Genomic DNA, 115,343 nt, shown 5'->3' on the forward strand with positions numbered 1-115,343 from the left:
AGGTTCTGCGCAGTGGGCAACCCGGCATGGATGCCGGGTTAGCCGCCCCCGGCCATGGATGGCCGATGGCGGCGGGCCCACGGAGCAGGACCGGAGCGAGGGCATGCCGAGCCACAGCGAGGCACCGTACGTCAGGGGCAAGAGCGCTTGGTTACTTGGCGCTTTTCCAAGTGACCCGCCGTAAGGGCGGCCCCCTAAGCCGCCGTTACCACAAAAATGGATATGTACCCCGACCAAAAACACAGCTCAGCTACCCGGCCGCCAACCCCTTCCCCGCCCGCTCCAGATTGCGCCACAACCACACAGGCAACACATCAGGATCAAGACTGTCGATCAGGTTCTTCAACGCCAACCCCAACTCCGTATCCCCCTCGATCACCAAACGCCGGCGAAAGAACAACGTGTCCGGATCTTCCTGACGGCTCGCCAACAACAAAAACTCGCGCCAGTTACCGCTGATGGTCACATGCGCCGTGGCGCGTTCAGCAATTCGCAATCCGTCACGCGTCAACGTCAGGAACCACGACAACCCCAGGTCCGGAATCCGCAAACACAACCAACGCCCACGCAACACTTCAAACTCGCCATCGCGCAACGGCCCGGCGAGGCAGCGATTGAGCGCCTGCTGCAACGCCAGGCGCTGCACCGCAAAAGGCACCCGGCGCACCAGCGGCAACAACCGGTCGGCGCCTTTCAACAACCACTTCTTACGATTCAACACAGGCCGACCTCCTCGACGCGCAACATGCCGGCCTGGCCATGCCAGTAGCCATTGCAACCGTCGACGAACAGCGGCGGAGTCTCGCCCAGACAAACCCGTTGATACGCCGCGATCACCTCGGCCATGCCCTGAACACGAGGGCTCAGACGCAACAGATCGGCGCCACAGGCCACCAGCCCGGTGTAATCCGCCAGCAGATTGGTCACCTCCGCTGACATCGTTTGAATACCGTTAATGGTGAACAGCGCCTGCCCTTCCTGACTGGTCAACGGCAAGCCGTCGGGGTAGTTGAGGCAGCAAAACCGGCAGTCGTCCTTGGGCAGGTTCTCCGCCCGTGCGGTGAAGCAGCGTGCGGAATAGGCCAACGGCAAATGCCCATAAGCAAAGATCTCGACTTCCGGCACCGCACGGCCCAGTTCGCGCACTTGATCGAGCACATCGCCAATCAGCGCCGCCGAGCATTCCACCGGCGGCACCCAACGGGTCATCCCGCAGTCCAGCAGTTGCGCGAGCGTATGACCGTTGTACACATTCAGCGCCGGGCCGCCCACGAACGGCAACTTGCGCTCGGCCAGGAGCTGCACCGCGCCCATGTCGTTGGCTTCCACCAACAATTGGCCGTTGTCGCACAGCCGCCGCAGGCTGGAGAGTTCGGAGGCCGCTTCGATCAGCGTCAGGCTGGAGATCACCAACTGCGCCTGGCTGCATTCCTGCAACTCGCGCCCCAGCCCCAGCCATTGATCCAGTGAAAAGGCCCGGCGTTTAGAACACACGGTTTCCCCCAGGTAAATCACATCCAGGGGCAAGGCCGACATCTCGGCGTAAAAGTTGCTGAGTTGCTCTTTGTCCCAATAAAACAGGACCGGTCCAAGGCTGAGCTTCATGTCGCCTCCCTCATTGCCATGATCGATGGTAAGCACCCAGTGTGGTCTGGCTGCCTTCGGACAAACCGGCCAGCACCTTGCGCCATTCCTCCTTGACCCGAAAACTGCCCGGCGAGCCACGATGGGCATCCAGTGCCGCGCGCCAGACGCGGGTGACTTGTTCGACATAGGCCGGGCTGCGTTGCCGGCCTTCGATTTTGACCGCCTCAACGCCAATGGCCGTCAATTCCGGCAGCAAGTCCAGGGTGTCGAGGCTGGTGGGTTCTTCCAGTGCGTGAAAGCGTTTGCCGCCGACCAGGAAGCGGCCTTTGCACAGGGTCGGGTAACCGGCGGGTTCATCAGGGGTGTAACGGTCGATCAGCACTTCACTGAGCCGTGCGCTCAAGCCGTCGGCGTCGTCGCTCCAACGCACCGCTTTGGCCGGTGAGCAAACGCCGCACAGGTTCGGCGACTCGCCGGTGATGTAGGACGACAGATGGCAACGCCCTTCGGCCATGATGCACAAGCTGCCGAAACCAAAGACTTCGATGGGCACCGGGCTGCTCGTAGCGACCTGGCGCACCTGCGCCAACGACAACACCCGCGGCAGCACCGCGCGACGAATGCCGTAGCGCTGCGCATAAAACTCCAGCGCCGCGGCATGGGTTGCCGAGCCTTGTACCGACAGGTGCAACGCCAGTTGCGGGTAACGCTGGCTGGCGTAGTTGAGTACCCCGGGGTCGGCGGCGATCAGCGCATCCACGCCGAAATCGGCGGCACGATCGACCGCCCGCTGCCAGCGTTCCCAGCCCTTGGGTTGCGGGTAGGTGTTGACCGCGACATAGAGTTTGCGTTGATGCTGGCGGATGTGAGCGACCGCCGCGTCGAACTGTTTGTCGTCCATGTTCAGCCCCGCGAAATGCCGGGCATTGGTGTCATCGCGAAAGCCGACATAAACGGCATCGGCACCTTCGCGTACCGCCGCTTTTAGCGCAGGCAGATTCCCTGCCGGGCAGACCAGTTGCATGGGTAATCCTCATGGAAAAACGCGCTGCCAGTCTAGCGAGACCGGCAGCCAGAGCCTTGACGGCAATCAATTGCGATCAATGCATCAGGTCGGCGAAGGACAGGAACATCACGTTGTCGTGCTTGAGCACTTGCTGCTCGCACTCGATCACCGCCAGCCCATCGGCCCAACACGCGGCGGTCAACATCGCCGAGCTTTGCTGAGGGTGCAGTTCCACGCTCAACTGGCCGTCAGCACCCGACGTCAGTCGAGCCCGCAGGTACTGACGACGCTTGTTGCGCTGCAACCAGTCGAACCCGGCAGGCACGGTCATTGGCACCGGCAATACGTCTTTCACGCCCTGGGCCCTGAGCAGGAACGGACGCACCACCACCAACGCGGTAATCAGCGCCGCTGAAGGATTGCCCGGCATACCGATCCACGGTTTGCCGGCCACTTCGCCGAAGGCCAGCGGTTTACCCGGCTGAATCGCCAGCCGCCAGAAATCCAGGCTGCCGAGTTCCTCGATGGCCTGTTTGAGGTGATCTTCCTCACCCACCGAGACGCCACCGGAACTCAACAACAGGTCGCATTCCGAGGACGCCAGGCTCAAGGCATGCCGGCTGGCCGCCAACTCATCGGCCATCACGCCATAGTCGTGCACCTCGACGCCCCAGCCACTCAACAACGCCGCGAGGCAGTAACGATTGCTGTTGTAAATCTGCCCCGGCGCCAACGAGTCGCCGGGCTCACGCAGTTCATTGCCGCTGCTCAGCAAGCACACTTGCAACGGGCGATAGACCTCGACCCGCGCAATGCCAGCGCCAGCCAGCAACCCCACTTCTTGCGCACGCAGGCGTTTACCGGCCTGGAGCAACAGATCTCCCCGGCGCACCTCCTCGCCTTCCTTGCGCACGTGATCGCCAACGCTTACAGGCGGAAACCAGACGCGCTCGCCGTCGATCCGGCAGCGCTCCTGCGGCACCACCGTGTCGGCACCCGGCGGCAATGGCGCGCCGGTAAAAATCTGTACCGCCTGCTGTGCTAGCAAGGGCGAGCACGCCGGATCACCCGCCGCAATTCGTCCGCCAATCGGCAAATAGCCACCGTCCGCTGGCAGGTCAGCGGCCCTGAGGGCGTAACCGTCCATGGCACTGTTGTCCCAGGCCGGCAGGTTGACCGGGGAATGAATGTCCGCCGCCAGCACCCGCCCCAAGGCTTGATCCAGACCGATCTTTTGCGCCAGGGGCGGCGGCGGTGCCTGATCCAGCAAACGGCTGATGGCCTCGTCCACCGGCATCAGATTACCGAGGTCGCACACCCGGCCGGTCATGAGCGTGTCTCGCAGGCGTCGATGGCCCGTTGCCCTTGCGGTTTCAAATGCGGGGCGAAATTGCACGGGCCGGTGCGGCTGTCCAGTTGTTCGAGCAGGATCTGGTTCCAGGCAGTTCGACACGCGCCGGGCGAGCCCGGAACGCAGCACACCAGCACGCCATTGCTCATCCCGGCCAATGCCCGTGACTGCAGGCTGGACATGCCGATTTCCGCCAGGGACACCTGGCGGAACAGTTCACCGAAGCCTTCCACGTGTTTGTCCAGCAACGGCAAAACCGCTTGCGGTGTGTTGTCGCGCGCGGTGAAGCCGGTGCCGCCGGTCATCAATATCACTTGAACCTGAGGGTCGGCGATCCAGTGAGAGACCTTGGCGCGGATCTGATAAATGTCGTCCTTGACCAGGTCACGGTCGATCAATACATGCCCGGCCGTTTGCAGCAAATCCGTCAGGGTCTGCCCCGAGGTGTCGGTGTCAAAGGTGCGCGTATCGCTGATGGTCAGCACGGCGATGTTCAGGGGTTCAAACGTGCGTTGCGCCAGATGGGCCATATCCAAGCCTTCCCGTGAATGAGGGTATGGGATAAAGCCTGAACCGGAATCCCCGGTGAGCCTATTCCTCCAAGGAGGTACCTCCACAGGGTACAAAACCTGTGGGAGCGGGCTTGCTCGCGAAAGCGGTGTGTCAGTCACCATTGATGTTGCCTGACACTCCGCCTTCGCGAGCAAGCCCGCTCCCACAGTTGATTTGCGTCGCTACATGCTTTGCACGATCGATCACGGTGCCAAACGATTTCGCTGCCAAACGCCATCGCGCAACCGGTAATCGAGACGATCATGCAAGCGGTCGGCACGGCCCTGCCAGAACTCCAGACGCTCAGGGCGCAAGCAGTAGCCGCCCCAATGCTCGGGCCGCGGCACGGTCTTGCCGGCAAAACGTTGGGTGGTTTGTAGCAACAGCGATTCAAGCTCGGCCCGATTGGCCAGTGGCCGGCTTTGCGGTGAAGCCCAGGCGCCCAGGCGACTGTCCTGTGAGCGGGAATCGAAGTACGCATCCGACAGCGTCGGGTCGAGCCTGGAGACCTGGCCTTCGATACGTATCTGACGCTCCAGCCCCGGCCAGAAAAAGGTCATGGCGGCATGTGGGTTGGCCGCCAGTTGCTGGCCTTTGTCGCTCTGGTAATTACCGAAGAATGTGAAGCCTTCATCGCTCAAACCCTTGAGCAGTAGGACCCGGGCGTGCGGGCGCCCTTCACTGTCGACCGTCGCCAACACCATGCTGTTGGCTTCGACAGGCGCGCGTTCGGTGTCGCGGGCCAGTTGCAGCCATTGCCGGAACATCGCCATCGGGTCCTCCAGCGCCGAGTCGTCTTGCAGGCCAAAAAGGGTGTAGTTGCGGCGCATCTGTGCCAGGGAAAGGGGCATGACGGTGATCTCCAAAAAGGTTCTGCCCAGTGTGCGACACACTGCGCAACAGCACCTTGATCACCATCAACACTTGGCACGCCCCACCTTATTTAAGGCGCAGACGCCGAGCCAGTTTGTGCAGGTTGCTGGGGTCGACTTCCAGAATCCGCGCGGCGCTGGCCCAGTTTTCCCCGGACAGGCTCAAGGCCTGGAGGATTTTCTTGCGCTGGTAATCATCGACCGCTTCACCCAGGGGCTGGAACGGCTCATCAGCCGTCACGTCCAAGGGACTTTCGACAACCGCGCCCTGCCCGCCCATGGCACTGTCGAGGTCCAGAATCTCAGGCTCCAGTGTCATGATCAGCGTACGACTGGTGCCGCGACTGAGTTGCTTCAACGCGGCCCGGCTGATCACATGTTCCAGCTCGCGCACGTTGCCCGGCCAACTGTAAGTCAGCAGCGCACGCTCGGCCGCCGGCGACAGACGCAAACCGCGAAGACCGAGCCGTGCCCGATTAAGTTCAAGGAAATGCCCGGCCAGCATCAACACGTCATTACCCCGCTCGCGCAGCGGCGGAATCGGCACCGGGTACACCGAGAGCCGGTGATACAGATCGGCCCGAAACAAGCCGTCGCGGATGCTGTCCGGCAGGTGTCGATTGGTCGCGGCGATGATGCGCACATCGACATGCAGCGGCTTGTCGGCGCCGAGGCGCTGGATCTCGCCGTTTTGCAGGGTACGCAGCAACTTCGCTTGCACGGCCAATGGCAATTCACCGACCTCGTCGAGAAACAGCGTGCCACCGTTGGCCGCATCGAAACGCCCGGCACGGTCACTGGTGGCGCCGGAAAACGCGCCTTTGACATGGCCGAACAATTCACTCTCTGCCAGAGACTCCGGCAACGCGGCGCAGTTGACCTGCACCAGCGGCTTATGACTGCGGCGCGACAGACGATGCAAGCGCCGGGCGAACAGCTCTTTGCCGACGCCGGTCTCGCCCAACAGCAACACCGGCAGCTCGGAATCGGCCAGCACGTCCAGTTCATTGAGCAACAGATGCAGCACCTCGCTCTGCCCGAGGATTTCGCCTTCATCAGCTGGCCTGCGCACGTCTTGAATATCGCTGCGGGACAAGCGCAGGCTGCGGTTTTCCTGCTCGAGCCGGGTGACTCGCACGGCGGCTTCGATCTGCAAGGTGCAGCGCTTGAGTTCTTCCCGCGCACGGCTGTCGAAAGTCCCGGCGTGCAGCGCATCGAGGGTGATCGCGCCCCAGATCCGCCCCTCCACGTACAGGCTCACGCCCATGCAGTCATGCACGGGCATCGGTTCGCCGGCGTGATTGTCGAGCAAGCCGTCATAGGGGTCCGGCAGGCGACTGTCGGGCTCGAACCAGGTGGGTTCGCGCGACGCCATGATCGCCGCCAGCCGCGGATGCTGGGCGATGACAAACCGACGCCCCAACGCTTCATGCACCAGCCCCACCGTCGCGACCGGCCTGAGGCTGTCGTCATCCAGACGCAGTAATCCCACGGCGCCACTGTTGAAGTATTCGCGCAAGGTCTGGACCAGTCGTTGCAACCGCACAGCATTGGGCAACTCGACAATCAGGTCGGCCGCCAGGCTTTCTCGCAGCATGGTAGTTATTACCCTCTATGGTTGGATTCACCCTAAAGCGTCCGGGTGCCTATCACCACAACTAAAAATAAAGCTCTGTTTTTCAATACGTTAAAGATGGCATGCCGGGTGCAATGAGCCTGAGGAACCGTTGAAATCCAAACAAGGAACCCCCTGATGAGCCTGACCCTACTGGAACAAAGCCTCGGCCAACTGGCTTGCGATATTCCCGGCGCCACGCGGATCTTTCACACCTTCAAACTGGACTTCTGTTGTGGCGGGCATAAAAGCCTGCGCGAAGCGGCCGCTGGCAAAGACCTCGATCCGGTGCTGATCGCCGATGCGCTGCACCGGCTGCAAGACACCGGCGAAACCCAACACGACTGGCGCAGCGAACCGTCGGAGCTGTTGATCGCCCACCTTCTGGCGCGCTATCACGCCCGCCATCGCGAGCAACTGCCGGAACTGATCCGCCTGGCCCGTCGCGTCGAGCAGGTCCACGGTGCGCGTAGCAGCTGCCCCAACGGCCTGGCCGATCTGCTGACCGACATGCAACAAGAACTCGAAGGTCACATGCTCAAGGAAGAACAAGTGCTGTTCCCGATGCTGCAACAGGGCATCGGCCCTCAGGCCGCGCCGCCGATCCAGGTGCTGCGCTTTGAACATGATCAACATGGCGAAGCCCTCGAAAAGCTGCTCGCACTGACCAACAACATCACCCCGCCGGCCGATGCCTGTAATACCTGGCGCGCCCTGTATCGTGGGCTGCTGGAGTTTCGTGATGACCTGATGCAACACATCCATCTGGAAAACAACGTGTTGTTTGTTAACGCCTTGAACCGCCGTCATTGATCGATTGTCGCTCACACCTAACCCGCGCCAGCCCACCGGTTGACGCGGGTTTTGTCTGTCAGGGACGGCGGGCGATCAACCGTGCCAATAGAACATCGCCTTGGCCAGGATCACGATCAACACCATGTGCCCGAGGATGCTGCGGCGAATCCAGCTGGCGCGGGTCGTGGTCAGGCGTGCGCTTTTGAGCCAGTACGCCAGCAGGAAGTAATGGCCGATGATGCTCAGGGCCAGGATGATTTTCAGGCTCAGCAACGTGCCAAAACTGCTGGCCAGCGGCTGACTCAATACGCCACGGTGTTGCCACGCCAGGCTGATGCCGGCGCCATACAACAGCAGCACCACGCCATGCAGCACCTTGCGCGAACGCACCGCGATCGCTTGATCGGCGCCCGTTTGCGCGGTAACCGCCACTTGCTGGCGGGCGTTGTGCCAGATCACCACCTCGAAAAACAGCGTGCCGATGAAGGCAATCGCCGCCAGTAAGTGGGTGACCAGTAAAAAGGGATATAACACTGGCAGCCTCCGTCAGTTCGCTTGCTTAGCCTGGATGGCCGTCCACCCGGGCCCGCAGCAGCATCGGCCCGTAGCGCCAGGCGTACAGCGCAAACGCCAGCGCCCAACACAGACCGGCCAGCCACAACGCAGGCAGGGGAAAGAACAGGATCAACACGACCCGGCTCAGACACGCCAGGTTGAGCAAAATGAACGCCAGGGTCATGCCCGACGGCGGCTCCAGCGCTCGGCCGGTGTGGCCCAGGCTGACCCGCGCGATCATCGCCAACACCAGGCCGCCCATGGCGCCGATGGTCAGGCAATGCACCGCCAGACTCGGATTGATCGGCGCACCGAAATGCCACAGCGCCATTGCAAGACAGGCCACCGCCAACCAGGCATACGCCAGGTACAACGACCACAGCAACGGCACGTGCCAGAGGGCGCGATCATGCCAGCGAACCAGACGCACCAGGTGCCCGGCGGCCAACACGGCGAACAACAGGCCGACCCAGAGATTGGGGTCAAGCGCAGGTCCGGCGGCATATAACAACGCCACGAGAGGAGAGCCAATCAGCAGCAGCCAATCCAGCCACGGCCAAGGGGTCACGCCATCGACCTTGCCGAGGCCACGCTGGATGAAGAACGGAATGACGCGCCCGCCGATCAACCCCATCATCGCCGCCACCAGCCAGAGGCCGGTCAGCACGCCTTGACGCTGCCAGCCTTCATGACCTTCGATGAGGCCGTACAGGGACAACCCGTCGGCCGCCGCTAACAACAACAGCACCACCGCAATCGGGTAGTTACGTTTCTGCCGCACCTTCCACAAGGTGAAACCCATGAGCGCGGCCACCGCCAGCGGGAACGCCAATTCCAGCACCGCGAGCACCGGCCACGGCGCATTGACCAGCCAGGCCACGCGCGCCAACAACCACAGCAGCGCCAGCGCGGCCAGGGGTCGCCCGCTGAGGCCGGGACGACCGGTCCAGGTCTGCACCGCCGTCAGCAAAAAGCCCGCGATGATCGCCAAGCCGAATCCGAACAGCAATTCGTGTCGATGCCAGCCCAGCCAGCCACCCGCCGGCTGCCAGCCGGACAGCGCACCACTGAAGGCGGCCAGCCAGAGTGGAATGACCAGCACTGCCAACAGGCAGCCGGCGAGGAAAAATGGCCGAAAGGCCAAACGTAACAGCGGCGCGATGGCCATCGCTTTACGGCGGTCGAGCACTTGCATAAAGCCACTCCTTTACCTTGCTGCTGACCTGACGCCAACCCACACGCGTCGAGGTAAGTCCGGGGGCAATGATCGGGTATTGGCGATCAATTGCCTTTGTCGCAGATCAAGTGTGCAAGGGGCGTGCCCTGCTGCTTTCTCGTATTCCTGTGGCGAGGGGGCTTGCCCCCGTTGGAGTGCGAAGCGCTCCCAAAACCGGTGATAGCGGGACGTCAGATAGAACGCATCAGCCGGTTTTGCGACTGCTGCGCAGCCGAACGGGGGCAAGCCCCCTCACCACAGGGGTGGTCGGTTCAGGGTACAAATGACCATTTAAGGGTTATTTGAACCCTAAACCTTGTGGTCTTTTTTACCCTGACTTTTGACACCCCCAATAAACAAGGGCCTCCAGGCATGGCCCGCGTCTTGCTCACGCTTTCAGCAATCAAAAAAACCTTGGTCCCTCTCGATCCCCAGGAGTCGTCATGAAAAAAGTCATCCAGCCGCTGGCCTGGTTTGTGGTGCTGACCTCGGTTCTGGCGGTGGCCAGCGGCGTCTCGCTGGGCCTCGTTTGACTTGATCGCTATCCCCTCCTCAATCTTCAGGATGAATTCTTATGGTGCTTCATCGTGTCCATCACCAGATTCTGCGCAGTCATCACTTGTTCGAGCCGTTGAACGAAGAACAGCTGGATGAACTGATGAGTACCAGCCACTTGTTGAGCATCGACAAGGGCGAACCGTTGTTCCGCCAGGGTGAGCCGGCAGACTCGTTCTATTTCGTGATTGCCGGTGCGGTGAAAATCTACCGCCTGACACCGGATGGGCAGGAGAAAGTGTTTGAGGTGATCGGCGATCGGCAAACCTTCGCCGAGGCGATGATGCTGATGGACACCCCGAATTATGTGGCCTCGGCCGAAGCCATCTGCCCGACTCAGCTCTATCGGATATCCAACAACACCTACATGCGCCTGCTGCAGAGCAATAGCCGGCTGACCTTTGCGTTGCTCGGCAAGCTCTGCGTTCGCCTGCATCAGCGGGTCAACGAAATCGAAACCCTGTCCCTGAAAAACGCCACCCACCGGGTCGTGCGCTATCTGCTGACGCAACTGGTGCGCCAGCAAACCGTTGACAGCCAATTCGAGCTGCCGATGGCCAAGCAATTGATTGCCGGGCATCTGTCGATCCAGCCGGAAACCTTTTCGCGGATCATCCGTCGCCTGATCGATGAAAACATCATCACCCAGGACGGCCGCCAGATCGCCATTCTCGATCGTCTGCGCCTGGAACAGTTCGAGTGAGTGCCATGCCCGTCTGTTTGTATTGCCAACATGCAAACCCCGCACAAGAAACCGAGTGCCGCCAATGCGGCATGCCCCTGCCGGCATTGGCGGCACAGGCGGGGGAACGCCGGCTGCGCCAATTCATGTGGTTCTGCATCGGCCTGACGATCTTCTGCGTGACGATGTTTTTCTGGCTGCCGCGTAGCATCTCCTGAAGCCTCACCGCAATGTTCAATCCCCCCCCCTCGCGCCTGTGAAGCACAGCCCTGTTTGGACCGGGAACAGGGTGGACCTGTGGCGAGGGGACTTGTCCCCGTTGGGTCGCGAAGCGGCCCCTCTTGATTGCGCATCGACCGCAGGGGCCTGCTGCGCAGTCCAACGGGGACAAGTCCCCTCGCCACAGGTCTACCATTTCCCCGGTGTGTTGATCACGGCTGGGTCAGCTGGCGATACAACTGCGGCAAGCGCAGGGGTAGTTGTTCGGGCTGGCGGATCAAGGTGTAGCCATTGGCGCCGAACATGTACGGCAGGTAATCCCCGGCCTCGCGGTCAATCGTGATACAGAACGGCGTCAACCCCTGGCGCCGCGCCTCCAGCACCGCTTCGCGGGTGTCTTCAACGCCGTAGCGCCCCTCATACAAATCCAGATCATTCGGTTTGCCATCCGTGAGCAGCAGCAACAGTTTGCTGCGGCGTTTGCTCTTGCCCAGCAGTTGGGTGGCGTGGCGGATGGCGGCGCCCATGCGGGTGTAATACCCCGGTTTGAGCCCTTGAATGCGACCGCGGGTGTTGTCGTCATAACGCTGGGTGAAGGACTTGAGTTCCTGCATGCGCACTTGATGACGACGCAGTGAGGAAAACCCGTACAGGGCGAAATCATCACCCAGCACCGACAGGGTTTCGCCGAACAGCAACAAGCTGTCGCGGATCACATCAATCACCCGATGCTCATCGTTCAAGTGCGCGTCGGTGGACATCGACACATCGGCCAGCAACAGGCACGCCAGGTCGCGGCGCGTCTGCCGTTGTTCCATGAAGAGACCGCGTTCCGCACACTGGCCATGCTCGCGTTCGACGTGAAAATCCAGCCAGGCCTGCATGTCCAGTTCAGACCCTTGAGGTTGCTGGCGCAGCCATTGGCGATCATTGCGCAGGTGCTCGAACTGGCGGCGCAGACGGTGCGCCGAGGCCTTCAGCCGTGGCGGCAATGACTGCGCCTCGCAGTCGCGGGGCACCATCATTTGCAGATTGACGAAGCTGTTCTGCATCTGCTGTTTGCGGTAATCCCACTCTGGCAGCTTGATGCCCTCGCCCAAGGGAATATCGTCGACATCGGCCGGTGGCAGATCCAGGTGCAGCTTGAGGCCGCCGCCCTTGCGCAGACGGGTGCGCGACAGGCTCAACTCGTCGAGGTCCTCAGCGACTCTGGCCGCGTCCGGGTCTTCACTGTCGTCTGACCAGCGATCCAGGTCGACGTGTTCGGTCCAGCTGAACAGGTTCTCCAGGCGCACGATCAACAACCCGCCGTCGCGGCTGCCTTCATCGATCCGCTTGGCGCGTTTACTTCCCCCTTTCTGCTCACCGGGCGGGGTCGTCAGCGATTCTTCCGACTCGTCACCGAGGTCGGCAGCCTGCGGGCTGGCGAGGTTTTGCGGTGGGTACAGCCACAGCGGCAGCGGCCAGGCGGCCCGTTCGCTGCGGGGGAAATGTTCGACACTGCCCGGCTCGCGTAGCGCCTGGCATAACGCTCGTTCCAGCGCCGCTTCGCCGGTGTTCAATGTGGCCGGATCCGGGCGTAGTTGCAGATGGGCATCGACCAAACGTTTGTACCGGGCACGCAACGCGGGATAGCGCCGCAACAGCTGTTGCGTCCAGCGTTGATTGTCCCGACCCCAGTGCCGCATCTGCCCGGCCTGGGCCGCCAGCAATGCAAGCCAGCGATAGAGTTCCTCGTTCAGCGCGACTTCAGGGAACACCGCCAGGCTCGACGGCAGACGCAGGTTCGCCTCGTCGCACCACGCCAAGGGCACTTGCTTGCAGGTGCCGGCGATCTGCTGCAGCACGTTGCGTCGCAACAGCAGATCACGGTCGCTGGCAGCTTCGACACCGATGCCACTGGCGCCGCCCATGGCGCGAAACAGCAGCGCCAGTGGTCGTTGCTGACTGGCCAGTTCGACCCGTGCTTCGGGGAAGTCCGGGCTGGCGCGCCGGGTGATGAAGCGATGCCAGACGCTGCCGACCCACTCTTCCAATTCGACGGTAAAGGCCATGGTCATTGCCCTTTTTGTAAAGCAAAAAAACGGCCCGCTGTATCAGCCGGGCCGACCTTTTCTAGCCGTTACAGCGGCTCATGAAGGAACCACCGCAGCCGGGGCGCGCAAGGCTGCGCGGCCACGCTGCTTGAAGCTGAACAGGTAACACGCGAGCCCGGCGAAGAACCCGAGACCGGCACCCAGACGAGCCCAGAACAACACTTGCAGATGTTCCACCGTGGCCATGAATGGCAACGCGACTCCATCGACCTGCCAGCGTTGCAGGTAGACCTGCACGACACCCGCAGCAGTGAGGAACAGCGTGATCATCACCATCGACAGGGTCATCAACCAGAAGCCCCAGATTTCGTAGGTCTGCGAACGCTCGTCAGCCGCTTCACCCAACCCGCGCAATCGCGGCATGGCGTAGCTGATCAAGGTCATCACGATCATCGCGTAAGCACCGTAGAAGGCCAGGTGACCGTGAGCGGCCGTCAGTTGCGAGCCATGGGTGTAGAAGTTGACCGGTGCCAGGGTGTGCAGAAAACCCCAGACGCCTGCACCGAAGAACGCGGTGACCGTAGTACCCTTGGCCCACAGCGTGGCGGCGCGGTTCGGGTGTTGCCGGCGACGGTTCTTCACCATGCTGAAAGCGAAGATCACCATGGCCAGGAACGGTAGCGGTTCGAGTGCCGAGAAGATTGAACCGACCCACAACCAGACCTCGGGCGCACCGATCCAGAAGAAGTGGTGACCGGTACCGATGATCCCGGTAATCAGCGCCATCGCGATGATCACATACAGCCATTTCTCCACGACTTCCCGGTCTACACCGGTGATCTTGATCAGGACAAAAGCGAGCATCGAACCCATGATCAGTTCCCACACGCCTTCTACCCAAAGATGCACCACCCACCACCAGTAGAACTTGTCGCGGGCCAGGTTGCCGGGGTTGTAGAAGGAGAACAGGAAGAACACCGCGAGCCCGATCAACCCGGTCATCATCACCATGCTGACGGTGGTCTTGCGACCTTTGAGCAAGGTCATGCCGATGTTGTAGAGGAAGCCCAGGCACACCACCACAATGCCCATCTTGGTGATGGTCGGCTGTTCCAGGAACTCTCGTCCCATAGTCGGCAGCAGCTCGTTGTGGGTCAGCGTGGCCAGGCCGGCATACGGCACCAGCAGGTAGCCCAGGATCGTCAGCACGCCAGCGGCGGCGAATACCCAAAACAGGATGATCGCCAGTTTCGGACTGTGCAGTTCGCGGTCGGCCTCTTCCGGAATCAGGTAGTAGGCGGCGCCCATGAACCCGAACAGCAGCCAGACGATCAGCAGGTTGGTGTGCACCATCCGCGCCACGTTGAAGGGGATGATCGGGAACAGAAAGTCCCCTATCACGTATTGCAGGCCCATGATCAAACCGAACAGCACCTGACCGAGAAACAGGATCAGGGCGAACACGAAGTACGGTTTGGCCACGGCTTGCGAGGCGAATTTCAGATGCGGATTAGCAATGCTCATCGCTTAGCCCTCCTTGTTTGGCGGCCAGCCATTGGTGTTGATGTTCGAGCTCCATTTGAGGAACTCGGCGATGTCATCCACCTCCTGGTCACTCAACTTGAACTGCGGCATCGCGCGTCGGCCCGGTACGCCCAGTGGCTGCATTTTCATCCAGGCATGCAGAAAGGGTTTGAAGCCCGCCTCCCCACCGCGCCGCTGGAACACGTTGCCCAGCTCAGGCGCGAAGTAGGCGCCCTCGCCCAGCAGCGTATGGCAGCCGATGCAATTGTTTTGCTCCCAGACCAACTTGCCGCGCACCACTGATTCGGTTAGCTGCGCTTCATTGCTGCGGGCCGGAAAGGTCTGTTCCGTGTGATAGGTCAAGGCCAGGAATATCAGGAAGAAGAAGATGCTTCCCCCGAAGTAGATATTCCTGGCCATGCCTTTGGTGAAGGTCTCTGACATGGTCGCTTCCTCTTTGCTTGGCCCGTCCATGATAGGAAGCGAAGGGTTGAAACCTGCTTGATGGCGATCAAGAAAGGCAGATGGTTTTGGTCGGGTATTGCCGACGACGCAAATCAAATGTGGGAGCGGGCTTGCTCGCGAAGGCGGTGTGTCAGTCGCAATTGATGTGCCTGACACACCGCCTTCGCGAGCAAGCCCGCTCCCACATGAGTATTCCTTCAGCGGAACGACATCAGTGTCATCCCGATCACCACCGCCAACACCAACGCCCAGCTCAACATCAACCGGCGCCACAGTCGCGGCGCGTGGCGCATCTCCATGAAGCCGTCGGTGATCAGCCATGCCTTGCCCACCGCCACCAGCAAGATGGCCATCGTCAGCAGCGATGTCGCGCCAACGTGGGCCAACGCCACCGTGCACACACTTAACGTGGCAAGCGCCGCCCAACAGACGAGCAATACCCTGGAAACAGACATGAGAACCTCGTCAACTCAGCACGTAGACCAGCGGAAACAGCATGACCCAGATCAGATCGACCATGTGCCAATACAACACGCCGGATTCAAACCCGCTGCGCGTGTTGGCGTCGTACAGGCCACGGCGACAGCGCTCGGCCAGCCACCCGAGAATGACCATGCCGAGCACTACATGCAGAAAATGAAAACCGGTGAGAATCCAGTAGAGGGTGAAAAAGGTGTTGTGCTCCATGCCCAGCCCCGAGGCCAGCAAGTGCCGGTATTCCGTGAGTTTCAACACCACGTAGACACTGGCAGCGAGCAACGCCATCAGCAGGAAGACGGCGCCGTGGCGGGACCGGGAGCGCCTGACTTGCTCCTGCGCCAGCGCGGCGAACAGGCCCGCGGTGAGCAGGCTCAGGGTCATCGCCAACCCGGTGGAGGTGTTCAGCATTAGACGGCTTTCACTGAACATCTGCGGCTTGAGCGCCTGGGTCACGGCGAACACCAGGATCAGGATGGCGAACACCGACAGCTCAGCCAGAATGAAAAACCACATCGCCAGATCGCCTGGCAAGTGGCGTTGCGAAACGCCCGTGGACTCAGCCGAAGTGGACATCAACCACGTCCATCAGCGCGGCAACGGTCAGCGGATCGTCGCTCAGCGGCTCGGCCAGGCAGGCCATGCACGCCTCACGCGGACTCATGCCGGAGCGGATCATCCGCGCCGTGAAAATCAACAGTCGCGTTGAGGCGACCTCCTCCAGATCATGCTGATCGAGCCGGCGCAGCGCCTGCCCCAGCCGCACCACTTGCGCCGCCAGTGCGGTGTCCACCTGCGCTTCCCGGGCAACGATACGTTCCTCATCGGCCACCGGCGGGTAGCCGAAACGCATCGCCACAAAGCGTTGGCGGGTGCTGGGCTTCATGCCTTTGAGCAGGTTCTGGTAACCGGGGTTGTAAGACACCACGAGCATGAAGGACGGCGGCGCTTTCAATACTTCGCCGGTGCGTTCCAAGAACAGTTCACGACGATCATCGGCCAACGGGTGCAACACCACCACGGTGTCCTGACGCGCCTCGACCACTTCGTCGAGGTAACAAATGCCTCCTTCACGCACCGCGCGGGTCAGCGGTCCGTCCTGCCACCAGGTGCCCTGGGCACCGATCAGGTGACGGCCAATCAGGTCGGCCGCGCTCAGATCGTCATGGCACGCCACGGTGTACAGCGGCAGTTTCAGCCGATGGGCCATGTGCTGGACGAAACGGGTCTTGCCGCAGCCGGTCGGGCCTTTGATCAGCACCGGCATGCCGTGTCGCCAGGCTTGTTCGAACAGCACCTCCTCATTATTCAGCGGTTGGTAGAAGGGTTCGGTCGGATGTTCGCAAGACTGGGTACGGTCCATGGGCTGTCTGTTCCAAAAGCGGATTCAACGAACACGCTACGGGCCCCTGCGACAACCTGGCAAGTGAGATGGCCGGCAAACTTGATCGTCGTCAAGCGAACATTGGCCTGCTCGGGCATAGCCTTGCACGGCACTAAGAACCTGCGTTCTGCGCTGCCGTTTCAGCACATCGCAAAGGTCTTGCCTGAGGAGAAATGGAATGCTGATCAGCAATAGAAAAACGTTTGCCCTGACCCTCGCCACATTGTGTTCGTCACTGGCCCTGGCGGTGAGTCATACCGCCAGCGCTGAAGAGCCCGCCGTCGCGGCCACCCCGCCCATGGTCAAAACCGCTGGTGCTCCGGACATGAGCCAGGCCGAGTTCGACTCGTCCAAGGAAATCTACTTCCAGCGCTGCGCAGGCTGCCACGGTGTGCTGCGCAAAGGGGCGACGGGCAAACCATTGACGCCAGACATCACCCAGTCGCGCGGGCAACCGTATCTGGAAGCCTTGATTACCTACGGCTCCCCGGCGGGCATGCCGAACTGGGGGACGTCCAATGCGCTGACCAAGGATCAGATCACGGTCATGGCCAAGTTCATTCAGCACACGCCGCCGACGCCACCGGAATGGGGCATGGCCGAGACGCTGAAAACCTGGAAGGTGCTGGTCAAACCCGAGGACCGTCCGAAGAAGCAGCTGAGCAAACTCAACCTGCCGAACCTTTTTTCGGTGACATTGCGCGATGACGGCAAGATCGCCCTGATCGATGGCGACAGCAAGAAGATCGTCAAACTGATCGAGACCGGTTACGCGGTGCACATCTCGCGGATCTCCGCCTCAGGTCGCTACCTGCTGGTGATTGGTCGAGACGCCCGGATCGACATGATCGACCTGTGGCCGGTCGAACCGACCAAGGTCGCCGAAATCAAAGTGGGCATCGAGGCGCGCTCGGTCGAGACCTCCAAATTCAAAGGCTACGAAGACAAGTACACCATCGCCGGTTCTTACTGGCCGCCGCAATTCACCATCATGGATGGCGAAACCCTGGAGCCGAAACAGATCGTTTCGACCCGCGGCATGACCGTCGACAAGCAGGAATACCACCCCGAACCCCGGGTCGCGGCGATCATCGCCTCCCACGAATGGCCGGAGTTCATCGTCAACGTCAAGGAAACCGGCAAGGTCATGCTGGTCAATTACCAGGACATCAAAAACCTCACCGTCACTTACATCGATGCCGCGCCCTTCTTGCATGACGGTGGCTGGGACAGCACGCACCGCTACTTCATGACCGCCGCCAACAACTCCAACAAAGTCGCCGTGATCGACTCCAAGGAGCGCAAGTTGACCGCGCTGGTGGACGTCGGCAAAACCCCTCACCCGGGTCGCGGCGCCAACTTCAACCACCCGACCTACGGCCCGGTCTGGGCCACCAGCCACCTGGGTGATGACGGCATCTCGCTGATTGGCACCGACCCGGTCAAACACCCGCAATACGCCTGGAAACAGGTCGCCTCGCTCAAGGGCCAGGGTGGCGGCTCGCTGTTTATCAAAACCCATCCCAAGTCTCACCACCTGTACGTCGACACCACCCTCAACCCGGACGCCAAGCTCAGCCAATCGGTGGCGGTGTTCAACCTCGACAAACTCGACGCCGGCTACACCGTGCTGCCCATCGCCGAATACGCCGGCATCAAGCAAGGCGCCATGCGCGTTGTGCAGCCGGAATACAACAAGGCCGGCGATGAGGTCTGGTTCTCCGTCTGGAGCGGTCAGACAGAGGAATCGGCGCTGGTAGTGATCGACGACAAAACACTGAAGCTCAAATCAGTCATAAAGGACAAACGACTGATCACACCCACCGGGAAGTTCAATGTCTACAACACCCAACACGACATCTATTGAGCTCCATCAATGCAAGGAAACACCATGAAAAATACTCTGTTCTCACTGTTCGCCCTGACTGCTGCGCTGACTGTGCAGCCGGCCATGGCCCAAGACGCGCTAGAGCTGTTCAAGAGCAAACCCTGCACCGCCTGCCACTCCATCGACACCAAGATTGTCGGCCCGGCGCTCAAGGATGTAGCGGCCAAGAACGCTAGCGTACCCGGAGCGGTGGACACCCTCGCGAGCCACATCAAGAACGGAACACAAGGCAATTGGGGCCCGATGCCAATGCCGGCCAATCCGGTGACTGAAGAAGAAGCAAAAATTCTCGCGACCTGGGTACTGACACTCAAATAACCGCCTGGAGGGCGTCACGATGGTTTATCGACACGCTGTGATTCTGGCGGCCCTCCTCCTCATTTGCGCAACCGCGGTTGCGGCGCCGGACGCCGAGCGTCAGGCGCAACTCGAACACCTGCTGACCCAGGACTGCGGCGCCTGCCATGGGCTGCACCTCACCGGTGGGCTAGGCCCGGAATTGACACGCGCGGCGCTGGCCGGCAAGTCACGGGACAGCCTGATTGCCACCGTCACCCAAGGTCGGCCCGGCACCGCGATGCCCGGTTGGGCGCCGTTGCTCAGCCCCGGTGACATCCGTTGGCTGGTCGATCTTCTCCTCCAGGGATATCCCGCCTCATGATCCGTTCAATCCTGCTGTCTGCGGCGACCGGGCTGTTGTTGTCCGCTTGCGTTCAGCCACCCTTGCGTGGCACCGGCGACTTGGGCGTGGTCGTGGAGCGCGCCACCGGTAGCGTGCAAATCATTGAAAGCGACACCCACACCGCGCTGGCCCGACTCGAGGGTTTCGGCGACCTTTCCCATGCCTCGGTGGTGTTCTCACGGGATCAGCGCTACGCCTATGTGTTCGGGCGCGACGGCGGGCTGAGCAAAATCGATTTGCTGACCCGGCGTATTGACCATCGCGTCATTCAGGGCGGCAACAGCATTGGCGGCGCCATCAGTCAGGACGGCAAGTTGATCGCCGTGTCCAACTACGTGCCCGGCGGGGTCAAGGTGTTCGATGCCGACACCCTGCAACAGGTGGCGGATATTCCGGCCACGCCCTTGGCCGATGGCAGCAAACGCTCGCGGGTGGTCGGGCTGGTCGACGCGCCGGGGCAGCGTTTTGTCTTCAGCCTGTTCGATACCGGCGAGATCTGGACCGCCGATTTCAGTCAGGGCGGCACCCCGCACATCAGCCGTTTCACCGGTATTGGCTCGCAACCCTACGACGCCCTGATCACCCCGGACGGCCGCTATTACATGACCGGGCTGTTCGGCGAAGACGGCATGGCCCAACTCGACCTCTGGCATCCCGAGCGCGGGGTACAGCGCGTCCTCGGCGACTATGGACGCGGCCAGGCGAAACTGCCGGTCTACAAGATGCCGCACCTGGAAGGCTGGGCCGTCGCCGACAACCAGGCCTTCGTACCCGCCGTTGGCCGGCATCAAGTGTTGGTGATGGATTCACGCACCTGGCAGCAGACCGCAGTCATCCCGGTCGCCGGCCAACCGATATTCGTCACCTCGCGCCCGGACGGTCGGCAGCTGTGGGTCAACTTCGCCTACCCGGACAACGATCGGGTGCAGGTCATCGACACCGAAACCCATGCCGTGGTCGCGGATCTGAAGCCAGGACCGGCGGTGCTGCACATGGAATTCACCGCGCGCGGCGACCAACTGTGGCTGTCGTTACGCGACGGCAATCAGGTTCAAGTCTGGGATCCGTACAGCCTGAAGCTGCTGAGCACCCTGCCTGCCAGTGCGCCAAGCGGCATCTTCTTCAGCAGTCGCGCGCAGAAAATGGGGTATTGAAATGAACCTTGAGCTGCTCAGCCGCCAACTCATCGACCGCTTTCAGCACGGCATGCCGCTGTGCCCGTCACCGTACAAGGAGATGGCGCGGATTATCGGTTGCCGCGAATCGCAAGTGATGGCCTGCCTGGAAGAAATGGATCAGGCCGGCACCCTCTCACGCATCGGCCCGGTGTTCGAACACAGCCGCGCCGGGGCCAGCACCCTCGCCGCCCTCGCCGTGCCCGCCGAACGCCTGCAACAGGTGGCCGAGCGCGTCAGTCAGTACCCGGAGGTCAATCACAATTACGCACGGGAGCATTTCTACAACCTGTGGTTTGTGCTGACCGCCCCTGATCGCCAACACATCGACCGCGTACTCGAAGAACTGGAGAACGACACCGGCCTCATGCCGCTGGACCTGCCGATGTTGACCGCCTACCGCATCGACCTCGGTTTTGCCCTGGGAGAACAATCATGAAGCCCGGATTGAGCCCCCAACAAGCGCTGGCGCTGCGCCGGCACCTCGAAGGCGGATTGCCGCTGGTAGCGCGCCCCTATCAGGCCCTCGCCGAACGGATAAACGCTGACGAAAACCAGGTGCTCGAACAAATGCGCCAGTGGAGCGAGCAAGGGCTGTTTCGCCGTATCGGCCTGGTGCTGCACCACCGCGCGCTGGGCTTTACCGCCAACGCCATGCTGGTACTGGATGTTCCTGATGCGCTGATTGACGAAGTCGGCCAGCGCCTGGGGCGAGCGCCCGGCATTAACCTCTGCTATCAACGGCCCCGGCGTTTGCCGCAGTGGCGATACAACCTGTTTTGCATGGTGCACGGGCGTCAACGTGACCAGGTGGAGGCGCAGATTCAGGCATTGCTTGAAGAGCATCTGCTGAGCGACCTGCCCCATCAATTGCTGTTCAGCACCCAGGTCTTCAAGCAGTGCGGCGGCCGCTTTGCGCCTTCGCGCACAGGAGCACCGACCCATGGATGACCTCGACCGTCGCCTGATCAATCGCTTGCAACTGGGCCTGCCACTGGTGCGCCACCCTTGGCGGGTATTGGCTGCCGAATTGCAGAGCAGCAGCACGGAACTGCTCGAGCGACTGCATGCCCTGCTCGCTGACGGCGTGCTCACGCGCTTCGGTCCGATGTTCGACATCGAACGCCTGGGCGGCGCCTTTACCCTCGCCGCCCTGGCGGTGCCGGAAGAACGCTTTGAAGAGGTCGCCGAGCAACTGCAGGGCCTGCCTGAAGTGGCGCACAACTATCGACGCGAACACGCCTGGAACATGTGGTTCGTGCTCGGCTGCGCGTCCGAACAAGACATTGCCGAGACGCTGCAGCGCATCGAGGCCCTGACTGGCCTGCCGCTGCTCAACCTGCCCAAAGAGGAGACCTACCATGTCGGTCTGTATTTCCCGGCCTGAAGACACCCTTATCCAGCGCCTGATCGTGTTGACCCAGGCGGGTCTGCCGTTGCTGGAAGACCCATGGGCGTGGCTCGCCGAACAGCTGGGGCTGAACATCGACGCCACCCTGGACCTGCTCAAGCGACTACAGGCCGAGGGCGCGATTCGGCGGATCGCCGCCGTGCCCAATCACTACCGACTGGGCTATCGCCACAACGGCATGACGGTCTGGGATGTGCGCGACACCGACATGCCGCGCCTCGGCGCGCTGATCGGCGCACAACCCTTCGTCAGCCACTGTTATCGCCGCCCACGCCGAGCCAACTGGCGCTACAACCTGTTCGCCATGGTGCATGGACGCAGCGGTGATGAAATCAACAGCTACCGCGAGCACCTGCGCTATCTGTTGGGTGACGCCTGTGGGGCCGACGAGATGCTGGTGAGCAGCCGCATCCTGAAGAAAACCGGCTTGCGCTTGCCGCCCGCTTCACGCTGAACACACCCGACTCAAGGAGAGTGGCATGTTGAGGATCAGCCAATACCTGCGTGCGCTGGCCGGCCAGGCGCCTGCGCCCAGAACCAGTCCACCGGGTAGCAATCGGGCGCCGGTGGTGATCTGGAACTTGCTCAGGCGCTGCAACCTGACCTGCAAACATTGCTACGCCACCTCGGCCGACAGCGTCTTTCGCGACGAACTGGATACGGCCGCCGCGCTGACTGTGATCGACGATTTGCACGATGCCGGCGTCAAAGTGTTGATTCTTTCCGGTGGCGAACCGCTGTTGCGCGAAGATCTGTTTGTGCTCAGCGCCTACGCCCGGACCAAGGGGTTCTTTGTGGCGTTGTCCACCAACGGCACACTGATCGATGAGCACAACATCGCGCAGATCAGCGCGGCGAATTTCGACTACGTCGGGATCAGCATCGATGGCCTGGAAGCCACCCATGACGCCTTCCGCCAACTCAAGGGCAGCTTCGCCCGTTCCATGCAGGCGATCCGACTCTGTCGCGAACAAGGCATTCGCGTCGGGCTGCGCACCACCCTGACCCAGGAAAACCATCCGCAGTTGCCCCAACTGCTGGCGCTGATGCGCGAGTACGACGTGCAGAAGTTTTACCTGTCGCACCTCAACTACAGCGGTCGCGGCAAACGCAGTCGCAAACTCGACGCACACCAGCAGATGAGTCGCGAGGCCATGACGCTGATCTTTGAGCGCGCCTGGGCAGACATCCAACAGGGGCGCGACAGCGATTTTGTCAGCGGCAACAACGATGCCGACGCCATTCTCCTGCTGCAATGGGCAGCCCTTCGTCTTCCCGAGCATTACCTACGCCTGGAACTCATGCTCCGTGCCTGGGGCGGCAACGCATCGGGCAGCGGCATTGCCAACATCGACAACACCGGCGAAGTGCACCCGGACACCTACTGGTGGCAGCACTCGGTGGGCAATGTCCGGCGCACGCCGTTCCGCACGTTGTGGCTGGATCAGCCGGATGCCCTGCTGCTGCGCCTGCGCGAACATCCCCGCGCCGTCGGTGGCCGTTGCGCGCAATGCCGCTGGTTGCCCATCTGCAACGGCAACACCCGCACGCGCGCCTGGGCCGAGGGTGATTTGTGGGGCCAGGACCCCGGCTGCCACCTCCGCGATGACGAAATCGGCGTGCCACCGTTGACGACCATCCCTTGCATCACCCACTGAATAGCCCGTCCGGCCAACCACCTGACAAAGACTGGGGCCGGCCAACCTGATGAAGCACCAAGGACGTCCCATGCCTCCATCGATTGCTATACCGGCCACACTTGAGTCCCCGTTTCGACCGGGCGAAGTTGCCCTGGTCGGCGCCGGCCCCGGCGATCCACGTCTGCTGACCCTGCGCGCCTGGAGCCTGTTGATGCAGGCCGACGCCGTGGTGTACGACCGGCTGATCAGCCCCGAACTGCTGACCTTGATTCCCCTGACCTGCGCCCGCCATTACGTCGGCAAGGCCAGCGGCTGCCACAGCCTGCCCCAGGAGCAGATCAACGAACTGCTGGCCGACCTCGCCGATCAAGGGCAGCGCGTGGTCCGGCTCAAGGGCGGCGACCCGTTCATCTTTGGTCGCGGCGCCGAAGAGCTGGAGTACCTGCTGCAACGCGGCATCGATTGCCAGGTGGTGCCAGGCATTACCGCTGCTTCCGGCTGCAGCGCTTATGCAGGCATACCGTTGACCCACCGCGACCTGGTCAATTCCTGCCGGTTCATCACCGGCCATTTGCAACGCGATGGCGAGTTGTCGTTGCCCTGGAGCAGCCTCGCCGACAGTAGCCAGACGTTGGTGTTCTACATGGGCTTGTCGAACCTGGGGATCATCGCTCAACGCTTGATCGAAGCCGGGCTGCCGGCCGATACACCGGCGGCGCTGATCAGCAACGGCACGCGTCCCGACCAGCACGTCGCCCGTGGCAAGTTGCACCAATTGCCGACCCTGGCGCTGGATTGTCCACCGGGCATTCCGACACTGACGGTGATCGGCACCGTGGTCGATCTGTTCGCCGCAGAACAACTGGAATACCCAGCGAGGCTTTATCCGGCGCAAGCACTGCAACGCCACGCCAAGGTGGCGATATGAGGCGCATGCTCCTTGCCCACCTGTTATGGATCAGTGCGGCCCAGGCCGGCGCAGCGGTCCCGGCACTTGAACACGCCGCGGAAAGCTATCAGCAGCATTGCCAGAGTTGTCATGGCATTAACCGTCTCGGCGGTGCGGGACCGGCGTTATTGCCGGAGAGTCTCAGCCGGATCAAACCCGATGAAATCCGCAGCGTGATCCAGAGCGGCCGACCTGCGAGCCAGATGGCCGGCTATGCCAACGTGTTCAGCCCCGCGCAGATCGACGCGCTGGTGGACTACCTTCAGCAACCGCCCGCCACCCCACCCACCTGGAGCAATGACGACATTCTCGGCAGTCACTCGATGCTCGCGGACCTCAGCAAATTGCCCACCACGCCCCAGCATGGCGCCGACCCGCTGAACCTGTTCGTGGTGGTGGAAGCCGGCGACCATCACATCGACATCCTCGACGGTGACCGTTTTGAGGTGCTGGCGCGGTTTGCTTCGCACTTCGCCGTGCACGGCGGGCCGAAATTTTCGCCGGACGGACGCTTCGTCTACTTCGCCTCCCGTGACGGCTGGATCAGCCTGTATGACTTGCACAACCTGAAGCTGATCGCCGAGGTCCGCGCCGGTCTTAATACCCGCAACCTGGCGGTAAGCAAGGATGGACGCTGGGTTCTGGTGGGCAACTATTTGCCCGGCAATGTGGTGGTGCTCGATGCCCGCGATCTGTCGCTGGTCAAAACCATCCCCACGATCGGCCAGGACGGTACCGCCTCACGGGTCAGCGCGGTCTACTCCGCCCCGCCGCGGGACAGTTTCATCGTGGCGCTCAAGGACGTGAAGGAAGTCTGGGAACTGTCCTTGGCTGGCACACCCAATTTCGAACCACGGCGGATCCCGGCCGGGGATGTTCTCGACGACTTCTCTTTTTCGCCGGACTACAAACAGCTGCTGGCGACGTCGCGCAAGGCCCAGGGCGGTCAGGTGATCGACCTCGACAGCGGCAAGGTGATCACCGACATCCCGCTGCCGGGGATGCCGCATTTGGGCTCGGGGACTTATTGGAAACGCAACGGTGAGTGGGTGTTCGCCACACCGAACATCAGCAAGGGGCTGATCTCGGTCATCGACTTCAAGACCTGGAAACTGATCAAGGAAATCCCGACCCTGGGGCCTGGGTTTTTCATGCGCAGTCACGTTAATTCACGGTATGCCTGGAGCGATGTGTTCTTTGGGCCTGATAACGATGCGATCCACCTGATCGATAAACAGACGCTGGAAATTGCCCACACGCTGCGCCCGATGCCCGGGAAAACTGCCGCTCATGTTGAGTTCACCCGGGATGGCCGCTACTTGCTGCTGAGCATCTGGGCCACCGACGGGGCGCTGATCGTTTACGACAGCAACACGCTTGAGGAGATCAAACGTATTCCGATGAACAAGCCTTCGGGGAAGTACAACGTGGGGAACAAGATTGAGTTTGCCGAGGGGACTTCGCATTAGGCCTTGGTGTATATCCGTTTCTTCGGTAACGGCGGCTTAGGGTTCCGCCCTTACGGCGGGTCACTTGGAAAAGCCCCAAGTAACCAAGGGCTCTTGCCCCTGTCGTTCGGTGCCTCGCTCCGGTCCTGCTCCGTGGGCCCGGAGCGAGGGGGCGTGCATGGCAAAGCACCGCGAGGCGGCCTACCGGCCGGCCTGTCTCTTCAAACGTGCGCATTCCCCCTGTGGGAGCGAGCCTGCTCGCGATGAGGCCCTGTCAGTCGACATCAATGTTGAATGTAAGTCCGCCTTCGCGAGCAGGCTCGCTCCCACAGTTGGATTTTTGGCGGGCATGACATAGAGGTCCACCGCCGATGACCATGACAGACATCAGGTCGGCTATCAGGCCGCCTCGCTTTGGCTTTTGATCTGGCTTTTGATCTTGATCTGCCCCGTCGGAAGGCCGAGCGCAGGTTCTGCGCAGTGGGCACCGCGGCAAGGATGCCGCGGTAGCCGCCCCCGGCCATGGATGGCCGATGGCGGCGGGCCCACGGAGCAGGACCGGAGCGAGGGTACCCTGAGCCTAGGCGAAGGGCCGTACGTCAGGGGCCAAAGCGTTTTGGTTACTTTGGCGCTTTTCCAAAGTGACCCGCCGTAAGGGCGGAACCATAAGTAGCCTTTACCGCAACAACGGATATGTACTCCGAACGTAAATATTTACCCTTCAACCCAACGTGTAACCGTTATCAACCTTCCAGTCCTGACCATAAACACCCCGAGCCCCCTGCGACAGCTGAAAGACAATCACATTAGCCACCGCCGCCGCATCAAGAAAATGCCCCGGCAACAGACGCTTCCCAAGCGTGTCGGCAACATCGCCAAGCTCCCCCTCGCTCAACCCCAAGTGATCCCACATCGAGGTCGCAGTCGGCCCCGGCGAGACCAGATTAATGCGCACATCAAAACTCGCAAACTCCACCGCCAGCGTCCTCGCCTGAGCCGCCAGCGCAGCCTTGCTGGCAATGCACGCAGCCAACCCCGGAAAACTCGAACCGGTCAGAAAACTCCCGACAAACACCACCGACGCCGGACTCGCCAACTCCCCCCGCAACGCCGCCAGCGTATTCAACGCCCCGGCACCATTAACCGCCCACTGACGCTGGAAGGCCGCCATATCCAGGCTGTCAGCCATCTCGGCAATCCCCGCATTGGGCACCAGATAGTCCACGGGCCCCATCGCCGCAGCCCGCTCGGACAATTCACGCAGGTCTTGCTGACTCGTGACATCCCCGGCAAACCACTGCAACCGTTCCCCGTAGATCTGCTGCAATGCCGGCAACTCACCGAGGGTCCGAGACATCGCCAGCACCTTGACCCCGCGCGGTAACAACGCGGCGCACAGTGCCAGGCCAATCCCGGAGCTGGCACCCGTGACCACTGCCAAACGATCCTGAAACTCGGTTTTCATCATTTACTCCTGGGCATCGCGGATGCCAAGCACTGGGGACATTGCCAGCCCTATCTTTGAACAGGAGAAGAAAAAACGACTTGACGGCGATCAGGATTTTTCGACGGCGTCAGTGCTGCTGCAACAGCGCCGGAGTGATCTCGCTGAACCGCAGCAAACGACCGCCCTGTTCAGCGGCAAGCTTTTCAGCGGCCTCTCGACTGGAGAAGGACGCCAGCACCACGCCCATGGCGCCCTTGAGTTGGGTGCCGACCACGTAGAACGCGTCCTTGGCATCGATCAGGTGAGCGTCATCCGGCGCGTTCCACGGGCTGCGGCCCATATCGTGGACATACAGTTTTGCATCGCCGTGATGATTTTCCGGCTGCAACCACCAACCGATCATTTCCGCCGTGGAGCAGAACTTCTTGACCCCGGCCCGCTCGACCACTTCGCCCTTGGGCCCGGGGAATCCGTTGATGATCATCCCGCAGACATGGCATTCATCACTGGGATGAAAGGCTGTGGCGGCGCTGCTGTAGGTGGCCTGCGCCGGGTTGTCGCAGGCCGTCAGCAACAGGCACATCATCAGGCCCGCCACCGCGCGCACCGTCGTCAGATAAAACGCATTCATCGTCAACTACTCCCAAAAAACCAAAGTAAAAATTCATGTCGCCCGGCGACGAAACAACAGCCAGGCCGATCCCAATGGCACCGCCACCCACAGCAACAGGCACAGCCAGAGCATCGAGCCCGGCATCGGCAAATCGCTGCCCAGCGTCAGCACACCCGTGGTACCGGTGCCGGGCTCAAAACCGGAGAGATTGATCAGGCGATAGATGTCGGCCGGATTGAGCAGCAGCAACCAGGGCAGCACTTTCGGGTTGAACTGACCCTCGCTGAGCACCAACAACGCCAGCAGTGCCAGGTCGAACACCAGCACGAAGAAGAACCAGACACCCAGCGCCAGCCCGGCCGCCGTGGATTTCTCCGCCGACACACTGCTCAGCACATAGGCCAACCCCAGAAACCCCCAGCCCAGCAACGTCGACGACGCCATGAACCGGCCAAAGGCCCAAAGCAGCAGGCTCAGTTCGACATCGTCCACCAGCACCGCGATGGCGAGCATGGCGCAGCCGAAACCGATCAATGTCGCCAGCGCCAGGATCAACCCGTGGCCGACAAACTTGCCAAGCAGAATCTGTCCGCGACCCAACGGGTACGTCAGCAACAACAGCAACGTGCCGCTCTCGTCCTCGCCGACGATGGCGTCGTAGGCCAGCAGCAACGCAATCAACGGCATCAAAAACGTCGCCAGACTGGCGAGGCTGGCGATGGTGGCCGGGACCGAGGTGAACCCCAACTGCCCGGAAGCCGCGGCGCCCAGCCAGGCGATGCCGATGGCGAGCACCGCGAACAACACACTGATCGCCAGCAACCAGCGATTGCGCAAACCGTCGCTGAACTCCTTGCGGGCCATGTTCCAGACAGCGTTCATACGGCCTCCCCGATCGGCGCCGCACCGGCCCGGCTCATGTAGTAGCGGTAAATATCTTCCAGGGACGGTTGATGGATTTCCACGTCGGCCGGTTCGTCTTCATTAAGCAGTTGGCGCAACAGCCCAAGCTTGTTGCCATTGAGCGCGGCCACTTCAAGGCCTTCGACGCCCCAGCGTTCGGTGACGTGCCCGGCGTTGTTCCAGCGTTGCTGCAAGGGCCCGACGTGCTTCAAGCCGTTGGCGCGGATCAGCGTCGGCAACCCGGCTTCCTCGCGCAAACTGTGGAGACTGCCAAGGGCCAGCAGCCGGCCCTGGGTCAGAATCGCGGCGCGGTTGATATGCGCCTCGACGCCCGGCAATACGTGGGAACACAGAATGATGCTGGTGCCCTGGCTGCGCAGGCGATCGAGCAAGCGATAAAGGTCTTGGGTGGCGATGGGATCGAGGCCGACCGTAGGTTCGTCGAGCAGCAACAAACGCGGTTCGCCGAGCAGCGCTTGTGCCAGCCCCAAGCGTTGCCGCATGCCTTTGGAGTAGGTCTTGACCCGTCGATGCGCCGCACCGGCCAGGCCGACTTCCTCCAGCAGCACGTCCACCTGAGCGGACGCGGCGCCTTTGAGTCGCGCGAAATGGCGCAAGGTCTCAACACCGCTCAGCTGCGGGTAAAACGTCACGTTTTCCGGCAGATAACCAAGCAGGCGCCGCACGTGGGGATCGCTGGGCAAACGGCCGAACACCCTGACCTGCCCTTCGCTGGGCTGGAGCAGGCCAAGCACCAGTTTCATGCTGGTGGTCTTGCCCGCGCCGTTGTGCCCGAACAAACCCAGCACTTCGCCTTCAGCCAGGCTGAGGTTGAGCTGATGCAACACGGTGGCATGCCCATAGCGCTGGCTGACGCCTTCGATGTCGATGACGTTCATGAGGTGGGCTCCTGGGTCAGGGTTTGAGGGGATGACTTCATCAGCGGATGGCTGTCGAGCACCCCCGGCGATTTCATCACCGGAAAGGCCCGTTGCACCCAGCGCAGCAACTCGATACCGGGGCTGTTCATCAACAGCCGCACCTGCGGGTACAGCCACAGCAGACGGTCGACGTTGTCGTTGGGTTCGTAGGCGATATCGCCGAGGCCATCGTTGTTGCGGTCCCAGCCCAGGTAATCGCTCCAGTAGTTGCCCCGGCCATCCACCGACCATTCCTGCAAGCGTGTGGCGACGTACTTGACCTGCCGCTGGTTGCCGACAAAAGCGTTGTCGGCGATGCGGTTGTCTTCCGAGCCGGCGGTGAGATGAATACCCACGGCGCTGTGCTCGAAGTGGTTGTGTTCGATGCTGTTGAACAGCGAGTTGTAGATGAACAGCGCCTTGCCCTCGGCACCAGTGATCATGCTGTCGCCGGTCGAGCCGTCGCGCACGTCAGTGACGAAGTTGTCACGCAAGGTTGAATAGGTGATGTAGTTCATCAGGATCCCGTAGTTCTGATCCTGTTCGGAGCGATTGCCGATCACCATGAGCTTGCGGCTTTGCATCAAGGCGTAGCCGGTGCGGGTGCGGCGGGTGGTGTTGCCGATCAACTGGTTATCGTTGGCGAACATGTAATGCACGCCGTAGCGCAGGTCTTCCAGGGTATTGCCTTGCAGCAGGTTGCCGTTGGAGGTGTCGATGTAGATGCCATCGCGGGTGTCGCGCACCTGGTTGCCGATGACCTTGGCGCCATGCACGGCATACAGATGAATACCGTTGCCGCGATCCTGGGAGCGCATCGTCGGATCACCCTGAATGCGGTTGTCGATCAGGCTCACATCCTGCGTACCGTCGACCCAAATACCGAAGCCCTTACCCTGTAGGCGATTGCCTTTGATCACCGCGCCATAGGCCTTGGGCTGGATAAACACCGCCGCATTCATGGCGGTGAGGTCGTGCCCCCAGTCCAGAAAGGTGCAGCCCTCGATGCCGACATCCGGCGCACTGATGATCAAGCCGTTGCCCTGCCCCTCCCCCTGAAATACCGCGCCCGGCTCGCAGACAATCTGCATCGGTTGATCGACGCTGAACGAGCCACGGTATTCCCCGGCCGGCAGGTGCCAGCGTTGATCGGCGTCCACCGTCAACGGCAGCGTGGTGACGGGTTGCACCGCCAGCACGCTGCCAGACATGAGCAGGAGCGCAAGCGCAATGACCTTCACCGGGTTGCCCTTGCTCTCAGTCATTGCTTCGCTCCTGTCGATGGGCAACGGTCAGGCCTTCTCGACCTTCATGCGGCCGACCATTTCCATGTGCAGCGCGTGGCAGAACCAGCTGCAGTAGTACCAGTGCAACCCCGGCTTGTCGGCGACGAAGGTGATCGATGAGGTCTGCTGCGGGCTGATTTCCATGCTGGCGCCATGGTTGGTCATCACGAAGCCGTGGGTCACGTCTTCAATCTGGTCGATGTTGGTGATGGTCACCGTGACCTCGTTGCCCTGTTTGACGGTGAACTCCGGCAGGCCATAGGCAGGGGCCATCGAGGTCATGTAGACACGGACTTTGTTACCGTCGCGGATGACCTTGTTGTCGGTCTCCAGCTTGATCCCGTCCTTCGCGGCGATGACCACGGTTTCGGCAAAAAACGGGTCGTTGCGGTCCCAGATCTTCTTGGTCTTGATCTGGTCGCGGCGGGCCATCACGCAGTCGTGGGGTTCGGCGAAGGCCGGGCCGTCGTGCACCAGTTTCATTTCATCGCCGGAGATATCGATCAACTGATCGTTTTCCGGGTGCAGCGGGCCGGTCGGCAGGAAGCGGTCTTTGGAAAACTTGCTGAGCACCACCAGCCACTGGCCGTCGGCCTCACTGGTTTCGGTCAGCGAGGCATGGTTGTGCCCCGGCTGATACTGCACATCGAGTTTCTGCTTGATGTAGTTGACCTTCTCCCCGGTGTAGGCGCGAATCGCCTCCTCGACGTTCCACTTCACCACCTGGCTGTCGATAAACAGCGTGGTGTAGGCATTGCCGCGGCCGTCGAAAGTGGTGTGCAGCGGGCCCAGACCGAGCTCGGGCTCACCGACCACCACGTCACGCGGGTCCTTGAACTTGTCGTCGAACAGATCGTCGAGCTTGGCGATGGCGATGATGGTGCAGGTCGGCGAAAGCTTGCCGTTGGCAATGAAGTATTTGCCATCGGGCGAGGTATTGAGGCCGTGGGGGTTCTTCGGCGTGGGGATGTATCGGGTGAACGCGCTGTCCTTGCCATCGGTTTTACGACCGTCGACCACTGGCACTTTCGAGCCGTCGAGGGTGATGAACTTGCCGGCCTTGATCGCCGCTTCAATGCGCGGGATGTTGAACACCACCACCCAGTCGCGCTCGTTGCGCATCATCCCGCCCAGGTCGTAGGCCTTCTCCGAGTTGTAGCAGGTCGACGCCGCGTATTTGCCGGTGTAGTCGGCGTCGGTGTTGTCCAGGTTGCCGTCGACGATGACCTGGAACGCCATCTCCATTTTCTCGGCATCGATGGCGTTGAACATGGTGTAGCTGTTCTTGTCCTGCAGGTCGAAGGTGCTGCCGTCATTGGGGTGCGGAATGACGAATTCGGCGTTGGCGAACACGTACTTGGTGTGCGGTACTTTCTGCAGGCGCAACCCGTGAACCGCCTGCACATTGGGCACGGTGAGCATCTTGTCGCACTTCATGATGTCCAGACGGATACGCGCAACGCGGCTGTTGGCCTTGTCATTGATGAACAGGTATTTGCCGTCGTACTTGCCGTCAGTCATCGACAAATGCGGGTGATGGCAGTCGCCATTCTGGAAGTGCGCGCTGTCGCCCATGATCCGTTTGCTTTCGTTGGTCAGGCCCCAACCAGTCGCGGAATCGACGTTGAACACCGGAATGCGTAACAACTCGCGCATCGACGGAATGCCCATGATCCGCACTTCGCCCTGATGGCCGCCGCTCCAGAAACCGTAGTACTGGTCCAGTTCGCCCGGCCCGACGTGGATTTTCGACTGCGCGTCCTTGGCCGCAGCCGCCCAGGTCTCACGGGTGAACACTGCGCCACCAAGGGCCGTGGCACCGGCCAGTACCGCGCCGGTCACCGCACTGGTGCCCAGGAAGCCGCGACGACTGAGGCCGGTCGGTTCCGGCACTTCAGTGGTTTTTTTGGACTCTGTGTCGTTCATCAGGTGTTTTCCTTGAAGGGATAAAAACGGTCACTGCGGACAAGCGCTCGCGGGGTTCATTCCAGAGCGGTCACTTCCACGACAGGTATCAGTTGCACAGCAGCGGGCGCCGCTTTGCCAAGCTTCTTGCGCTTGTTGATCAGCGGCGGGCATTTGTTGTCGTTCTGGTACGTCATCTGGCAATCGAGGCAGTAGTGGCACTCGTTGGCATTGATCCGGCCATCAGGATGAATCGCCTGGATCTCGCATTCCTTGGCGCACAGCTGGCAAGGCGTGCCGCACTCCTTGCGGCGTTTGAGCCAGTCGAACAGGCGAAATTTGCTTGGGATCGCCAGCGCAGCACCCAACGGGCAGATGTAGCGGCAATAGACTTTGCGCGTGAAGAGGTTGATGACCAGCAGCGCCACCGCGTAGAGCACGAACCACCACTGGCGGTCGAACCTGAGGGTGATGGCGGTCTTGAACGGTTCCACCTCGGCGAACAGTTCGGCGGTGGACATCGACTCCAGGGAGATGCCGAACAGCAGCAGCAAAATGATGTATTTGATCGCCCACAAGCGCTCATGCACCGCGAAGGGCAATTCGTATTGAGGAATCTTCAGCTTGCGCGCGGCCTCGTTGATCAACTCTTGCAAGGCGCCAAACGGGCACAGCCAGCCGCAGAACACGCCACGGCCCCACAGCAGAATGCTGGCGGCGGCGAAGACCCAGAGCATGAAGATCAGCGGATCGGTGAGAAACAGCTCCCAGCGAAAATGGTCGAACAGCGCATGGGTAAAGGTCAGGACGTTGACCACCGACAGCTGCCCCAGCGCATACCAGCCGATAAACACCACGGTAAAGACCAGGTAACCCCGACGCAGCCAGTGCAGAAAATGCGGGCGGCGAGTGAACTTGTCTTGCAGGAACAGGATCGCCGTCAGCAGTAGCAATGCGGTGCCGAGCACGGTGATCTGAAAGGATTTCTGATACCAGATGTTCAACCACATGGGCCGACTGGCTTCCTCGAGGGCCGCCAGTTCTTCGGCGCTGGGCAGTGGGCGCTCAAGGTAGGGCTCGGGCAATTGGTAGGCCAGTTCGAAGCTGCTGAACGTGCCACTGACCGGGCCGGTCTGGCGACGTACCAATAATTCCAGAGACCAAGGCGATCCCGGATCGAACTTCGCCGGTTCGCGCACAATGAAAATCGACATTTCAGTGAACTCGGGCATGCCTTTGGCAAACACATCCGAGAGCCGCTGATGGTCCATGTCGCGAAAGCTGATGACGTTGCCGAACTGGCGCAATTGCACCCGATCGAAAATCCCGCCGCGCACGTACCCCGAGCCTTTATAGGAAAACAGCCCGCGACCCAGCACCGCGATGGCTTGCTCGCCAGGCTTGAGGTCCTGCATGAGGAAGCGATATTGGTTGTCGCCCAGCAGCGCACGGCCGATGGTCGGCGGATTCAGGTCGGCGGTGTAGAGCTCGATAAAGGTCTCATCCACCTGATCGGCGGCGGCGTTTTCCACGCCTTCGGCATCAGTGCCCTTGAAGGCGGCATCAACCTGGCCACGGGTCAGGTTCAAGCGGCGGATGGCGCCGTTGCCGGTCAGTTGCTCCCAAGTGGCGGGCTCGAAAAAGTCCAGCCGCACGGTGGCGGGCTTGCGTGCCACACCGCCCGTGTCTTCGATCAGCTTGAGTGAGACAGCCACATCATGAGCGGCGCGCATGATGATCTCGTTGACCACCATGGCCGTGACCGTTGCGCCGGCGATGGCATCGACAGTGACCGCATTCGGATCACTGGAATGGCCGACGACGACCCGCTGGCTGACCTTGACGCCTTTGTACTTGGCACTGAAACCGTGGAGTTTTGCCTCAGGAATGCCAATCAGCAGAATCGGCTCGTGGTGTTCCAGCACATAGGCATCCTGAATCACGCCGGCAGTATCGAGGATCACCTGGGTGTTGATCGGTTTGCCCGAGTAAGCCGGAATATCCACCACGTCCAGGCTCTGGAACACATAACCGATGACTTTGCCGGCGGCGGACAGCGTGCGCACCTTGAACGGGCCTTCGGGGGCGGAAACGGAATCGGTCTGAGGGAAGGTTTTTTCGATGCGCTGCTGCTCAATGTCGCCGTACTGCTTGGCCTGCGCCCCCTCGAAGGTGGCAAGCATCAGCGTCAGCATGACCACCAGACCGACACCCCAGGCGCGCAGGTTGCCGAGTATCGAAGGCTGATGGATTGTCATGTGCTCGCTGATTTTAAAGGGGCTTGCGGTCATGTTAGGGAGCGTTGCGCCCCCTGCCCTTGATTGAGATCAACTTGAGGGCAATCCCCTCGGAAGACAGGCTTAGACCGTACGTGAGAACTGGCCTTTTTGTTCACCGCCCAGATAGGCGTCAAACGCCATCGCGGCACTGCGCATCATCAGATGCCCTTGTGGCAGCAGCACCAATTCGTCGCGGTGAATCTGCAGCAATCCATCACGCACATGCTCGCCCAGCTGCGCCAGCGCCTCCGCAAAGTACTCGGTGAAGCGAATGCCATGCCGCGCTTCATACTGGTCGAACGCGATGCGGCCATGGCACATCAGGTCGCTGATCACCTCGCGGCGCAGCAGGTCGTCGGCGTTCAAGCGGTAACCGCGATGCACCGGCAACAGCCCTTGATCGATACGAGCGTAGTACTGCGAAAGCTCCTTGACGCTTTGGCTGTAGCTGTCGCCGACCTTGCCGATCGACGACACCCCAAGGCCGATCAAGTCGCAGTCGGCATGGGTGGAATAGCCCTGAAAGTTACGCTGCAGGGTGCCATTGGCCCGGGCCAGCGCCAGCTCGTCATCCGGCAAGGCGAAATGATCCATGCCGATATAGACATAACCGGCTTCGGTCAGACGGCGGATGGTCAGCTCGAGCAGTTCCAGCTTGCGCTCAGGTGGCGGCATGTCGGCGGGACGAATCAGCCGTTGCGCGCGAACCATCTCCGGCAAATGCGCGTAGCTGTAGGCGGCAATCCGGTCCGGACGCAGCGCGATGATCTTGCTGAGGGTGACGTCGAAACTCTGCACGGTTTGCAGTGGCAGGCCGTAGATCAGGTCGACGCTGATCGACTTGAAGTGCGCCTCGCGCGCCGCCGCGACCAGCGCATAAATCTGCTCTTCACTTTGTTGGCGATTCACCGCTGCCTGCACGTCGGGGTCGAAATCCTGCACGCCGAAGCTCAGGCGATTGAAGCCCAATTGGCGCAATGACTGAATCTGCTCGGTGCTGATGGTCCGTGGGTCGACCTCGATGGAGAACTCATGGTTATCGCTGTCATCCATGTTGAACGCCTGGTGCAGGCAGTCCATCAGGTCGGCCAGCTGCTCGCTGGTCAAATAGGTCGGCGTGCCGCCCCCCAAGTGCAACTGGGTGAGTTTGCGGGTGCTGTCGAACAAGGCCGCCTGCATTGCGATTTCACGCTTGAGGTACGTCAGGTACTCGACGGCGCGATGGGTTTTCTGGGTAATGATTTTGTTGCAGGCGCAGTAGTAACAAAGGCTTTTGCAGAACGGGATGTGGATGTACACCGACAACGGTTTCGGCGCGGCCACCTGATTGCTGTCGCGGGCGGCACGCTGATAGTCATCAACGGCAAACGCCTGATGAAACTGCGGCGCCGTGGGGTAAGAGGTATAACGCGGCCCCGGGCGGTCGTACTTTTCGACCAGGGCGCGATTGAAATCAAATGTCGTGTTCATGATCGATCAACTCGCAATGGGATTAATGCTTCGCACCGCCCAAATCCTTTTCAAACAGGTTGCAGATGGCATCCACTTCCGGCCGACCGGCGGGAAGGATGCTGATGAAACGGTCTGACAATTCAATCAACCCGTCCCGACTCAATTGCTCCAGCAACGGCCAGACAGAGGAGAAGTACTTGGAAAAAACCAGCCCGTAGCGCCTCTCGATAGCGCGGATATCCAGCTCCTGATCACAGGCCAGACGCTCCATGACCATTTGCCTGATCTGATCCCCCGCCTCGAAGCGCCAGCCTCGACACGTCGGCAATTGCTTCATGTCCAGTTGCTGCTGATAGCGTTCAATCTCGTCGGTATTTTGCGTGTACAGATCGTCGATCTGGCTGATGGCACCCAAACCGAATCCAACATGATCGCAATAGCCGTGACGGGAGAAGCCCTCACAGGTACGGCGCAACCGGCCGCGCTCCTGGGCGACCGCCAAATCATCATCAGGCCGGACAAACTGCCCCAGACCGATGTAGTGATAACCCGCGCCAAGCAGTTGATCGAAGCAGATCTGGCGCATCGCGCCTTTATCGTCCTGGCTGCACAGCGCTCTGACTTTGTCACCTAGCACCGGCCGATAACGCCGTGGTGGCCGGGCATAATCGAACACCATGAGCCGGTCCGGCTCCAGTTCAATAATGCTCGCCAGCTTCAGCGCAAAACTGTCTGGCGTCTGCCAGGCATGGCCAAAACCCAGGTCGACGTTGATGGATCGAAAACCAAAGGTGCGCGCGGCATCCATCAGCGACTGGATCGGCGCCGGGTTCTGGTAGCAGGCCACCGACCTGTCACAGTCGGCGTCGATATCCGGAACGCCGATGCTCACATGAGTGAATCCCTGGTCGCGCAGCAACCCCATGGTCGCCCAGTCGGTGTGGTGGAGGTCGACCTCGACGCTGTAATCGCCGCCTTCATGTTCGAGAAAGTTGAACCGGCCACGCAGATGGCTCATCAGCCGTTCCAGATGGGCAGGCGCGGGTGTTCCTCCGCCCAGATGAAACTGCTCGACCCGTTGCTCTGCACCGAGGTGACAACCGACGAGGTCGATTTCCCGCTCCAGATGCTGAAGGTACTGCTCGATACCGTTTTGCTCGCCGGCGATATCGCGCGGGGAACAGGAAGACGGCTTGAGGCTGGAAGGCAGTTGCACGTTCAGGGACAGCGGACGGCACTTCTGGCGGCTGACGCGCAATGCACGAAGCAGGTCCAGAGAGCCGATACCGTCATGAAATTTTTGCGTGTCGGCATGACAGTTAGGGTCAAGCACGCCTTGATCGCACCGAGCGATCAACTCGCCTGGGTTGTGAAATAAATCGAGCATGGCGGTCTCCGAGACTGGCTGCGGACTGTCAGTCTCCGGGTTTACCCATCAATGCTCCTTGATTTGCGTCAAGCGCAAGCAAAGTGTCTGCATGAGGTCAGGCCCGATTACCACGTCAGGTAAAACATGCCCTTGGCCAGCAGCACGATAACGACCATGTGGCAGAACAGGCTGGCGTGGATGAAGTGCAGGTATCGCGGGCTCATTCGGCCGCTTTTGAATAGAAACATGGCGCCGAGGAAATGCAGCAGCACGCTCACGGCCACTGCGATTTTCAATGCCAGTAAGGTGCCGAACGATGAGGACAGTGGTGAGGCCAGGGCTGGCAAGTAGCGCAACCAGACCATGCCCAGCCCGGCACCGAACAACACCAGCAGCACCCACGGCATCAGCGAGCGGGCCCGGCGGCCGATACCCTGCTCCACCAGCAGCATCACCCTGGCGGGTAGCTGTTTGCGGATGCTTTCCAGGAACAGGACTTCGAAGAACACCGTGCCGATGAAGATCAGCGCGGCAAACAGATGCAAGGTCAGAATCAGCGGATAGATCATGGTGTTTTCGCCTTGGGTCAAGGCAACCGGCGCTACGGCGAACATTGGGGTGAGCGCACTGGCTGTCGGTCTCTGGAGACTACAGAGGCTGTCTGGTTATGCGGTTGACACTGATCAAGAAAGCGGCAAAACCCTCGTGGGCATATCCGTTTCTGCGGTCACGGCGGCTTAGGGTTCCGCCCTTACGGCGGGTCACTTGGAAAAGCCCCAAGTAACCAAGGGCTCTTGCCCCTGTCGTTCGGTGCCTCGCTGTGGCTCGGCATGCCCTCGCTCCGGTCCTGCTCCGTGGGCCCGCCGCCATCGGCCATCCATGGCCGGGGGCGGCTAACCCGGCATCCATGCCGGGTTGCCCACTGCGCAGAACCGGAACGAAGCCTCCCGAGGGGGCGAGTACCGCAAAAGCGAGGCGGCCTACCGGCCGGCCTGTCTCTTCAAGCGTACGCATTCCCCCTGTGGGAGCGGGCTTGCTCGCGAAAAACGTCCGGACACCGCGTTCATTCAGACAGCATGCGTAATCGTTCACGTTTTTCGCGAGCAAGCCCGCTCCCACAGGTACAACGCCGGGCTTTTGATCTTGCTTTTGATCTTGATCTGCCCCGTCGGAAGGCCGAGCGCAGGTTCTGCGCAGTGGGCACCGCGGCAAGGATGCCGCGGTAGCCGCCCCCGGCCATGGATGGCCGATGGCGGCGGGCCCACGGAGCAGGACCGGAGCGAGGGTATGCCGAGCCACAGCGAGGCACCGTACGTCAGGGGCGAAAGCGTTTGGTTACTTGGCGCTCTTCCAAGTGACCCGCCGTAAGGGCGGAACCCTAAGTCGCCATCACAACAAAAACGGATATGTCCCCCAACCTCAGTCACACTGACCGCCCTAGTGCCCGCGAATGTAATGCTCCAACTGCCGAATCAAATCCGCCTGCTCAACGATCGCTTCCTTGACCAAATCCCCAATCGATAACAGCCCCATCAGTTCGCCGCCCTCCATCACCGGCAAATGACGCAGATGGCTGTCAGTCATAACCGCCATGCAACGCTCGATACTCTGCTGACTGTCAGCCGTCACCACAGGCGCGCTCATGATGTCGCGCACCGGCGTACCCACCGAAGAGCGCCCCTGCAAAACCACCTTACGCGCATAGTCACGCTCGCTGATCACGCCGACCACTTGCCCGGCCTCGATCACCGGAAGCGCGCCCACGTTCTTTTCAGCCATGATCCTCAGCGCTTCAAGCACCATTTCATCCGGCGCGATGCTATGCACCTGACGGTTTTGCACGGCCTTGAGTTTCAGCAATTGTGCGGCTGTTTTCATAAATGCCTCCGATGCGAATACGCGATGCTGTTGAACAGGCTCAAGCCACCCCGACTTCCACCACGCCGCTGTTCAACCGCACGGGCCAGACACGCAGACGCTGTTGCGGATACTCCAGGCAGCTGCCGTCCTCAAGGCGGAAATGCTGTTTGTAGATTGGCGATGCAACCACCAGATCACCCTTGATGCTGCCGACCAACCCGCGACCGATCACATTGGCCCCGGACTGCGGGTCATGGTTGTCGATGGCGTAGAGGGTCCGACCCTCAGCACCCGGCAGGTAGAACAGCGCCAGTTGCGCGCCGTCGAGCCAGACCACAACGCCGGAGTTGCTGACCAAGTCCTGTTGCTCGCACACCGTTTGCCAGGCCTCGGGGTTTTCCAGGGAATCGATGCGTTGGGTATTGGACTGGCTCATCAGGCAATCTCCTCGGTGACAGGGATAAGGTTGAGTTCGGCGGCCATGATCGGGCGCCGCTGGCCGCGTTCCTGGACAAAGTGGATGTCCGGGTCCGGGCGTTTATCGTTGACGAAGGTACGGAAGCGTTTGAGTTTTTCCGGGTCTTTGAGGGCGTTGGCCCACTCGCATTCATAGCGGTTGACCACCAGTTGCATCTGCGATTCGAGCTCTTCACCCAGCCCGAGGCTGTCGTTGATGATCACTTCCTTGAGGTAATCGAGGCCGCCCTCCAGGCTTTCGCGCCACACCGAGGTGCGTTGCAATTTGTCGGCGGTGCGGATGTAGAACATCAGGAAGCGGTCGATGTAGCGGATCAGGGTCGCATCGTCGAGGTCGGTGGCGAACAGCTCGGCATGGCGCGGGCGCATGCCGCCGTTACCGGCGATGTAAAGGTTCCAGCCTTTCTCGGTGGCGATCACGCCAACGTCTTTGCTCTGGGCCTCGGCGCACTCGCGGGTGCAACCAGACACCGCAAATTTGAGCTTGTGTGGCGAGCGCAAGCCCTTGTAGCGGTCCTCGATGGTCAAGGCCATTTGCACGCTGTCTTGCACGCCATAACGGCACCAGGTGCTGCCGACGCAAGACTTCACGGTGCGGGTGGATTTGCCGTAGGCGTGCCCGGTTTCGAAACCGGCTTCAATCAGTTCGGCCCAGATGTCCGGCAACTCATGCAACTGCGCGCCGAACAGGTCGATACGCTGGCCGCCGGTGATTTTGGTGTAGAGGTCGTATTTCTTCGCCACCACACCAATCGCGATCAGTTTGTCGGCAGTGATCTCGCCACCGGGGATGCGCGGCACCACCGAATAGGTGCCGTTCTTCTGCATGTTGGCCATGAAGGTGTCGTTGGTGTCCTGCAGCGGTACCAGCGACGCGTCCATGATCGGCTGGTTCCAGCACGACGCAAGGATCGAGCCCACCGCCGGTTTGCACACGTCGCAACCGGTGTGGCCACGGCCATGCTTGGCCAGCAGTTCTTCGAAGGTGATCACCCCTTCTACCCGCACCAGCGCATAAAGCTCCTGACGGGTATAGGCAAAGTGTTCGCACAGGCTTTTGTCGACGCTGACGCCACGGGCAATCAACTCATGTTCGAACACCTGCTTGAGCAGCCCGGCACAACCGCCGCAACCGGTGCAGGCCTTGGTCTGCGACTTGAGCAGGCCGAGGTCGGTGCAGCCACCGTCGATGGCCGAGCAAATGGAGCCCTTGGTGACGTTGTGGCACGAGCAGACCGTGGCCGCTTCGGGCAACGCGCCCGGGCCCAGGGTCGGCGCGCCTTCGGACGACGGCAGAATCAGGCTGGCGGGTTCCGCCGGCAGCGCAATCGCGTTCTGCATGTATTGCAGCAGCGTGTCGTAATAGCTGTTGTCACCCACCAGCACCGCGCCGAGTACATGCTTGCCCGTCGCATCCACCACCAGGCGACGATAGCTGGCCGTGGTTTCGTCGATGAACTGATAACTGCGCGAGCCCGGCGTGCTGCCGTGGGCGTCGCCGATGGAGCCGACATCGACGCCCAGCAGTTTGAGCTTGGTCGACATGTCCGCGCCCATGAACGGCTCGGCGGTTTCGTTGCACAGCAATGCGGCAACACCGCGCGCCATTTGGTAGCCCGGGGCGACCAGGCCGAAAATGCTGCCGTTCCATGCGGCACATTCGCCGATGGCATAGATGTTCGGATCGCTGCTCTGGCATTGGTCATCAATCACCACGCCGCCGCGCGGGCCGACTTCCAGCGAGCATTGGCGGGCCAGTGCGTCTTGCGCACGGATACCGGCGGAAAACACGATCAGGTCGGTTTCAAGAAATTCGTCATTGGCGAAGTTCATCCGGTAGCGGTATTCCTCACCTGCGCTGATCGATTGCGTGCCGCGCGACAAATGCACGCCGACGCCGAGCCGTTCGATCTGCGCCTTGAGCGCCAGGCCACCGTATTCGTCCAGTTGCACCGGCATCAGGCGCGGGGCGAATTCCACCACATGCGCTTCGAGCCCCAGGGTTTTCAGGGCGTTGGCCGCTTCCAGTCCCAGCAAGCCACCGCCAACCACCACACCGCGTCGGGCGTTGCTGGCCGCGGCACGAATGGCGTCGAGGTCTTCAAGGGTGCGATACACCAGGCGCGAATCGCCCTCGGCGCCTTCGATCGGCGGCACAAACGGATAGGACCCGGTGGCCAGCACCAATTTGTCGTAGGAGACACAGCCTTGCGCGGTGATCACCTGGCGGCGTGCGCGGTCGATTTCCAGGACCGGAGCCCCCAGATGCAGGGTTACGCCCGGGGTCTGGTACAGCGAGGCTTCACCGAGGGCCAGCGACTCGGCATCACGGCCGGAGAAATACTCGGAAAGGTGCACGCGGTCGTAGGCACGCATCGGCTCCTCGCTGAACACGTGCAGCCGATAGTGATCAAGGGCACCGCGTTCGATCAGCTGTTCGACACAATGATGTCCGACCATGCCATTGCCGATCACGATCAGCGTTTGCAGCTTGTTCAAAGTGGCAACATTGGAATTCATAAGAGACACCCGTCGATAGCTGTTCAAAAAGCAAAAAAAAACGCCTGAAACCTTGCGGTTCCAGGCGTCTTTGCCTGTTCATTTACGGTGCTAAGTCAGGCATCTATGCCGGAACCACCGATGTTGCCCACGACCTGTTCGGCCAATCGATCATCGTTGACCGAGGGGGCTGCCCACTCGACTGCGTCACAGTGGGCCTGAACAGTGTCTTGCAGACTTTGTGCCAGTCGGCGATTGGCAGTCCTTGCGCCCGTAAACGTTGACCACAGGTGTCGATGAACGCCCGATATTTGCCTTCGCATAGTGCAGCGCAGGGGTGCGCGGCCTTATAAAAGTGCACAAAGGCGATCCCATTCCGGTTCAGAATTTGCCACCCAACGGGTATTCGATCGCCAGGCGGAGCTGATTGGCGTCCAGTTCTGCTTGAGCCGCATTCCCGCGATGAACCGCATGGCGCAGGCTGAACGCGAGGTTTTTCGCAACGCCCGACTGCACCACATATTTGGCCTGTAGATCACGCTCCCAATGCTTGCCACCCTGCCCGTAACCCAGCCATTTGTAGCCGCCGTTCGGGTCCATATCAGTACCGTCGATGCCGCTGCCGCGCACGTACAGTGCGCCGAAGCTAAGGCCGGGAATGCCATAACCGGCCATGTTCAGGTCATAACGCGCTTGCCAGGAAGCCTCCCGGGGCGCGTTGAAATCGGACAGCGCCACGGCGTTGCTCAAGTAGATCGCGCCACGGGTCACGTAATCGAAGGGCGTGTCGCCATCGACCTTTTGATACCCCAGCCCGAAGCTGTGGGCCCCGAGTTTGTAGGTCGACAGCAAACTCCAGGTGGTGTTGTCGATGCGGCCGGACAAGGCTTTGCCAGTGTCCTGGGTTCGGTACAAATTGAGATCAAAGATCAGGTCCTGGCCTTCCGCCAATGGCTGGGTGTAGACCGCGCCCAGGTAGTGCTGGCGCCAGGTGTCGGCGTAGTCCGCGCTGAACAGGCTGGCGTTGAGCCCTTTGACCGCCGTGTTGCGCACCCCCACCAGATCGAAGCTGTCGCCCTGTTTGCCGTTGGAGTAATTGACCACAAACCCTTGGTCATGACCGGTGGCATTGCGGTCGGTGCTCTCGTTGAAATGTCCGCCATACAGGGTCGTGGCGGGCAGTTCGCGACTGGTCAGCAGCCAGCCGGTGGCGGTCTCCGGTAGCAAGCGGCTGTCGGATGAACCGAACACGGGGGTTTTTACCCGCTGCTCGCCGTAACGCAATTCCGTCGAGGAAAACCGCAGCTTGCCCACGGCGCCGCCTCGGCTGAACTCATCCTTGGGGTGCCCGTCATTGTCCACCCCCAACACCCGCGCCTTGCCGGCCCGGCCGCCGCCGCTGTCCAGTTCCCAGCCGGAATAGACATGGGCATCCAGGCCCAGCCCTACGGTGCCGGTGGTGTAGCCGGACATGAAATCGGCCATCAGGCCATAGGCCCATTCCTCGGCCAGGTCACTGCGTTCGGATCGGGGCTTGAAGGCATTGCGCGCGCCATTGCTCAGTGAGCCGTGTTCATAGTCGCGACGGTCGTAGAGGCTGCGGTTGAGCAGGCTCCATTGACTGTCTTCGATAAAGCCTTTTGCGGTGTCTTGCTCTGAAGCCAGGGCGAGCAGGGACTGCCCGCCCAATGCCAGTAGCAGGGTGTGCGTCGATAGGGTTTTCACAGTGCAACTCCACAGAATTCCGGGTCTGCAAGGTGTCCCGCCGAACGGGGGACACCCTTGGGCACGTCAGAGGTATTTGAGGATCGCGATATCGCGACGGCGCTGTTTGAGGTTGGCGAACCAGCGCGTCGGGAAGAACAGCAACACCCCGAGGATCACACTCCACAGCCACACCGTGGGCAGGTTGTCGAAGCCATAGTAGGCCCCCTGATTGGCACCCCAGATCGCCACTGCCGCCAGGTACATCGCCTTGAGTACGTACAAGTGCAGCAAATAGAAGAACATCGGCGCCCCGCCGTAAATCGCCAGGGTCGCGGTGGACCAGCGATCCTGAAGCTTCTCGAACAGCGCCAGCAAGATCAGCGAAAGGCCAATCGTCGGCATCAGGAACATCAGCGAGGGCGGGTACTTCTTGGCGCTCATGAAACTCATGAAGGTGCGCAGCGAGTCACCAGTCTGCACCCAGGGTTTCTCGCCATAAACGTTGAGGTAGCGAATGAACACGAACGCCACCAGCAGGCCGGCGCCCAGTTTGAGCAGGCGGAAAATCCGCTCGGCCGAGTCCATGTCCTTGCCGAACCATGGCCCGATCCCCCACCCCAGCAGGATCACGCCAATCCAGGGCAATACCGGGTATGTGGTGCGGGCCCGGGTGAAATCGGTGATGTCGATAAACACCCGCTGATGCAGGATCGACCACGGCACGAAGAACGGCGACTCCGGTCCCACGATCACGCCATCAAGCAGGTTGTGCCCGGCGACAATCGCCACGCCGAGCACGATCAGCCAACCGCGTTTGAAGTGCAGCAACCCGGCGAGCACGATCATGCATATGCCGATACACCAGATCACCTGCAGCCACAGGGTCTTGGGCGGGAACTCGGCGTTCCAGGCAAAGCACACAAAGGTGACTTCCAGAAACACCAGGAACAACCCGCGCTTGAGTAGGAACACCGAGGTTTCTTTCGCCGTGTGCTTCTGGCTGTAGAGCCAGGCTGACAAACCGGTGAGGAAGATGAACGCCGGGGCGCAGATTTCACTGAGCATTCGGGTGAAGTACAGGTCCGGAGTGACACTTAACGCATCGATCGGGTCGGTCACCTGACGGTGCAGCAGAAAGGTTTCCCGCACATGGTCGATCAGCATCAACAGCATGACGAAACCGCGCAGGGCGTCGATCGCCAGCATTCGGGTGTTGGCCTTGACGACACTGGTTGCAAACGCAGGGGAAGCGGTTGTCGCCTGCCCTGCCAATCCTGAAGATGGGGTCATATCAGTCACTCATGTAGTGGTCGAGGGGTCAGGCCTGTTTCTTCAGCCTGGCGACTTCCGATGCCGGCAGCTGCGACGGCGCGCGCGGCAACGGCGTCTGGCCCTGTGATCGATAGAACGACAGTGTCGAACTGAAGCTCTTTATATCGAACGGTTCGGCCTTGCCTTGAGGACTGATGCGTTCGCCGGGCGTGCGGTCCTTGTATTCCACGGCCACCACGTAGGTGCCCTGCCATGGCAGCTCGAAGCTGACTTTGCCCGCGGCATCGGTGCGCTGGGTAAACACTTCGCCGGAGCCGGTTTCCAGCACCACGTCCTGGTCGGCCAACGGTTTGGACGCATAGAACACCTGGAACTGCGCCTTGCCTGCATCGGCGACGCCGGTCGGCACGATGTCCAGGGTCAGTTCCGGGGTGCGCGCGCGCAAGTCACCGACCCAACGGGTTGCCGGTGTCCAATGAGTCTTCAGCGCCTTGTCCGCCTCATGGATATCGAAGATCGGATAGTGCGGGTCCTGGGCCAGCAGCGAATCATCTGCCCGGGTTTGATGGGCCACCGCAAACGCCTGACGCTGCAAGGTCAGCGTTAATGGCTGGGACCGGTTGCTGATCGACCAGCCCTTGAGTTGCTGAAACCGGTCCATCCCGCCCGGCGTGACTTCCAGCATGTTCTTGTCATATTCCCCGTAGTACAACGCCAGGGGTTGGCCGGGTGGTTGTTCGTACCAGATTTGATGCGCCTCGCTGCTGCTCGCCAGCAGGAGGACGCCGTAACCCAATAGTGCTTTTGCGTTGCTCATTCGCATTTTTTTACGCTCCGATTGGTGTTATTCAACGGGTCGTTGCCGCCTCGTTTTATCGAAACCAGCCAGACAACAAACCGTTCCCCTCTCTCTGAACGCATTACAGCGCAGAGACTTTTGCGCTTTGCTCTGAAATCCGCGCGTACGGAGCAATCGGCAACTGTTTTTGTGGCTTGAAACAGCCGTTTATGCGGCTTGCGCCAGGATGAGGCGCTCGGGCGGATGTGCCGGTCTGATGTCCAAATGAAGTGCATTGCGAATGCAACTGTGGGAGCAAGCCTGCTCGCGAAGGCGGCGTCACAGTCAACAGTGATGTTGAATGTAACGGCCTCTTCGCGAGCAGGTTCGCCCCACAGGGGGGCTCATGTCGGGATTGGAAAAGGGGGTTGGTTCAGTGGCGCAGCAATTTGCGCAGCGGCACGCCGTCCTTGAGCACCGGAGATTTGATGACGATGTAACTGAAGTACTTGGAGATGCCGATGTTCTTGTCCAGCAGGCTTTCGATCACTTCCTGATAATGCTGGATGCTGCGGGTCATGAAGCGCACCAGGTAATCGTAGCCACCGCTGATCAAATGGCATTCAAGCACTTCGTCCACCAAGCGGATGTTGGACTCGAACTTGGCGAAGTCTTCGCGCTTGTGGTCACTCAAGGTGATTTCGGTAAACACCGTCACCGAATCGGTGATCTTGGCCAGGTTCAGGTGCGCCTTGTAGCTGGAAATATACCCGGCCGACTCAAGCCGTTTGACCCGTTGCAGGCAGGGACTGGCCGACAACCCCACCGCATCGGCCAGGCTGACGTTGGTCATGCGCCCGTCCTTTTGCAGCTCCACCAGGATGCTGATGTCGATTCGGTCCAGTTTGACTAACCCTTCCATTGCGTACCTCTTGACTGCCGTTTGTAAGACAATCTTCTAGCAAAATCAGCGCCGTAAAGACAGCTGATGCTGAGCCACCAGATCCGCCATGCTGTTAATACAGTAATCCGCCGCGCACGGCGTGGGCTGTTTTGAGCGGCCGCGACAGATCAGGCACACGTCCTTGGCCGTCTGTCGATCGGCCGAAGGTCGGGTCACGTGCAGGATGTTGCCGGCTTCAAAAGCGTTAGCCTTTAACCACTGCGGATCGAGTAAAGGGTCGCTGGCCAGTGAAATGAAATCGTCAGGCATGATCCCCAATCGTTCACACAGCAGTCCTCGATCCTCGGCATCCCGGTCGCCGTGCACCAGCAAGCGGTAGAACTTGCGCAGGTACAACATCGCGCCGGGCGCGTCCTCGAACAGCGACCAGCCGGCCACCGAACGGGCAAAGCTCATGCCCTCCTCCCAACTGGCTTTCAGGCCCCAACGCTCGGCCAGCTGGCGATGGGCGAAACACAGTACGCCACTAAAGCCCAGTTCGGCGAAACGCGGATACAGCGCTCGCACCACCTCGCTGTATTCGGCCAGCACCTGTTCCCTGTCCGGGTGACCGCCTCGGCTGTCCAGCAGCGGTTGCAGTGCCGTCCAGACACCCGAGTCCCGATCGACCAGGACCTCATCGCAATCGATGAGCAGTGCTCGATATTCAGTCAGCCCCATGGTGCGCAACGCCTCCGATGATGCATTCCATCAATCCATGCTCCATAAACGCTCACGGACGATGCCTTGTGGCACCGCCCCGAGCGGCCATGAGCTCAGTTCAAGACCCGTGCCAATGCCGCTTCAAGAATCTGCAGCGCTTCATCGACCTGTTCTTCGGTGGTCACCAGCGGCGCAAGGAAGCGCAACACGTTGCGGTACACACCGCATTTGATCACCAGCAAACCACCGACCCGGGCTTCATCGATCAGTCGCTGATTCAGGTCAGCGTCCGGCGTGCGGGCCGCGTCATCCTTGATCAGTTCGATCGCCAGCATGAACCCGGTGCCGCGCACGTCGCCGATTTGCCCGTGACGAGCCTGCAAACGCAGCAGGCCTTGGCGCAAACGCTCACCGAGTGCTTCGCCGCGGGTCAGCAGCTGTTCTTCCTCGAAGGCCTTGATCACCGCCAGCGCAGCGGCGCAGGACAAGGCATTGCCACCGTAGGTGCCGCCCAGGCCACCGGGCAGCGGCGCGTCCATGATCTCGGCCTTGCCGACCACCCCGGACAACGGCAAGCCACCGGCCAAGCTCTTGGCGACGGTCACCAGGTCCGGCTGAATGCCGGCGTGCTGGAAACCGAACCACTTGCCGGTACGGCCGAAACCGGTTTGGATTTCATCGAGAATCAGCACGATGCCGTGCTTTTCCGTCAGCACGCGCAGGGCCTGGAGAAATTCCGCCGGTGCTGACAGGAAACCGCCGTCGCCCTGCACCGGTTCGATGATGATCGCGGCGACACGCTCAGGGGCAACCTGGGTGGCCAGCAACTCGTCGAGGGCCTTGAGCGCCATCTCGCTGGTGACGCCGCGATAGGCATTTGGATACGGGGTGTGGAAGACCTCCGGCGCGAACGGCCCGAAGTTCTGCTTGTACGGCTGGCTCATGCCGGTCAGCGTGGTGCCGAGCAAGGTGCGGCCGTGGAAACCGCCGCGGAAGGCGATCACCGCCGAGCGATTGGTGTGGGCGCGGGCGATCTTCACCGCGTTTTCCACCGCTTCGGCACCGGAGGTAAAGAACGCCGTTTTATACGCATCTTGGCTACCGATCATTTCGCACAGGCGTTGGGCCAGGTCCAGATAAGGCTTATAGGCCACCACCTGGAAACAGGCGTGAGAGATCTTTTGCAATTGCGCCTGTACCGCAGCGACCACTTTCGGATGGTTGTGACCGATATTCAGCACACCGATGCCGCCGACAAAATCCAGGTAGCGCTTGCCGTCCACGTCCCATAACTCGGCACCTTGGGCGCGATCGATCACCAACGGGTGAGCGGTAACCAGGCCACGCGGCACGAATTGATCGCGCTGACGGAGCAAATGAGGGGTTTCGTCGACTTTGCTATTCATGGCATTTCCCATCGTGAGTCCGGCAACCGGGAGGTGGTTGCGATGGTGTTCAGGTTAAGCCTTGCGCGAAACGATCTACGCCGAACTTGGCCCCTGAGAAATTCGGATCGACTGTTTTCACCCTGCCAAACGGCAGATTCCTTTCGCCCGCCGAATCTGCCGGGCGGTCGCCGATCGAACATCACGAAACCCGTTTAACCCGGCCCTTTCGACAGATCCTGCGCCGACGTTGCGCGATGATGTTCAGCACCTTCATCCCTTCAGGACATGCCCATGGCCCTGCTTTATAAAGCTGACCCTGTGCGCGGCGAACAGTGGAAAGCGCTGTTCGCCAAACACGCCCCGGATATCGAATGGCGCGCCTGGCCGGACATCGGTGATCCCGCGGACATCGAATACCTCGCCGCTTGGCAGGCACCCGACGATCTAGAGGCGTTGCTGCCGAATCTGAACGTGTTGTTCGCGTTGTCGGCCGGGGTCGATCAACTGGACCTCAGTCGCTTGCCCGCGAGATTGCCGGTGGTGCGCCTGCTGGACCCGGGCATCACCCGCGGCATGTGCGAGTACGCCAGTTTTGCGGTGCTGAGCCTGCACCGGGACATGCTGCGTTATCGTCAGCAACAAATGGCGCGGTGCTGGCAGGCGCACTTGCTGCAACCGGCGGCCACGCGGCGGGTCGGGGTCATGGGCCTTGGCACCCAGGCTCAGCAGATTCTGGCGACCTTGCAGCCCCTGGGCTTTGCCTTGTCGGGCTGGGCGCGCAGTGCGCATCAGGTCACTGGCGTGGAGTGTTACGCCGGTCGCGAGCAACTGCCGGCGTTTCTCAGCCAGTGCGACATTCTGTTGTGCGTGCTGCCGCTGACGGAGCAGACCCAAGGCATTCTCGATCGTGAATTGTTCCGGCAATTGCCCCATGGCGCGGCGTTGATCAACATGGGTCGTGGCGGGCATCTGGTGGAGAGTGATCTGCTTGAGGCGCTGGACAGCGGGCAGCTCAGTGGCGCGGTACTCGATGTGCTGCAGGAAGAACCGGCGCCGGAGGATCATCCGTTTTGGGATCATCCGCAGATTCTGCTGACACCGCATATTGCCGCTATGACGCAGCCGGAGAGTGCGTTTGGGGTGTTGTTGGAGAATATTCGGCGGCATCAAAGCGGCGAGCCGATGGTGGGCCAGATCGACCGCACCCAAGGTTACTGACTAAAACACAAATCGACTGTGGGAGCGGCGGTGCGACGATTCGACTTGCTCGCGAAAGCGGTGTGTCAGTCGACATCAATATCAACTGACAGGAAGCCTTCGCGAGCAAGCCCGCTCCCACATTGGATCGGTGGAGGGTTCAGAGTCTGTCGGCGATGGCTTTGCCGACATCCTGAGTGGAACCCTTCCCCCCCAAATCCGGTGTGATCGGCCCCTGCGCAATCACCCGCTCGATCGCCTGCAAAATCCCGTCATGCGCCGCGCGATAACGCTCTTCTCCATTCCCCAGAAAATCCAGCATCAACGCCCCGGACCAGATCATCGCAATCGGGTTGGCGATGTTCTGCCCATAGATGTCCGGTGCCGAGCCATGCACCGGTTCGAACAGCGACGGAAAGCGACGTTCGGGATCGAGGTTGGCCGACGGCGCGATGCCGATGGTTCCTGCACACGCAGGCCCCAGGTCGGACAGGATGTCACCGAACAGGTTTGACGCCACCACCACATCGAACCGATCCGGTTGCAGCACGAAACGCGCGCACAGAATGTCGATGTGCTGCTTGTCCCAGGTGATGTCCGGGTATTGCGCCGCCATCAATGCGGTGCGCTCGTCCCAGTACGGCATGCTGATGGAAATCCCGTTGGACTTGGTCGCCGCCGTCAGGCGCTTGCGCGGTCGGGTCTGGGCCAGGTCGAAAGCGAACTTGAGGATCCGGTCCACGCCGCGCCGGGTAAACACCGACTCTTGCAGCACGAATTCATGCTCGGTGCCTTCGAACATCTTGCCACCCACCGACGAATACTCGCCCTCGGTGTTCTCGCGGATCACCACGAAATCGATGTCTCCCGGCTTGCGTCCGGCCAAGGGGCACGGCACGCCGGGGAACAGGCGCACCGGGCGAATGTTCACGTACTGGTCAAAGTCCCGACGAAATTTGAGCAGCGAGCCCCACAGGGAAATGTGGTCCGGCACCTTGTCCGGCCAGCCCACGGCGCCGAAGTAGATCGCGTCGAAACCCTTGAGCTGTTCAAACCAGTCGTCGGGCATCATCTGTCCGTGTTCCAGGTAGTAATCGCAATGCGCCCAGTCGAGCACTTCGATACTCAGGTCCAGCTGCCATTTCTTCGCGGCTTGCTCCAATATGCGCAGCCCTTCCGGCAGGACTTCCTTGCCAATGCCATCGCCGGCAATCGCGGCGATTTTGAATGTCTTGCTCATCAATTTGCCTCCCCGTGTCAGTGAATTACAGCCCACCGATGTGGAAGGCTTTGACTTCAAGGTATTCATCCAGACCGTACTTGCTGCCTTCGCGGCCCAGGCCTGATTGTTTGATGCCGCCGAACGGGGCGACTTCCATGGAAATGATCCCGGTGTTGAGGCCGACCATGCCAAATTCCAGCGCCTCGCCGAAACGCCACGAACGACGCAAATCCTGAGTGAAATAGTAGGCACCCAGACCGTAAGGCGTGGCATTGGCCAAGGCGAGGGCTTCGGCTTCATTGGTAAAGCGCATCAGCGGCGCCACTGGGCCGAAGGTTTCTTCATTGGCCAGCAGCATGCCCGCGTGGGCCTCGCCGAGGACCGTGGGTTGAACAAACTGGCTGTCGCCCTCGGGCATGCCGCCGCAGAGCAAACGTGCGCCCTGGCTCAGGGCATCGTCAATGTGCCGGGCGACTTTGCTCACCGCCGCCGGGTTGATCAGAGGGCCGATGGTGACGTCGGCGTCCAGGCCGTTACCGACCTTGAGCTTGCCCACCTCCTCCACCAGACGCTGGGCGAAGCGTTCATAAATACCGTCCTGCACAAGAATCCGATTGGCGCAGACGCAGGTTTGCCCGGCGTTGCGAAACTTGCTGAGCATGATGCCGGCCACCGCCTGCTCAAGGTCAGCGTCGTCGAACACAATGAATGGCGCGTTGCCGCCCAGTTCCAGGCTCAGGCGCTTGATGTGTTCGGCGCTCTGGCGCATCAGCAAGCGGCCGACGGCGGTCGAGCCGGTGAAGGAAATCTTGCGCACGCTCGGGTTACCGGTCAGCTCTTCGCCGATCCCGGCGGGCATGCCGGTCAACACGTTGAACACCCCGGCCGGGAGGCCCACGCGCTCGGCCAATACCGCCAACGCCAAAGCAGACAACGGCGTCAGGTCCGAGGGTTTGACGATGATCGGGCACCCTGCCGCCAATGCCGGCGCGCATTTGCGGGTGATCATCGCGTTGGGAAAATTCCACGGGGTAATCGCGGCGCACACACCCACCGGTTGCTTAAGCGTCAGCAGTCGGCGGTCACCGCTGGGGGCCGGCATGGTTTCGCCGTAGACCCGCCGGGCCTCCTCGGCGAACCATTTGACGAAACCGGCGCCGTAGCGAATTTCGCCTTTGGCTTCGTTCAACGGTTTGCCCTGTTCGCACGTCATGATCAGCGCCAGGTCGTCGAGGTTGTCGATCATGGCCTGATACCAGTGTTCGAGCAGCGCCGCACGTTCCGCCGCCGGGCGAGCGCGCCAGGCCGGCCAGGCTTTTTCCGCCGCTTCGATGGCGCGACGGGTTTCCGCGCCTTGCATCGCCGGTACGCGGGCAATCAGCTGGCCGTTGGCCGGGTCGATGACGTCCAGGGTTGCGGCGTTGTCAGCGCCGATCCACTGCCCGTCGACATAGGCGAGTTCTGCCAGAAGGCTGGGGTCTTTCAAACGATTCTTGAGCATGGTCGAGTCCTGATCCGAGACATGCTTAAGTCTATGGAGGTGCTGCGGATGAGGATGCTGAAAGTGCCGATTGGGCGGTGTTGGATGCTGAAATTCGGGGTGGGACGGCAGGCTCTACCGAGGGGAGAAAAGGTCGGTCCAGGTAAACACAGAACCCTGTGGGAGCGAGCCTGCTCGCGATAGCGGTGTGTCAGGCGACATCAATATCGACTGAGAGGACGCCATCGCGAGCAGGCTCGCTCCCACATTTGATCTCCCACATTTGATCTGTGTTTGCCATGGAACCTGATTACAGTTTCAGAGAACCGAGCAAACCATCAAGAAACCGCTCCCCGGCCTCCATCTGGCTGATCTCGACGAATTCGTCCGGCTTGTGCGCCTGTTCGATCGAGCCCGGTCCGCAGACTACCACTGGCACATCCAGGCGTTGCTTGAACAGCCCGCCTTCGGTGCCGAATGAGACTTTGGCGGTGCCGGTATCCGGCGCGGCGAAGTTCTTCAGGAAGCGCACCGCTTCAACACTCGGGTGCGTATCGAGGCCGGGATAGACGTTGACGGTTTCAATCTCGATCGCGGCGACACTGGACAGTTTTTTCGCCTCACGCACGATGACTTCGGCACGCTCGCGCATCTGTTCCAGGAACTGATCCAGATCGTCCGCCGGCAAGTTGCGCACTTCGAAATCGAGGGTGCACAGGTTCGGCACAATATTCAGCGCCTTGCCGCCGACAATCTGCCCGACATGCACGGTGCTGTAAGGCACGTCGTAGTCAGCATCCTGGGCGCCCTGCTCTTGCAGCTGCTGCTGGCTTTGACGCAACGCAGTGATGAAATCGCAGGCCACATGAATTGCATTGACCGAGCGTGGTGCCAGCGATGAGTGCGCCTCCAGGCCCCGACAGTAAGTGCGGTAAGAACCCTTGCCCTTGTGCCCCAACACAAACTGCATGTTGGTCGGCTCACCGATCAGGCACAAAAACGGCCGCACAGGTGCCAGGTGCAACACGTCCAGCAAACGGCGCACGCCGACGCAACCGGTTTCTTCGTCATGGGACAGCGCCAGTTGCAGCGGCCGGTTCAAGGGGCTGTCCGCCGCGTCGAGCATGGCGTCGATGGCCAATGCAATGAAGCCCTTCATGTCGCAACTGCCACGGCCGTAAATTCGTCCGTCCTGCACCGTCGCCTGAAACGCCGGGAAGGTCCAGGCCTGCCCCGCCGCCGGCACCACGTCGGTATGCCCGGACAGCAGAACCCCCGGCAACTCGCGCGGCCCGGTGCTGGCGAACAGGTTGGCCTTTTTGCCGGTTTCATCCTTGACGATCAGCGACTCGATGCCCTTGCTCAGCAGCAAGTCCCGCACGTACTCGATGAGGGCCATGTTAGACTCCGAAGACACGGTGTCGAAGGCCATCAGGCGTTTGAGAATATCCAGTACACGGGGTTTCATGAGGCCTTGCTCCGTTGCTCGGCTGAGAGGGCGAACCGGTTGATGGAGAACGGTTCAATCGAGGTGCTGGTGCTGCCGGTGCTGATCAGTTCAGCCATCACATCGCCGACACCCGGGCCGAGCTGAAACCCGTGGCCGCTGAAGCCGAAAGCGTAGAACAAGCCATCGACGGTGCCGCTGGGGCCCATCACCGGCAGGGAATCGGGCAGATAACCTTCGATGCCGCTCCAGACCCGGATAATGTTGAGGTTGCCGACACCCGGCAGCAGGCGGCGCATTTGCTCCATCTGATTGAGGATGCTGCGCGGCTCGACATAGGCCCGGCGATTGAGCATGTCCGGTTTGCTGCGGTAGCCACCGCCGATGACGATGTTGCCGCGCGGGATCTGCCGGAAGTAGATCACTTCCTCAGGAATTTTGGTGTACACGCCAATCACCGTCGGCAAGGCGTAAGGCACCGGTTCGGTCACGGCCATTTGCGGGCCATGGGTGTCCAGCGGCACCGGCTCGCCGAACTGCGCCGACAGTTTCTGACCCCAGGCGCCGGCGGTAATCAATAGCTGGGCGGCGCTGAATTGGCGGCCATCGGTGGTGGTAATGCTGAACTCACCACCGACCTTCTGCACCTCGGCGACTTCGGTTTGTTCCTCGATCCGCGCGCCGAGGCGTCGTGCGGCACGGGCAAACGCCGGGGCGGCCAAACGCGGGTTGGCGTGGCCATCGTGGGGCGCGTAGGAACCGCCCTTCACGTCGGGCCCAAGAAACGGGAACCGCGTGTGCAGCTCGGCACCGCGATAGATTTTCAGATCCAGTTGCGCCGCTTCGGGCGTTGCCGCGTAGGCTTCCAGTTCAGGGATTTCGTCTTCGCGATAACACACACGCATGTGCCCGCTGGCGATGAATTCGAGGTCGTCGTCGATCAGCTCCGGTAAGCGCTTCCACAGCGCCCACGAACGGTTGGCCAACGCCAGCTGCCCAAGGAATCGGCCTTGGCGCCGCACGTTGCCGAAGTTAACGCCGCTGGCGTACTGACCGATCTGATCGCGCTCCAGCAGGATCACCGACTGACCGCGCTGACGCAGAAAAAACGCCGCCGCCGAGCCCATCAGGCCGCCGCCGACAATCACGACATCGGCTTTGTGAACCGTCATGGCGACACCTCCTCGGTGAGCATCGAAAGGGGTTTGACCGGCGCCTGACCTCGCTGCCGGCCGACCTGTTGCACGCTGACGCCAGCAGCGGCAGCAATCACCTCGGCCCCGGCCTGGGAACAATAACGGCCCTGGCAACGGCCCATGCCGACCCGACTGAACGCCTTGGCCCGATTGACTTCGCAGGCGCCCTTTTCGCTGACGGTACGGCGCAACTCCCCGGCGCTGATCATCTCGCAACGACAGACGATGGCGGCATCCGGTAAATCTTTGGCTTGCGCCGACGGCCAGGGAAACGCCTGCGCCAGCCCCAGGCGAAATTGATCCATCACCGCCAGCGCGTGGCGTTGTTCGTCGCGCAACCCGGCATTCACCGGTTGGTTCAGGTCCTCCAGCAGCGCCATGGCGACCAGCCTTCCGGCATGTTCAGCGGCATCCGCGCCGCGAATCTTCGAGCCGTCCCCGGCCGCGTACACACCACGGACCGAGGTCCGGCCGTCCTCATTAACCGCCAGTAACCATTGGCTGGACGCCTCATCGAAACGCAGGCGACAACCGGCCAGGTCCGCCAATTGCGTTTCCGGGCGCAGGTGATAACCCAGGGCCACGGCATCGCAATTGATCGTCAGGCTTTCCCCGCGCGCCGTGCTGACCCGCACGCCACTGACACCGCTTGCCGCGTCGCCCAGCACTTGCTGAGGTTTGATCCCTAGGTGTACCGGGATTTTCGCCTGATACAGCTGCGCCAATAGTTTCATCCCGGTGAACAGCAATCCCGGACGCGCCAGCAGTTTGGGCATGGCAAGGATGCGTTTGCTCAGCGGCGAGGTATCGAGCACTGCCGCCACCTTGGCGCCGGCTTTAACATATTGGCTGGCCACCAGATACAGCAACGGCCCACTGCCCATGAACACCACGCTGTGACCGATGGAAACCGCCTGGGATTTGAGCGCGATCTGCGCCCCGCCAAGGCTGTAGGTGCCCGCCAGTTGCCAGCCTTCAATCGGCATCAAACGATCGGTCGCGCCAGTGCAGAGGATCAACGCGTCGTAATCCACCGTTGTATGCTTGCCCTGACTGACGCAGCACAGTTGCCCCGGCGTGAGGTTCCACACCAGCGTGTCAGGTCGGTAGTCGATCGACCCGCGCAAACGGTCGAAGCTTTGGTGCAGGTCCCGGGCCTTGCCAGCTTCGGTGCCATACAGCGTGGCGTAATCGCGGGTAAAGCCTTCCGGTTGGCGACGGTAGATCTGCCCGCCATCCCGGCGATTTTCATCGATCAGGATCGGCTTTAAACCCGCAGCCACCAGGGTTTCGGCACAGCGAATACCGGCCGGCCCGGCGCCGACGATAACGACTTTATTAGAGCTCAGCCGTGCAGTGGCCATGTCGCCTCCGGTTGTGTAGTGACGATGTCCAGCCCTTCACGGACTTCGTTGGAACAGGCACGCAGGCGTTCGCCGCTGCGGGTCCAGACCCAGCAATCCTGGCACGCGCCCATCAAACAAAAACCGGCGCGCCGGCCCGAATCGAATTCCGATTGGCGTAGCGCCGAGCCCTGGGTCAGCAACGCGACTATCAGGGTATCGCCCTGCAACGCCTCGATGGCTGCACCGTCCACCTTCAAATTGACGGTCGGCCGGCCCTGCTCGGCCAACCTCACAAAACGCCCCTTCATGCATAGGCTCCCTGGGTCATGATGTTCAAATCCTGCTGGGCTTTCAGCAGCTCGGCGGTGTCGTGGTGGCAAAGGATTTCGCTGCCACCGGCGATGACTCGGCGGCTCGGCGCGGTGTGATTGCACAGGCCATCAACCCGCACCGGGCACCGATTGAGAAAGGTGCACAACTCCGGCACGTTGGCTCTGGCGCCGATTGGCGGCAGTTCGCCGCAGGTGGTGCCGCAGTTCTCCAGCCAGCCCTGACGCAGTTCCGGCACCGAATGGATCAACAGGTCGGTGTAAGGATGAAACGGCGCCTGGGCGAACGCTTGCCGAGTGCCGGCCTGGATCTTGTGGCCGCTGTACATCACCACAATGTCATCGCACAGCGCGCGGACGGTGGAAATGTCGTGGCTGATGAACAGGTACGAAACCCCCAGTTCCTGACGCAGGTCGCGCAGCAGTTCGAGAATCGCCGCGCCGACCACAGTATCCAGCGCCGAGGTCACCTCATCGCACAGAATCAGGTCCGGTTTGGCCGCCAGCGCCCGGGCCAGGTTGACCCGCTGCTTTTGCCCGCCAGACAGTTCATTCGGACGCCGCTCGGCCATATCTCGCGGCAGGCGCACCAGGTCCAGCAACTCGCCGATGCGCTCGCGCAATGCGGCCCCTTTGAGACCGAAATACATCTTCAGCGGCCGGCTCAGAATCGTGCTGACACTGTGCATCGGGTTGAGCGCGGTGTCGGCGTTCTGGAAGACCATTTGAATGCGGCGGAACTGTTCGGCGGTGCGCTCGGACAGGCTGCCACCCAGTGGCTGACCATCGAAGGTCAGCCCGCCCAGCGCTGGAGTCAGCAACCCCGCCACCACCCGCGCCAGGGTCGATTTACCCGAGCCCGACTCACCGATCACGCCGATAGCCTGACCCCGGCGCACCGTCAGGTCGATGTCTTCCAGCACCCGAATCGACGGCATGCCGTGCATGTTCTTGTTGCCGTAACCGGCGGTCAGGCCCTGGATCGTCAGCAATGGCGTGTCTTGCGCCACATCGCAGGGGGGACGAATCGTCGTGTCCGGCCGCGCCGCCGCCAGCAGGCTGCGGGTGTATTCGTGGGCCGGGCCTTTGAGTAAGGGCGCGGTGGCGCTTTGCTCGAAAATCTTGCCGCCATTGAGCACCACAATCTGATCGGCCATCTGCGCGACCACCGCGAGGTCGTGGGACACGTAAACCGCCGTCGCTCCACGTTCACGCACCACCCGTTTGAAGGCGCGCAGCACCTCAATCTGGGTCGTCACATCGAGGGCCGTCGTCGGTTCGTCGAGCACCACCAGCAGCGGATCGCTGATCAGCGCCATCGCCGCCATGACCCGCTGTAGTTGTCCGCCCGAGACCTGATGGGGATAGCGCTGGCCGATGCGATCGGGGTCCGGCAACGCAAGGTCGCGGAACAATTCGACGGCCTTGGCTTCGAGCGCAGCCCGGCTGCCCAGGCCATGAATCAATGCGCCCTCCACCACTTGATCGATGAGTTTTTTCGCCGGGTTGAACGCCGCCGCCGCACTCTGGGCGATATAGGACACACGGTTGCCCCGCAGGCCTTGCAGCTCGTTTTCGCTCAACGCCAGCATGTCGTGCTCGCCGATCTGCACCACGCCGGACGCCAGGCGACAACCGCGCCGGGCGTAACCGAGCAGCGCCAGGGCGATGGTGGTCTTGCCGGAACCGGACTCGCCGATCAACGCCAGCACTTCACCTTTGGCCAGGGAGAAACTTACGCCCTTGACGATTTCGACTTCGCCACGCTCGCCACAGGCGACCACGCGCAGGTTCTCGACTCGAATCAATTCACTCATTTCAATGGCCTCCCGAACGTCGACTACGTCGCGAAGACAGGCGGTCGATAAACAGATTCACACCGATGGTCAGGGTGCCGATGGCCAGCGCCGGAATCACGATGGCCGGCGCGCCCTGGTTGAGGCCGCCGATGTTTTCGCGCACCAGTGAGCCGAGGTCGGCATCCGGCGGTTGCACGCCCAGCCCGAGGAAGCTCATGCCGCTGAGCAGCAGCACGATGAAGCCGAAACGCAGCCCCAGGTCCGTCAGTACCGGGTTGAGCATGTTCGGCAGGATTTCCACGCAGGCGATGTACAGCCGACGCTCGCCCCGGGTGCGGGCCACTTGCACGTATTCCAGGGCTTCGATGTTCACCGCCATGCTGCGGGCGATGCGGAACGCGCCGGGGGTGAAACTCAGCACCGCCGTGCAGATCAGCAAGGTCACCGACGAACCGAAAGCGGAGACCATGATCAGCGCCAGCATCTTGCTCGGGATCGAGATGAAGGCGTCCATCAAGCGGCTGATCACCTCGTCCAGCCACTTCGGCGACACCACCGACAGCAGAGCGCAACTGGTGCCCAGGCCGCTGGCCAACACGGCTGCCACCAACGCCAGACCAACAGTGAAGCGTGCGCCGACGAGGATGCGGCTGAGCATGTCGCGACCCAGGTAATCGGTACCAAACGGGTAAACGGCGCTGATGCTGTCAAAGACATTGTCAGAGACCACTTCACCCACCGGGTGCGGCGCCAGCCACGGGCCGAAAATCGCCACCAGCAACCAGATCACGCACATCGCAGCCCCGATCAGACCCAGCCAGGCCGGACCATGAGACACCTTGCCAACCGACAGGTCGGGGGTCGCGGGCGTCGATTTCACAATGAGATTGTTCATTGGTTTCTCAGCCTCGGATTGGACAGAATCGCGCACAGGTCGGCAATCAGCACCAATCCCAGGTACGCCGTGCAAAACAACATAGTGCAGGCCTGGACCAGCGCCATGTCACGGTTGGTCACCGCATCGACCATCAGGCTGGCGATGCCGGGGTAGTTGAAGATCGTCTCGACGATCACCACCCCGCCCAACAGGTAGGAAAGACTCAGGGCGATGGCATTGGCAATCGGCCCGATGGCATTGGGCAAGGCATGGCGCAGGACGATGCGCATCGGGCTCACGCCTTTGAGCCGGGCCATTTCCACGTAAGGGCTGTCCAGTTGATCGATCACCGCTGCCCGGGTCATGCGGGCCATTTGCGCGACGATCACGCAACACAGCGTCAGCACCGGCAAGGCGTACGTGCGCATGAATTGCCAAGGTGAGGTAATGTCGCTGGCGTACGACAGCGCCGACAACCAACCCAGGTTCACCGCAAAAATCAGCACCGCCAGGGTCGCCACCAGAAACTCCGGGACGGCGACCATGGCCAGGGTGAAAAAGCTCAGGAAGCTGTCGATGCGCCCCCCGCGGCCCATCGCCGAGCCGATGCCGAGAATCAACGCCACCGGCACTGACACCAGCGCCGTGGCGGCCGCCAGCATCAGGGTGTTGGGCACCCGCCCCGCCATCAACTCGCTGACCGGCATGGCGTTGGAAACCGACTGGCCCATGTCGCCGCTCAGCAGATTCATCAACCAGTGCAGGTAACGCAACACACCGGGCTGATCCAGCCCCAGTTTCAGGCGCAAGGCCGCCACCTGTTCCGGCGTGGCGAACTGCCCGAGCGATTGTTGCGCCGCGTCCCCCGGCAGTACCGCCGTGATCGCAAACACGACCATGGACACGATCAACAAGGTCACGATCGCGGCGCCCAGGCGCCGGCCGATCAACCACAATGTGTTGCTATTCATCGCCCTACCCTCATGCAATGTCCCCGTCGCTGCAACCACCGCTCATCAAGCGTCCAGCCAGACCTGCTCGGCGAACATGTAGCCCATGAAACCGCCCAGCGGATTGCTGCCGTAGCCTTTGATGCGCTGGTCGACACCGTCGATGTTGCTGATGAACACCGGCACGCCAATACCGCTGTGATCATGCACCAGGGTCTGCATGTCGGCGTACATCTTGCTGCGCTTGACGTCGTCGGTTTCACCCCGGGCAAGCATCAGCAACTGATCGAACTGATCGTTCTGCCAGCCCGATTCGTTCCACGGTGCTTTCGACTGGAAGAACTGCGAGAACATCACGTCGGCGTTCGGCCGCGGATTGATGTTGCCGAAGCTCAGCGGGTGCTTCATCCAGTGGTTGGACCAATAGCCATCGCTCGGCAGGCGGTTGACGTCGAGCTTGAGCCCAGCCTGTTTCGCCGATTGTTGCAACAGCACCGCGATGTCCACCGAACCGGTGGCGGCTGGCGATGCAACCAACGGCATGGTGATACTTTCCATACCTGCTTTTTTCAGCAGGAATTTGGCTTTTTCCGGGTCGTAGACTCGTTGCGGCAGGTCGGCGTTGTAGTAGCGCGAACCGGGGGAAATCGGATGGTCGTTACCGACCACGGCAAAGCCACGGAAAACCGCGGATTTGACCTGTTCACGGTCCAGCAGGTACTTCATGGCCTGGGTGAATTCGGCGCTTTTGCCCGGCATCTGGTCCTGGCGAATGATCAGGTCGGTGTAGTTGCCCGACGGCGCATCGACGACCCGGTGCTTGGGGCTGGCCTTGATGCGCGTGGTTGAGCGCGGGTTGACCTCGTTGATCAGATGCACGTCGCCCGACAGCAGCGCGTTGATCCGCGACGGCTCATCGGCAATGGCGATGAACTCGATCTCGTCCAGGTACGGCAGGCCCGGTTTCCAGTAGCCGGTGTTGCGCGCGGCAATCGAGCGCACGCCCGGTTTGAATTCCTTGACCTTGAACGGTCCGGTGCCGATGCCCTGGTTGAAATCGGTGGTGCCTTCCGGAACGATCAACAGGTGCGACACGGCGAGGATCGACGGCAGCTCGGCGTTCGGCGCGCTCAGGCGGATCTGGACTTCGTTGGGGCCGGTGGCTTTGATTTCTTCGAACTGCGCCATCAGCGGCATGACCTTGGAACCGGTCAGCGGATCCTTGTGGCGCGACAGCGAATACACCACGTCCGCGGCGCTCAGGGTCTTGCCGTTGTGGAAGGTCACGTCCTTGCGCAGGGTGATGGTCCACAGCGTGGCATCGGTGTTGTCGATGCGCTCGGCCAGTTCCAGTTGCGGCACCAGGTGGGCGTCGAAACGGGTCAGGCCGTTATAGAACATGAAGTGGCGCACGTAGTCGGTCGACAACGCGCCCTTGGCCGGATCCAGGGTATCGGCGGTGGAACTGGACATGCCGGCGACACGAATCCGCCCGCCCGGCTTGCCTTTGCCGGGGGTGGCGGCTTCTTCGGCGAACAGTTTACCGGCGGCGCTGAACAGGCTGCCGGCGCCCGCTGCCGCAACACCGGCCACACCGAGCATCTGCAAGGCGTTACGGCGGGACATGCCGCGATTGAGACCTTCGAAAACCCGCAGGCTTTCCTGGCCGGAGATCAGTTGGGAGTCGATCTTGTTGTCAGTCATATCAGTTGTACCTGTCGAAAATGAGAAGGCTCGAGTGTCCCGGTTGACCGGAACGTCCTGGAAACGCAAACGACGGTGACGCCACAACATCAACTCAATGCAAATAATCCTGGAAACGGTAATAAGCGCCCACGAATGGCAGGAACCACGGTTTGCCGAAATGCCCGGGAATCGCCGGCCATTCGAGTTCACGCCAAGGGTTGGCTTCGACGTTGCCGGCCATGACATCGGCCATGACCTGGCCCATGTGCACCGACATCTGCACGCCATGGCCGCTGTAGCCCATGGAGTGATAAACACCGCCGTGCTGACCGGCCCGAGGCAAGCGGTCGGACGTCATGTCCACCAGCCCGCCCCAGCAGTAGTCGATCTTCACATTGGCCAACTGCGGAAACATCTGCACCATCGCCGCTTGCAGCACTTTGCCGCTTTTGGCGTCGTTGACGCTGTCCGACATGGCGAACCGCGCACGGCCGCCAAACAGCAGGCGATTGTCCGGGGTGAGACGAAAGTAATTACCAATCATGCGGCTGGTGACATAGGCGCGGCGGCCCGGCAACAACTGCTCGATCAGCGACGGTGGAAGGACTTCGGTGGCAATCACGAAACTGCCCACCGGCACGATCCGCCGCCGATACCAACCCAAGCCACCGTGCTGGCAAGCGCCCGTGGCCAGCAGCACCTGACCGGCGTGCAGCGATCCTTTGCTGGTGTTGACCTGATAACCGCCGGCCTGGGCTTTCCAGTCCACAACCGAGGTGCCTTGATGGATCAACGCACCCTGGCGGGCGGCGGCCTCGGCCAAACCGACACCGAAGCGCCCGACATGCATCTGCACGCCGTTGCGCTGCAGCAAGCCACCGTGGAACTGGGCGGAATTGACTTCCGCGCGGGTCTGCTCGGCGGTCAGCAACTCGACGTCGGCATCGACTTCCTTGCGAATCAGATCGCAGGTCCGTGCCAGGCCCTCGTAGTGCATCGGCTTGGCCGCCAGTTTGAGCTTGCCGTTGCGGATCAGGTCGCAGGCGATTTGCTCCTGCTCCACCAGCGACACCACGCTCTGCACCGCGCTTTCGTAAGCCTGGTAATAAGCCCGCGCCTTGTCAGCGCCGAGGCTGGCGCTGAGCCCGGCGTAGTCCTGGGCAACGCCGGTGTTGCACTGGCCGCCATTGCGCCCCGACGCTTCACCGATGACCTTTCCGGCCTCGAGCACCACCACACTGGCGCCCTTCAAGGCCAACGCCCGGGCCGCCGCCAAGCCGGTGAAACCACCACCGACGATGGCCACGTCGACCTGCCCAGGCAATGCGCCGAGCTGTGCACCGCTGAACGCCGGTGCGGTGTCGAGCCAGTAGGATTCACTGCCCATGTCTAACCCGCCTATGCCAAATGAAGAATGCCGTTACCGTTCGACTCAGAGACCTACCAGCGCCGCCAGCCCACCAATATCGGCGATCTGTTGGTAGCCGTAGAAAGCATTGGCCGGGACTTCATGGCCACGGGCGACGAAGGCCTTGTTCTTGATCTTCATGTCGTGGGCCGACATCAGGTCATAACGGAAGCTGGAAGACACATGCAAGATGTCTTCCGGGCCACAGTTGAGGTTGTCGAGCATGTACTCGAACGCGGCCAGACGCGGCTTGTAGGCCTGAGCCTGCTCGGCGGTAAAAACCTTGTGGAACGGCGCGCCGAGCTTGTCGACGTTGGACATGATCTGGCTGTCGCTGGCGTTGGAGAAAATCACCAACGGGATCTTGTCGGCGATTTTCGACAGGCCGGCCGGCACATCGGGGTGCGGACCCCAGGTCGGCACGGCGTCGTAATACAGCTGACCTTCGTCACGGTATTCGATGCCCCAGCGCTTGCAGGTCCGCGCCAGTGCGGTTTTGAGAATCTCGTCATACGGCATCCAGTCACCCATGACCTGGTCCAGGCGGTAGGCCGAGAAGTCCTTGACGAACTGATCCATCTGCTCGGGCTTCACGCGATCGGCGAACAGTTCGCGAGTCATCGTGCCCATGTGGAAGTTGGTCAGCGTACCGTAGCAGTCGAACGTAATGAATTTGGGGCGAAGAAAGCTCATTGAGTGCGTTCCTGAAGTTCGTTGAGGTCATGGCGTGACAAGCATTCGCTCCGTTACCGAAGCTGTGATGCAGCGCTGCAGCACACCGTCATTACAACACTGTGAAATCAGCAGATGGCGTTAAAAGCGACCTTCGCTTGATACAAACCACCGTTTTAACGCCCGCCCTCAGCAGACTTTGCGGCGCGCACAAGCCTTGGGCAAACCCCGTATTTATGCGCTCTTATGGGCCTTTATAGCCCTGCAAGGCCCAATCACGCACCGGTCTGCCGCAGAACCTGCGCCGGGCTGAACGAAAACGGGCGCTTACCGAAGTAAGCGCCCGTTTGGGTGGTGATCTAGAGGCTGCTGAAATCCTGTGGGAGCGGGCTTGCTCGCGAAGGCGATGTGCCAGGCAGCATTGATGTCGACTGACACTCCCTCTTCGCGAGCAAGCCCGCTCCCACAGGGGGATTTGTGTTACTGGACGATATCGATCAGCACACTCTTGAAGCGTAAATTGGCTTCGAACGCTTCGCGCCCCAGGTCCTTGCCGATGCCGGAGCGTTTGTAGCCGCCAGTCGGCAGGATGTAGTCGTTACTGCGCCCGTAACGGTTAACCCAAACGGTCCCCGCCTCCAGTCGCCGGACCAGACGCAGGGCGCGATTGATGTCGGCGGTGTGTACGCCCGCCGCCAAGCCGTAGGTGGCGTGCGCGGCCAGGTTCAGGGCTTGTTCTTCATCATCGAATGCCTGCACCGTCAGCACCGGACCGAAGATTTCTTCGCAGACGGCCGGGTTGTCATTGTCCAGCCCCGTCAGCAAGGTCGGCTGGTAATAAGCCCCGCCCAGACCTTCAAACAACCCGCCACCGGTCAGCACTTCAGCTCCGGCCTGACGCGAGCGCTGGACGATGCCGTCGATTCGGCTGGCTTGCAGTCGGGAAATGATCGGCGACAACGTGCTCTCGGATGACCAGGTCGGACCCGGGCGCAGTTCCTCGAAATATGCCTGCAAATGCGCAAGAAAGGGTTCCATGATCGAGCGCTGGATCAACAACCGCGAACCGGATACGCACACCTGCCCGGCGTTGCCGGTAATGGCCAGCGCCACGGTGCGCGCGGTTTTGGCGATGTCCGGTACGTCGGCGAATACCAGTTGCGGGCTCTTGCCGCCGAGTTCCAGTGTCACCGGTTTCGGCCCCACCAGCGCGCAGGTCGACATGATGCTCGACCCGGTCGCCGTGGACCCGGTGAACGTCACCTTGGCCACGCGCGGATGGCGGCACAAGGCATCGCCCGTGACGCGGCCATCGCCCTGGATGACGTTGAAAATCCCCGCCGGAATGCCCGCCTGCAGCGCCAGTTCGGCAAAGCGCAGGCTGGAGAACGGCGTCAGCTCCGAAGGTTTGAGCACCACGGCATTACCGGCGGCCAACGCCGGGGCCACTTTCCAGGAGGCCATGCTCAAGGGGAAATTCCACGGTGCGATGGCGGCAATGACGCCGTAAGGTTCGGCGATCTGCATGCCCAGTCGATCGTTCTGGGTCGCCGCGACGTGGCCGCCATGCTTGTCCGCCAGTTCGGAGAAGAAGCGAATGCCTTCGGCGACATAAGGAATGTCCCAGGCGATCACATCTTTATGAGGCCGCGTCGAGCCCACGGCTTCCAGCGGAGCCAGAATGGCGGCGTCCGCCTCGATCAGATCGGCCCAGCGGCGCATCACCCGCGCCCGCTCCCGGGGTGGACGGCTGGCCCAGTCGCTGCGACTGTACGCCTGCCAGGCATCCGTGACCGCTTCATCCACCAGGTCGGCATCGGCGATTGGCAACTGGGCATAAACCTGGCCGTCAGAGGGGCGCGCCACCTCAAGCCCGGGTTGTGCATTGCGGTACTTTCCAGCAATGAAGTGAGCGCTGCGCACAGCAATAAGGCGGGGATCAAAGCTATCCATGGAGCACTCCAAAACAAGGGACGAGGCGTCGTGAACTCTGGCCTCCATCGTAGAAAAAAAGCCCTGGCATTTGCTGCCGACCTTGCGGTGCATTTAAGTAGTAAGTGTGGTCTGCCGGCCTCGGGCTTGCGGAATCTGCCGAATGCTTCAGCCCCCCTTGTCAGGCCTTCACACAGATGGGATACAGGCACCATCGCGCCGGAAATCCGGTCGCTCGCGCACACTGTCCAACGGAGACTCGCCATGTCCGCCTTGCAACGACCTGCTTATGTCTATCGGCCAATGACGGCCGCCGACCTGCCCTCGGCCCATGCCTTGTCCGTGGAGTTGAAGTGGCCTCATCGCCTGGACGACTGGGCGATGCTGCAACGGGTCAGCGACGGCTTTGTGGTGCTCGATGGCGAGCGTCTGATCGGCACGGCATTCGCTTGTCCCCAAGGCGGCTTCACCACCATTGGCCTGGTGATCGTCAGTGATGACTATCAGGGCAAGGGCATCGGCCGCAAGCTCATGGAACAGGCACTGGACGCCTGCCAGTCACGCACCCCGATGCTCAACGCCACACTGGCCGGCGCACCGCTTTACGCCAGCCAGGGCTTTGTCGAATTCGGCCGGATTCAGCAGCATCAGGGCAACGCCAATCCACCTGCACCCACCGCACTGGCCGACGGCGAACATTGCCGTGCACTGAACGCGGCGGATCAGGCTCGTGTGTTGGCGTTGGCCAATGCCGGCAGCGGGCTGGATCGCAAAGCGGTGCTCGCCGATCTGTTTGAGGTGGTCGAGCATTCGGTGGGGATCGAACGCGACGGCCAGCTACGCGCCTTCGCCTTGCTGCGCCCTTTCGGCCGTGGTCGTTGCATCGGCCCGGTGGTCGCCGAAAACCTCGAACAAGCCAAACACCTGATCGCCGTTCTGCTTGCGCAAGTGCCGGATACCTTCGTGCGAATCGACATCCCGGCAGACAGCGGCCTGGCCGAATGGCTCGATTCGGCGGGTTTGAAGCCGGTCGATACCGTGGCGCAAATGGCCAAGGGCACGCCGCCGCAAACAGCCAATGGCGTCCAGCAGTTCGCTGTGGTGACTCAAGCCATCGGCTGATCGCTATCCCTCACCGTCTTTTTTATGGAGCGTCACCCGTATGTCTGAACCTACCGTTCTGCTGTTGGCTCGCGCCGACGGCAGCCGCGTCACCACGTCTTTTACAGCAGCGTCTTTGGGTGACTTCGATCCGTTCAAGGACGGTCGCCAGGTGGCCTACAACGGCCCGGATGGCGTATCAGCGGGCATCGTGCACATCAGCGGAACGCTCGATAGCGATGATTTTCCGCACACCGAAGTGATCGTGGTCCACGCCGGCCACGTCGTGCTGCAATCCGAGGAGCAAACGCTGGCACTGGGTGTCGGCGCCGGTGCCGTGATCGGTCGCGGTACATCACTGCGACTCCAGGCCAACGCTGATACGTACTGGGCCTTTTGTGCAGTCACCAGCCCCACCGCACCGCCGACACCCGGCCTCACTGCGCTCGACCCGCTGGACATGCTTTCGCCGTCGGCCGCACCGGAACCGCAGATTTTGATCGGACCGACGCCGCAGTGCCGCTCACACAATGCCTTCGAAGACGACGCCACCCGGTTGCGCGTCGGCGTTTGGGATTCGACACCGTACGAGCGTCACGCCCGGCCCCACAAACTCCATGAACTGATGAACCTGATCGAAGGCAGTGTCACCCTGCTGGCGCCTGACGGAACGAGCGTGGAGGTCAACACCGGCGACAGCGTGTTTGTGGCGTTAGGGGCACCATGCGCGTGGAAAAGTACGAGGTATGTGCGCAAGTTCTATGCGGTGAAGTAGTGTCTTCCTGAGTGCGCGACAGTTTGTATAGGGCACGCTCCACTGCTGCGGCGATGAACGCGTGCCCCTTTTTCCTATCCTTTTACGCAGACCACCTGCCGCAAAGTGTGCAGCACTTCCACCAACTCGCGCTGGGCGTGCATGACATCGTCGATGTCCTTGTAAGCCATCGGAATTTCATCGATGACGGCAGCATCCTTGCGGCACTCCACGTGGGCGGTGGCACGGATCTGGTCTTCGACGGTAAACAGGCTTTTCGCTTTGGTGCGACTCATGGCGCGGCCGGCGCCGTGGCTGCAGGAGCAGAACGACTCCTCGTTCCCCAGCCCGCGGACGATGAAGCTTTTAGCGCCCATCGATCCCGGAATAATCCCCAACTCGCCCTTCTTCGCCGATACCGCGCCTTTGCGGGTGACCAGAATTTCCTGACCAAAATGTCGCTCTTTCTGCACGTAGTTGTGGTGGCAGTTCACCGCTTCCAGCGCCGCCTCAAAAGGTTTGTTGATCACTTTTCGGGTCGCCTGAATCACCGCTTGCATCATCAATGCACGGTTTTGCCTGGCGAAATCCTGGGCCCAACCGACCGCTTCGACGTAGTCATCGAAATGCCGGCTGCCCTCTTTAAAGTAAGCCAGGTCACGATCCGGCAGATTGGCGAGGTGCTGACGCATATCCGCCTGCGCCATTTGAATGAACAGGTTGCCGATAGCGTTGCCGACGCCACGGGAACCGCTGTGCAGCATGAACCAGACCCGGTCGGTTTCATCCAGGCACACTTCGATGAAGTGATTCCCGCTGCCGAGCGTGCCCAAGTGCCCACGGTTGTTGGTGTTGGCGAGTTTCGGGTACTTGTCGGTGATCGCCTTGAACCGCGAGTCCAGTGCCGCCCAGGCCCGGTCCGCCTCACGCGGAACGCTGTCCCAGGCGCCCTTGTCCCGAACGCCGCGGCCAATGGTGCGGCCATGGGGCACCGCCTTCTCGATCGCGCAACGCAAGCCATGCAGGTTGTCCGGCAAATCGCTGGCGGTCAGCGACGTGCACGCCGCGATCATCCCGCAGCCGATGTCCACTCCGACGGCGGCTGGAATGATCGCGCCGACCGTGGGAATCACACTGCCGATGGTCGAACCCTTGCCCAGGTGTACGTCGGGCATCACGGCCAGATGCTTGAAGATGAATGGCATCCTGGCGGTGTTCATCAATTGCTGTCTGGCTTCGTGTTCCACCGGGACGCCTTCGGTCCACAGCTTGATCGGTTTGCCGTTGGCGACTTCCAGCAGTTGGTAGGTATGTGCTTGCATGATTTTGATTCTTTTCTTTTGGCCGATTGTTCGGCGTTGGTCTGGCGCCTGGGGTGATAAAGGTCGGTGCAATTGCATTGGCGGTCGCCTGTTGGGAAAGGTATAGCCGCCGACGTGCCAGTTTTGATTTTCCTACGTTGCGGAAGAAAGGGACACCTGAAACAACCGCCGACACTTTTCTCCTGTCAGCACCGATAACAGAAACGCCGCTCAGTGAGCGGCGTTTTTTGTGAGTTCTACTGAAGTGACGAACAGGCACCCTTTCAGAGCTTGGCGATCGATACTTCGGTGGATTTGACGAAGGCAATCACCTCGCTCCCCACTTTCAATTCAAGATCGCGCACTGAACGGGTGGTGATCACCGAGGTGACGATGCCGGAGGCGGTTTGCACATCGATTTCGGAGACCACTTCGCCTGTCACGATTTCCTTGATGACACCCTTGAACTGGTTGCGGACGTTGATCGCTTTGATGGTCATGAAGAGGCTTCCTGTCTGATGTCGAATACATCCGCACGGATGTGCAGGCCTTCAAAATGAACCTCACGAATCAATATTAAAAGGAATAAATATCGATTTGCTTATTCCTGTATCGAATATCAAGTCCGCCCAGCCTCTACCACAGCGCCACGGTATAGCTGACGATCAGGCGGTTCTCATCCAGGTCATTACCGAAGTTCGAACGCACTGACGCGTTGCGCCATTTAAGACCCAACCCTTTCAACGAACCGTCCTGCACCACGTAAGCGATATCGGTGTTGCGCTCCCATTCCTTGCCCTCACCCGGCGCAGTGCGTTGCACATTGTCGCCAGAGATGTAGCGCGTCATGAAGGTCAACCCCGGCACACCGAGTGCGACAAAGTTGTAGTCGTAGCGTGCCTGCCAGGAGTGCTCGTCGATGTTGGCGAAGTCACCGATCTGCACGAAGTTGACCAGGTACGGGTCGCTGCGCCCGATATACGGAAACGGATCGTCGCCGCTCATGCGCTGATAGCCAACGCCCAGCGCATGACCACCGAGGCTATAGGTGAACAACGCACCGAAGGCCTGGTTGTCGATATCACGAAAGTTGCCGTCTTCGGTGCTGCGTGCATAGCGCACGTCGCTCTTGAGCGACTGGCCGGAGCCCAGATCCAGCGTGTGCACCAGCCCGAGGTAATTTTGCTGGTAGATGTTTTCCAACTGGCCGTAGCGGTACTGCGCGGTCAGGTTCGGCAGGAACTGATAGTCCGCCCCGGCAAACTGAAACTTGTCGCTTTGCCCGCCGATGCGGTTGGCGGTCATGTCCTGGTAGTCGGTAGAGTCGACGAAATTGATCTGCGTGAGCTGACCGGCCGTGAGCTTCAAACGATCGATTTCCTGCACATTCACCAGGCCGCCCTTGAACGTGCTCGGCAACAGGCGGGTATCGTTGGAGCTCACCACCGGGTCCTTGATCTGCAATGTCCCGAATTTCAGGGTGCTGTTGGACACGCGCATTTTGCCGGTCAGGCCTAACTCGCCATAGCGATCCTGCGAGCCGCCGGATAAATCCGGTGGCAACAGATTGGTACCCGCCGTCCCGCCACCGGAGTCCAGTTTGAAACCGGCCATGCCCAAAACATCCAGGCCGAAACCGAACGTGCCGGCGGTGTAACCCGACTCCATCCGCAACAGAAAACCCTGCGCCCATTCCTCGGCCTTGTCCCGCGAACCGTCCTGGCGAAAATCACGGTTGAAGTAGAAGTTGCGCGCTTCCAGGCTGCCTTTACTGTCCGCCACGAAATCCGCCTGAGCGGCCGGGGCACAGAGCAGGCTCAGGCCGAGCAATGTGCCAGCCGGGGCGTACCCCTTGAATGGTCGGGTACGCCCCGCTTTTGAAGGCACGTGGACAGTCATGATTTTTTCCATGGAAGAGGTTCCTGCGGCAGCAAACGAAGATGACGGACACGCCTCATTATTTTTTTGTGAAGGCGTTGTCGTGGGGGGCGGACGCAGCGATCTACGTCGTGGGGCGGATTCTTCGTGCAGGGGCAGAACGGCGTCAAACGGGAAAAAGACGAGGTTATGCATAAGAAAATTTGATGCCCGCGATGGCGGACTCTGGAGTAACAATTGCAACTCGCCCCTTCATTACAAGAGCCATAAGCGCCAAGGGAACCGCCATGAACCTCAAATTCCTCGAAACCTTCGTCTGGGTCGCCCGCTTGCAAAGCTTCAGCCTGACCGCCGAGAAAATGTTCAGCACTCAGGCAGCGATTTCCAGCCGGATCGCCGCGCTGGAAGACGAGTTGGGCCTGCGCCTGTTCGTGCGCGATTCACGCGGGGTGTCGCTGACGCCTGAAGGTCTCAAGGTGCTCGACTATGCCGAGCAGATGCTCGAGGTTCAGCGTGCGTTGAAACACTCGCTGGACAACACCAGCCCGCAGCAGGGATTGGTGCGCATTGGCGTGATGGATACGGTGATTCACACCTGGCTCAGCCCGTTGATGTCGACCCTGATGCAGACCTTCCCTGCCGTGGAAATCGAGATCACTGCCGACGCCGCGCGCAATCTCTGCGAGCAACTGCAAAAGGGCTATCTGGACATCGTTTTCCAGACAGACCTGATCCGCCACGAAAGCGTGCGCAACCTCGAACTGGCGCACTATCCCATGCACTGGATCGCCGCCAGCAACTCCATCTACGCCCGACCTTATGCCTCGCTCACCGAGATGGCTGGCGAGCGCATCATCACCTTCGTCAAACATTCACGACCGCATCAGGATGTGCTCAACCTGTTGCACGCCCATGGCATCGGCGCACCGCGCGTCAGTTGCGTTAACTCGGTGTCGGCCATGACCCGGCTGATTCGTGACGGCTTTGGTATTGGCGCCTTGCCGGCGGCACTGGTGGCCAAACCCCTGGCCAGCGGCGAGTTGATCCAGCTGGACCCCGGCAGCCGCTTGCCGCAACTGGATGTCGTGGCCTCTTGGCGCGCGGGGGTCGGACTGGAACTGATCGAGAACATCGTCGAGATGAGCCGCCAGGTGGTCTGCCAATACGCTGCGGATGTCGGTCCGTTACTTATGGTGGCGGCACCGGGCCTCGACAGCCGACTGCCCCCTGAATAACTTTTAGTTGTCTGGGGGCAACAACATTCCTTGTTGGACGGCATCACCACGGTTTTCTAAAAAGGCTCAACAAACCTGCCGAGACGCCATGATGAATCAACCCGCCCTGTCCTTCGAACAACTGCAGCGCAGCACTCCTCTGGCCCTGCGCCAAAGCATCGCCGCCGGGCACTATCAGGGTCACACCAGCGGCTTGGGCCAAGGCCGGGTGCAAGCCAATATCGTGATTTTGCCCAGTGACTGGGCCAATGAGTTTCTCAGGTATTGCACCCTCAATCGTCAAGCCTGCCCGCTGCTCGACATTACCGAACCGGGCGATCCTTATTTCCGCAATCTTGGAGCAGGCATTGATATTCGCCATGATGTGCCCCGATACAGGGTTTATCGCGATGGCGAACTGAACGAAGAACCGCTGGATATCGAGCATCTTTGGCAGGATGACCTGGTAGCCTTCGCCATCGGCTGCTCGTTCTCCTTCGAACAACCGTTGCTGGATGCCGGCATCCCCCTCAAGCACATCGATCTGGGGCGCAATGTCGCCATGTACCAGACCAACATCGACACGCGCCCCACCGCTCGCCTCGGCGGCAAGCTGGTGGTGAGCATGCGGCCGATGAAAGCCGCTGCCGCCATCCAGGCCATTCAAATCACCGCACGCATGCCCAATGTCCACGGCGCTCCCGTGCACATCGGCGATCCGTCGCTGATCGGCATCCACGCGCTCGACACCCCGGACTACGGCGACGCCGTCCCCATTGAAGCTGACGAAATACCGGTGTTCTGGGCCTGCGGTGTGACACCTCAATCGGTGGTGCAGGCCTCACGCCCGCCGCTGTGCATCACCCACGCCCCCGGTTGCATGCTGGTGACGGATTTGTACAACAGCGCTTTGTAAAGGCGTGGGTGTGCTTGAGTTCAGTGGATTGTGCCGAAGCCTTGTAAAACCACTCAATGTAGTCAACGATGCAATTGGCCTTCGTCCCTTGTTTTGTGCCATGGACCCTGTCCCGTTTCCTGAATGTTCAGGACTAAAGTTCGCGCACTTTGCCCACAAAAGACCGGATGACAGCAGAACCGACTATCCTTTCGGACAGTGAACGCTGCACTCTTGGCAAAAAGGGACGCCATGCCAGACTTTGATCGCGCCATCGACTCCAGACCCGGGCTACTCTGGATCGCTTCAATTACGGTTTTCTGTCTTTTCACCGCAACGCCCGGATTCGGCCAGAACCTGCCAACCACAGTGGGTATCGAAAACGCCACGGTTACGGTGATTCAAGCGCAGGAAATCGTTTCCAGGGCCACCCTCGAAGCCGTTCGCTGGAGCGGCCCTGAATCCGGCCCGCAAGCCCTGCCGGGCAAGAGCATCGCCTTTGTCGCAGAAGATTTGCGTAACGGCGGAATTGTCGGTGTCGCGCAAGGTGCTCGCGAGGCTGCCAAGGCGATGGGCTGGACGCTGAAGATATTCGACGGCGCTGGATCATCGGCCGGACGCGCCAAGGCCTTTTCCGATGCCCTGGCAGCGAAACCCGACGGCCTCATTCTGTGCGGTTCCGATGCCCTTGAGAACAATGCCGCACTGATCCTCTTCGCCAACAGGGATGTGCCGGTGGTTGGCTGGCACGCCGGGGCACGGCCCGGGCCGATTGACGGCACGCCGGTGGCCATGAACGTCACGACCGATCCGCTCGAAGTGGCTCGCCTCACGGCCATGGCGGCGGTGGCACAGTCAAACGGACACGCCGGCGTGGTCATCCTGACCGACTCCAAGTACAGCATCGCCATGGCGAAAGCCAAGGCCATGGAAAACGTCATTCGGGCCTGTCAGGAATGTACGTTACTGGAAGTGCGCGATGTCGCGATCTCCGAAAGTGGCGAGAAGATGCCGGCGATCACCAAGGAGCTGCTTCAGCGCTATGGCAAGCGCTGGACCCATACGCTGGCTATCAACGATATCTATTTCGACTACTCGATTGCCTCATTGACCAACGCCGCAATACCCAGCGACGGCATCAGTCTGTTGTCTGCCGGCGATGGCAGCGCTTCGGCTTTCTTGCGCATCCAGGCAAAAACCTACCAGACCGTCACCGTGGCCGAGCCGCTCAACCTGCATGGCTGGCAAGTGATGGATGAATTGAACCGGCTGTTTGCAGGTCAGCCGGTGAGCGGCTTCGTCGCGCCGATTCACCTGGTCAATGCCGACAATATTGCCTTCGACGGCGGGAAGAAATTCCAGTACGACCCTGACAATGGCTATCGAGACATCTATCGCCACCAATGGAATCCATGACATTGGACGTTATTTCCCGGCTCGGACGCCGACTATTGCCGCAATCGCTACGCGCACAGTTCACACTGGCGTTTCTGACGCTGGCGCTGCTGATCCTGGCGAGTGGTGCAACGGCGGTCTACGCCGTGCGCACGTCAAACAACGCCACCCGCCAGTTGACGGATGAACGACTGGTCCGCATGCAAGATGGGCAAGACATGCTGCAGCGTACCTTGCTGATCGAACGCCAGACCGATCAGCTCCTGACAACCCGCTCCCCCGACACCCTGCGTTCAAGCTATGCGGCGACTGTCGAACAGCTTGAAGCCCTTGATCAACTGGTGCAGCAGCTGACTGCCGCGAACAGTGGCGTGGCGATACTCGACATGCATCAGTCGAGTCAGATGTTCCGCAATACCGCCAACATCGTTGCTCAGCTGCGAGAAGGCCTGCTGCAAACCGAGGTCACCTTCGAACAAACCATGGAGGATCACACCGCCCGGTTAACCGCGACTCAGACCCAGGCCAGCCTCGAACTGGCGGTGTTACTTTTCGATCTGCCGCAGGCTGTTGACAGTGATGCCGTGCAACGGCTGCGGATCCGATATGAGCGCCTGTCACGCACCGCAGGCCAGTTACCCGGCGCGGATGTGAAGACACCTGATCTCTTCTCCCTGCGCCTGAAGCTCATCAATCAGCACAACGTCATACAGCGCTTCAATGAGGAACTGAAGAATGAGGCTGGGGTTCTGGTCGCGGTGGCCCGTGCGCAATCCAGCGCTTACACCGAAGACTATCGCGAAGCCCTGCAGCGCCTGGTCGAAGCCTCAAATCGTAGCCAGCAATGGGTGCTGATCATGTTGGGCGCCAGCCTGGTATTCGCCTGGTTCGTGACCCGGGTCTTCATGGGCCGTCATGTGCTCATGCGTCTGAATGAAATAAGCCGGCAATTGCGTCAGGAACACACTGACAAAACGCATTTGATGATGGCAGAACATGGGAAAGACGAGATCGGCAACATGGCTCGCGCGGTGAATCAATTCCTCAAAGACCGACTTCAACTGGAAAAAAGAACGGTCCAATTGAGTATCGCCACAGAGCGGCTCGCGCTGCAAAACAGCCGACTGGAGCAAGAAGCCGTGATCCGTGCCGGACAACGTCATGTCCTGGAGTTGATCGCCAGGAGCACCGAGCTGGCAGAAGTCCTCGACAGCCTGGCTCACCTGGTGGAGTCCCAGTTGAAGGGGATGATGGTGTCCATCCTGGTGCTGGATGAGGATGGCAAACACCTGCTGCACGGGGCGGCCCCCAGTTTGCCGAAAGCCTATAACCAGCTCATTGACGGGATTGCGATCGGTCCGAACGTCGGTTCATGCGGCACCGCGGTGTATCGACGAGAACCGGTCATCGTCACGGATATCGAGCTGGATCCGCTGTGGGAAGCGTACCGTTCAGCCGCTGCGCCCTATGGATTTCGAGCCTGCTGGTCGACGCCGATTCTGTCCCATGAGCGAAAGGTATTGGGGACGTTTGCCTTGTATTCCAATACCGTACGCAGCCCCAGCTCGGCCGAGACGCGACTGATTGACATGGCGACACCGCTTGCCGGTATTGCGATAGAACGCCAGCTTACCGAAAAGCGCATTCGCTATATGGGCGACCATGACGCACTGACCGGGCTGCCGAATCGCACACTGCTCGAAGACCGTCTCAAGCAGGCGATGCTTTATGCCCAGCGCTACGACCGCCTGGTGACGGTGGTGTTTCTCGATCTGGACAAATTCAAACTGGTGAATGACAGCCTTGGACACAGTGCTGGAGACGAACTGCTGAAAACCGTCGCCCAGCGCATGCTGGAGTGCGTACGCCGCACCGACACCGTCGTGCGACTGGGTGGCGACGAGTTTGTGATCATCCTGTTCGACCAGCCCTCAGACCTCGACGGCGTTACTCCAGCCCTGCACAAAATCCAGGAAGCCATCCTGCGACCGATTCAACTCAGCGGGCATACACTCCACGTCACCTGCAGCATGGGGTTGGCCACCTACCCTGCCGACGGCAGCGATACCGACACGTTGCTCAGCAACGCGGATGCCGCCATGTACCGGGCCAAGGAACTGGGTCGCAACAGTTACCAGTTCTATACGAGCGAGATGAATAACAAGGTTCAGGGCAAGCTCGCCATGCAAGACGGGCTTCGAAACGCACTCAACCATGACGAGTTCCTGCTGCTGTACCAGCCACAGGTGGATTTGCAGTCAGGCCAGATTATCGGCGTAGAGGCACTGATCCGCTGGCAGCACCCCGAACTCGGCATCGTGTCTCCCATCAAATTCATTTCGCAGGCCGAAGAAACCGGGTTGATCGTGCCCATCGGCGACTGGGTGATTCATGCCGCGTGCAGACAGAACAAGGCCTGGCAGGATGCGGGCTGGCCGCCGATCACCATGTCGGTGAATATTTCTGCACGCCAGTTCGTCGAAAGGGACCTGATCGACCGGGTGATGCATGCCTTGCAAGAAACCGGGCTGGACCCGATGTACCTTGAGCTGGAGCTGACCGAAAGCCTGATCATGCAAGACCTTCAGCAAGCCATCAGCAAAATGAAGGAACTGCAATCAATGGGGATCAGCCTCTCGATCGACGACTTCGGCACCGGCTACTCCAGCCTCGCAGCATTGAAAAGCTTTCCGATCGCGAGACTCAAGATCGACCAGTCTTTCGTGCGCGACCTGCCCGACAACGAGAACGACAAAGCCATCGCCACCGCGGTGATTTCGTTGGGGCACAAACTGAACCTCAAGGTCATTGCCGAAGGTGTCGAAACCGAAGAGCAGCAAACCTTCCTGCGTGAAAACGGCTGCGATGAGATTCAGGGCCACTTTTTCAGCAAAGCGGTCAGCGCAGAAGAAATCAGCCTGTTACTGCGTACACCTCGGTTGCCTCAACCGAGCCGCATTGCGAGCCCTGACTCGGCAAGGCGAAAACGCGATGTAAAACGCCCAAGCAGTCCAATGCCGGGGCATTAATACTGCGCAGGCCATTAGCGGACGTTCGGCCTACATCCGCTTTTGATGCAAACTTGCCATTCGCTACGAGCTTGTGGCGATGTAAGCATTGTTTCGATTGAGGAGCGGCTTCAATCATTTCTCGTTACTGCTCAAGCATCAAGCTACGCCAAATAATTACCGGCTTTTCTAGAGGTGCGACTTCCGGTTGCAACTGCTCCTGTGTGTGCCTGTTGTGCGGTGGCTGCTCCTCTGGTTCAGGCGCTGGAGTCTGATACTTGGCGGCATGCACGTTATCTACGGACATTTTGTGTCGTGCGCTTATTTGATTGTTATGGTGACTTTGCCTTTTGATCTGCCCTGCTCGACGTACCGCAACGCCTCTGCTGTCGATTCAAAAGGGAAGGAACGATCGATGACCGGTTTGATGACGCCCGCTTCGATAAGCGAGGTGATTTTTTGCAGTTGCACCCCGTCGGCACGCATAAACAAAAATGCATAGCTCACCCCATGCTTGCGGGCTTTTCTACGAATACCGCTGCTCAGCAGGCGCATGACTTGCCGTAGCATCCAGGACAAGCCTTGCTCTTGGGCAAATTCTGCTGTCGGTGGTCCGGAGAGGGAAATGAGCTGCCCACCGGGCTTGAGAACTTCGACTGATTTAATCAGTACATCGTTACCCAGGCTGTTCAATACCACGTCGAAATCGTGCAATTCGGTTGCAAAATATTGCTGCTTGTAGTCGATGACCACATCCGCCCCGAGCGCCTTCACCCATTCGACATTCGCCGTGCTGGTGGTCGTCGCAACGAAGGCGCCGAGGTGTTTGGCGAGCTGGATGGCAAACGTGCCGACACCGCCGGATCCGGCATGAATCAACACCTTCTGGCCTTTTTTCACCTGGGCGGTCTCAACCAGCGCCTGCCAGGCCGTCAAGGCGGCCAAGGGGACGGACGCCGCTTCGGCCATGTCAAGGTTCGAGGGTTTCATCGCGAGCGCGTTTTCGTTCACGGCGATCAGTTCGGCAAACGTCCCGATCCGATCCTCGGGAGGGCGTGCATAGACTTCGTCTCCTGGATTGAATCGCTTCACCGCCGAGCCCGTGCGAACGACCACACCCGCCAGGTCATTGCCCAATACCAATGGAAATGTATAGGGCAGGATCAGTTTGAATTCCCCGGTTCTGATCTTCGAGTCCAACGGGTTCACGCTCGTTGCATGCACCTGGATCAGCACGTCATGCGCACCGACCGCAGGATCGGGCACTTCGCCAATCATTCCGTTCTGCTTGCCGTAGCGGTCGATAAAAAATGCCTTCATGTTGCAGCTGCTCTTGTCGGTGGAATGAGAATGGGGCACGGCCCCGGCAACGTTGATGCGATGCGACGTTCAGGTTGTCAGCCGTCGAGGAACGCCAAAGCCTTGGCCACGAAATCGGTATGGTGCTGGAAAATGCTGCCGTGCCCGGCGTCCTGGTAAATGATCAGTTGCGCGTTGGGGATTCGCTTTGCCAGCTCAAGCGAGTTGACAGTGGGCACCATGATGTCGTTGTCCCCGTTGGCTATCAGCGTCGGCATCCGCAGGCGACCGAGTTCTTGCGGCGCTTGCTTGCCCCACGCAGTAATGGCTTTCAATTGCCGTAAAAACGCGCGGGGTGTCGGGCCTTTGTCCCGGTCTTGCCGGCGCTCTTTCAATCGTTGCAAATACTCGGACGCAGCACGTTGTCCGTTGGCCGTGGTGGTAAAGAACAGGTAGAACTTGGGATCTCGTAGCGTCAGCAGACCCTTGATCATTAACGGCCAGGTCACCGAGCCGACGTTGTCGATGCCTGTGCCGCCGGCCGGGCCGGTTCCGGTGAGGATCAGCCTGCGCACGCGTTCGGGAGCTTTCAGGGCGATGTCTTGAGCGACGAAGCCTCCGAGTGAAAAGCCGAGCAGGTCAACCTTGTCCAAACCCAACGCACGAATAAAGCCGATGCCATCGTCAGCCATCTCACCGACGGTCAATGGCGCGGCGCCACCCGAGCCACCGATACCGCGGTAATCGGTGGTGATGACACGCCGGTTTTTGCCAGACCGTCAATGATCCTGGGGTCAAAGTTATCCAGCACCGCCCCCCAATGATTGAACATGACCAGCGGGACCTGCGTTCTGGGTCCCTGATCACGATAGGCGAAAGGTATCCCGCCAACCAGGACCGACTGGTTCGCCGCGTTGATAAATGACGACTGCGAACCTGGATGATTGCTTCTAGCCAAAAGAGTCATGTTTATTCCGTCCGATTGCGGGGCGAGGCCGACCTGCTCGACAGGGTTCAGACTTGAGTCAAATAGCGTGGTGCCACGGCGGACTGTCTGATCTGCGACAAAAGACCCTGACGTGCGGTTTGCAGGGCATCCCAGCGCTCGCCTTCTTGCAACGGAGGAATGGTCACCGGTTCGCGGCGGTCGAAGCCGACCAGTGCGGCATCGACCAGGTCATCCACTTCCATGATTTCGCTCAAGGTGTTGATGTCGATACCGGCGCGGTCCCAAATCTCCGTGCGGGTGGCGGCGGGCAATACGGCTTGCACATAAACACCCAGAGGCGAAAGTTCCAGGCTCAGGCCTTGGGAAAGGAACAGCACAAACGCCTTGGTCGCCCCATAGACCGACATACCAAATTCAGGCGCCAGGCCCACCACCGAACCAATGTTGATGATCGCGCCTTCACCTGCTTTGGCCAGGCGTGGCGCGATGGCGCTGGCGAGTCGCACCAGTGCAGTGGTGTTGAGGGCCACCAGCTGCGCAACGCTGTCGGTGCTTTGCTCGATGAAGGTGCCGGACTGCGCGGCACCGGCATTGTTGACGAGGATGCCGATGCGCTCGTCATTCCGCAGGCGCGCTTCGACAGTGTGCAGGTCGCTGAGTTGAGTCAGGTCGGCCGGAACCACCTCAATGGCGACGCTGTGTTCGTCACGCAACCTTGCGGCGAGCGTTTCCAGGCGCGATTGGTCGCGGGCGACCAACACCAGATCATGCCCGCGTTGGGCGAAACGTTGGGCATAAACCGCGCCGATGCCGGTGGAAGCGCCAGTGATGAGAACGGTAGGACGAGTAGTCATGATGTCAGCTCTTTTTTCGGGAACATGAATGGGTTGGATGCACGATCAAAATCAGGCCCGATCAGCCTGTGCCTGGTTCGCGACAGCGCTGGATTCGCCAAGCGTCGGGTAGTCGATGTATCCCGCCGCTCCGCCGCCGTAGAGCGTGGAAGGGTCAAAGGCGGACAGTGGCGCACCGGTTTTGAGCCGCTCCACCAGATCAGGGTTGCCGATAAAAGGACGGCCAAAGGCGATCAGGTCGGCCTTGTCATGCGCAAGGCTTTCCGTGGCCAGGCCCAGGTCATAGCCATTGTTGGCGATGTAGGTGTTCTTGAAGCGCAGACGCAAGGCGCCGAAATCAAAGGGCGCCACGTCGCGAGGTCCACCGGTCGCGCCTTCGACGACGTGCAGATAAACGATGTCCAGAGCATTGAGTTGATCGACGATGTAATCGAACTGAGCCTGCGGATCACGGCTCGAGACACCATTGGCCGGCGAGACAGGCGAAAGGCGAATGCCCGTGCGATCAGCACCAATCTCGGCGGCCACGGCAGCCGTCACTTCCAGCAGCAGACGCGCACGGTTTGCGATTGAGCCGCCGTACGCATCAGTACGCAGGTTGGAACCGTCCTTGATGAACTGATCCAGCAAATAGCCGTTTGCACCGTGGATTTCCACGCCATCGAAGCCTGCCGCAATGGCGTTTGCCGCCGCTTGGCGGAAATCGTTGACGATGCCCGGCAATTCGTCAGCTTCCAATGCTCGCGGCTCGGAAACGTCCTCGAAGCGATTGTTGACGAACACCTTGGTCGCGGGACGAAGCACGGAAGGGGCTACCGGCGCCGCGCCGTGTTGTTGCAGATCGACGTGGGAAACACGGCCCACATGCCACAATTGCAGGAAAATTCTCCCGCCCTTGGCGTGCACGGCATCGGTCACCTTGCGCCATCCCTCTATCTGAGCCGGTGTGTAAATGCCTGGTGTGTCCTGATAGCCCTGGCCCTGCTGGGATATCTGCGAGGCTTCGGAAATCAGCAAGCCCGCGCTGGCTCGCTGGCTGTAATAGGCAGCAGCAAATTCACTCGGTACAAAGCCTTTTCCGGCGCGATTGCGCGTCAGCGGGGCGAGAACCACGCGGTTTGACAGTTTCAGCGTGCCAAGCGTGTAAGGGGTAAACAGATTCTGGTCGCTCATGGGTGTTTGTTCCGTGCCCGTTGGTGAATTTCATATCGCCGGCATTTAGGATGATGATCGAAATCTAAACTGTCAACAATTTTGATTATGATCAACATCCATGTATCATCAACCCACGAATTTCCAGCGGTAACGAGGTATCGAACATGCGAGTGAGCAAGGCCCAGGCCCAGGCCAATCGGGAGCACATCGTCGAAACGGCCTCGGCCATGTTTCGCGAACGCGGTTTTGACGGTGTCGGCGTAGCCGACTTGATGGCCGCTGCCGGTTTCACCCATGGCGGTTTCTACAAACATTTCGGTTCGAAGGCCGACTTGATGGCTGAGGCCTCGGCCAACAGCCTTGCGCAATCGCTGATCAGCGCTGAAGCACTGAGCATCAAGGATTTCATCGATGTGTATGTGTCCAGGGATCATCGCGACGGGCGCGCCACGGGTTGCACCATGGCAGCGTTGTGCGGCGACGCTGCGCGTCAGTCCGGCGATGTGAAGTCAGCATTCGCTGAGGGCATTGAGCGCACGCTGCAAATTCTCGGCGAAAAATACCCGACCGGGCCGGATGCACCAGCGGGTGAGGCTAGGGAGAAAGTGATCGACCTGTTGGCGCGCGCGGCCGGTGCGATCATGTTATCGCGCGCCTGTCCTGACGACTCGGCGTTGGCGGATGAAATTCTGGCGGTGTGTCACACGAAGATGACCGCATCATTATCTATTCAATCGTAGGTTCATTTCGTCTTTGGCCGACACGAATAAATGTCTACTTTTCACCGTTTTCTGCCTGCCGCCACCGGCAGCATTGGGTGGACTGCTGCCCTTCGCCACAAACGGCTATCACCCCAGAAGCGGACCATTAACGCCCCAGTCTCGCTTGGGACTCTTCAAAATGATGCCGCAACAGTGGCACCCCTCGCTAATAGCCAGCGTAGACAACTACTCGCTCATAAAATCCTCCTTGAAAAACGCAATAAATAGCTAGCTATTTGTTGACGAAAGTCTGAAGTATTCATTTGAAATTTCGGATTCTTCCACCCCGCCGCCTATGCCTAACATCGGCTCCACAGCGAACCAGCCACGGCAGCGCCGGCTGGCTTTGTCGAAGTGCTTTTGCAGTAAGCCTGAGGATTTTTGAGGATCACCGATGAAGCTGGAAATTTTCCGCACGCTGTGGGGTTACACCGCCAGCAAGGCCCAGGCGCTTGAAGAGCTTCTGCAGGCGGGCTTTGATGGAATGGAAGCACGTCTGCCACTGGACGCCCGTGAACGGGCTGAGTTCGCCGCCTTTCTCCACGCCAATCGCCTGGGTTACATCAGCACGGTTTTCACGGCGTACGATGTGCTGCCGGAGCAGTCGGCGACCCCTGCCGTCCACCTCAATGACCTCAATCAGAAACTCGCCTGGGCTGCCGAGCTCGGCCCACGTTTCGTCAACGTACTGGCGGGCAATGACCGCTGGTCCTTGCCACAACAAGTGGAGTTTTTTGGCCAGGCGCTGGAACTGGCGCGCAAGCACGGCCAGGTCTGCAGTTTCGAAACTCACCGCTCGCGTTCGCTGTTCAACCCCTGGGTGACCCTGGAGTTGATCCGGCAACTGCCCGATCTGTTGTTCACCAGTGACATCAGCCATTGGGTCGTGACCTGCGAGCGTCTGTTGAACGACCCGGCCGATGATTTGAGCGCTTTCATCGAGCGGGTTCACCATATCCAGGCACGGGTCGGTTACGACCAGGGCCCACAGGTTCCGCACCCGGCGGCTCCCGAATATGCAAAAGAACTGGCTTTCCATCAGCAGCACTGGGAAAGCATCTGGCGCTCGCAGCAAGCCCGCAGTTACCAGGTCAGCACCCTGACCCCGGAATTCGGCGCTGACGGCTACCTGCATCATTTGCCCTTCACCAATGTCCCGGTCGCCGATCTGTGGTCATTGAACGTGTGGATGGGCCAGACCGAGCGCGAACACTTCGAGCGTTTCCACCACTCAAGCCATCCTTAGGGAGCCGATGCGTTATGCCTGATGATAAAAACAACAGCGCCAGCACTGACACACACAAAGCCAACTTCAATAGCATCCCGGTGGTCAACATCGCCGGTCTGTTCAGCGTCGAACTGGAGCACCGCCTGGCAGTGGCCGAACATTTGGGGCGCGCCGCCAGCGAAGTCGGGTTCCTCTATATCACCAATCACGGTATCGACCCGCAACTGATCGCCAACCTGCGCAAGGCGGCCAAGGACTTTTTCGACCAGCCCTTCGACACCAAGATGCGGCACTACATCGGCACCTCGCAAACCCACAAGGGCTTTGTGCCCGAAGGCGAAGAGGTCTATTCCAAAGGCAAGCCGGACCACAAGGAAGCCTTCGACGTCGGCTTCGAAGTCCCGGCCGATGATCCGCTGGTGCTGACCAACACCCCATTGCTGGGGCCCAACGACTGGCCGCAGCTGCCAGGTTTCAAGGCGTCGGTGCAGGCCTACTATGAAGCGATCTTCGCCTTGGGCCGGCGCCTGTTCGGCGGCTTTGCCCTGACCCTGGGCCTGGAAGAAAACTACTTCGACAGCCTGGTCACCCGCCCGCCGTCCAAGCTGCGTCTGATCCACTATCCCTTCGACGGTGCCGCCCATGACGCACCGGGTCTTGGCGCCCATACTGATTATGAGTGTTTCACCATCCTCCTGGCCGACAAACCAGGCCTTGAGGTGATGAACAACCTTGGACAATGGATCGATGCACCACCGATGGCCGACGCCTTTGTGGTCAACATCGGCGACATGCTGGAAGTGATGACAGCAGGCGCATTCGTTGCCACTGCGCACCGGGTGCGGAGCGTGAAGGAGGAGCGTTATTCCTTTCCACTGTTTTATGCCTGCGACTATCACACCCAGATCAAACCGCTGCCCGGGTTCACCCAGGGAGGCAACGACTACGAAGAAATCACGATCGGCGAACACATGTACGGCCAGGCACTGCAGACCTATCAGTATCTGCGTCAAAGGGTGGCCAATGGGGACGTTCAACTGCCAGGCAAGGCACGCAAGCCCGCCAGTTTCGGACATTTGAAAAATCAGGCTCAACCGTCCTGATTGAAGTTTTCAGTTACCCCTTACCTACGCCGGAGTCAGTAAAGATGAAAAACAATAATAAAAACCTGTTGAGCTTGGCTGTATTGGCGGCCGGTATGCTCGGTGCCTCGTTGAGCATGGCCGCATCAGACACGTTCAAGGTCGGCATGGAAATCACCTACCCTCCTTTTGAGTCCTATGACAAAGACAAAAACGTGGTGGGCTCAGACCCGGAACTGGCAGCCGCCCTGGCCAAGCACATGAACGCCAACGTGGAGTTCATCGACACCAAATTCCCGAGCCTGATCCTGGGCCTGAACTCCGCCAAATACGACGCGGTCATTTCCGGCATGTACATCACACCGGAGCGCCAGACTCAGGCCCAGACCATCGCCTATGCCAACACCGGTGCCGCGGTCATGGTGCCCAAGGGCAGCGAGATCAATGCGAAAAAACCTGAAGACCTGTGCGGCTTGAAACTGGGCCTGGAACAGGGCACGACCTGGGTCAAGGAATTCAAGAAGCTCTCCGATGAGTACTGCGTGCCAAATAACAAAGGCGCCATCACCGTCAGCGAGTACCCTTCCGCGCCCGAAGTGACCCAGGCCCTGTTGTCCAAAAACATTCAGGCCCAGGTTGAAATCGCTGGCGCTGCAAAAATGATCGCGGAAAAAACCAATGGCCGGGTAGTGATCACCACCGAACACCCGATCTATCAACAAACCCTCGGTATCTTCGTCAAGAAAGGTAACGACGAAACATTCCAGGCCGTGCAAAAAGCCTTCGAGGAGACGAAAAAGAGCGGTGAATACGCCGCTATTCTTAAGAAATATGGCTTGGAAGAACCGACTGCCCACTAAGAACGTGTCCTTGTAGTCTGGTCATCTGCCGCCCCTGCACCGGGGTGGCAGATCGAGGTGCCCTATGCAATTCGATTGGTCGTATTTCTTCTCCCTGTTCTCCCTGCCGGACTTCTGGAAAGCCTGCGTCACGGTGGTCCAGCTCAGTGCCCTGGCCTGGTTCCTCGGCATGCTGCTGGGCTTTGGCCTGGCCACGGCCAAGTTGTCCCAGTCGCCCCTATTGCGCATTCCCGCGGCGGTCTACATCTGGTTCTTCCGCAGCATCCCGCTGCTGGTGCTGGTGGTCTTCGTCTACAACTTGCCCCAATTGTTTCCCGGTAGCGGTCCGATTCTGTCGAACCCCTTCTACTCCGGCTTGCTTGCCCTGGTGGTCACGGAAGCGGCTTACATGGCAGAGATCCACCGTGGTGGCCTGATCTCCGTGGCCAAGGGCCAAAAGGAAGCAGGCCGCGCGCTGGGTGTCGGCCTGTTCGGCATGCAGCGCTTGATCGTGATCCCCCAGGCTTTCCGTATCTCGCTGCCGACGTTGATCAATGAATACATCACAGTGGTCAAGCTGACGTCGCTGGTCTCGGTCATCTCCCTGACCGAAATCCTCACGGTCGGCCAACGCCTCTATGCCACCAACTTCTTGGTCATGGAAACCCTGGCGGCGGTGGGCGTGTACTACGTGCTGATCGTCACTGTGTTCGGCTTTTTCCTGCAGCGCCTGGAGCGCTACCTGGACCTGAACTTCCGCAAGCCGCATACACTCGATGCCGCCGCCGTGGTCAAGCTCAAGGCCTGCGCCGAAGCCTTGCCCGACATTGCGCGTAAAGCCGCGAGCAGCAACGCGACGCCCATCCTGCAACTGAAGAACATCCAGAAGAGCTATGGCACGCACCAAGTGCTGATGGGTATCGATCTGAATGTCGAATACGGCCAGGTGATCTCGATCATTGGCCCATCCGGCTCCGGCAAAACTTCGCTGATCCGCACGGTCAACGGTCTGGAAACTATCGATACCGGCGACATTCTGTTGTTCGGTGAAAAATTCATCGAAGCGTCGGACAAACCCAACAGCGCCCGTCTGCGCAAAGGCGTGCGGCACATTGGCATGGTGTTCCAGAACTTCAATCTGTTCCCGCACCGCACCATTCTCGACAACGTCACGCTGGCGCCGCGTTACCACGGCATCCCGGGCGAGCTGAGCGAGCACCGTGCTTATGCGCTGCTGGACAAGGTCGGCCTGCTCGCCCACGCCCACAAGTACCCGCACCAGCTCTCCGGCGGACAGCAACAGCGCGTGGCGATCGCGCGTGCTTTGGCCATGGAGCCGGACATCATGCTGTTCGACGAGCCTACGTCAGCGCTCGATCCAGAGCTGGTGGGCGATGTGCTGAACGTCATACGCGACCTTGCCAGTGAAGGCATGACCATGATTATCGTCACCCACGAAATGGACTTTGCCATGTCGATATCCGACCGGGTCGTGTTCATGGAGAACGGTAATATCCAACTCGATGCTGCACCTGAAACCATACGCTGCGATGCCGAAGGAGAGAGAGTGCGGCGCTTTATGGGCATCAGTACTCGATCGCCAAACCTGCCTGTCACTGCGAATCATGCGTGAGCATGGATGCTGCAGCAGGCAACCACTTTCTTTGAGCCTCCTTCAGGAAAACACGCATGAATCTTGGAATAGCAGGACGCTGGGCGCTGGTGTGCGCGGCCAGCAAAGGACTGGGTAAAGCCTGCGCACAGGCACTCGTCAGCGAAGGCGTGAACGTGGTGATCACCGCCCGAGGCGAACAGACGCTGAATGAAACAGCCTGTCAGCTCAGAGCGATAAATCCTGAAGTGACGGTCATCGCCGTAGCCGGAGACATTTCAACGCCCGAGGGTCGCGCGGCCGCCCTCATGGCCCATGAGCATTTCGATATTTTGATCAACAACGCTGGAGGCCCTCCTCCCGGGGATTTCCGCGAATGGGACCGCGACGCCTGGCTGAAGGCATTGGATACCAACATGCTCACACCAATCGAGTTGATCAAGGCAACGGTAGACGGCATGGCGACCCGCGGATTTGGCCGAATCATCAACATCACGTCGAGTGCCGTGAAGTCCCCGATCGAAAGCCTGGGTCTTTCCAATGGCGCGCGCAGTGGTCTGACGGGATTTATCGCAGGGCTTGCACGGCAAGACAACATCGCCAGTCGGAATGTGACGATCAACAACCTGCAACCGGGCTCATTCGACACCGATCGACTGCGTGACAACCTGGTTGCTGCAGCCGAAGAATCGGGGCAAGACAGTGAGGCATTCCTCAGCGAATGCCGTAGCGAAATTCCTGCCAAACGCTTCGGCTCACCCGAGGAGTTCGGCGCTCTGTGCGCCTTCATTTGCAGCAGCCATGCGGGCTACCTGACCGGGCAGAACCTGTTGATTGATGGAGGGGCCATTCGCTCCAGCCAATAAAGACGGCAGGCACAAGTGGCGCGAATGGCATAGATGCTTTCGCCATTGCGTTCCAACCTTCAACCCTGATACCGAGTCCAAATGAACTCAGTAGTACGGCAGGCTTTGCAACTAAGTCTGTTGTACTTCCCTATCAGTCGTTATGGGTTGCCGGTGCTTGTCGGAAACTGTCTATCAAGCCCACCTGCGCGGCACTTAAATAAGTGCCTGATTCCGACACCCTCTGCCGGCAGCCGACAGACGCTTTAATTTTATCTTCTTACTCTCCACTGACCGACGTTCATCGCTTCACGTCGGTCCAGTCAGTCCTGCCACTGCACACCCCGCCATAGGCTCTAGCCGAGCGGACTATGGGTCGGGTGTAAGGAGAATAAGAATAATGAATCCAGTGTTTACATCATCACTCAACCACTTGCTCGATACCGTCACCGCTGGACCGCAGCGCGTCCCAGGCGTAGTCGCAGCAATAACCGGGCGCGACGGTTTGCTCTACGAAGGAGCTTCAGGTCAACGGACGCTCGGTCAAGCCGGTGCAATGACGACCGACAGTGTTTTCGCCATGTTTTCGACGACTAAAGCGATAACCGCCACGGCGGTGCTTCAGTTGGTCGAGGACGGCCTACTGGATCTCGATGCGCCTGCCAGGAACTATGTGCCGATGATCGGCGAACTCAAGGTGCTCGAAGGGTTTGATATCGACGGCACCCCGCGGCTTCGCGCGCCCAAAAAACACATCACCACGCGGATGCTTCTGCTTCATACAGCAGGTCTGGGTTATGAATTCTTTAACGAAAACTACAACAGGCTAGTCCAGGAAGGACGCCAACCCAGCATCATCAGTGGATCGTTGGCGGCACTCATGACGCCCTTGCTGTTTGAGCCTGGTGAACAGTGGGAATACGGTTCCAGCATGGATTGGGCCGGTCTGGTGGTCGAGGCCATTACCGGCAAACGTCTGGGTGAAGTCATGCAACAACGTATTTTTGAGCCGCTGGGCATGACCGATACCGCCTTTAGCATGACCGCATCGATGCTCCAGCGACGGGCTGGAATGCATCAGCGTGAAGAAGATGGATCGCTGACCGCAGTCGAGGGTTCCCTCCTTCCAGAGGAACCAGAAGTGCACATGGGAGGCCATGGTCTGTTCTCGACAGTGAAGGATTATTGCCTGTTCATCCGGGCCTGGCTAAACGATGGACAAGGTGATCACGGACCCATTCTGAAGCCTGAGACGATTCGTTTCGCTGAAAAAAACGGGCTCGACAACCTGAAAATAAAAGCCCTTCCCTGCGTGATTCCGAGTATTTCCCACACGGCGGAATTCTTCCCCGGCATGCCAAAGTCATGGGCGTTGAGTTTCATGATCAACGAACAAGACGCACCCACCGGTCGTCCTGCGGGCTCTTTGGCGTGGGCTGGATTGGCCAATCTTTTCTATTGGATCGATCGCAAGAATGGCATCGGCGGTTTTTGGGCCACTCAGATATTGCCATTCGTAGACCCTGTTTCGACCAATGGATATCTGGATTTCGAAACGGCGGCCTACCGCAATCTGACCACCTGAACCCGTACTTGATTCGATTCGCATGAGAGCCCTCCAAGGGCTCCAGGCGATGGCGCAAGAAAACTATCCCCTTCTCCGAAAACAACAAAAACAAAACAGGTGACTCATGGAGATCTCCACACGTACCCCTGTGCGCGCTCGATCCACAGAATGCGCATTTGGCACGTCAACAATCAGTGCTGGCCTCCTGTTGGCGACTCTGGCGGGCAACGCCGGAGCCGTCGATGTGGACGCCGGCGAATACGCCGCTGCGCTTCCAGCCGGCAGCAATATCGGCTTGCTTTACCTCCAGCATGCCGAACGGCGGTCGCTTTACGGTAACGGTCACAAGGTTGCGATCAAAGCGGGACTCGACTCGGATATCGGCATATTGCGCGTCGCGAATTACCAGCAGTTGGGTGACTACACGATCAATACGCAGTTCCTGTTGCCATTCGGGCGCCTGGAAGGAACACGCGATAACGACGCGTTGGGACAAGCCAATGGCACGGGCGACTTGATTCTGGCGTCCACCCTGTGGCTCGTGAATGATCCGGCGAAGAACCGTTACTGGGGCATAGCGCCCTACCTGTACGTGCCGACCGGTAACTATGACCGAAACGATGCACTCAACCTTGGAGAAAACCGTTGGAAGATGACGTTGCAGACGGGCTATGTGACCGGCCTCACTGAAAAGTTATCCCTGGACCTCACCGCCGACGTGACCCTGTTTGGCAAAAATGACGACCTCACGAGTCAAAGCCTGACGTTGCGCCAGAAGCCACTATGGCAAGCCCAGACGTACCTGAGGTACGCCGTGACGCCCAAGCTGTCGGTGCATGTCGGCGCGTCTCAACTCTGGGGTGGTGAGACGCGCGTTGACGGTCAGGATCAGAACGATGAACCCAACACCAGCAAGTACCGGGTCGGGGGATCGTACTGGATGACCCCTACGTTCCAGGCCCTGCTCAATTACGGCCAGGACGTATCGGTCGACAACGGCTTCAAGGAAAAGCAGCGGGTAAACCTACGACTGTTGTGGGTGTTCTGACCTACAGCAAGTGGTAGGCTTCCAGGGCACCGAGAGTGGATTGGACGTCACTTTCGGTGCCCTTTCCTGCCTCGCATCGCTAACGCAGTCGGCGCTGCAAGGTTTGGGAGGGTAATTCACTGAAACGCTTGCGATAGATTCCCGCAAATTCACCCAGGTTTAGATAACCCCACCGAAAGGCGATGGTGGAAACAGTCGTACCCGACTCCTGATCCGTTGCCAATAAATCGCGGCGCACACCCTGCAACCGCTGCTCGCGCATGAACGCACCGGGCGTCATGCCGCGAAAACGCGAGAAGGCTCCACTCAATGCCCGCACACTGGTCCCGACGGCACTGGCAACCTCTGCCAACGTCGGCAGGCTCGCTGCATTGGCACTCATGAACTCTTCGGCGGCCCTGACATAACGCGGTGCAATCCGGTTCATTGGACTATTGAAATCAAGCCCTGCTTGCGCGGCGCGGGCAGCCCACTCTCGCAATAGATGAACGCAAAGACTTTGCTCCAGATGAGCCCCCAGACGTCCTTCAGCCATGTGTTCGGAAGCCTCGGCCACGCAACGAACCGTGTACTCCAGCAGGCTTAGCCAGCTCGAACCGACTCCGCCGATGACGCACTTGTGTCTCCAGAACTGATCATCGGGCACGAACCCAAACCACTGCTGCGCCATCCGTTCCAAAACTGCATGAGGAATAGTCAGATTCAGTTGCAGGTGATCCGGGTCGAGGTCGATCCGGTAATCGACACGACTGCAATTGGCAATGAAGGATTCACCTACTGCCGTATCCTCGGTGACCGAACGCTGAGTCCAGTGCCGGGCATTACCGCGAATGGTCGTAAGCAGTAATGCATTCCCCGCCTCGGGCGAAAACTCATCGACGCTCACACCAACGCCATAGGCAAAACGAGTCAGCGTCAACTCGCCAATCCTGGATGAATGCATGGTTGCGCGCGGCTTGATGGCATGCCAGATGGGGGCCACACGATAGGGCATGTAAACGCGATCCGACCAGTCGCTGATTTCATCCCAATCGGTTGAAAAAATTTTGTGTTGCTGGCGTAGCGGCTTGCCGCTGACATCGGTTAACAACGCATGGTCGAGACGCATGGAGACACCTGTTTTTATTATTTTAGGGTGAACCGCTGATCAGAGTAGCAACCTCAGGGCGATGGCAAGTAGGCCATCCCTTGCGACTCGCCCATCAGCAGCGGGCGATTGAGATCCGCGCAGGCGCGCAGGTAGTCGGCTACCAAGGTAATCCGCTTGAGCTTGCGCAGGTCCTCGCTGTAGTACATCCAGAACTGTCGAGTGACCTCCACCTCATCCGGGAGCACTTCGCACAGGCGCGGGTCGGGACCAGCGAGGAAGCAAGGCAGGATGGCCAGCGCGCGCCCTTCCAGCGCCGCATGGTACTGGGAAACTACGCTGGTGCTGCGCAGGCGGCTGTGCGCGCCGGGCAGCAGGTCGTTCAGGTAGAGCAGCTTGAAGCTGAAGGCCAGATCCTCGACATAGGTCACGAAGGGGTGACCGGCCAGGTCCTCGCGACTGGCAATCGGCGAATGATTGGCCAGGTACTCCGGTGTCGCATACAGACGCAGTCGGTAGTCGCACAGCCGCGAGCACACGTACGGACCGCGCTCAGGCCGCTCCAGGGTGATCGCGATGTCTGCCTCGCGCCGTGACAGGTTGACGAAGTGCGGGACCGGCAGGATGTCCACGGAGATATGCGGGTAATGGATGATGAAGTGGCTCATCTGCGTGGTGATGAAACAGGAGCCGAAAGCCTCGGTACAGCCGATGCGCAGGTGTCCGGCGAGCCCCCCGGTGGTTCCGGAAACCTGCTCGCAGGCTGCCAGCAGCGTACTTTCCAGCGTTTCGGCGTGACTGACCAGGCGTTGCCCCTCGACAGTCATGACAAAACCCGACGCTCGGGACTTCTCGAAAAGCAGTGCACCAAGGCTTTGCTCAAGGGCTCGGATGCGCCGCGACACCGTGGTGTAGTCCACCCCCAAACGACGTGCTGCGCCACTCGCGGTGTGAGCACGGGCGACCTCGAGAAAGAAGCGCATATCGTCCCAATTCACATGACTTTGGGTTGTGCGTTTTTGCATATTCATCAGGCTTTTCTGCCAATACATATTGGAAATTAGCCAACATATACTCGCATTCAGCCTGGTTTGACCAGCATCGTTTCTCAACCGGAAACGCCCAAATTTCAATCAGGGCTGACGGCATGAATGCAGGGAAAAAACACTGCTTTCAAGCCGAAAACAGGCAGCTGTGCGACAGCGCAATCACTGCCACATTCGGCCCCGTCGAGAGCTCATAGACGGGTTCCCTGTCGGCACCTGACCGACGTCATTTCAACACCCCTCGCCTCCGGAAGATCGCCAGGGCAGATACGACTCCAGCAGCATTCAGGTGACGCTCCGCTTCGGGACGTCGCCCGGGTACCCGTACGCCCCTCAAAAGGCCGACATACAACAACAATTAAAAGCGGAGCCTCATCATGACGACTGACCATCCGAACCACGTCCAGACCTGCGCCCAGGTCAGGGCCAATCCCAAGTTCCAGCGACTCACCCGCCAGCGCGCGCTGCTGGCCTGGTCACTGAGCGCCGCCGTCCTGGCTGTCTATTACAGCTTCATCATGGTAGTGGCCTTCGCACCTGCCTGGCTGCACCTGCCGCTGTACGACGGCAGTCATCTCAGCCTCGGCATGCCGATCGGCGTGGCAATTATCCTGCTGTCCTGGCTGCTTACCGCCTGGTATGTGAACACCGCCAACACCCGTTTCGACGCGCTCAGCGCGCAGATCCTCCTGGAGACCCGCGCATGAAACGCCTACTCGCCCTTCTCGCCCTAAGCCCGCTGCTGGCCAACGCCGCAACTATCACCGCGGAGAAGCAACCGCTCAATGTGCATGCCATCGGCATGTTCTTCGTCTTCGTCCTTGCCACGTTGCTGATCACTTGGTGGGCGTCCCGTCGCACGCGCTCCGCTGCCGACTTCTACAGTGCCGGCGGCGGTATCACGGGTTTTCAGAATGGCCTGGCGATCGCCGGTGACTACATGTCGGCAGCCACTTTGCTGGGCCTGTCGAGCATGGTGTTCGCCAAGGGTTACGACGGCTTCGTCTACATCATTGGCTTCTTTGTCGGCTGGCCTATCGTCACCTTCCTGATGGCCGAGCGCTTGCGCAACCTGGGGCGCTACACCTTCGCCGACATCGTCTCCTTCCGCCTGGATCAGACTCGCGTGCGCAGCTTCGCCGCCCTCGGTTCGCTGACGGTGGTGTGTTGCTACCTGGTGGTGCAGATGGTCGGTGCTGGCCAGTTGATCAAGCTGCTGTTCGGCCTCGACTATCGCACGGCGGTGGTGGTGGTCGGCCTGCTGATGCTGGTCTACGTGATCTTCGGCGGCATGCTCGCCACCACATGGGTGCAGATCACCAAGGCGGTCCTGCTGCTGGCCGGCGGCACGACCCTGATGCTGATGGCCCTGAGCCGTTTCGGCTTCAGCTTCGAGACGCTGGCCGCCCAAGCCGTGGCGGTGCATGCCAGCGGCGTGCAGATTATGGGCCCGGGCACCTTGCTGGCCGACCCGATCAACGCGGTGTCACTGTCCCTCGGACTGGTCTTCGGCATCGCCGGCCTGCCGCACATTCTGATGCGCTTCTTCACCGTGCCCAATGCAAAGGAAGCGCGCAAATCGGTGCTATTCGCCACGGTGTTCATCGGCTTCTTCTTCCTGGTGGTCTGCATCCTGGGCTACACCGCCATCGTCATCGTCGGCACAGACCCGCAGTACTATGTCGACGGCAAGCTCGGCGGCGCCATGATCGGCGGCGGCAATATGGTTGCCATGCATCTGGCTAAAGCGGTGGGCGGCAACCTGTTTCTCGGATTCCTCTCCGCCGTGGCTTTCGCCACCATTCTCGCCGTCGTGTCCGGTCTGGCCCTGGCGGGTGCCTCGGCCATCTCCCATGACCTTTATGCTTCGGTATTGAAGAAGGGCCGCGCCGACGAGAAAAAGGAAATGCGCGTGTCGCGCATTGCCACCGTCTGCCTGGGCATCGTTGCGATTTCCCTTGGCATTCTGTTCGAGGGCCAGAACATCGCCTTCCTGGTCGGCCTGACGTTCGGCATCGCCGCATCGGCGAATTTCCCGGTACTGATCATGTCCATGTACTGGGGCGGCCTGACCACCCGCGGCGCCCTTTATGGCGGCCTGACCGGCCTGATCAGCGCGCTGGCCCTGGTGGTCTGCTCACCGTCGGTTTGGGTCGGTGTACTGGGACATGCCCAAGCGCTCTTCCCTTACGACCAACCGGCGCTGTTCTCAATGCCCCTGGCCTTCCTGGTCATAGTGGTCGCTTCCAGGCTTGACCGCAGCGAGCGCGCCGACCGCGAGCGCGCCGCCTATGCCGACCAATTCGTCCGTGCCCAGACCGGCCTTGGAGCTTCCATGGCCAGCAGTCACTGACGCTGCTTTTTCCGGGGCTGATGCCCCTGGCGCGAGTCCGCTCCTTTGCTTCGCGCTTTTTTACGCCCGACCTGCGCCGCTCGGTGCAGGACACCCAAAAAGCGCCACTCCCTCGCCAACGCCAAATGGCGCGGGAGCGGCTCGTCGACAACAAAAACAACAAAAGGCATCCAATGAAACCTACCACCCTTACCCTGTTCCTGGCCGGCAGCGGCCTCGCCGTACAGGCTCACGCCGACTTCCTCGCAGACAGCAAGGCCAGCCTGGAACTGCGCAACTTTTACTTCAACCGCGACTATCGCCAGGACAACGCCGCCCAATCCAAACAAGAGGAATGGGCCCAGGGTTTCCTGCTGCGCTATGAATCGGGCTTCACCGACGGTTTGATCGGTGTCGGCTTCGATGCCATCGGCCTGCTCGGCGTCAAGCTCGATTCCAGCCCGGATCGCGCAGGCTCCGGCCTGCTCAAACGCCACCGCGACACGAGCAAAGGTGCGCAGGACGAGTACGGCGAACTGGGCCTGACCGCCAAAGTGCGTGCCTCCAAAAGCACGCTGAAACTCGGCACGCTGCTGCCGAAACTACCGACGGTACTGGCCAACGATTCACGGCTGTTGCCACAAACCTTCAAGGGCGGCCAGTTGACCTCGCTGGAACTCGAAGGCCTGACGGTGGATGCCGGACGACTGACCCAGGTCAATCAGCGCGACTCCTCGGATTACGAGGACATGGGCATCACCCGCACTGGCGCCAAGGGCATCACCAACCGTCATCTCGACAGCGACAGCTTCGATTTCGCCAGCCTTAACTACAAATGGACCAGCAACCTCGCCACCGGCTACAGCTACGGTCACCTCGACAACTTCTACAGCCAGCACCTGGTCAACTTGACCTACGTGTTGCCGGTGACGACGGGCCAGTCGCTGAAAACGGACCTGCGCTTCGCCCGCTCCACGGATGATGGCGGCAGCAATGTCGATAACAACGCCATCGGCGCAATGTTCACCTACAACCTTGGCGGGCATGCGTTAGGCCTGGGTTATCAAGGCATGAGCGGCGACACCGGCTACGCCTACGTCAACGGCACCGATGCCTTTTTGGTGAACTTCGTGCAGATCGGCGACTTCGCCAGCAAGGACGAAAAATCCTGGCAGGCGCGCTACGACTACAACTTTGCGGCCATTGGCGTTCCGGGCCTGACCTTCATGACCCGCTACCTCACCGGCGACAATATCGATTTGGGCGGCAACCGCCCGGAAGGCAAGGAATGGGAACGGGATACCGACATTGGTTATGTCGTGCAGAGCGGGCCGTTGAAGAATGTCGGGGTGAAGTGGCGTAACGCGACGGTGCGCTCGACCAATTTCGGCAGCGATCTGGATGAAAACCGCCTGATCCTCAGCTATACCCTGGCGCTCTGGTAAATCCCCCCGCCAGACGGGGGCCGCTCGCATCGCCTGAGAGTGCGAGTGGCCCCCCGATCCAACGCGCCACCTCTATGATTTTTTTGCACAACGCACCGGTTTTTATGAGCATTTTTAATTGATTTTTGCATGCATATACTGGGCTCAAGCGCCTGGTCATGAACCGCGCCAGACCCAACAAAAACAAACAAGGGCATACACCGTGAAGACATCCATGCTTGCCGCCGTCTCCCCGCTCTCAGGTACCTGCACGCGTCTCGTACGCATTGCTGCCCGCAGCGAAGCCCCCTTCGCCGCCTGACCATCCCGTACCTGTACCCGCGCCGATCGTCACCACGATCGATGGAGACTCCAATGAACAGCAACTGCCAACCGTTCCTCGCCGCTCGAGACTTCCTGCTGGCCCACCGTACCGACTACGCCACTGCCGTGCGTGACTTCCGCTGGCCGCAACTGAACGAGTTCAACTGGGCACTGGATCACTTCGATGCCATGGCCGAGGGCAACCAGGCCAACGCCCTGTGGATCGTTGAAGAAGACGGCAGCGAACAGCGCTACAGCTTCCAGCAACTGGCCTCGCGCTCCAATCAGGTGGCCAACCACTTGCGTGCCCTTGGCGTGCGCCGTGGCGAACGCATCCTGCTGATGCTCGGCAACGACGTCGCCCTGTGGGAAACCATGCTGGCCGCCTTCAAAATCGGCGCCGTGGTCATTCCCGCCACCGCCCTGTTGACCCCGGATGACCTGCGCGACCGCATCGAGCGCGGCCAGGTTCGCCACCTCGTGGTCGGCAATGCCCATGTCGACAAGTTCGTCGGCCTGGGTGAAGGCTGCAGTCGCATCTGCGTCGGTCCGGCCCCCGCCGACTGGACCCCATACAGCGCCGCCAGCGAGTATTCCGAGCAGTTCGAAGTCGAGGGCCTCACCCTGGCCAGTGATCCGATGCTGCTGTACTTCACCTCCGGCACCACCTCCAAACCGAAGATGGTGCTGCACAGTCACCAGAGCTACCCGGTCGGCCACCTGTCGACCATGTACTGGATCGGCCTGCAGCCGGGTGACCTGCACTTGAACATCTCGTCACCGGGCTGGGCCAAACATGCCTGGAGCTGCCTCTTCGCACCGTGGAACGCCGGCGCCTGCATCTTCATCCACAACGTCGCGCGCTTCAGCGCTCCGGCCCTGCTTGGCGCGCTGGAGCGCTATGGCGTCACTAGCCTGTGCGCCCCGCCCACCGTGTGGCGCATGCTGATTCAGGAGGACCTGGCCAGTTACAAGGAGCGCTTGAAACTGCGTGAACTGGTGGGCGCCGGTGAGCCGCTCAACCCGGAGATCATCGAGCAGATCCTGCATGCCTGGGACTTGCCACTGCGCGACGGCTTCGGCCAGTCGGAAACCACCGCGCTGGTCGGTAACACACCCGGCCAACTGCTCAAACCCGGCTCCATGGGCCGTCCGCTACCGGGCTACCAGGTGACCATGCTTGACCCCGACGGCGTACCCGGCAACGAGGGAGAAGTAGCCCTGCCGCTGGACGTGCGACCACTCGGTCTGATGTTGTGCTACGAGGACAGCCCGGAAAAAACCGCCGAAGTGATGCGCGACGGTTACTACCGCACCGGCGATACCGCACAGATCGACGAAGAGGGCTACATCACCTTCGTCGGCCGTGCCGACGACGTGTTCAAGGCTTCCGACTACCGCATCAGCCCCTTCGAACTGGAAAGCGCACTGATCGAACACCCGGCCGTGATGGAAGTGGCCGTGGTGCCGAGCCCTGATCCGGTGCGCCTGGCAGTGCCCAAGGCCTATCTGATCCTGGCCCATGACGAACCCGGAAGCGCTGAACTCGCCGCCAACATCCTCGCCTTCGCCCGCGAGCACCTGGCGCCCTATAAGCGGGTACGGCGCATCGAATTTGTCAGTGAGCTACCCAAGACCATCTCCGGGAAGATTCGCCGGGTGGAATTGCGGCAAATGGAAGTGCAGCGTCGCCAGGGTGACGCACGAGGCCCGCAGGAATACTTCGAAGAAGACTTCCCGCAACTCAAGGGCTGAACCCGGGCCGGTACGCCGGCCATTCTGAATTCAAACGCGACCGCTCGGCCAATCAGGCCGAGGGGCCTCACTCGACTCAAAAAAAGTAGACAGGACCCGAAAATGACCTCCTCCAGCATTCCTAGCGTCAAGCTTCTCATCAACGGCGAATTCGTCGAATCGCGCAGCACCCAATGGCGCGACGTGATCAACCCGGCTACCCAGGAAGTCCTGGCCCGCGTCCCCTTCGCCACCGCCGAAGAAATGAACGCCGCCGTGGCCAGCGCCAAAGAAGCCTTCAAGACCTGGCGCAAGACTCCGATCGGTGCCCGCTCCCGGATCTTCTTCAAATACCAGCAACTGATCCGCGAAAACATCAAGGAACTGGCCGCCCTGCTCACCGCTGAACAGGGCAAAACCCTGCCGGATGCAGAAGGTGATGTGTTCCGCGGGCTAGAGGTCGTTGAGCACGCAACCGCCATCGGCAATCTGCAGATGGGCGAACTGGCCAACAACGTGGCCAATGGCGTCGACACCTACACCTTGATGCAGCCGCTGGGCGTGTGCGCCGGCATCACCCCGTTCAACTTCCCGGCGATGATCCCGTTGTGGATGTTCCCGATGGCCATCGCCACCGGCAACACCTTCATCCTCAAGCCGTCCGAGCAAGACCCGCTGGTGACCATGCGCCTGGTCGAACTGGCCCTGGAGGCCGGTGTACCGAAGGGAGTGCTCAACGTCATCCACGGTGGCGTCGACGCGGTGAACCTGATCTGCGACCACCCGGACATCAAGGCCGTGTCCTTCGTCGGTTCGACCAAGGTCGGCACACACGTCTACAACCGCGCTACCCAGAATGGCAAGCGTGCACAGTGCATGATGGGCGCGAAGAACCACGCCATCGTCCTGCCCGATGCCAACAAGCAGCAGACGTTGAACAATCTGCTGGGCGCCTCCTTCGGCGCCGCCGGTCAGCGCTGCATGGCCCTGCCGGTGGTCATTCTGGTGGGTGAAGCGCAGGCCTGGTTGCCGGACCTGATCGAGCGAACCAAGACCCTCAAGATCAATGGCGGCACCGAACCGGGCACCGACATCGGCCCGGTGATCTCCTGCGCAGCTCTGGATCGCGTCAACAGCCTGATCGCCAGCGGCATTGCAGAAGGCGCCACACTCGAACTGGATGGACGTAACCCAAGCGTGCCTGGCTACCAGGACGGCAACTTCGTCGGCCCGACCATCTTCTCCGGCGTCACTGCACAAATGTCCGTATACCGCGAAGAAATCTTCGGCCCGGTGCTGTGTGTCATGCACGCCGCCAGCCTGAGCGAAGCGATCGAGATCATCAACGCCAACCCGAATGGCAACGGTACTGCCCTGTTCACCCGCTCCGGCGCTGCGGCCCGTCACTTCCAGGAAGAAATCGACGTCGGCCAGGTAGGCATCAACGTGCCAATCCCGGTACCGGTCCCGCTGTTCTCGTTCTCCGGTTCGCGCGCCTCCAAACTCGGTGACCTGGGCCCCTACGGCAAACAAGTGGTGACCTTCTACACCCAGACCAAGACGGTCACCCAGCGCTGGTTCGACGAGGATGACACCGGCGGTTCGGTGAACACCACCATCACCCTTAAATGATCTCTTCCGGCCGGCGCCCAGCGTCGGCCGGCCAGGAACTGAACGATGGAATACCAGACATTAACGGTTGAAGTGCAACAGCGCGTCGGCCTGATTACGCTCAACCGACCGCAGGCGCTCAACGCGCTGAACAGTCAGTTGATCGCCGAGCTGAACCTGGCTCTGCACCGCCTGGAGGCCGACCCCGAAGTCGGCTGCCTGGTCATCACCGGATCGACCAAGGCCTTTGCCGCCGGCGCTGACATCAAAGAGATGGCCGCGCTGGGTTATCCGCAGATCTACCTGGACGATTTCTTCGCCGCCGCCGACCGCATCGGCGCCCGGCGCAAGCCAATGATTGCCGCTGTAGCCGGTTATGCCTTGGGTGGCGGCTGCGAGTTGGCGCTGATGTGCGACTTCATCTACGCCGCCGATAACGCCCGCTTCGGCCTTCCGGAACTGAACCTGGGAGTGATTCCCGGGATCGGTGGCACCCAGCGCCTGAGCCGCGCCGTTGGCAAGTCCAAAGCCATGGAGCTGTGCCTGACTGGCCGCCAGCTCGGCGCCGAGGAAGCTGAGCGCGCCAACCTGGTGGCCCGTGTTTTCCCCGTCGCGGAGTTGCTGGATCGGACCCTGGAAGTCGCCCGCGGCATTGCCGGCAAGTCGCTGCCGGCGGCCATGATGATCAAGGAATGCGTCAACCGCGCTGAAGAAATAAGCCTCAGCGAAGGCATACGTTTCGAGCGTCGGCTGTTCCATTCGCTGTTTGCTGGCCACGACCAAAAGGAAGGCATGCAAGCCTTCGTCGAAAAGCGCGTGCCGAATTTCCTGCACCGCTGATCCCCACTCGCAAAAGGTAGTCATCATGCATATCGGATTTCTCGGCCTCGGCAACATGGGCGGCCCAATGGCCCGCAACCTGCTCAAGGCTGGACACAGCCTGACCGTTTTCGATCCTTTCCCGCAGGCGGTCGCCGCCCTGGTGGAGGCCGGTGCCAGCGCCGCTGACTCACCCGCCGCTGTGGCCAAAGCCAAGGTTGAGGTGATCATCACCATGTTGCCGACCGCCGACCATGTGAAGCAGGTCTATCGCGGCAAGGAGGGCCTGTTGGCCAATATTGGCCAGGGCGTGCTGTTGATCGACAGTTCGACCATTGACCCGCTCAGTGCCCGCGAAGTGGCCAAATTCGCCCTTGCCCAAGGCAACCCGATGCTCGACGCGCCGGTATCCGGCGGCACCGGTGGCGCGACGGCAGGCACCCTGACCTTTATGGTCGGCGGCCCGGTCAGCGTATTCGACCAGGCCCTGCCGATCCTCTCGGCCATGGGCAGGAACATCGTGCACTGCGGCGCAGCAGGTAACGGCCAAGTGGCCAAGATCGCCAACAACATGCTGCTCGGCATCTCCATGGTCGGCGTCGCCGAGGCCATGGCCCTGGGTGTGGCCCTGGGCATGGACGCCAAGGTGCTGGCCGGTGTCATCGGCACCTCCACCGGTCGCTGCTGGAGCTCGGAGATCAACAATCCGTTCCCGGGCGTGCTGGAAAACGCTCCGGCCTCGCGTGGTTACAGTGGCGGCTTTGGTACCGACCTGATGCTCAAGGACCTCGGCCTCGCCACCGAAGCAGCGAAACATGTGCGTCAGCCGGTGGTGCTCGGTGCTGCCGCCCAGCAGCTGTACCAGACCTTCAGCCTGCAAGGTAATGGCGGTCTGGACTTCTCCGCCATCATCAAACTGTTTCGTGGAGAAGCAAAAGCATGAGCGAGCAGCAAGCCCCGGTGCTGGCCAGTGTGCGCAACCGCATCGGCCACCTGACGCTGAATCGACCAAGCGCGTTGAACACCCTGGACCTGCCCATGGTGACTCTGTTGTGCCGGTACCTGTGGGTCTGGGAACAGGACCCGGAGATCGTCGCCGTGACCCTTCGTGGCGCCGGGGAAAAAGCCTTCTGTGCCGGTGGCGACATCCGCATGCTGTACGACAGTCACAAGGCCGGCGACAACCTGCACGAGCTGTTTCTCGAGGAAGAGTACGCCCTGGATGAGTACCTGCATGGCTATTCCAAACCGGTGCTGGCGCTGCTGGATGGGTTCGTCTTGGGTGGCGGTATGGGGCTGGCACAGGCGGCCTCACTGCGGGTGATCACCGAGCGCACGCGGATGGGTATGCCGGAAGTCGGCATCGGCTTTTTCCCCGATGTCGGCGGCAGCTATTTCCTGCCGCGCCTTCCGGGTGAGCTGGGAATCTATCTGGGGGTCACAGGCTGCCAGGTACGTGCCGCCGATGCCCTCTATGCCAACTTGGCTGACTACTGCCTGCCCAGTGAGCAACTGGCTGAACTGGATGCCGCGCTGGATCAGTTGAACTGGAGCGGTGCGCCGGACCAAGACCTGCAAGACCTGCTCGGCGGCATGGCCACCGAGCGTATAGCGGGGTCGGAGCTCAAGGCCTATCGCCAGGTGATCGATGAATATTTCGCCCTGCCCGATGTGCCGGCCATACGCACCGCCCTGCAGCGCGAGCAGCGTTCTGAGTTACGCGACTGGGCCGAACAAACGGTCAAGCTGCTCGACAGCCGTTCGCCTCTGGCGATGGCCGTGACCCTGGAGTTGCTGCGCCGCGGCCGTTACCTGAGCCTGGCCGACTGCTTTGCCCTGGAGTTGCACCTGGACTATCAGTGGTTCGACAAAGGCGACCTGATGGAGGGCGTGCGCGCCTTGATCATCGACAAGGACAAAACTCCGCGCTGGAACCCGCCAACCCTGGCGGAACTGGCACCACCGCGGGTGCAATCCTTTTTCAGCGGCTTCCACCCGGCCTCCGCCAACCCTCTTCGCACCGCCTGATCGGCAGGAGACACTGCAATGCACGATATCGAATTGACCGAAGAACAACGCATGATCCGCGACATGGCGCGCGACTTTGCCCGCAGCGAAGTCGGCCCGCATGCCCAAGCCTGGGAGAAGGCCGGCTGGATCGACGACGCCGTGGTGGCGCAGATGGGTGAACTGGGCCTGCTGGGCATGGTAGTGCCGGACACTTGGGGTGGCAGCTACACGGACTATGTGGCCTACGCCCTGGCCGTGGAGGAAATCTCGGCCGGCGACGGTGCCCTCGGCGCATTGATGAGCATCCACAATTCAGTGGGTTGCGGCCCCCTGCTGAAATATGGCAGCCCGACTCAGCAAGACGACTGGTTGCCGCTTCTAGCCAGCGGCCAGGCCATAGGCTGCTTCTGCTTGACCGAGCCGCAGGCCGGCACCGAAGCACACAACCTGCGCACCCGCGCCGAACTGCATGATGGGCAGTGGGTGCTCAACGGTGCCAAGCAGTTCGTCAGTAACGGCGAGCGCGCCAAGCTGGCCATCGTTTTCGCCGTCACCGATCCGGAACGGGGCAAGAAGGGGCTGTCGGCCTTCCTGGTACCGACCGACACCCCTGGTTTCGTGGTCGACCGCCGTGAGCACAAAATGGGGATCAAGGCCTCGGATACCTGCGCGGTGACCCTGAACAATTGCACGATCCCCGAGGCTAACCTGCTGGGCGAACGCGGCAAGGGCCTGGCCATTGCCCTGTCCAATCTGGAAGGTGGTCGCATTGGTATCGCCGCCCAGGCCTTGGGCATCGCCCGCGCCGCTTTCGAGGCCGCGCTGGGGTATGCCCGCGAACGCGTCCAATTCGGCAAGCCGATCATCGAACACCAAAGCGTATCCAACTTGCTCGCCGATATGCACACCCGGCTCAATGCCACCCGACTGCTGGTGCTGCATGCCGCACGCCTGAAAAGCGCCGGGCAACCGTGTCTGTCAGAAGCCTCGCAGGCCAAGCTGTTCGCCTCGGAAATGGCCGAGCGCGTATGCTCCAGCGCCATGCAGATCCATGGCGGCTATGGCTACCTGGAGGATTACCCGGTGGAGCGTTACTACCGCGATGCACGCATCACCCAGATCTACGAAGGCACCAGCGAGGTCCAACGCCTGTTGATCGCCCGCGAGCTGGCCCACTACGCGCTCTGAGTCCCCCCCGTCCGGATGCGCCCGCCGCGTCCGGCCGCCCACTTTTCTGCCCCTCCTTGTGGAGTTGCCCATGCCCCGCTTGCGCAATATTCCCATCAACCGCCGACTGTGGTTGATCCTGCTGACGTCCATCCTGATGCTGCTGACTCTCGCCGGCATGATGCTCAAGCAGAACTATGACAACCTCTATGCAGCCAAGGCGCTGAAAACCCGTCACGTGGTCGAGACGGCCAGCGGCATCCTGCGCCACTTCCAAAACCTGGAAGAACACGGGCTCAGTCGGGAACAGGCGCAGCAGCAGGCTATCGCGGTAATACGCGATCTGCGCTATGACCACGGGGAGTACTTCTGGCTCGAAGACCTCGACACGCGCATGATCCTGCATCCCAATGCCAAGCTTGAAGGCAAGCGCATGGCTGGCACCCTCGACCCTGATGGCAAGGCGCTGTTCGACGAGATGGTTGCTGTGGCAAAACGCGACGGCTCAGGCCTGGTGAGTTACCGCTGGCCCAAGCCGGGTTCCGAAGCGCCGGTGGAGAAGGTTTCCTACGTCGAACTGTTCAAGCCCTGGGGCTGGATCGTCGGCTCGGGTATCTACATTGACGACGTGCAAGTCGAGTTCCGCCGCCAGCTGGTACACACCTTCGTCATCCTGATAATGATCACCCTGCTCCTCAGCTCGCTGATCCTGCTGATTGCCCGCAGCATCGCCTCGCCACTGGCGCAAGCGGTCGATGCCATGCAGAACATCGCCAGCGGCGATGCCGACCTGACCCGCAACCTGGACAGCCAGTGGCGCGACGAGCTGACCGCCCTCAACGGCCACTTCAACGTGTTCACCAACAAGCTACGCACTGTGATCGGCCAATCTATGCAGACCGCCGGCAGCCTGGACCAGGCCTCGCAATCACTCGCTGAGATTGCCAGCGATAGCCAGCGCCACAGCCAGCAACAGTCCCAGCAGATGGAGCTGGTGGCCACCGCCATTCACGAGGTTTCTTACGCCGTGCAGGAAGTGGCGAAGAACGCCGAACACGCCGCCAACGAAGTACGCCAGGCCGATGAGCAGGCACGCCAGGGCCAGCACAATATTGACAACAGCCTGAGCCAGATCGACCAGTTGTCCGAGACCATCGGCCAGGCTGTCGAGGTGATCCAGAGCCTGGCCCAGGAAAGCACCCAGATCGGCAGTGTGCTGGAAGTCATTCGCGCCATCGCCGAGCAGACCAACCTGTTGGCGCTGAATGCCGCCATTGAGGCGGCGCGCGCTGGCGAACAGGGCCGCGGCTTCGCCGTGGTAGCAGACGAAGTGCGCCTGCTGGCCCAGCGCACTCAGCAGTCCATCGCACAGATCCAGGGCATGATCGAGCGCCTGCAGGGCAATTCGAAAGCGGCGGTGAAGGTCATCAATACCAGCAGCCAAGCCGCTCAACAAACCGTCGAACAGGCCCGCCTAACCGGTGAAAGCCTGCACCAGATTCTCAGCGCGCTGCGCAATCTCACCGAACTGAACGCCTCGATCGCCAGCGCCACCCTGGAGCAGTCCCATGTGGTCGAGGACATCAACCAGAATGTCACCCGTGCAGCTTCGCTGGCCCACGAAAATGCCCAGGCAGCAGGCCGGTCCAACGAGGCCAGCCAGGAACTGGGCCAACTGGCGGGTCAGCTGAATCGGCTGTTGGGGCAGTTTCGCGTATGAAGATGATGGCGGTACCTGTCGAACAAGGGCACCACTCGCGCTACCTGGAAACCCGCCACAAGGCGCTCGAGCTGTTCGCCAGGTGTGGCTTCAGCCGGGTAAGCATGCGCGACCTCGCCACTTATCTGGGGATCAATGTCGGCTCCATTTACAACCACATCGATAGCAAGGAAGCCCTGCTGTTCGAGCTGATCGAGGAACTCTACGAACAGTTGCTTCACGGCGCCAGCCTGGTGAATCGCCGCAAATCCGCACCGGCGGTACGACTGCACGGCCTGCTTGAGGCGCACCTCCTGCTACACGAGCGCATGGGGGCGCATTTCCGCCTGGCAGAGTACGACCTCCATTGCCTGAGCAGCGAACAGCATGCCTTGATCCTGAGCCTGCGCCGACGCTACGAGGAGTACCTGGTGGAAACTATAGAACAGCTCACCGGCAAACCGACCAGTGCCACCCGGCGTGCCACCTTGAGCGGCATCGTGTCCCTCCTCAACCAACTGCCAGCCTGGGTTGGGGAGCCCCACGCAAGCAAGGGAGTACGCCGCAAGCTGCTGCATGACATGGTGATGAGTACCCTTAAGGGTGCGTTGCAGGCGACTCATACCTCAGGCTCTGAACTCTCGTCAAAGCCGGGCTAATGGCCGAACGCTGAACATAAATCTCATGCACAAAAAAACGCCACTCATTGAGTGGCGTTTTTTGTGAATCCTGGAGCCTTTCTCAAGTTCTGCGCAGGAGCGTATGAGGAGCCACACCAAAGGCCTTGCGAAAAGCATGACTGTAATGGGAGAAATCGGAGAAACCGAAATCCAGTGCAGCTTGAGAAATGCTGCGTACCTGGCCGCGTTCTATTGCCTCGCGACTGGCGATCAGGCGCTCTTTCCAGATCTCCGCGACCGGCGTTTTCTGGTAACGGGCGAACGCGCGAGTGACGGTTCGCGTGGACACATAATGCACTTGAGCGATGCGCTCGATCGACAGGTCTGGATCGGTCAGATTCTGCTGGATGTAGTTCATGATCCGACCATAAAGATCCAGCTCCTCATGGGTTGTCTTCAAATCCTGGAGTTCCAGGCTGATCGCCAGGAGGTCAAGCAAGGTGTTGGAAAATCGGCTGGATAGCCCCTCGTCTTGAAAGCTCGCAGGAATGCTCGCCGCTTGATGCAACATCTCGCGCAATGGAATCACCCCTGGACGGCGATCGTCCAGAACCACGGCGGTGCAACCTGCTACGCCCGGCAACCGCTGGCTGAGCAACTGTCGCGGAATGCGGACCAAGTGGTTTTCGGTACCACCCAGGCTGAATCGGAACGTCTGGGATGCGTCATAAAGAAACAAATTGTCCGCCGCCAGCGTCGCCCTGCGTCCTGCCTGCTCCAATTCACCATAGCCACGCCGGGTGAAACCGAGCCATAGATCTTCATCAGGACCACTGCGCAAATGCTGGGAGGAGCGCTCCCAAAAATGCAGTGGCGAGGACAACGTGCAGATGTCCAGCGGCCCCATGCCGTGCACCTCCAACGCCCCGTTGAAATCGCTCTGCGCCAACGGTTTGCTGTCGGCCACGAGGCAGTGACGGCACACCACTTCTTTCCAGTAATCAAAGCGACGTGGAGCCGCAACGGCAAGGGTTGAATACTGATTGCTTTGACTCATGGCATTCACCTCACGGCGGCGGCTGGACAACAACGGTGACGGTAACGTTGGTTCCCTGTTTAGCAAATAGCAGGCCACTCCCCTTTCGGGCTGCCAACGATTCAGACAGTTGCATATCCGAATCCCGCTGACACCTGACACCTGACACTGATTACACCTGCCCGATATCGATGCACACACTCGCCTGCTGACGAAGCGTGCGCACCAATTCAACGCATCGTAATCCTGTTTTCAGGGCCTGTCCTTTCTAGCCAAACGGTTGTCCGTACGAGCCAAGCGTACCGTGCCGTCCCCGCCTAACTTCTACCCCACACCGTGCCCCTCCCACCACAACTGATGAGGTGTCCCATGCAACTGCCAGAGCAGCAGCGACAGTCCGATTCATCCTGGCTTTTGCAGAGGCGCGACCTGGCACCTGAAGAGTTCGCCACCTACCTGTTAGAGCTGGGGACTCTGGTGCTGCTGCGTCGACTGGGTGCGCCCACCGCCCGACAGCCTCGCCCTTCGAAACGTTGAACAGATAACCGCATACCAAAAAAACCAAGGAGCCCCCCATGGAATCTGCGATCGATAAGCACCTCAAATGCCCGCGGACGTTGTCTCGTCGCGTCCCCGATGAATACCAGCCCCCCTTCCCCATGTGGGTTGCGCGCGCCGATGAGCAACTGGAACAGGTGGTGATGGGATATTTGGGAGTGCAGTACCGCGGGGACGACCAGCGTGCAGCGGCCCTGCACGCCATGCGCCACATCGCCGCGAGCCTGAGTTTGCCCGACGGCCCCCTGAGCCATGACCTGACTCACCACACCGACAACAGCGGTTACGACAACCTGATGATCGTCGGTTACTGGAAAGACCCGGCCGCCCATTGCCGCTGGCTGCGCTCGCCTGAGGTAATCGAATGGTGGTCATCGGAGGATCGCCTGAGCGACGGTCTCGGTTACTTTCGGGAGATCGTCGCGCCGCGGGCCGAGCAGTTCGAGACGTTATATGGCTTTCGCGAGGAATTACCCGGTGTCGGCGCCCTGATGAACACCATCAGTGACGAAATCGAAGAGCACGGTTACTGGGGATCCATGCGTGACCGCTTCCCGATTTCCCAGACCGACTGGATGGCACCTTCCGGTGAACTGACGGTGATCGCTGGCGACCCGGCCAAAGGTGGGCGCGTGGTCGTGCAAGGCCACGACAATATCGCACTGATCCGCTCCGGCCAGGACTGGGCGGATGCTGGCGAAGAAGAACGATCACTCTATCTCAACGAAATTCTGCCGACGCTGCAGGCGGGTATGGATTTCCTGCGCGACAGTGGCAAGGACCTGGGTTGCTACAGCAATCGCTTCGTGAATTACATCGACCTGGACGGCAATCTTCTGAACCTGAGCTACAACATTGGCCACTGGCGCTCCCTGGAAAAACTCGAGCGCTGGGCCGAATCCCATCCGACCCATCTGCGGATCTTCGTGACCTTCTTTCGGGTCGCCACCAGCCTGTCGAAGCTACGGCTTTATCACGAAGTCTCGGTATCCGACGCCAAGGATCAAGTGTTCGAGTACATCAACTGCCACCCGCAGACCGGCATGTTGCGTGACGCGGTGATCCCTAAAACCTGACGTCTGACGCTACCCGGCGTCCACGGGCGGTCTCGATCCGAATTCCGCCCTGACACGGATCTCGCTCCCAAACATCTTTTGGCCCCCCATCTCTAGCGCATGGGGTTGGGGGCCCTTTTGTCAGGAAATCGATCATGAAGTTGAGTCACTCTTTACTCGTGCTGTGCATGCTGCCGTTTGTTAAAAGCCAGGCCATCGAGGTAGCTCCCGGCGATTTCGAGCCATTGCCGGCCGGCGCCAACGCCTTGCTGCTCTACTACCAGCACGCTGACCGCTCGGACCTGTACCAGAACGGCCACAAGGTCTCCGACGACGCCAGGCTCAGTTCGGACATCGGCATCCTGCGTTATGTGCACGCCATCGGCCTGTCAGAAAACCTCTCATGGGAACCGCAGATTCTGTTGCCTTTCGGCCAGATGAACGCCTCGGGAGATATCGGTGCCTTGGGCGATACCCGCGGCATCGGCGACCCGATCATTACCGCGCCGCTTAAGTGGACGTTGCCCACCGCAAACAAAGACATCTTCGCCTTGGCACCCTATCTGTACTTCCCGGTGGGGAGCTACGACAAAAACGATGCCCTGAACCTCGGCGAGAACCGCTGGCGCGCTACGCTACAGGCGGCGTACATCCACCATTTCTCCCCGAAATGGGCGCTGGACACGGTGGCCGAAGCCTCTTGGGTGTCGGCCAACAATGACTTCGGCCCGACCGGGGCGAAACTGGAAGAAAACACCCGTTACGAGTACCAGGCCGCCGTGCGCTACAACTGGACGCCGAGCACCACCTTCGCCGTTGGCGGCGGCTACATCACCGGCTCGGCGACCACCGTCAACGGGATCGATCAGCACGATGGGGTATCCACTTCCTACGGGCGTTTCACCGTCACGCACTTCATCGAGCCCACGCTGCAGATTCAAGCGCAGATCGGCACGGACATCGAGGTTGAACAAGGCTTCAAGGAAGGCGCACGCCTGAACCTGCGCGTCTTGAAAGTGTTCTGAGCGCGCCACGCTTGGCAGGTTGTCCTTTTCAACCAAGTGGCTGTCCTTCTCAGCCAAGCAACGGCAGAGAGGGATGCCTAACTTGATCCCTGTAACCCACTCGATTGATGTCGCTCCAGGTACCCGGCGCAAGGTGTGTTTCGAATCATCCTCGAATGCTCCCGTACAGGCTGACCCGTTGTCGATCACAGACGTCGATCACAAACAAAAAAATAGGAAAACCATGGCCATTGTTCGCCCTACCCTCGACCAACTGCAGGACATCGCTGGCCGGCTGAATATGCAGCTGACCCACGAGCAGGCAGCGGAATACCTGGCACTGATGCAACCAAGTTTCGACGCATATGACCTGGTCGACGAGTTGCCGGATTTCACCCCGCCAGTGCGCTACGACCGCAGCTCGGGCTATCGCCCGTCGAACCCGCAAAACCTGCTCAACGCCTGGTATTACAGGACCGAGGTGAATGGCGCCCGTGAGGGCAAACTTGCCGGCAAAACTATTGCGCTCAAGGACAACATCTCCTTGGCTGGCGTCCCGATGATGAACGGCGCTTCTATCCTGGAAGGGTTTGTACCGTCCTTTGACGCAACCGTGGTGACCCGTTTGCTAGACGCCGGGGCTACCATCCTGGGCAAGGCGACCTGTGAGCACTACTGCCTCTCCGGTGGCAGCCACACCTCTGATCCGGCGCCCGTACACAACCCCTACCGGCACGGTTTCGCTGCCGGCGGCTCCTCCTCCGGAAGCGCTGCATTGGTGGCAGCCGGCGAGGTGGACCTGGCGGTTGGCGGCGATCAAGGCGGCTCGATCCGCATCCCTTCAGCGTTCTGCGGCACCTACGGCATGAAGCCGACCCACGGCCTGGTGCCCTACACCGGGATCATGGCGATCGAGGCCACCATCGACCATGCCGGTCCCATCACCCGCAACGTGCGTGACAACGCGCTGATGCTGGAAGTCATGGGCGGTGCCGACGGGCTCGATCCTCGCCAGGCCGCCCCTCAAGTCGACGCCTACTGCGACTACCTGGAGCGAGGTGTGAGCGGACTGCGGATCGGCATCCTGCAGGAAGGCTTCCAGCTGGCCAACCAGGATCCACGCGTTGCCGACAAGGTACGCGGCGCCATCGCCCGACTCGAAGCCTTGGGAGCTCGCGTCGAAGAGGTATCCGTTCCCGAGCACAACCTGGCAGGTTCGCTTTGGCACCCCATCGGCTGCGAAGGTCTGACCATGCAAATGATGCATGGCAATGGCGCAGGCTTTAACTGGAAGGGGCTCTACGACGTTGGCCTGCTGGATAAACAGGCCGGTTGGCAGGAACAAGCGGACGCATTGTCCGCCTCGCTCAAGCTGTGCATGTTTGTCGGCCAGTACGGCCTGGAACGCTACAACGGTCGTTTCTACGCCAAGGCACAGAACATCGCACGCTTCGCCCGGGCCGGTTACGACAAGGCACTGCAGAACTACGACCTGCTTGTCATGCCGACCGTGCCGATCATTGCCCAGCCCCACCCTGTGCCGGGTTGTTCGATCACCGAGTACGTGGCCCGAGCGCTGGAAATGATCGGCAATACCGCGCCGCAGGACATTACCGGCCATCCGGCCATGTCGATCCCATGCGGTCTGGTGGACGGCCTGCCCGTTGGGCTGATGTTCGTTGGCAAGCACTATGCCGAAGGCACAATTTACCAGGCGGCGGCAGCGTTCGAGGCCGCTGTCGACTGGAAGACGTTGTAAGGCTGCCTCCCCCCAAACCTCCCGGACATCAATAAAAAACCGGGGGCTGTTCTTCACTTTTTTGACCGTGTTAAACCGATGAGGAGTTACACCATGAGCGCCACTGTATCCCCAGCATCCACTTCGACGCCCAGCGAGCGGGCCTGGGCCTTGTTCAAGGTTATGAAAGACAAGGATCTGATTCCAGAGGGCTATATCGAGCAGCTGACCGAATTGATGGTGCACCAATGGAGCCCGGAAAACGGCGCCCGTGTAGTCGCCAAGGCCTGGGTCGATCCACAGTTCCGGGAGCTGTTGCTCAGAGACGGCACCGCCGCGTGCGCGCAGTTCGGTTTCACTGGCCCGCAAGGCGAATACATCGTGGCCCTGGAGGATTTGCCCCAGCTGAAAAACGTCATCGTCTGCAGCCTGTGCTCTTGCACCAACTGGCCGGTCCTGGGGTTGCCGCCGGAGTGGTACAAGGGTTTTGAGTTCCGTGCACGCCTGGTTCGTGAAGGACGCACCGTGCTGCGTGAGATGGGTACAGAGTTGCCAAGCGATGTGGTCGTCAAAGTCTGGGATACCAGCGCGGAAAGCCGCTACCTGGTCCTCCCCTTAAGGCCCGAAGGCTCCGAGCACATGAGTGAAGAAGAGCTTCAGAAACTGGTGACCAAGGATGTGCTGATCGGGGTTGCCCTGCCCCGCGTACGTTGACCCAAAAGACTCTCTTCATCTTCTAATTTTCGGAGGTTTTTATTATGGATGGCTTTCACGATCTCGGTGGTTTTCAAGGCTTTGGCAAGGTTCCCCATGTCATCAATAGCCAGGATTACAAACAAGTATTCAAACAGGAATGGGAACACCTGGCTTACAGCCTGATGTTTATCGGCGCGGACCAGTTGAAAAAATTCAGCGTCGATGAAATACGTCACGCCGTCGAACGACTCGATGTCCGCCAGCACGTTGGCACGCAATATTACGAGCGCTACGTTATCGCAACGGCCACGTTGCTGGTCGAAACCGGCGTCATTACCCAGGAAGAACTCGATCAGGCATTGGGTTCAACCTTCAAATTGGCCAACCCGCCCCACGACAAGGGCCGCCCCGCTATCACTGGCCGCCCGCCATTTGAAGTGGGCGACCGGATTGTGGTTCGCGACGAGTACGTGGCTGGACACGTGCGCATGCCGGCCTATGTGCGCGGAAAGGAAGGCATCGTCCGACACCGCACCTCGGAAAAATGGCCATTCCCGGATGCCATCGGTCACGGCGATTTGAGCGCAGCGCACCAGCCCACCTACCACGTCGAATTCCAGGTGAAGGATCTGTGGGGCGATGCCGCGGATGATGGCCTGGTGGTCGTCGACCTGTTCGAAAGCTACCTGGACAAGGCCGTCGATGCGAAAACGGTGGCCGCATGATTGACGGGGCCCTGTCGGGCCGGCTGCCGGTGACGGTCCTTTCGGGCTTCCTCGGCTCCGGCAAGACGACCCTGCTCAACCACATCCTGCGCAATCGCGCAGGCATGCGGGTAGCGGTCATCGTCAACGACATGAGCGAAGTCAACATCGACGCCGAGGACGTAGCGCGCAATGTGTCGCTGCACCGCGGCAGCGATGAACTGGTCGAGATGAGCAACGGCTGCATCTGCTGCACGCTGCGCGCTGATCTGCTTGAGCAGATCAGCCTGCTGGCGCGTCAGCAGCGCTTCGATTACCTGCTGATCGAGTCAACCGGAATCTCCGAACCGATGCCGGTCGCCGAGACCTTCGCCTTCCTCGACTCGCAAGGTTTCAGTCTGAGCGAACTGGCGCGGCTCGACACCTTGGTCACCGTCGTCGACGGCAGCAACTTCCAGGCGCTGCTGGCCTCGCGGGACACCGTTGGCGGCGAGGACGAAACGGACAC

At 60.6% G+C, this 115,343-nt stretch carries 103 protein-coding genes and 1 pseudogene (1 of these 104 running past the window's edge); 47 read left to right on the forward strand and 57 right to left on the reverse strand.

What is annotated here, in order from left to right:
- Nucleotides 1-250: 250 nt before the first annotated feature.
- The 7 genes from KW848_RS12335 to norR form a co-directional block, all read right to left on the reverse strand.
- Nucleotides 251-721, reverse strand: a complete 471-nt coding sequence (locus KW848_RS12335) for an SCP2 domain-containing protein (protein WP_111450202.1) — start codon at nucleotides 719-721, stop codon at nucleotides 251-253.
- Nucleotides 715-1,605, reverse strand: coding sequence for a U32 family peptidase (locus tag KW848_RS12340; RefSeq protein WP_218536978.1), 891 nt, complete (start codon nucleotides 1,603-1,605; stop codon nucleotides 715-717). Before KW848_RS12340 ends, KW848_RS12335 begins: the two co-directional genes overlap by 7 nt.
- Nucleotides 1,606-1,615: 10 nt before the next feature.
- Nucleotides 1,616-2,611 carry a peptidase U32 family protein gene (locus tag KW848_RS12345; RefSeq protein ID WP_218536979.1) on the reverse strand — a complete coding sequence of 332 codons (996 nt, stop codon included), beginning with the start codon at nucleotides 2,609-2,611 and terminating at the stop codon, nucleotides 1,616-1,618.
- A 76-nt stretch (nucleotides 2,612-2,687) separates the two neighbouring features.
- Nucleotides 2,688-3,923, reverse strand: a complete 1,236-nt coding sequence (gene glp / locus KW848_RS12350) for a gephyrin-like molybdotransferase Glp (protein ID WP_218536980.1) — start codon at nucleotides 3,921-3,923, stop codon at nucleotides 2,688-2,690.
- Complete coding sequence (moaB, locus tag KW848_RS12355; protein WP_218536981.1) at nucleotides 3,920-4,474, reverse strand: molybdenum cofactor biosynthesis protein B; 555 nt, start codon at nucleotides 4,472-4,474, stop codon at nucleotides 3,920-3,922. The genes glp and moaB overlap by 4 nt, the downstream gene beginning before the upstream one ends.
- 225 nt (nucleotides 4,475-4,699) lie before the next feature.
- Complete coding sequence (gene pdxH / locus KW848_RS12360) at nucleotides 4,700-5,347, reverse strand: pyridoxamine 5'-phosphate oxidase (RefSeq protein ID WP_218536982.1); 648 nt, start codon at nucleotides 5,345-5,347, stop codon at nucleotides 4,700-4,702.
- Between the two features lie 88 nt (nucleotides 5,348-5,435).
- Nucleotides 5,436-6,965: a nitric oxide reductase transcriptional regulator NorR gene (gene norR, locus KW848_RS12365; protein WP_111450208.1), complete on the reverse strand. Its 1,530-nt coding sequence runs from the start codon at nucleotides 6,963-6,965 to the stop codon at nucleotides 5,436-5,438.
- 156 nt (nucleotides 6,966-7,121) lie between these two features.
- On the opposite strand from norR, the gene ytfE reads away from it, so the two are divergent.
- The gene (ytfE, locus tag KW848_RS12370) at nucleotides 7,122-7,796 is read left to right on the forward strand and encodes an iron-sulfur cluster repair protein YtfE (RefSeq protein ID WP_008156268.1); all 675 of its coding nucleotides are present in this window, start codon (nucleotides 7,122-7,124) and stop codon (nucleotides 7,794-7,796) included.
- A 75-nt stretch (nucleotides 7,797-7,871) separates the two neighbouring features.
- Here ytfE and KW848_RS12375 read toward each other — a convergent pair whose 3' ends face one another.
- Both KW848_RS12375 and KW848_RS12380 read right to left on the reverse strand, forming a co-directional pair.
- Nucleotides 7,872-8,312 carry a CopD family copper resistance protein gene (locus KW848_RS12375; protein WP_111450210.1) on the reverse strand — a complete coding sequence of 147 codons (441 nt, stop codon included), beginning with the start codon at nucleotides 8,310-8,312 and terminating at the stop codon, nucleotides 7,872-7,874.
- Nucleotides 8,313-8,337: 25 nt separating this feature from the next.
- The gene (locus KW848_RS12380; protein WP_218536983.1) at nucleotides 8,338-9,528 is read right to left on the reverse strand and encodes an NnrS family protein; all 1,191 of its coding nucleotides are present in this window, start codon (nucleotides 9,526-9,528) and stop codon (nucleotides 8,338-8,340) included.
- Between the two features lie 595 nt (nucleotides 9,529-10,123).
- Here KW848_RS12380 and KW848_RS12385 point away from each other — a divergent pair.
- Together KW848_RS12385 and KW848_RS12390 are read left to right on the forward strand one after the other, a co-directional pair.
- Nucleotides 10,124-10,807, forward strand: coding sequence for a Crp/Fnr family transcriptional regulator (locus KW848_RS12385; RefSeq protein ID WP_218536984.1), 684 nt, complete (start codon nucleotides 10,124-10,126; stop codon nucleotides 10,805-10,807).
- The gene (locus KW848_RS12390; RefSeq protein WP_218536985.1) at nucleotides 10,804-11,004 is read left to right on the forward strand and encodes a protein DnrP; all 201 of its coding nucleotides are present in this window, start codon (nucleotides 10,804-10,806) and stop codon (nucleotides 11,002-11,004) included. Before KW848_RS12385 ends, KW848_RS12390 begins: the two co-directional genes overlap by 4 nt.
- A gap of 213 nt (nucleotides 11,005-11,217) precedes the next feature.
- On the opposite strand, the gene KW848_RS12395 is transcribed toward KW848_RS12390, so the two are convergent.
- The 6 genes from KW848_RS12395 to KW848_RS12420 all read right to left on the reverse strand — a co-directional run bounded on the left by KW848_RS12395 (nucleotide 11,218) and on the right by KW848_RS12420 (nucleotide 16,870).
- Nucleotides 11,218-13,059 carry a nitric oxide reductase activation protein NorD gene (locus tag KW848_RS12395; RefSeq protein WP_218536986.1) on the reverse strand — a complete coding sequence of 614 codons (1,842 nt, stop codon included), beginning with the start codon at nucleotides 13,057-13,059 and terminating at the stop codon, nucleotides 11,218-11,220.
- A gap of 78 nt (nucleotides 13,060-13,137) precedes the next feature.
- The gene (locus KW848_RS12400; protein ID WP_218536987.1) at nucleotides 13,138-14,565 is read right to left on the reverse strand and encodes a cbb3-type cytochrome c oxidase subunit I; all 1,428 of its coding nucleotides are present in this window, start codon (nucleotides 14,563-14,565) and stop codon (nucleotides 13,138-13,140) included.
- A 3-nt stretch (nucleotides 14,566-14,568) separates the two neighbouring features.
- Nucleotides 14,569-15,009 (reverse strand): cytochrome c, encoded by a 441-nt coding sequence (locus KW848_RS12405; protein ID WP_010460184.1) that lies wholly within the window; start codon nucleotides 15,007-15,009, stop codon nucleotides 14,569-14,571.
- A gap of 218 nt (nucleotides 15,010-15,227) precedes the next feature.
- Nucleotides 15,228-15,485: a cytochrome C oxidase subunit IV family protein gene (locus KW848_RS12410; RefSeq protein WP_218536988.1), complete on the reverse strand. Its 258-nt coding sequence runs from the start codon at nucleotides 15,483-15,485 to the stop codon at nucleotides 15,228-15,230.
- Between the two features lie 10 nt (nucleotides 15,486-15,495).
- Nucleotides 15,496-16,083, reverse strand: coding sequence for a cytochrome c oxidase subunit 3 family protein (locus KW848_RS12415; RefSeq protein ID WP_218536989.1), 588 nt, complete (start codon nucleotides 16,081-16,083; stop codon nucleotides 15,496-15,498).
- Nucleotides 16,067-16,870 (reverse strand): CbbQ/NirQ/NorQ/GpvN family protein, encoded by an 804-nt coding sequence (locus tag KW848_RS12420; RefSeq protein ID WP_256365149.1) that lies wholly within the window; start codon nucleotides 16,868-16,870, stop codon nucleotides 16,067-16,069. Before KW848_RS12420 ends, KW848_RS12415 begins: the two co-directional genes overlap by 17 nt.
- A gap of 319 nt (nucleotides 16,871-17,189) precedes the next feature.
- On the opposite strand from KW848_RS12420, the gene nirS reads away from it, so the two are divergent.
- The 11 genes from nirS (at nucleotide 17,190) to KW848_RS12475 (ending at nucleotide 26,105) form a co-directional block, all read left to right on the forward strand.
- Nucleotides 17,190-18,758, forward strand: coding sequence for a nitrite reductase (nirS, locus tag KW848_RS12425; protein ID WP_225607387.1), 1,569 nt, complete (start codon nucleotides 17,190-17,192; stop codon nucleotides 18,756-18,758).
- Nucleotides 18,759-18,782: 24 nt separating this feature from the next.
- Nucleotides 18,783-19,097, forward strand: coding sequence for a c-type cytochrome (locus tag KW848_RS12430; RefSeq protein ID WP_218536990.1), 315 nt, complete (start codon nucleotides 18,783-18,785; stop codon nucleotides 19,095-19,097).
- 19 nt (nucleotides 19,098-19,116) lie between these two features.
- Nucleotides 19,117-19,440 (forward strand): cytochrome c, encoded by a 324-nt coding sequence (locus KW848_RS12435; RefSeq protein WP_218536991.1) that lies wholly within the window; start codon nucleotides 19,117-19,119, stop codon nucleotides 19,438-19,440.
- The gene (locus KW848_RS12440) at nucleotides 19,437-20,615 is read left to right on the forward strand and encodes a cytochrome D1 domain-containing protein (RefSeq protein ID WP_218536992.1); all 1,179 of its coding nucleotides are present in this window, start codon (nucleotides 19,437-19,439) and stop codon (nucleotides 20,613-20,615) included. Before KW848_RS12435 ends, KW848_RS12440 begins: the two co-directional genes overlap by 4 nt.
- 1 nt (nucleotide 20,616) lies before the next feature.
- On the forward strand, nucleotides 20,617-21,075 hold the full coding sequence (locus KW848_RS12445; protein ID WP_111450220.1) for an Lrp/AsnC family transcriptional regulator: 459 nt from the start codon (nucleotides 20,617-20,619) through the stop codon (nucleotides 21,073-21,075).
- Nucleotides 21,072-21,587: an AsnC family protein gene (locus tag KW848_RS12450; protein ID WP_192408273.1), complete on the forward strand. Its 516-nt coding sequence runs from the start codon at nucleotides 21,072-21,074 to the stop codon at nucleotides 21,585-21,587. Before KW848_RS12445 ends, KW848_RS12450 begins: the two co-directional genes overlap by 4 nt.
- Entirely contained in the window at nucleotides 21,580-22,023 is a 444-nt protein-coding gene (locus tag KW848_RS12455; protein ID WP_218536993.1) for an Lrp/AsnC family transcriptional regulator, read from the forward strand. The genes KW848_RS12450 and KW848_RS12455 overlap by 8 nt, the downstream gene beginning before the upstream one ends.
- The gene (locus tag KW848_RS12460; protein WP_218536994.1) at nucleotides 21,998-22,501 is read left to right on the forward strand and encodes an Lrp/AsnC family transcriptional regulator; all 504 of its coding nucleotides are present in this window, start codon (nucleotides 21,998-22,000) and stop codon (nucleotides 22,499-22,501) included. The genes KW848_RS12455 and KW848_RS12460 overlap by 26 nt, the downstream gene beginning before the upstream one ends.
- A 25-nt stretch (nucleotides 22,502-22,526) precedes the next feature.
- On the forward strand, nucleotides 22,527-23,705 hold the full coding sequence (nirJ, locus tag KW848_RS12465; RefSeq protein WP_218536995.1) for a heme d1 biosynthesis radical SAM protein NirJ: 1,179 nt from the start codon (nucleotides 22,527-22,529) through the stop codon (nucleotides 23,703-23,705).
- Between the two features lie 70 nt (nucleotides 23,706-23,775).
- The gene (cobA, locus tag KW848_RS12470; RefSeq protein WP_218536996.1) at nucleotides 23,776-24,615 is read left to right on the forward strand and encodes a uroporphyrinogen-III C-methyltransferase; all 840 of its coding nucleotides are present in this window, start codon (nucleotides 23,776-23,778) and stop codon (nucleotides 24,613-24,615) included.
- Entirely contained in the window at nucleotides 24,612-26,105 is a 1,494-nt protein-coding gene (locus KW848_RS12475; protein WP_218536997.1) for a cytochrome D1 domain-containing protein, read from the forward strand. The genes cobA and KW848_RS12475 overlap by 4 nt, the downstream gene beginning before the upstream one ends.
- 700 nt (nucleotides 26,106-26,805) lie before the next feature.
- Here the strand turns inward: KW848_RS12475 and KW848_RS12480 are convergent.
- The 19 genes from KW848_RS12480 to gabT all read right to left on the reverse strand — a co-directional run bounded on the left by KW848_RS12480 (nucleotide 26,806) and on the right by gabT (nucleotide 49,863).
- Nucleotides 26,806-27,549, reverse strand: a complete 744-nt coding sequence (locus KW848_RS12480) for an SDR family NAD(P)-dependent oxidoreductase (RefSeq protein ID WP_218536998.1) — start codon at nucleotides 27,547-27,549, stop codon at nucleotides 26,806-26,808.
- Between the two features lie 109 nt (nucleotides 27,550-27,658).
- Nucleotides 27,659-28,162 carry a nitrous oxide reductase accessory protein NosL gene (locus tag KW848_RS12485; protein ID WP_218536999.1) on the reverse strand — a complete coding sequence of 168 codons (504 nt, stop codon included), beginning with the start codon at nucleotides 28,160-28,162 and terminating at the stop codon, nucleotides 27,659-27,661.
- Between the two features lie 33 nt (nucleotides 28,163-28,195).
- Nucleotides 28,196-29,026 (reverse strand): ABC transporter permease, encoded by an 831-nt coding sequence (locus KW848_RS12490; protein ID WP_218537000.1) that lies wholly within the window; start codon nucleotides 29,024-29,026, stop codon nucleotides 28,196-28,198.
- Complete coding sequence (locus KW848_RS12495) at nucleotides 29,023-29,946, reverse strand: ABC transporter ATP-binding protein (RefSeq protein WP_192408265.1); 924 nt, start codon at nucleotides 29,944-29,946, stop codon at nucleotides 29,023-29,025. Before KW848_RS12495 ends, KW848_RS12490 begins: the two co-directional genes overlap by 4 nt.
- Nucleotides 29,943-31,232, reverse strand: coding sequence for a nitrous oxide reductase family maturation protein NosD (locus KW848_RS12500; protein ID WP_218537001.1), 1,290 nt, complete (start codon nucleotides 31,230-31,232; stop codon nucleotides 29,943-29,945). Before KW848_RS12500 ends, KW848_RS12495 begins: the two co-directional genes overlap by 4 nt.
- Before the next feature lie 27 nt (nucleotides 31,233-31,259).
- On the reverse strand, nucleotides 31,260-33,182 hold the full coding sequence (gene nosZ / locus KW848_RS12505) for a TAT-dependent nitrous-oxide reductase (protein WP_375154715.1): 1,923 nt from the start codon (nucleotides 33,180-33,182) through the stop codon (nucleotides 31,260-31,262).
- Nucleotides 33,183-33,235: 53 nt separating this feature from the next.
- Nucleotides 33,236-35,416, reverse strand: coding sequence for a transcriptional regulator NosR (nosR, locus tag KW848_RS12510; RefSeq protein WP_256365150.1), 2,181 nt, complete (start codon nucleotides 35,414-35,416; stop codon nucleotides 33,236-33,238).
- Between the two features lie 102 nt (nucleotides 35,417-35,518).
- Nucleotides 35,519-36,907, reverse strand: coding sequence for an oxygen-independent coproporphyrinogen III oxidase (gene hemN / locus KW848_RS12515; RefSeq protein ID WP_111450235.1), 1,389 nt, complete (start codon nucleotides 36,905-36,907; stop codon nucleotides 35,519-35,521).
- Between the two features lie 22 nt (nucleotides 36,908-36,929).
- Nucleotides 36,930-38,276 (reverse strand): coproporphyrinogen III oxidase, encoded by a 1,347-nt coding sequence (locus KW848_RS12520; protein ID WP_218537004.1) that lies wholly within the window; start codon nucleotides 38,274-38,276, stop codon nucleotides 36,930-36,932.
- A gap of 107 nt (nucleotides 38,277-38,383) precedes the next feature.
- A complete protein-coding gene (locus tag KW848_RS12525; RefSeq protein ID WP_218537240.1) occupies nucleotides 38,384-38,827 on the reverse strand; it encodes a CopD family copper resistance protein in 444 nt (147 codons plus the stop codon).
- Between the two features lie 868 nt (nucleotides 38,828-39,695).
- Nucleotides 39,696-40,136 (reverse strand): CBS domain-containing protein, encoded by a 441-nt coding sequence (locus tag KW848_RS12530; protein ID WP_192408260.1) that lies wholly within the window; start codon nucleotides 40,134-40,136, stop codon nucleotides 39,696-39,698.
- A 40-nt stretch (nucleotides 40,137-40,176) separates the two neighbouring features.
- A complete protein-coding gene (gene nirD, locus KW848_RS12535; RefSeq protein WP_218537005.1) occupies nucleotides 40,177-40,554 on the reverse strand; it encodes a nitrite reductase small subunit NirD in 378 nt (125 codons plus the stop codon).
- A complete protein-coding gene (gene nirB, locus KW848_RS12540) occupies nucleotides 40,554-43,115 on the reverse strand; it encodes a nitrite reductase large subunit NirB (protein ID WP_218537006.1) in 2,562 nt (853 codons plus the stop codon). The genes nirD and nirB overlap by 1 nt, the downstream gene beginning before the upstream one ends.
- A 360-nt stretch (nucleotides 43,116-43,475) precedes the next feature.
- On the reverse strand, nucleotides 43,476-44,819 hold the full coding sequence (locus tag KW848_RS12545) for an OprD family porin (RefSeq protein WP_218537007.1): 1,344 nt from the start codon (nucleotides 44,817-44,819) through the stop codon (nucleotides 43,476-43,478).
- A 66-nt stretch (nucleotides 44,820-44,885) separates the two neighbouring features.
- Nucleotides 44,886-46,091, reverse strand: coding sequence for a DUF1624 domain-containing protein (locus KW848_RS12550; RefSeq protein ID WP_218537008.1), 1,206 nt, complete (start codon nucleotides 46,089-46,091; stop codon nucleotides 44,886-44,888).
- A 28-nt stretch (nucleotides 46,092-46,119) separates the two neighbouring features.
- Entirely contained in the window at nucleotides 46,120-46,890 is a 771-nt protein-coding gene (locus KW848_RS12555; protein ID WP_225607355.1) for a DUF4198 domain-containing protein, read from the reverse strand.
- Between the two features lie 394 nt (nucleotides 46,891-47,284).
- On the reverse strand, nucleotides 47,285-47,773 hold the full coding sequence (locus KW848_RS12560; RefSeq protein WP_008055821.1) for an Lrp/AsnC family transcriptional regulator: 489 nt from the start codon (nucleotides 47,771-47,773) through the stop codon (nucleotides 47,285-47,287).
- Between the two features lie 45 nt (nucleotides 47,774-47,818).
- Nucleotides 47,819-48,475, reverse strand: a complete 657-nt coding sequence (locus KW848_RS12565; protein WP_192408256.1) for an HAD family hydrolase — start codon at nucleotides 48,473-48,475, stop codon at nucleotides 47,819-47,821.
- Between the two features lie 95 nt (nucleotides 48,476-48,570).
- The gene (gene gabT, locus KW848_RS12570) at nucleotides 48,571-49,863 is read right to left on the reverse strand and encodes a 4-aminobutyrate--2-oxoglutarate transaminase (protein ID WP_218537009.1); all 1,293 of its coding nucleotides are present in this window, start codon (nucleotides 49,861-49,863) and stop codon (nucleotides 48,571-48,573) included.
- Between the two features lie 273 nt (nucleotides 49,864-50,136).
- On the opposite strand from gabT, the gene KW848_RS12575 reads away from it, so the two are divergent.
- Nucleotides 50,137-51,063 carry a glyoxylate/hydroxypyruvate reductase A gene (locus KW848_RS12575; protein ID WP_192408254.1) on the forward strand — a complete coding sequence of 309 codons (927 nt, stop codon included), beginning with the start codon at nucleotides 50,137-50,139 and terminating at the stop codon, nucleotides 51,061-51,063.
- A gap of 139 nt (nucleotides 51,064-51,202) precedes the next feature.
- Here the strand turns inward: KW848_RS12575 and KW848_RS12580 are convergent, their stop codons facing one another.
- From KW848_RS12580 to KW848_RS12640, 13 genes are all read right to left on the reverse strand, one after another.
- Nucleotides 51,203-52,282: a tartrate dehydrogenase gene (locus tag KW848_RS12580; RefSeq protein WP_218537010.1), complete on the reverse strand. Its 1,080-nt coding sequence runs from the start codon at nucleotides 52,280-52,282 to the stop codon at nucleotides 51,203-51,205.
- Between the two features lie 25 nt (nucleotides 52,283-52,307).
- A complete protein-coding gene (locus KW848_RS12585) occupies nucleotides 52,308-53,765 on the reverse strand; it encodes an NAD-dependent succinate-semialdehyde dehydrogenase (protein ID WP_111452588.1) in 1,458 nt (485 codons plus the stop codon).
- Nucleotides 53,766-54,054: 289 nt separating this feature from the next.
- Nucleotides 54,055-55,212 carry an acetylornithine deacetylase gene (gene argE, locus KW848_RS12590; RefSeq protein WP_111452590.1) on the reverse strand — a complete coding sequence of 386 codons (1,158 nt, stop codon included), beginning with the start codon at nucleotides 55,210-55,212 and terminating at the stop codon, nucleotides 54,055-54,057.
- Entirely contained in the window at nucleotides 55,209-56,363 is a 1,155-nt protein-coding gene (locus KW848_RS12595) for an FAD-binding oxidoreductase (RefSeq protein ID WP_218537011.1), read from the reverse strand. Before KW848_RS12595 ends, argE begins: the two co-directional genes overlap by 4 nt.
- Entirely contained in the window at nucleotides 56,360-57,751 is a 1,392-nt protein-coding gene (locus KW848_RS12600; RefSeq protein WP_218537012.1) for an NAD(P)/FAD-dependent oxidoreductase, read from the reverse strand. Before KW848_RS12600 ends, KW848_RS12595 begins: the two co-directional genes overlap by 4 nt.
- A complete protein-coding gene (locus KW848_RS12605; RefSeq protein ID WP_218537013.1) occupies nucleotides 57,733-58,041 on the reverse strand; it encodes a (2Fe-2S)-binding protein in 309 nt (102 codons plus the stop codon). Before KW848_RS12605 ends, KW848_RS12600 begins: the two co-directional genes overlap by 19 nt.
- Entirely contained in the window at nucleotides 58,038-59,879 is a 1,842-nt protein-coding gene (locus KW848_RS12610; RefSeq protein ID WP_218537014.1) for an ABC transporter ATP-binding protein, read from the reverse strand. The genes KW848_RS12605 and KW848_RS12610 overlap by 4 nt, the downstream gene beginning before the upstream one ends.
- Nucleotide 59,880: 1 nt before the next feature.
- Nucleotides 59,881-60,756 carry an ABC transporter permease gene (locus KW848_RS12615; RefSeq protein WP_033062146.1) on the reverse strand — a complete coding sequence of 292 codons (876 nt, stop codon included), beginning with the start codon at nucleotides 60,754-60,756 and terminating at the stop codon, nucleotides 59,881-59,883.
- On the reverse strand, nucleotides 60,753-61,709 hold the full coding sequence (locus KW848_RS12620; protein ID WP_123366699.1) for an ABC transporter permease: 957 nt from the start codon (nucleotides 61,707-61,709) through the stop codon (nucleotides 60,753-60,755). Before KW848_RS12620 ends, KW848_RS12615 begins: the two co-directional genes overlap by 4 nt.
- A gap of 45 nt (nucleotides 61,710-61,754) precedes the next feature.
- Nucleotides 61,755-63,392 carry an ABC transporter substrate-binding protein gene (locus KW848_RS12625; protein WP_218537015.1) on the reverse strand — a complete coding sequence of 546 codons (1,638 nt, stop codon included), beginning with the start codon at nucleotides 63,390-63,392 and terminating at the stop codon, nucleotides 61,755-61,757.
- 94 nt (nucleotides 63,393-63,486) lie between these two features.
- On the reverse strand, nucleotides 63,487-64,761 hold the full coding sequence (locus KW848_RS12630) for an FAD-binding oxidoreductase (RefSeq protein ID WP_111452598.1): 1,275 nt from the start codon (nucleotides 64,759-64,761) through the stop codon (nucleotides 63,487-63,489).
- A gap of 45 nt (nucleotides 64,762-64,806) precedes the next feature.
- A complete protein-coding gene (locus tag KW848_RS12635) occupies nucleotides 64,807-65,475 on the reverse strand; it encodes a haloacid dehalogenase type II (protein WP_111452599.1) in 669 nt (222 codons plus the stop codon).
- A 459-nt stretch (nucleotides 65,476-65,934) separates the two neighbouring features.
- Nucleotides 65,935-67,407: an aldehyde dehydrogenase gene (locus KW848_RS12640; RefSeq protein WP_218537016.1), complete on the reverse strand. Its 1,473-nt coding sequence runs from the start codon at nucleotides 67,405-67,407 to the stop codon at nucleotides 65,935-65,937.
- 243 nt (nucleotides 67,408-67,650) lie between these two features.
- Between KW848_RS12640 and KW848_RS12645 the strand changes: the two genes are divergently transcribed.
- Both KW848_RS12645 and KW848_RS12650 read left to right on the forward strand, forming a co-directional pair.
- Nucleotides 67,651-68,508: a GNAT family N-acetyltransferase gene (locus KW848_RS12645; protein WP_218537017.1), complete on the forward strand. Its 858-nt coding sequence runs from the start codon at nucleotides 67,651-67,653 to the stop codon at nucleotides 68,506-68,508.
- 40 nt (nucleotides 68,509-68,548) lie between these two features.
- Nucleotides 68,549-69,262 carry a cupin domain-containing protein gene (locus KW848_RS12650; RefSeq protein ID WP_218537018.1) on the forward strand — a complete coding sequence of 238 codons (714 nt, stop codon included), beginning with the start codon at nucleotides 68,549-68,551 and terminating at the stop codon, nucleotides 69,260-69,262.
- A gap of 74 nt (nucleotides 69,263-69,336) precedes the next feature.
- On the opposite strand, the gene KW848_RS12655 is transcribed toward KW848_RS12650, so the two are convergent.
- From KW848_RS12655 to KW848_RS12665, 3 genes are all read right to left on the reverse strand, one after another.
- Nucleotides 69,337-70,563 (reverse strand): RtcB family protein, encoded by a 1,227-nt coding sequence (locus KW848_RS12655; protein WP_218537019.1) that lies wholly within the window; start codon nucleotides 70,561-70,563, stop codon nucleotides 69,337-69,339.
- Between the two features lie 263 nt (nucleotides 70,564-70,826).
- A complete protein-coding gene (locus KW848_RS12660) occupies nucleotides 70,827-71,042 on the reverse strand; it encodes a molybdopterin-binding protein (protein ID WP_008145745.1) in 216 nt (71 codons plus the stop codon).
- Between the two features lie 136 nt (nucleotides 71,043-71,178).
- Nucleotides 71,179-72,441 carry an OprD family porin gene (locus KW848_RS12665; protein ID WP_256365165.1) on the reverse strand — a complete coding sequence of 421 codons (1,263 nt, stop codon included), beginning with the start codon at nucleotides 72,439-72,441 and terminating at the stop codon, nucleotides 71,179-71,181.
- Nucleotides 72,442-72,707: 266 nt separating this feature from the next.
- On the opposite strand from KW848_RS12665, the gene KW848_RS12670 reads away from it, so the two are divergent.
- From KW848_RS12670 to KW848_RS12685, 4 genes are all read left to right on the forward strand, one after another.
- Nucleotides 72,708-73,655, forward strand: a complete 948-nt coding sequence (locus KW848_RS12670) for a LysR family transcriptional regulator (protein ID WP_008145748.1) — start codon at nucleotides 72,708-72,710, stop codon at nucleotides 73,653-73,655.
- Nucleotides 73,656-73,746: 91 nt separating this feature from the next.
- A complete protein-coding gene (locus KW848_RS12675; protein ID WP_218537242.1) occupies nucleotides 73,747-74,550 on the forward strand; it encodes a putative hydro-lyase in 804 nt (267 codons plus the stop codon).
- Between the two features lie 231 nt (nucleotides 74,551-74,781).
- On the forward strand, nucleotides 74,782-75,945 hold the full coding sequence (locus KW848_RS12680) for a substrate-binding domain-containing protein (RefSeq protein WP_256365151.1): 1,164 nt from the start codon (nucleotides 74,782-74,784) through the stop codon (nucleotides 75,943-75,945).
- Nucleotides 75,933-78,953, forward strand: coding sequence for an EAL domain-containing protein (locus KW848_RS12685; protein WP_218537020.1), 3,021 nt, complete (start codon nucleotides 75,933-75,935; stop codon nucleotides 78,951-78,953). Before KW848_RS12680 ends, KW848_RS12685 begins: the two co-directional genes overlap by 13 nt.
- Before the next feature lie 300 nt (nucleotides 78,954-79,253).
- Here the strand turns inward: KW848_RS12685 and KW848_RS12690 are convergent, their stop codons facing one another.
- The 4 genes and pseudogenes from KW848_RS12690 to KW848_RS12705 form a co-directional block, all read right to left on the reverse strand.
- Nucleotides 79,254-80,252 (reverse strand): NADP-dependent oxidoreductase, encoded by a 999-nt coding sequence (locus KW848_RS12690; protein ID WP_218537021.1) that lies wholly within the window; start codon nucleotides 80,250-80,252, stop codon nucleotides 79,254-79,256.
- 77 nt (nucleotides 80,253-80,329) lie between these two features.
- Nucleotides 80,330-81,198: pseudogene (locus KW848_RS12695) on the reverse strand (alpha/beta fold hydrolase).
- Between the two features lie 47 nt (nucleotides 81,199-81,245).
- Nucleotides 81,246-82,034 carry an SDR family oxidoreductase gene (locus tag KW848_RS12700; protein WP_192408243.1) on the reverse strand — a complete coding sequence of 263 codons (789 nt, stop codon included), beginning with the start codon at nucleotides 82,032-82,034 and terminating at the stop codon, nucleotides 81,246-81,248.
- 51 nt (nucleotides 82,035-82,085) lie between these two features.
- Nucleotides 82,086-83,207, reverse strand: coding sequence for an alkene reductase (locus KW848_RS12705; protein WP_218537022.1), 1,122 nt, complete (start codon nucleotides 83,205-83,207; stop codon nucleotides 82,086-82,088).
- A gap of 146 nt (nucleotides 83,208-83,353) precedes the next feature.
- Here KW848_RS12705 and KW848_RS12710 point away from each other — a divergent pair, with 146 nt between their 5' ends.
- The 8 genes from KW848_RS12710 (at nucleotide 83,354) to KW848_RS12745 (ending at nucleotide 92,171) form a co-directional block, all read left to right on the forward strand.
- Nucleotides 83,354-83,929: a TetR/AcrR family transcriptional regulator gene (locus KW848_RS12710; protein ID WP_218537023.1), complete on the forward strand. Its 576-nt coding sequence runs from the start codon at nucleotides 83,354-83,356 to the stop codon at nucleotides 83,927-83,929.
- A gap of 415 nt (nucleotides 83,930-84,344) precedes the next feature.
- The gene (locus tag KW848_RS12715; RefSeq protein ID WP_218537024.1) at nucleotides 84,345-85,196 is read left to right on the forward strand and encodes a sugar phosphate isomerase/epimerase; all 852 of its coding nucleotides are present in this window, start codon (nucleotides 84,345-84,347) and stop codon (nucleotides 85,194-85,196) included.
- A 14-nt stretch (nucleotides 85,197-85,210) separates the two neighbouring features.
- A complete protein-coding gene (locus KW848_RS12720; RefSeq protein ID WP_218537025.1) occupies nucleotides 85,211-86,281 on the forward strand; it encodes an isopenicillin N synthase family oxygenase in 1,071 nt (356 codons plus the stop codon).
- Between the two features lie 44 nt (nucleotides 86,282-86,325).
- Nucleotides 86,326-87,120 (forward strand): ABC transporter substrate-binding protein, encoded by a 795-nt coding sequence (locus KW848_RS12725; RefSeq protein WP_218537026.1) that lies wholly within the window; start codon nucleotides 86,326-86,328, stop codon nucleotides 87,118-87,120.
- A 64-nt stretch (nucleotides 87,121-87,184) separates the two neighbouring features.
- Complete coding sequence (locus KW848_RS12730) at nucleotides 87,185-88,732, forward strand: amino acid ABC transporter permease/ATP-binding protein (protein WP_218537027.1); 1,548 nt, start codon at nucleotides 87,185-87,187, stop codon at nucleotides 88,730-88,732.
- Nucleotides 88,733-88,788: 56 nt separating this feature from the next.
- Nucleotides 88,789-89,577 (forward strand): SDR family oxidoreductase, encoded by a 789-nt coding sequence (locus tag KW848_RS12735; protein ID WP_218537028.1) that lies wholly within the window; start codon nucleotides 88,789-88,791, stop codon nucleotides 89,575-89,577.
- Between the two features lie 379 nt (nucleotides 89,578-89,956).
- Complete coding sequence (locus tag KW848_RS12740) at nucleotides 89,957-91,141, forward strand: serine hydrolase (protein WP_218537029.1); 1,185 nt, start codon at nucleotides 89,957-89,959, stop codon at nucleotides 91,139-91,141.
- A 106-nt stretch (nucleotides 91,142-91,247) separates the two neighbouring features.
- Nucleotides 91,248-92,171 (forward strand): transporter, encoded by a 924-nt coding sequence (locus KW848_RS12745; RefSeq protein WP_218537030.1) that lies wholly within the window; start codon nucleotides 91,248-91,250, stop codon nucleotides 92,169-92,171.
- 79 nt (nucleotides 92,172-92,250) lie between these two features.
- Here KW848_RS12745 and KW848_RS12750 read toward each other — a convergent pair whose 3' ends face one another.
- Together KW848_RS12750 and KW848_RS12755 are read right to left on the reverse strand one after the other, a co-directional pair.
- The gene (locus KW848_RS12750) at nucleotides 92,251-93,279 is read right to left on the reverse strand and encodes an AraC family transcriptional regulator (protein ID WP_218537031.1); all 1,029 of its coding nucleotides are present in this window, start codon (nucleotides 93,277-93,279) and stop codon (nucleotides 92,251-92,253) included.
- Nucleotides 93,280-93,332: 53 nt separating this feature from the next.
- Nucleotides 93,333-94,283, reverse strand: coding sequence for a LysR family transcriptional regulator (locus KW848_RS12755; RefSeq protein WP_033053263.1), 951 nt, complete (start codon nucleotides 94,281-94,283; stop codon nucleotides 93,333-93,335).
- Nucleotides 94,284-94,681: 398 nt separating this feature from the next.
- Here KW848_RS12755 and KW848_RS12760 point away from each other — a divergent pair, with 398 nt between their 5' ends.
- The 11 genes from KW848_RS12760 to KW848_RS12810 all read left to right on the forward strand — a co-directional run bounded on the left by KW848_RS12760 (nucleotide 94,682) and on the right by KW848_RS12810 (nucleotide 108,083).
- Complete coding sequence (locus KW848_RS12760) at nucleotides 94,682-95,011, forward strand: DUF485 domain-containing protein (protein ID WP_218537032.1); 330 nt, start codon at nucleotides 94,682-94,684, stop codon at nucleotides 95,009-95,011.
- A complete protein-coding gene (locus tag KW848_RS12765; protein ID WP_218537033.1) occupies nucleotides 95,008-96,657 on the forward strand; it encodes a cation acetate symporter in 1,650 nt (549 codons plus the stop codon). Before KW848_RS12760 ends, KW848_RS12765 begins: the two co-directional genes overlap by 4 nt.
- Before the next feature lie 173 nt (nucleotides 96,658-96,830).
- The gene (locus KW848_RS12770) at nucleotides 96,831-98,081 is read left to right on the forward strand and encodes an OprD family porin (RefSeq protein WP_218537034.1); all 1,251 of its coding nucleotides are present in this window, start codon (nucleotides 96,831-96,833) and stop codon (nucleotides 98,079-98,081) included.
- Between the two features lie 354 nt (nucleotides 98,082-98,435).
- The gene (locus tag KW848_RS12775) at nucleotides 98,436-100,139 is read left to right on the forward strand and encodes an AMP-binding protein (protein WP_218537035.1); all 1,704 of its coding nucleotides are present in this window, start codon (nucleotides 98,436-98,438) and stop codon (nucleotides 100,137-100,139) included.
- A gap of 102 nt (nucleotides 100,140-100,241) precedes the next feature.
- Nucleotides 100,242-101,750: a CoA-acylating methylmalonate-semialdehyde dehydrogenase gene (locus KW848_RS12780; RefSeq protein ID WP_218537036.1), complete on the forward strand. Its 1,509-nt coding sequence runs from the start codon at nucleotides 100,242-100,244 to the stop codon at nucleotides 101,748-101,750.
- A 45-nt stretch (nucleotides 101,751-101,795) separates the two neighbouring features.
- Nucleotides 101,796-102,569 carry an enoyl-CoA hydratase gene (locus KW848_RS12785; protein ID WP_218537037.1) on the forward strand — a complete coding sequence of 258 codons (774 nt, stop codon included), beginning with the start codon at nucleotides 101,796-101,798 and terminating at the stop codon, nucleotides 102,567-102,569.
- Nucleotides 102,570-102,594: 25 nt separating this feature from the next.
- Nucleotides 102,595-103,491 carry a 3-hydroxyisobutyrate dehydrogenase gene (gene mmsB / locus KW848_RS12790; RefSeq protein ID WP_008066845.1) on the forward strand — a complete coding sequence of 299 codons (897 nt, stop codon included), beginning with the start codon at nucleotides 102,595-102,597 and terminating at the stop codon, nucleotides 103,489-103,491.
- Nucleotides 103,488-104,576 carry an enoyl-CoA hydratase/isomerase family protein gene (locus KW848_RS12795; protein WP_218537038.1) on the forward strand — a complete coding sequence of 363 codons (1,089 nt, stop codon included), beginning with the start codon at nucleotides 103,488-103,490 and terminating at the stop codon, nucleotides 104,574-104,576. The genes mmsB and KW848_RS12795 overlap by 4 nt, the downstream gene beginning before the upstream one ends.
- An 18-nt stretch (nucleotides 104,577-104,594) precedes the next feature.
- A complete protein-coding gene (locus KW848_RS12800) occupies nucleotides 104,595-105,746 on the forward strand; it encodes an acyl-CoA dehydrogenase family protein (RefSeq protein WP_218537039.1) in 1,152 nt (383 codons plus the stop codon).
- 70 nt (nucleotides 105,747-105,816) lie between these two features.
- Nucleotides 105,817-107,445, forward strand: a complete 1,629-nt coding sequence (locus KW848_RS12805; protein ID WP_218537040.1) for a methyl-accepting chemotaxis protein — start codon at nucleotides 105,817-105,819, stop codon at nucleotides 107,443-107,445.
- Complete coding sequence (locus KW848_RS12810; RefSeq protein ID WP_218537041.1) at nucleotides 107,442-108,083, forward strand: TetR/AcrR family transcriptional regulator; 642 nt, start codon at nucleotides 107,442-107,444, stop codon at nucleotides 108,081-108,083. Before KW848_RS12805 ends, KW848_RS12810 begins: the two co-directional genes overlap by 4 nt.
- Before the next feature lie 82 nt (nucleotides 108,084-108,165).
- Here KW848_RS12810 and KW848_RS12815 read toward each other — a convergent pair whose 3' ends face one another.
- The gene (locus tag KW848_RS12815) at nucleotides 108,166-109,101 is read right to left on the reverse strand and encodes a helix-turn-helix domain-containing protein (RefSeq protein WP_192408222.1); all 936 of its coding nucleotides are present in this window, start codon (nucleotides 109,099-109,101) and stop codon (nucleotides 108,166-108,168) included.
- Between the two features lie 348 nt (nucleotides 109,102-109,449).
- Between KW848_RS12815 and KW848_RS12820 the strand changes: the two genes are divergently transcribed.
- The 7 genes from KW848_RS12820 to KW848_RS12850 all read left to right on the forward strand — a co-directional run.
- Nucleotides 109,450-109,617 carry a hypothetical protein gene (locus KW848_RS12820; RefSeq protein ID WP_165933959.1) on the forward strand — a complete coding sequence of 56 codons (168 nt, stop codon included), beginning with the start codon at nucleotides 109,450-109,452 and terminating at the stop codon, nucleotides 109,615-109,617.
- A gap of 38 nt (nucleotides 109,618-109,655) precedes the next feature.
- Nucleotides 109,656-110,714 (forward strand): phenylacetaldoxime dehydratase family protein, encoded by a 1,059-nt coding sequence (locus KW848_RS12825; RefSeq protein ID WP_218537042.1) that lies wholly within the window; start codon nucleotides 109,656-109,658, stop codon nucleotides 110,712-110,714.
- A 134-nt stretch (nucleotides 110,715-110,848) separates the two neighbouring features.
- Nucleotides 110,849-111,718, forward strand: a complete 870-nt coding sequence (locus KW848_RS12830) for a transporter (RefSeq protein ID WP_192408221.1) — start codon at nucleotides 110,849-110,851, stop codon at nucleotides 111,716-111,718.
- Between the two features lie 223 nt (nucleotides 111,719-111,941).
- Nucleotides 111,942-113,456, forward strand: a complete 1,515-nt coding sequence (locus KW848_RS12835) for an amidase (RefSeq protein WP_218537043.1) — start codon at nucleotides 111,942-111,944, stop codon at nucleotides 113,454-113,456.
- 93 nt (nucleotides 113,457-113,549) lie between these two features.
- On the forward strand, nucleotides 113,550-114,149 hold the full coding sequence (nthA, locus tag KW848_RS12840) for a nitrile hydratase subunit alpha (protein ID WP_218537044.1): 600 nt from the start codon (nucleotides 113,550-113,552) through the stop codon (nucleotides 114,147-114,149).
- Nucleotides 114,150-114,193: 44 nt separating this feature from the next.
- On the forward strand, nucleotides 114,194-114,856 hold the full coding sequence (gene nthB / locus KW848_RS12845) for a nitrile hydratase subunit beta (RefSeq protein ID WP_218537045.1): 663 nt from the start codon (nucleotides 114,194-114,196) through the stop codon (nucleotides 114,854-114,856).
- On the forward strand, nucleotides 114,853-115,343 hold the start of the coding sequence (locus tag KW848_RS12850; protein ID WP_218537046.1) for a GTP-binding protein. It continues 733 nt past the right edge of the window; the window shows 491 of its 1,224 coding nt (coding positions 1-491); its start codon is at nucleotides 114,853-114,855; its stop codon lies beyond the right edge, outside the window. The genes nthB and KW848_RS12850 overlap by 4 nt, the downstream gene beginning before the upstream one ends.

Origin of the sequence: Pseudomonas sp. PDM25, assembly GCF_019219045.1 — a bacterium.
GTDB lineage: Bacteria > Pseudomonadota > Gammaproteobacteria > Pseudomonadales > Pseudomonadaceae > Aquipseudomonas.

Bases quoted from the DNA above. Each gene is read 5' to 3' on its own strand.
- nirB (WP_218537006.1), bottom strand. From the start codon at position 43,115: ATGAATTCCAATGTTGCCACTTTGAACAAGCTGCAAACGCTGATCGTG.
- KW848_RS12490 (WP_218537000.1), bottom strand. From the start codon at position 29,026: ATGAACGCTGTCTGGAACATGGCCCGCAAGGAGTTCAGCGACGGTTTG.
- argE (WP_111452590.1), bottom strand. From the start codon at position 55,212: ATGAAACCCCGTGTACTGGATATTCTCAAACGCCTGATGGCCTTCGAC.
- KW848_RS12680 (WP_256365151.1), top strand. From the start codon at position 74,782: ATGCCAGACTTTGATCGCGCCATCGACTCCAGACCCGGGCTACTCTGG.
- KW848_RS12645 (WP_218537017.1), top strand. From the start codon at position 67,651: ATGTCCGCCTTGCAACGACCTGCTTATGTCTATCGGCCAATGACGGCC.
- KW848_RS12460 (WP_218536994.1), top strand. From the start codon at position 21,998: ATGTCGGTCTGTATTTCCCGGCCTGAAGACACCCTTATCCAGCGCCTG.
- gabT (WP_218537009.1), bottom strand. From the start codon at position 49,863: ATGAATAGCAAAGTCGACGAAACCCCTCATTTGCTCCGTCAGCGCGAT.
- hemN (WP_111450235.1), bottom strand. From the start codon at position 36,907: ATGAACACGACATTTGATTTCAATCGCGCCCTGGTCGAAAAGTACGAC.
- KW848_RS12685 (WP_218537020.1), top strand. From the start codon at position 75,933: ATGGAATCCATGACATTGGACGTTATTTCCCGGCTCGGACGCCGACTA.
- KW848_RS12740 (WP_218537029.1), top strand. From the start codon at position 89,957: ATGAATCCAGTGTTTACATCATCACTCAACCACTTGCTCGATACCGTC.
- KW848_RS12450 (WP_192408273.1), top strand. From the start codon at position 21,072: ATGAAGCCCGGATTGAGCCCCCAACAAGCGCTGGCGCTGCGCCGGCAC.
- cobA (WP_218536996.1), top strand. From the start codon at position 23,776: ATGCCTCCATCGATTGCTATACCGGCCACACTTGAGTCCCCGTTTCGA.
- KW848_RS12410 (WP_218536988.1), bottom strand. From the start codon at position 15,485: ATGTCTGTTTCCAGGGTATTGCTCGTCTGTTGGGCGGCGCTTGCCACG.
- KW848_RS12635 (WP_111452599.1), bottom strand. From the start codon at position 65,475: ATGAGCTTTCTTCGCCCCAAATTCATTACGTTCGACTGCTACGGTACG.
- KW848_RS12440 (WP_218536992.1), top strand. From the start codon at position 19,437: ATGATCCGTTCAATCCTGCTGTCTGCGGCGACCGGGCTGTTGTTGTCC.
- KW848_RS12660 (WP_008145745.1), bottom strand. From the start codon at position 71,042: ATGACCATCAAAGCGATCAACGTCCGCAACCAGTTCAAGGGTGTCATC.
- KW848_RS12595 (WP_218537011.1), bottom strand. From the start codon at position 56,363: ATGACGGTTCACAAAGCCGATGTCGTGATTGTCGGCGGCGGCCTGATG.
- KW848_RS12420 (WP_256365149.1), bottom strand. From the start codon at position 16,870: ATGGACCGTACCCAGTCTTGCGAACATCCGACCGAACCCTTCTACCAA.
- KW848_RS12445 (WP_111450220.1), top strand. From the start codon at position 20,617: ATGAACCTTGAGCTGCTCAGCCGCCAACTCATCGACCGCTTTCAGCAC.
- KW848_RS12580 (WP_218537010.1), bottom strand. From the start codon at position 52,282: ATGAGCAAGACATTCAAAATCGCCGCGATTGCCGGCGATGGCATTGGC.
- norR (WP_111450208.1), bottom strand. From the start codon at position 6,965: ATGCTGCGAGAAAGCCTGGCGGCCGACCTGATTGTCGAGTTGCCCAAT.
- KW848_RS12415 (WP_218536989.1), bottom strand. From the start codon at position 16,083: ATGTCCACTTCGGCTGAGTCCACGGGCGTTTCGCAACGCCACTTGCCA.
- KW848_RS12575 (WP_192408254.1), top strand. From the start codon at position 50,137: ATGGCCCTGCTTTATAAAGCTGACCCTGTGCGCGGCGAACAGTGGAAA.
- KW848_RS12715 (WP_218537024.1), top strand. From the start codon at position 84,345: ATGAAGCTGGAAATTTTCCGCACGCTGTGGGGTTACACCGCCAGCAAG.
- KW848_RS12830 (WP_192408221.1), top strand. From the start codon at position 110,849: ATGAAGTTGAGTCACTCTTTACTCGTGCTGTGCATGCTGCCGTTTGTT.
- KW848_RS12735 (WP_218537028.1), top strand. From the start codon at position 88,789: ATGAATCTTGGAATAGCAGGACGCTGGGCGCTGGTGTGCGCGGCCAGC.
- KW848_RS12630 (WP_111452598.1), bottom strand. From the start codon at position 64,761: ATGGGCAGTGAATCCTACTGGCTCGACACCGCACCGGCGTTCAGCGGT.
- KW848_RS12815 (WP_192408222.1), bottom strand. From the start codon at position 109,101: ATGAGTCAAAGCAATCAGTATTCAACCCTTGCCGTTGCGGCTCCACGT.
- KW848_RS12585 (WP_111452588.1), bottom strand. From the start codon at position 53,765: ATGCTCAAGAATCGTTTGAAAGACCCCAGCCTTCTGGCAGAACTCGCC.
- KW848_RS12455 (WP_218536993.1), top strand. From the start codon at position 21,580: ATGGATGACCTCGACCGTCGCCTGATCAATCGCTTGCAACTGGGCCTG.
- KW848_RS12730 (WP_218537027.1), top strand. From the start codon at position 87,185: ATGCAATTCGATTGGTCGTATTTCTTCTCCCTGTTCTCCCTGCCGGAC.
- nirD (WP_218537005.1), bottom strand. From the start codon at position 40,554: ATGAGCCAGTCCAATACCCAACGCATCGATTCCCTGGAAAACCCCGAG.
- KW848_RS12805 (WP_218537040.1), top strand. From the start codon at position 105,817: ATGCCCCGCTTGCGCAATATTCCCATCAACCGCCGACTGTGGTTGATC.
- KW848_RS12640 (WP_218537016.1), bottom strand. From the start codon at position 67,407: ATGGATAGCTTTGATCCCCGCCTTATTGCTGTGCGCAGCGCTCACTTC.
- KW848_RS12655 (WP_218537019.1), bottom strand. From the start codon at position 70,563: ATGCAAGCACATACCTACCAACTGCTGGAAGTCGCCAACGGCAAACCG.
- KW848_RS12395 (WP_218536986.1), bottom strand. From the start codon at position 13,059: ATGGCCTTTACCGTCGAATTGGAAGAGTGGGTCGGCAGCGTCTGGCAT.
- KW848_RS12675 (WP_218537242.1), top strand. From the start codon at position 73,747: ATGAATCAACCCGCCCTGTCCTTCGAACAACTGCAGCGCAGCACTCCT.
- KW848_RS12345 (WP_218536979.1), bottom strand. From the start codon at position 2,611: ATGCAACTGGTCTGCCCGGCAGGGAATCTGCCTGCGCTAAAAGCGGCG.
- KW848_RS12810 (WP_218537041.1), top strand. From the start codon at position 107,442: ATGAAGATGATGGCGGTACCTGTCGAACAAGGGCACCACTCGCGCTAC.
- KW848_RS12500 (WP_218537001.1), bottom strand. From the start codon at position 31,232: ATGACTGAGAGCAAGGGCAACCCGGTGAAGGTCATTGCGCTTGCGCTC.
- KW848_RS12795 (WP_218537038.1), top strand. From the start codon at position 103,488: ATGAGCGAGCAGCAAGCCCCGGTGCTGGCCAGTGTGCGCAACCGCATC.
- KW848_RS12610 (WP_218537014.1), bottom strand. From the start codon at position 59,879: ATGAGTGAATTGATTCGAGTCGAGAACCTGCGCGTGGTCGCCTGTGGC.
- KW848_RS12710 (WP_218537023.1), top strand. From the start codon at position 83,354: ATGCGAGTGAGCAAGGCCCAGGCCCAGGCCAATCGGGAGCACATCGTC.
- KW848_RS12530 (WP_192408260.1), bottom strand. From the start codon at position 40,136: ATGAAAACAGCCGCACAATTGCTGAAACTCAAGGCCGTGCAAAACCGT.
- moaB (WP_218536981.1), bottom strand. From the start codon at position 4,474: ATGGCCCATCTGGCGCAACGCACGTTTGAACCCCTGAACATCGCCGTG.
- glp (WP_218536980.1), bottom strand. From the start codon at position 3,923: ATGACCGGCCGGGTGTGCGACCTCGGTAATCTGATGCCGGTGGACGAG.
- KW848_RS12475 (WP_218536997.1), top strand. From the start codon at position 24,612: ATGAGGCGCATGCTCCTTGCCCACCTGTTATGGATCAGTGCGGCCCAG.
- nthB (WP_218537045.1), top strand. From the start codon at position 114,194: ATGGATGGCTTTCACGATCTCGGTGGTTTTCAAGGCTTTGGCAAGGTT.
- pdxH (WP_218536982.1), bottom strand. From the start codon at position 5,347: ATGCCCCTTTCCCTGGCACAGATGCGCCGCAACTACACCCTTTTTGGC.
- KW848_RS12755 (WP_033053263.1), bottom strand. From the start codon at position 94,283: ATGCAAAAACGCACAACCCAAAGTCATGTGAATTGGGACGATATGCGC.
- KW848_RS12765 (WP_218537033.1), top strand. From the start codon at position 95,008: ATGAAACGCCTACTCGCCCTTCTCGCCCTAAGCCCGCTGCTGGCCAAC.
- KW848_RS12520 (WP_218537004.1), bottom strand. From the start codon at position 38,276: ATGCTCGATTTATTTCACAACCCAGGCGAGTTGATCGCTCGGTGCGAT.
- nirJ (WP_218536995.1), top strand. From the start codon at position 22,527: ATGTTGAGGATCAGCCAATACCTGCGTGCGCTGGCCGGCCAGGCGCCT.
- KW848_RS12560 (WP_008055821.1), bottom strand. From the start codon at position 47,773: ATGGAAGGGTTAGTCAAACTGGACCGAATCGACATCAGCATCCTGGTG.
- KW848_RS12340 (WP_218536978.1), bottom strand. From the start codon at position 1,605: ATGAAGCTCAGCCTTGGACCGGTCCTGTTTTATTGGGACAAAGAGCAA.
- KW848_RS12800 (WP_218537039.1), top strand. From the start codon at position 104,595: ATGCACGATATCGAATTGACCGAAGAACAACGCATGATCCGCGACATG.
- KW848_RS12405 (WP_010460184.1), bottom strand. From the start codon at position 15,009: ATGTCAGAGACCTTCACCAAAGGCATGGCCAGGAATATCTACTTCGGG.
- KW848_RS12380 (WP_218536983.1), bottom strand. From the start codon at position 9,528: ATGCAAGTGCTCGACCGCCGTAAAGCGATGGCCATCGCGCCGCTGTTA.
- KW848_RS12835 (WP_218537043.1), top strand. From the start codon at position 111,942: ATGGCCATTGTTCGCCCTACCCTCGACCAACTGCAGGACATCGCTGGC.
- KW848_RS12650 (WP_218537018.1), top strand. From the start codon at position 68,549: ATGTCTGAACCTACCGTTCTGCTGTTGGCTCGCGCCGACGGCAGCCGC.
- nthA (WP_218537044.1), top strand. From the start codon at position 113,550: ATGAGCGCCACTGTATCCCCAGCATCCACTTCGACGCCCAGCGAGCGG.
- KW848_RS12600 (WP_218537012.1), bottom strand. From the start codon at position 57,751: ATGGCCACTGCACGGCTGAGCTCTAATAAAGTCGTTATCGTCGGCGCC.
- KW848_RS12745 (WP_218537030.1), top strand. From the start codon at position 91,248: ATGGAGATCTCCACACGTACCCCTGTGCGCGCTCGATCCACAGAATGC.
- KW848_RS12670 (WP_008145748.1), top strand. From the start codon at position 72,708: ATGAACCTCAAATTCCTCGAAACCTTCGTCTGGGTCGCCCGCTTGCAA.
- KW848_RS12620 (WP_123366699.1), bottom strand. From the start codon at position 61,709: ATGAATAGCAACACATTGTGGTTGATCGGCCGGCGCCTGGGCGCCGCG.
- KW848_RS12400 (WP_218536987.1), bottom strand. From the start codon at position 14,565: ATGAGCATTGCTAATCCGCATCTGAAATTCGCCTCGCAAGCCGTGGCC.
- KW848_RS12385 (WP_218536984.1), top strand. From the start codon at position 10,124: ATGGTGCTTCATCGTGTCCATCACCAGATTCTGCGCAGTCATCACTTG.
- KW848_RS12760 (WP_218537032.1), top strand. From the start codon at position 94,682: ATGACGACTGACCATCCGAACCACGTCCAGACCTGCGCCCAGGTCAGG.
- KW848_RS12690 (WP_218537021.1), bottom strand. From the start codon at position 80,252: ATGAAGGCATTTTTTATCGACCGCTACGGCAAGCAGAACGGAATGATT.
- KW848_RS12495 (WP_192408265.1), bottom strand. From the start codon at position 29,946: ATGAACGTCATCGACATCGAAGGCGTCAGCCAGCGCTATGGGCATGCC.
- KW848_RS12605 (WP_218537013.1), bottom strand. From the start codon at position 58,041: ATGAAGGGGCGTTTTGTGAGGTTGGCCGAGCAGGGCCGGCCGACCGTC.
- KW848_RS12430 (WP_218536990.1), top strand. From the start codon at position 18,783: ATGAAAAATACTCTGTTCTCACTGTTCGCCCTGACTGCTGCGCTGACT.
- KW848_RS12750 (WP_218537031.1), bottom strand. From the start codon at position 93,279: ATGCGTCTCGACCATGCGTTGTTAACCGATGTCAGCGGCAAGCCGCTA.
- ytfE (WP_008156268.1), top strand. From the start codon at position 7,122: ATGAGCCTGACCCTACTGGAACAAAGCCTCGGCCAACTGGCTTGCGAT.
- KW848_RS12480 (WP_218536998.1), bottom strand. From the start codon at position 27,549: ATGAAAACCGAGTTTCAGGATCGTTTGGCAGTGGTCACGGGTGCCAGC.
- KW848_RS12780 (WP_218537036.1), top strand. From the start codon at position 100,242: ATGACCTCCTCCAGCATTCCTAGCGTCAAGCTTCTCATCAACGGCGAA.
- KW848_RS12525 (WP_218537240.1), bottom strand. From the start codon at position 38,827: ATGATCTATCCGCTGATTCTGACCTTGCATCTGTTTGCCGCGCTGATC.
- KW848_RS12770 (WP_218537034.1), top strand. From the start codon at position 96,831: ATGAAACCTACCACCCTTACCCTGTTCCTGGCCGGCAGCGGCCTCGCC.
- KW848_RS12550 (WP_218537008.1), bottom strand. From the start codon at position 46,091: ATGACCCCATCTTCAGGATTGGCAGGGCAGGCGACAACCGCTTCCCCT.
- nirS (WP_225607387.1), top strand. From the start codon at position 17,190: ATGGTCAAAACCGCTGGTGCTCCGGACATGAGCCAGGCCGAGTTCGAC.
- mmsB (WP_008066845.1), top strand. From the start codon at position 102,595: ATGCATATCGGATTTCTCGGCCTCGGCAACATGGGCGGCCCAATGGCC.
- KW848_RS12485 (WP_218536999.1), bottom strand. From the start codon at position 28,162: ATGAATGCGTTTTATCTGACGACGGTGCGCGCGGTGGCGGGCCTGATG.
- KW848_RS12555 (WP_225607355.1), bottom strand. From the start codon at position 46,890: ATGAGCAACGCAAAAGCACTATTGGGTTACGGCGTCCTCCTGCTGGCG.
- KW848_RS12820 (WP_165933959.1), top strand. From the start codon at position 109,450: ATGCAACTGCCAGAGCAGCAGCGACAGTCCGATTCATCCTGGCTTTTG.
- KW848_RS12615 (WP_033062146.1), bottom strand. From the start codon at position 60,756: ATGAACAATCTCATTGTGAAATCGACGCCCGCGACCCCCGACCTGTCG.
- KW848_RS12700 (WP_192408243.1), bottom strand. From the start codon at position 82,034: ATGACTACTCGTCCTACCGTTCTCATCACTGGCGCTTCCACCGGCATC.
- KW848_RS12625 (WP_218537015.1), bottom strand. From the start codon at position 63,392: ATGACTGACAACAAGATCGACTCCCAACTGATCTCCGGCCAGGAAAGC.
- KW848_RS12705 (WP_218537022.1), bottom strand. From the start codon at position 83,207: ATGAGCGACCAGAATCTGTTTACCCCTTACACGCTTGGCACGCTGAAA.
- KW848_RS12825 (WP_218537042.1), top strand. From the start codon at position 109,656: ATGGAATCTGCGATCGATAAGCACCTCAAATGCCCGCGGACGTTGTCT.
- KW848_RS12785 (WP_218537037.1), top strand. From the start codon at position 101,796: ATGGAATACCAGACATTAACGGTTGAAGTGCAACAGCGCGTCGGCCTG.
- KW848_RS12665 (WP_256365165.1), bottom strand. From the start codon at position 72,441: ATGACTGTCCACGTGCCTTCAAAAGCGGGGCGTACCCGACCATTCAAG.
- KW848_RS12775 (WP_218537035.1), top strand. From the start codon at position 98,436: ATGAACAGCAACTGCCAACCGTTCCTCGCCGCTCGAGACTTCCTGCTG.
- nosR (WP_256365150.1), bottom strand. From the start codon at position 35,416: ATGACAATCCATCAGCCTTCGATACTCGGCAACCTGCGCGCCTGGGGT.
- KW848_RS12435 (WP_218536991.1), top strand. From the start codon at position 19,117: ATGGTTTATCGACACGCTGTGATTCTGGCGGCCCTCCTCCTCATTTGC.
- KW848_RS12720 (WP_218537025.1), top strand. From the start codon at position 85,211: ATGCCTGATGATAAAAACAACAGCGCCAGCACTGACACACACAAAGCC.
- KW848_RS12725 (WP_218537026.1), top strand. From the start codon at position 86,326: ATGAAAAACAATAATAAAAACCTGTTGAGCTTGGCTGTATTGGCGGCC.
- KW848_RS12565 (WP_192408256.1), bottom strand. From the start codon at position 48,475: ATGGGGCTGACTGAATATCGAGCACTGCTCATCGATTGCGATGAGGTC.